At 39.8% G+C, this 115,343-nt stretch carries 88 protein-coding genes (1 of these 88 cut by a window edge); 35 read left to right on the top strand and 53 right to left on the bottom strand.

Going from position 1 to position 115,343, the window contains the following annotated elements; genetic code table 11:
• Together M23134_RS13485 and M23134_RS13480 are read left to right on the top strand one after the other, a co-directional pair.
• Positions 1–209: the end of a hypothetical protein gene (locus tag M23134_RS13485; RefSeq protein ID WP_002696934.1), read on the top strand. Its footprint begins 778 nt before the window's first position; only the last 209 of its 987 coding nucleotides appear in the window; its start codon lies beyond the left edge, outside the window; it ends in the stop codon at positions 207–209.
• 309 nt (positions 210–518) lie between these two features.
• Positions 519–2,036, top strand: coding sequence for an AMP-binding protein (locus M23134_RS13480; protein ID WP_002696932.1), 1,518 nt, complete (start codon positions 519–521; stop codon positions 2,034–2,036).
• 138 nt (positions 2,037–2,174) lie between these two features.
• Here M23134_RS13480 and M23134_RS13475 read toward each other — a convergent pair whose 3' ends face one another.
• The 4 genes from M23134_RS13475 to M23134_RS13460 all read right to left on the bottom strand — a co-directional run bounded on the left by M23134_RS13475 (position 2,175) and on the right by M23134_RS13460 (position 5,311).
• On the bottom strand, positions 2,175–2,762 hold the full coding sequence (locus M23134_RS13475; RefSeq protein ID WP_002696930.1) for a class I SAM-dependent methyltransferase: 588 nt from the start codon (positions 2,760–2,762) through the stop codon (positions 2,175–2,177).
• A 5-nt stretch (positions 2,763–2,767) separates the two neighbouring features.
• Positions 2,768–3,118, bottom strand: a complete 351-nt coding sequence (folB, locus tag M23134_RS13470) for a dihydroneopterin aldolase (RefSeq protein WP_002696928.1) — start codon at positions 3,116–3,118, stop codon at positions 2,768–2,770.
• 107 nt (positions 3,119–3,225) lie between these two features.
• Positions 3,226–3,945, bottom strand: a complete 720-nt coding sequence (locus tag M23134_RS13465) for a DivIVA domain-containing protein (RefSeq protein WP_002696927.1) — start codon at positions 3,943–3,945, stop codon at positions 3,226–3,228.
• Between the two features lie 451 nt (positions 3,946–4,396).
• A complete protein-coding gene (locus tag M23134_RS13460; protein ID WP_045113548.1) occupies positions 4,397–5,311 on the bottom strand; it encodes a WD40 repeat domain-containing protein in 915 nt (304 codons plus the stop codon).
• A gap of 159 nt (positions 5,312–5,470) precedes the next feature.
• Between M23134_RS13460 and M23134_RS38065 the strand changes: the two genes are divergently transcribed.
• The 7 genes from M23134_RS38065 to M23134_RS38060 all read left to right on the top strand — a co-directional run bounded on the left by M23134_RS38065 (position 5,471) and on the right by M23134_RS38060 (position 14,917).
• Positions 5,471–6,115, top strand: a complete 645-nt coding sequence (locus tag M23134_RS38065) for a 4'-phosphopantetheinyl transferase family protein (RefSeq protein WP_002696925.1) — start codon at positions 5,471–5,473, stop codon at positions 6,113–6,115.
• A gap of 455 nt (positions 6,116–6,570) precedes the next feature.
• The gene (locus tag M23134_RS13450) at positions 6,571–7,365 is read left to right on the top strand and encodes a GLPGLI family protein (RefSeq protein WP_002696924.1); all 795 of its coding nucleotides are present in this window, start codon (positions 6,571–6,573) and stop codon (positions 7,363–7,365) included.
• 95 nt (positions 7,366–7,460) lie between these two features.
• The gene (locus M23134_RS13445) at positions 7,461–10,199 is read left to right on the top strand and encodes a TonB-dependent receptor (RefSeq protein WP_002696923.1); all 2,739 of its coding nucleotides are present in this window, start codon (positions 7,461–7,463) and stop codon (positions 10,197–10,199) included.
• Between the two features lie 222 nt (positions 10,200–10,421).
• A complete protein-coding gene (locus M23134_RS13440; protein ID WP_002696922.1) occupies positions 10,422–11,918 on the top strand; it encodes an SLC13 family permease in 1,497 nt (498 codons plus the stop codon).
• A 346-nt stretch (positions 11,919–12,264) separates the two neighbouring features.
• Complete coding sequence (locus tag M23134_RS13435; RefSeq protein WP_002696920.1) at positions 12,265–12,963, top strand: hypothetical protein; 699 nt, start codon at positions 12,265–12,267, stop codon at positions 12,961–12,963.
• 407 nt (positions 12,964–13,370) lie between these two features.
• Positions 13,371–14,057: an energy transducer TonB gene (locus tag M23134_RS13430; RefSeq protein WP_002696919.1), complete on the top strand. Its 687-nt coding sequence runs from the start codon at positions 13,371–13,373 to the stop codon at positions 14,055–14,057.
• A gap of 65 nt (positions 14,058–14,122) precedes the next feature.
• Positions 14,123–14,917 carry an energy transducer TonB gene (locus M23134_RS38060; RefSeq protein ID WP_002696917.1) on the top strand — a complete coding sequence of 265 codons (795 nt, stop codon included), beginning with the start codon at positions 14,123–14,125 and terminating at the stop codon, positions 14,915–14,917.
• Here M23134_RS38060 and M23134_RS13420 read toward each other — a convergent pair.
• From M23134_RS13420 to M23134_RS13410, 3 genes are all read right to left on the bottom strand, one after another.
• A complete protein-coding gene (locus tag M23134_RS13420) occupies positions 14,914–16,788 on the bottom strand; it encodes a SpoIIE family protein phosphatase (protein WP_002696915.1) in 1,875 nt (624 codons plus the stop codon). The two genes, M23134_RS38060 and M23134_RS13420, sit on opposite strands and share 4 nt — an antisense overlap.
• Before the next feature lie 631 nt (positions 16,789–17,419).
• Positions 17,420–18,760 carry a sensor histidine kinase gene (locus M23134_RS13415; protein ID WP_002696913.1) on the bottom strand — a complete coding sequence of 447 codons (1,341 nt, stop codon included), beginning with the start codon at positions 18,758–18,760 and terminating at the stop codon, positions 17,420–17,422.
• Between the two features lie 36 nt (positions 18,761–18,796).
• Positions 18,797–19,474: a response regulator transcription factor gene (locus tag M23134_RS13410; RefSeq protein ID WP_002696911.1), complete on the bottom strand. Its 678-nt coding sequence runs from the start codon at positions 19,472–19,474 to the stop codon at positions 18,797–18,799.
• 582 nt (positions 19,475–20,056) lie between these two features.
• Between M23134_RS13410 and M23134_RS13405 the strand changes: the two genes are divergently transcribed.
• On the top strand, positions 20,057–22,675 hold the full coding sequence (locus tag M23134_RS13405) for a TonB-dependent receptor (protein ID WP_002696909.1): 2,619 nt from the start codon (positions 20,057–20,059) through the stop codon (positions 22,673–22,675).
• Between the two features lie 752 nt (positions 22,676–23,427).
• Positions 23,428–26,046, top strand: a complete 2,619-nt coding sequence (locus M23134_RS13400) for a TonB-dependent receptor (RefSeq protein ID WP_002696907.1) — start codon at positions 23,428–23,430, stop codon at positions 26,044–26,046.
• Between the two features lie 55 nt (positions 26,047–26,101).
• Here M23134_RS13400 and pgeF read toward each other — a convergent pair whose 3' ends face one another.
• Entirely contained in the window at positions 26,102–26,920 is an 819-nt protein-coding gene (pgeF, locus tag M23134_RS13395; protein ID WP_002696904.1) for a peptidoglycan editing factor PgeF, read from the bottom strand.
• A gap of 198 nt (positions 26,921–27,118) precedes the next feature.
• On the opposite strand from pgeF, the gene M23134_RS13390 reads away from it, so the two are divergent.
• Positions 27,119–27,679, top strand: a complete 561-nt coding sequence (locus M23134_RS13390; protein ID WP_045113521.1) for a SiaB family protein kinase — start codon at positions 27,119–27,121, stop codon at positions 27,677–27,679.
• Between the two features lie 73 nt (positions 27,680–27,752).
• Here M23134_RS13390 and M23134_RS13385 read toward each other — a convergent pair whose 3' ends face one another.
• Together M23134_RS13385 and M23134_RS13380 are read right to left on the bottom strand one after the other, a co-directional pair.
• Entirely contained in the window at positions 27,753–32,591 is a 4,839-nt protein-coding gene (locus tag M23134_RS13385) for a pre-peptidase C-terminal domain-containing protein (protein ID WP_002696901.1), read from the bottom strand.
• 253 nt (positions 32,592–32,844) lie between these two features.
• Positions 32,845–34,236, bottom strand: coding sequence for a DUF885 domain-containing protein (locus M23134_RS13380; protein ID WP_082226564.1), 1,392 nt, complete (start codon positions 34,234–34,236; stop codon positions 32,845–32,847).
• A 656-nt stretch (positions 34,237–34,892) separates the two neighbouring features.
• On the opposite strand from M23134_RS13380, the gene M23134_RS13375 reads away from it, so the two are divergent.
• A complete protein-coding gene (locus tag M23134_RS13375) occupies positions 34,893–35,510 on the top strand; it encodes a peroxiredoxin-like family protein (RefSeq protein WP_002696892.1) in 618 nt (205 codons plus the stop codon).
• A 44-nt stretch (positions 35,511–35,554) separates the two neighbouring features.
• Here the strand turns inward: M23134_RS13375 and M23134_RS13370 are convergent, their stop codons facing one another.
• Complete coding sequence (locus M23134_RS13370) at positions 35,555–36,124, bottom strand: ORF6N domain-containing protein (RefSeq protein WP_002696891.1); 570 nt, start codon at positions 36,122–36,124, stop codon at positions 35,555–35,557.
• Positions 36,124–36,303 carry a hypothetical protein gene (locus M23134_RS41130; protein ID WP_157558472.1) on the bottom strand — a complete coding sequence of 60 codons (180 nt, stop codon included), beginning with the start codon at positions 36,301–36,303 and terminating at the stop codon, positions 36,124–36,126. Before M23134_RS41130 ends, M23134_RS13370 begins: the two co-directional genes overlap by 1 nt.
• Positions 36,304–36,668: 365 nt before the next feature.
• Here M23134_RS41130 and M23134_RS13365 point away from each other — a divergent pair, with 365 nt between their 5' ends.
• Together M23134_RS13365 and M23134_RS13360 are read left to right on the top strand one after the other, a co-directional pair.
• Complete coding sequence (locus M23134_RS13365; RefSeq protein ID WP_002696888.1) at positions 36,669–38,072, top strand: DUF996 domain-containing protein; 1,404 nt, start codon at positions 36,669–36,671, stop codon at positions 38,070–38,072.
• Between the two features lie 404 nt (positions 38,073–38,476).
• Complete coding sequence (locus M23134_RS13360; protein ID WP_045113520.1) at positions 38,477–39,244, top strand: hypothetical protein; 768 nt, start codon at positions 38,477–38,479, stop codon at positions 39,242–39,244.
• 68 nt (positions 39,245–39,312) lie between these two features.
• Here the strand turns inward: M23134_RS13360 and M23134_RS13355 are convergent, their stop codons facing one another.
• The 5 genes from M23134_RS13355 to M23134_RS13335 form a co-directional block, all read right to left on the bottom strand.
• Entirely contained in the window at positions 39,313–40,419 is a 1,107-nt protein-coding gene (locus M23134_RS13355; RefSeq protein WP_002696882.1) for an outer membrane protein assembly factor BamB family protein, read from the bottom strand.
• Positions 40,420–40,430: 11 nt separating this feature from the next.
• Complete coding sequence (locus M23134_RS13350; RefSeq protein ID WP_002696880.1) at positions 40,431–42,050, bottom strand: mucoidy inhibitor MuiA family protein; 1,620 nt, start codon at positions 42,048–42,050, stop codon at positions 40,431–40,433.
• Positions 42,051–42,146: 96 nt separating this feature from the next.
• Positions 42,147–43,865 carry a mucoidy inhibitor MuiA family protein gene (locus M23134_RS13345; RefSeq protein ID WP_002696878.1) on the bottom strand — a complete coding sequence of 573 codons (1,719 nt, stop codon included), beginning with the start codon at positions 43,863–43,865 and terminating at the stop codon, positions 42,147–42,149.
• 52 nt (positions 43,866–43,917) lie between these two features.
• A complete protein-coding gene (locus tag M23134_RS13340; RefSeq protein WP_002696876.1) occupies positions 43,918–45,678 on the bottom strand; it encodes a mucoidy inhibitor MuiA family protein in 1,761 nt (586 codons plus the stop codon).
• 4 nt (positions 45,679–45,682) lie between these two features.
• A complete protein-coding gene (locus M23134_RS13335; RefSeq protein WP_002696874.1) occupies positions 45,683–47,299 on the bottom strand; it encodes a mucoidy inhibitor MuiA family protein in 1,617 nt (538 codons plus the stop codon).
• Between the two features lie 268 nt (positions 47,300–47,567).
• Between M23134_RS13335 and M23134_RS13330 the strand changes: the two genes are divergently transcribed.
• The 5 genes from M23134_RS13330 (at position 47,568) to M23134_RS13305 (ending at position 53,942) form a co-directional block, all read left to right on the top strand.
• Positions 47,568–48,458: a ChaN family lipoprotein gene (locus tag M23134_RS13330; protein WP_002696872.1), complete on the top strand. Its 891-nt coding sequence runs from the start codon at positions 47,568–47,570 to the stop codon at positions 48,456–48,458.
• Positions 48,459–49,502: 1,044 nt separating this feature from the next.
• Positions 49,503–50,417: a DUF4476 domain-containing protein gene (locus tag M23134_RS39820; protein ID WP_075164025.1), complete on the top strand. Its 915-nt coding sequence runs from the start codon at positions 49,503–49,505 to the stop codon at positions 50,415–50,417.
• A 214-nt stretch (positions 50,418–50,631) separates the two neighbouring features.
• Positions 50,632–51,708 carry a DUF4476 domain-containing protein gene (locus M23134_RS13315; protein WP_002696867.1) on the top strand — a complete coding sequence of 359 codons (1,077 nt, stop codon included), beginning with the start codon at positions 50,632–50,634 and terminating at the stop codon, positions 51,706–51,708.
• Between the two features lie 360 nt (positions 51,709–52,068).
• Positions 52,069–52,887 carry a DUF4476 domain-containing protein gene (locus tag M23134_RS13310; protein ID WP_002696866.1) on the top strand — a complete coding sequence of 273 codons (819 nt, stop codon included), beginning with the start codon at positions 52,069–52,071 and terminating at the stop codon, positions 52,885–52,887.
• Between the two features lie 95 nt (positions 52,888–52,982).
• Positions 52,983–53,942: a M20/M25/M40 family metallo-hydrolase gene (locus tag M23134_RS13305; RefSeq protein ID WP_002696864.1), complete on the top strand. Its 960-nt coding sequence runs from the start codon at positions 52,983–52,985 to the stop codon at positions 53,940–53,942.
• A 159-nt stretch (positions 53,943–54,101) separates the two neighbouring features.
• On the opposite strand, the gene M23134_RS13300 is transcribed toward M23134_RS13305, so the two are convergent.
• Positions 54,102–54,779 (bottom strand): Crp/Fnr family transcriptional regulator, encoded by a 678-nt coding sequence (locus M23134_RS13300; protein ID WP_045113516.1) that lies wholly within the window; start codon positions 54,777–54,779, stop codon positions 54,102–54,104.
• A gap of 82 nt (positions 54,780–54,861) precedes the next feature.
• Positions 54,862–55,098: a hypothetical protein gene (locus tag M23134_RS13295; RefSeq protein ID WP_002696860.1), complete on the bottom strand. Its 237-nt coding sequence runs from the start codon at positions 55,096–55,098 to the stop codon at positions 54,862–54,864.
• 356 nt (positions 55,099–55,454) lie between these two features.
• Between M23134_RS13295 and M23134_RS13290 the strand changes: the two genes are divergently transcribed.
• Positions 55,455–56,285 carry a class I SAM-dependent methyltransferase gene (locus M23134_RS13290; RefSeq protein ID WP_002696859.1) on the top strand — a complete coding sequence of 277 codons (831 nt, stop codon included), beginning with the start codon at positions 55,455–55,457 and terminating at the stop codon, positions 56,283–56,285.
• 195 nt (positions 56,286–56,480) lie between these two features.
• On the opposite strand, the gene M23134_RS13285 is transcribed toward M23134_RS13290, so the two are convergent.
• Together M23134_RS13285 and M23134_RS13280 are read right to left on the bottom strand one after the other, a co-directional pair.
• Positions 56,481–57,242 carry a glucose 1-dehydrogenase gene (locus tag M23134_RS13285; RefSeq protein WP_002696858.1) on the bottom strand — a complete coding sequence of 254 codons (762 nt, stop codon included), beginning with the start codon at positions 57,240–57,242 and terminating at the stop codon, positions 56,481–56,483.
• Positions 57,243–57,369: 127 nt separating this feature from the next.
• The gene (locus tag M23134_RS13280; RefSeq protein ID WP_002696857.1) at positions 57,370–57,957 is read right to left on the bottom strand and encodes a TetR/AcrR family transcriptional regulator; all 588 of its coding nucleotides are present in this window, start codon (positions 57,955–57,957) and stop codon (positions 57,370–57,372) included.
• A 392-nt stretch (positions 57,958–58,349) separates the two neighbouring features.
• Between M23134_RS13280 and M23134_RS13275 the strand changes: the two genes are divergently transcribed.
• Together M23134_RS13275 and M23134_RS13270 are read left to right on the top strand one after the other, a co-directional pair.
• Entirely contained in the window at positions 58,350–58,832 is a 483-nt protein-coding gene (locus M23134_RS13275; RefSeq protein ID WP_002696856.1) for a GAF domain-containing protein, read from the top strand.
• 353 nt (positions 58,833–59,185) lie between these two features.
• Positions 59,186–59,560, top strand: a complete 375-nt coding sequence (locus M23134_RS13270; RefSeq protein ID WP_002696855.1) for a DUF1987 domain-containing protein — start codon at positions 59,186–59,188, stop codon at positions 59,558–59,560.
• A 332-nt stretch (positions 59,561–59,892) separates the two neighbouring features.
• On the opposite strand, the gene trmD is transcribed toward M23134_RS13270, so the two are convergent.
• On the bottom strand, positions 59,893–60,615 hold the full coding sequence (trmD, locus tag M23134_RS13265; protein ID WP_002696854.1) for a tRNA (guanosine(37)-N1)-methyltransferase TrmD: 723 nt from the start codon (positions 60,613–60,615) through the stop codon (positions 59,893–59,895).
• 82 nt (positions 60,616–60,697) lie between these two features.
• On the bottom strand, positions 60,698–61,189 hold the full coding sequence (locus M23134_RS13260; RefSeq protein ID WP_045113543.1) for a DUF427 domain-containing protein: 492 nt from the start codon (positions 61,187–61,189) through the stop codon (positions 60,698–60,700).
• Positions 61,190–61,351: 162 nt separating this feature from the next.
• Here M23134_RS13260 and M23134_RS13255 point away from each other — a divergent pair, with 162 nt between their 5' ends.
• Positions 61,352–63,619 carry an ATP-binding protein gene (locus tag M23134_RS13255; RefSeq protein WP_002696852.1) on the top strand — a complete coding sequence of 756 codons (2,268 nt, stop codon included), beginning with the start codon at positions 61,352–61,354 and terminating at the stop codon, positions 63,617–63,619.
• Between the two features lie 152 nt (positions 63,620–63,771).
• On the opposite strand, the gene hutF is transcribed toward M23134_RS13255, so the two are convergent.
• From hutF to M23134_RS13205, 10 genes are all read right to left on the bottom strand, one after another.
• A complete protein-coding gene (gene hutF / locus M23134_RS13250) occupies positions 63,772–65,172 on the bottom strand; it encodes a formimidoylglutamate deiminase (RefSeq protein WP_002696851.1) in 1,401 nt (466 codons plus the stop codon).
• 148 nt (positions 65,173–65,320) lie between these two features.
• Complete coding sequence (gene nqrF / locus M23134_RS13245; RefSeq protein WP_002696849.1) at positions 65,321–66,592, bottom strand: NADH:ubiquinone reductase (Na(+)-transporting) subunit F; 1,272 nt, start codon at positions 66,590–66,592, stop codon at positions 65,321–65,323.
• A gap of 364 nt (positions 66,593–66,956) precedes the next feature.
• Positions 66,957–68,468 (bottom strand): HsdM family class I SAM-dependent methyltransferase, encoded by a 1,512-nt coding sequence (locus M23134_RS13240; RefSeq protein ID WP_002696847.1) that lies wholly within the window; start codon positions 68,466–68,468, stop codon positions 66,957–66,959.
• Between the two features lie 20 nt (positions 68,469–68,488).
• Positions 68,489–70,003 carry an HsdM family class I SAM-dependent methyltransferase gene (locus M23134_RS13235; RefSeq protein ID WP_002696845.1) on the bottom strand — a complete coding sequence of 505 codons (1,515 nt, stop codon included), beginning with the start codon at positions 70,001–70,003 and terminating at the stop codon, positions 68,489–68,491.
• Between the two features lie 6 nt (positions 70,004–70,009).
• The gene (locus M23134_RS13230; RefSeq protein WP_002696843.1) at positions 70,010–70,618 is read right to left on the bottom strand and encodes an HNH endonuclease; all 609 of its coding nucleotides are present in this window, start codon (positions 70,616–70,618) and stop codon (positions 70,010–70,012) included.
• 1 nt (position 70,619) lies between these two features.
• Positions 70,620–71,255 carry a hypothetical protein gene (locus tag M23134_RS13225; RefSeq protein ID WP_002696841.1) on the bottom strand — a complete coding sequence of 212 codons (636 nt, stop codon included), beginning with the start codon at positions 71,253–71,255 and terminating at the stop codon, positions 70,620–70,622.
• Positions 71,256–71,261: 6 nt separating this feature from the next.
• Positions 71,262–73,568, bottom strand: coding sequence for a sensor histidine kinase (locus M23134_RS13220; protein WP_002696840.1), 2,307 nt, complete (start codon positions 73,566–73,568; stop codon positions 71,262–71,264).
• 64 nt (positions 73,569–73,632) lie between these two features.
• Entirely contained in the window at positions 73,633–75,870 is a 2,238-nt protein-coding gene (locus M23134_RS13215) for a SpoIIE family protein phosphatase (RefSeq protein ID WP_002696839.1), read from the bottom strand.
• A 47-nt stretch (positions 75,871–75,917) separates the two neighbouring features.
• On the bottom strand, positions 75,918–78,071 hold the full coding sequence (locus M23134_RS13210) for a 7TM diverse intracellular signaling domain-containing protein (protein ID WP_002696838.1): 2,154 nt from the start codon (positions 78,069–78,071) through the stop codon (positions 75,918–75,920).
• 90 nt (positions 78,072–78,161) lie between these two features.
• A complete protein-coding gene (locus M23134_RS13205) occupies positions 78,162–78,881 on the bottom strand; it encodes a hypothetical protein (RefSeq protein ID WP_002696837.1) in 720 nt (239 codons plus the stop codon).
• Between the two features lie 314 nt (positions 78,882–79,195).
• On the opposite strand from M23134_RS13205, the gene M23134_RS13200 reads away from it, so the two are divergent.
• Positions 79,196–80,632, top strand: a complete 1,437-nt coding sequence (locus M23134_RS13200) for an aldehyde dehydrogenase family protein (protein WP_002696835.1) — start codon at positions 79,196–79,198, stop codon at positions 80,630–80,632.
• Between the two features lie 52 nt (positions 80,633–80,684).
• Here the strand turns inward: M23134_RS13200 and M23134_RS13195 are convergent, their stop codons facing one another.
• Positions 80,685–81,866, bottom strand: a complete 1,182-nt coding sequence (locus M23134_RS13195; protein ID WP_262492906.1) for a cystathionine gamma-synthase — start codon at positions 81,864–81,866, stop codon at positions 80,685–80,687.
• 329 nt (positions 81,867–82,195) lie between these two features.
• On the opposite strand from M23134_RS13195, the gene M23134_RS13190 reads away from it, so the two are divergent.
• Positions 82,196–82,963: a nucleotidyltransferase domain-containing protein gene (locus M23134_RS13190; RefSeq protein ID WP_002696826.1), complete on the top strand. Its 768-nt coding sequence runs from the start codon at positions 82,196–82,198 to the stop codon at positions 82,961–82,963.
• A 49-nt stretch (positions 82,964–83,012) separates the two neighbouring features.
• Here the strand turns inward: M23134_RS13190 and M23134_RS13185 are convergent, their stop codons facing one another.
• The 3 genes from M23134_RS13185 to M23134_RS13175 all read right to left on the bottom strand — a co-directional run bounded on the left by M23134_RS13185 (position 83,013) and on the right by M23134_RS13175 (position 85,412).
• On the bottom strand, positions 83,013–83,969 hold the full coding sequence (locus M23134_RS13185) for a succinylglutamate desuccinylase/aspartoacylase family protein (protein WP_002696825.1): 957 nt from the start codon (positions 83,967–83,969) through the stop codon (positions 83,013–83,015).
• On the bottom strand, positions 83,962–84,834 hold the full coding sequence (rimK, locus tag M23134_RS13180; RefSeq protein WP_002696824.1) for a 30S ribosomal protein S6--L-glutamate ligase: 873 nt from the start codon (positions 84,832–84,834) through the stop codon (positions 83,962–83,964). Before rimK ends, M23134_RS13185 begins: the two co-directional genes overlap by 8 nt.
• Positions 84,835–84,959: 125 nt before the next feature.
• Positions 84,960–85,412, bottom strand: a complete 453-nt coding sequence (locus M23134_RS13175; protein ID WP_002696823.1) for an ATP-dependent zinc protease family protein — start codon at positions 85,410–85,412, stop codon at positions 84,960–84,962.
• A gap of 410 nt (positions 85,413–85,822) precedes the next feature.
• Between M23134_RS13175 and porV the strand changes: the two genes are divergently transcribed.
• Entirely contained in the window at positions 85,823–86,992 is a 1,170-nt protein-coding gene (porV, locus tag M23134_RS13170) for a type IX secretion system outer membrane channel protein PorV (RefSeq protein ID WP_002696822.1), read from the top strand.
• Between the two features lie 294 nt (positions 86,993–87,286).
• On the opposite strand, the gene M23134_RS13165 is transcribed toward porV, so the two are convergent.
• The 3 genes from M23134_RS13165 to M23134_RS13155 form a co-directional block, all read right to left on the bottom strand.
• A complete protein-coding gene (locus M23134_RS13165) occupies positions 87,287–87,775 on the bottom strand; it encodes a hypothetical protein (protein WP_157558471.1) in 489 nt (162 codons plus the stop codon).
• 109 nt (positions 87,776–87,884) lie between these two features.
• Positions 87,885–88,925: a WD40 repeat domain-containing protein gene (locus tag M23134_RS13160; RefSeq protein WP_045113514.1), complete on the bottom strand. Its 1,041-nt coding sequence runs from the start codon at positions 88,923–88,925 to the stop codon at positions 87,885–87,887.
• A gap of 121 nt (positions 88,926–89,046) precedes the next feature.
• Complete coding sequence (locus tag M23134_RS13155; RefSeq protein ID WP_002696819.1) at positions 89,047–90,984, bottom strand: OmpA family protein; 1,938 nt, start codon at positions 90,982–90,984, stop codon at positions 89,047–89,049.
• A 468-nt stretch (positions 90,985–91,452) separates the two neighbouring features.
• Here M23134_RS13155 and lon point away from each other — a divergent pair, with 468 nt between their 5' ends.
• Together lon and porQ are read left to right on the top strand one after the other, a co-directional pair.
• A complete protein-coding gene (gene lon, locus M23134_RS13150; protein ID WP_002696818.1) occupies positions 91,453–93,852 on the top strand; it encodes an endopeptidase La in 2,400 nt (799 codons plus the stop codon).
• A 55-nt stretch (positions 93,853–93,907) separates the two neighbouring features.
• A complete protein-coding gene (porQ, locus tag M23134_RS13145) occupies positions 93,908–94,966 on the top strand; it encodes a type IX secretion system protein PorQ (protein WP_002696817.1) in 1,059 nt (352 codons plus the stop codon).
• Here the strand turns inward: porQ and dgcA are convergent.
• Both dgcA and M23134_RS13135 read right to left on the bottom strand, forming a co-directional pair.
• Positions 94,955–95,929, bottom strand: a complete 975-nt coding sequence (gene dgcA / locus M23134_RS13140; RefSeq protein WP_002696816.1) for an N-acetyl-D-Glu racemase DgcA — start codon at positions 95,927–95,929, stop codon at positions 94,955–94,957. The two genes, porQ and dgcA, sit on opposite strands and share 12 nt — an antisense overlap.
• Before the next feature lie 81 nt (positions 95,930–96,010).
• Positions 96,011–97,036, bottom strand: coding sequence for a DUF1611 domain-containing protein (locus M23134_RS13135; protein WP_002696814.1), 1,026 nt, complete (start codon positions 97,034–97,036; stop codon positions 96,011–96,013).
• 128 nt (positions 97,037–97,164) lie between these two features.
• On the opposite strand from M23134_RS13135, the gene M23134_RS13130 reads away from it, so the two are divergent.
• From M23134_RS13130 to M23134_RS13120, 3 genes are all read left to right on the top strand, one after another.
• On the top strand, positions 97,165–97,800 hold the full coding sequence (locus M23134_RS13130) for an NUDIX hydrolase (protein ID WP_002696812.1): 636 nt from the start codon (positions 97,165–97,167) through the stop codon (positions 97,798–97,800).
• Positions 97,801–98,095: 295 nt separating this feature from the next.
• Complete coding sequence (locus tag M23134_RS13125; protein ID WP_002696810.1) at positions 98,096–98,578, top strand: TlpA family protein disulfide reductase; 483 nt, start codon at positions 98,096–98,098, stop codon at positions 98,576–98,578.
• A 12-nt stretch (positions 98,579–98,590) separates the two neighbouring features.
• Entirely contained in the window at positions 98,591–99,211 is a 621-nt protein-coding gene (locus M23134_RS13120) for a thioredoxin family protein (RefSeq protein ID WP_002696808.1), read from the top strand.
• Positions 99,212–100,241: 1,030 nt separating this feature from the next.
• Here the strand turns inward: M23134_RS13120 and M23134_RS13115 are convergent.
• From M23134_RS13115 to M23134_RS13070, 10 genes are all read right to left on the bottom strand, one after another.
• Positions 100,242–101,477 (bottom strand): S8 family peptidase, encoded by a 1,236-nt coding sequence (locus M23134_RS13115; RefSeq protein WP_045113512.1) that lies wholly within the window; start codon positions 101,475–101,477, stop codon positions 100,242–100,244.
• A 542-nt stretch (positions 101,478–102,019) separates the two neighbouring features.
• Positions 102,020–103,153, bottom strand: coding sequence for a DegT/DnrJ/EryC1/StrS family aminotransferase (locus M23134_RS13110; protein ID WP_045113541.1), 1,134 nt, complete (start codon positions 103,151–103,153; stop codon positions 102,020–102,022).
• A gap of 34 nt (positions 103,154–103,187) precedes the next feature.
• Entirely contained in the window at positions 103,188–103,673 is a 486-nt protein-coding gene (locus tag M23134_RS13105; protein ID WP_002696804.1) for a sugar transferase, read from the bottom strand.
• Positions 103,674–103,726: 53 nt separating this feature from the next.
• Positions 103,727–104,452 carry a hypothetical protein gene (locus tag M23134_RS13100; RefSeq protein WP_002696802.1) on the bottom strand — a complete coding sequence of 242 codons (726 nt, stop codon included), beginning with the start codon at positions 104,450–104,452 and terminating at the stop codon, positions 103,727–103,729.
• 256 nt (positions 104,453–104,708) lie between these two features.
• Positions 104,709–105,392, bottom strand: a complete 684-nt coding sequence (locus M23134_RS13095) for an ABC transporter ATP-binding protein (RefSeq protein WP_002696798.1) — start codon at positions 105,390–105,392, stop codon at positions 104,709–104,711.
• Between the two features lie 100 nt (positions 105,393–105,492).
• Complete coding sequence (locus M23134_RS13090; RefSeq protein WP_002696796.1) at positions 105,493–106,260, bottom strand: cyclase family protein; 768 nt, start codon at positions 106,258–106,260, stop codon at positions 105,493–105,495.
• Between the two features lie 88 nt (positions 106,261–106,348).
• Positions 106,349–107,221 carry a UbiA family prenyltransferase gene (locus M23134_RS13085; protein WP_045113511.1) on the bottom strand — a complete coding sequence of 291 codons (873 nt, stop codon included), beginning with the start codon at positions 107,219–107,221 and terminating at the stop codon, positions 106,349–106,351.
• 21 nt (positions 107,222–107,242) lie between these two features.
• Positions 107,243–108,562, bottom strand: a complete 1,320-nt coding sequence (locus M23134_RS13080) for a hypothetical protein (RefSeq protein WP_002696790.1) — start codon at positions 108,560–108,562, stop codon at positions 107,243–107,245.
• Positions 108,563–108,605: 43 nt separating this feature from the next.
• Positions 108,606–109,760, bottom strand: coding sequence for a leucine-rich repeat domain-containing protein (locus M23134_RS38055; protein ID WP_002696789.1), 1,155 nt, complete (start codon positions 109,758–109,760; stop codon positions 108,606–108,608).
• A gap of 154 nt (positions 109,761–109,914) precedes the next feature.
• The gene (locus tag M23134_RS13070; protein WP_157558470.1) at positions 109,915–110,460 is read right to left on the bottom strand and encodes a hypothetical protein; all 546 of its coding nucleotides are present in this window, start codon (positions 110,458–110,460) and stop codon (positions 109,915–109,917) included.
• A 230-nt stretch (positions 110,461–110,690) separates the two neighbouring features.
• On the opposite strand from M23134_RS13070, the gene M23134_RS13065 reads away from it, so the two are divergent.
• Together M23134_RS13065 and M23134_RS13060 are read left to right on the top strand one after the other, a co-directional pair.
• The gene (locus tag M23134_RS13065; RefSeq protein WP_002696785.1) at positions 110,691–111,440 is read left to right on the top strand and encodes an L-type lectin-domain containing protein; all 750 of its coding nucleotides are present in this window, start codon (positions 110,691–110,693) and stop codon (positions 111,438–111,440) included.
• Positions 111,441–111,753: 313 nt separating this feature from the next.
• Entirely contained in the window at positions 111,754–112,212 is a 459-nt protein-coding gene (locus tag M23134_RS13060; RefSeq protein WP_002696779.1) for a hypothetical protein, read from the top strand.
• Positions 112,213–112,296: 84 nt separating this feature from the next.
• Here the strand turns inward: M23134_RS13060 and M23134_RS13055 are convergent, their stop codons facing one another.
• Positions 112,297–112,626, bottom strand: a complete 330-nt coding sequence (locus M23134_RS13055) for a hypothetical protein (RefSeq protein WP_002696776.1) — start codon at positions 112,624–112,626, stop codon at positions 112,297–112,299.
• Positions 112,627–113,036: 410 nt separating this feature from the next.
• Here M23134_RS13055 and M23134_RS13050 point away from each other — a divergent pair, with 410 nt between their 5' ends.
• Positions 113,037–115,106, top strand: a complete 2,070-nt coding sequence (locus tag M23134_RS13050) for an OmpA family protein (protein WP_198145015.1) — start codon at positions 113,037–113,039, stop codon at positions 115,104–115,106.
• Positions 115,107–115,343: the final 237 nt, after the last annotated feature.

Raw genomic sequence — 115,343 nt, 5'->3', positions numbered from 1 at the left:
TTGTAAAAAGCCTGATGCGAAGTAAGTCTTGTGTTTTTAAAGGAGTGGGCAGTTATTTGGTGGGAAAAACTACCCAAACTGCCAAAGAAATGGGGTTTGAACAGGTCATTCATGCATTTATTATCCGGGGCAATGCTTCACAAAATATCTCAGAAAAGTATTCGGCCAATGAATACAAATCTTACGCTTTGTACGGATTAAAGCTCTAATAGCTCCCAAGCAATGCAACTACTCAGAAAAAAAACAGTCATTTTTACTATTACCTTAACGCACTGTAAACTAAACTTCTCCTGCCCTTTCTTTGGGCTCAGTACAACAGTGCTGTACCCAAAGAAAGGGCAGGAACTCTTGTTTTTACTTTGTTTTTGGACAAAACTAAAAATAACTGGTAGAATGGGCTAAAGTTGCATTACTTTGCTTAGCAATATGTGCCTTGTCAAACTACATTTTATTTTTACCAACAACTTACTATACATCCTGTATCTTCTGGCGCAACCTAAACAACATAAAGAAATTCAATGAAAACTAAACTAACCAATATATCAGAGTTGTTTTTGAACGCTACTAAAAAGCACCCTAACAATGTGGCTATTATAGATAAAAATGATCAACCTATTACTTATGCACAACTTGCTGAAGATGTAAAAGCAACTGCAGCTTATTTTCAACGCAAAGGCATTGGCAAAGGCGACCGGGTGTTGGTGTTTGTACCTATGGGTATAGATTTGTACCGCATAGTACTTGCTTTGTTTTATATTGGAGCTACGGCGGTTTTTCTGGACGAATGGGTGAGTAAAAAACGCATGGAGCTATGTTGCCAGTTAGCTGACTGTAAAGGATTTATTGGTGTTTGGAAAGCCAGGGCATTTGCCTTATTCTCCAAAGAACTTAGGCGTATACCAATAAAGCTGAGCCTGAAGAAAAAACATAAAACAGGGGTACCTATTGCTCAAGTACCCCCAGATACGACTGCACTGATTACATTTACTACGGGTAGCACGGGAATTCCCAAGGCTGCCAATCGTACTCACGCATTTTTGCGCGAACAATTTGATGCTTTACTGGAAGAGATTCACCCCAAGGTACGTGACGTAGATATGCCTGTGTTGCCTATAGTATTGTTTGTAAACCTGGGGGTAGGTTGTACATCAGTTATTGCCGACTTTAAGATGACCAAGCCTGAAGCCATCGACGAAGCAGTAATTATAGAGCAAATCACTAAACATCAGGTAAACCGTATGATTGCTTCGCCATTTTTTATCAAGCGTTTGGCGCAATATACTATAGAGCAAAAAGTAGAACTTCCCCAAATAAATAAAGTTGTGACAGGTGGGGCTCCAGTGTTTCCTCAAGAAGCTACCTTGTATGTAAAAGCTTTCCCTCAAGCAACCTCTATGGTAGTATATGGCTCTACCGAGGTAGAACCGATTAGCTCTATTGATGCCCAGACCTTGAGCCAAGCTCCTGAAACATTGCCTGAAGGTTTGCCAGTAGGCGAGATTTTTCATAAAACCGAGGTACGTATTATCCGGGTAAGCGATGGAAATATTCCTGCATGTAGTGCACTGGCACTAGACGAAATGACGCTGGAAGATGATGTTATAGGCGAAATTATAGTAGCAGGAGCACATGTGCTTAAACAGTACTTTAAAAATGATGCTGCTTTTCGCCAAAACAAGATTATAGTAGGCAATAAAATATGGCACCGTACCGGAGACAGTGGACTCAAAAAAGGGAATCAATTACTACTTACAGGTCGTTGTGCTCAATTAATTGAGTTTGAAGGAGGGTATTTATCGCCTTTTATTATCGAAAACCAGTTGGTTAATATAGCTGGTGTAACTATGGGTACCTTGCTAGAAATGAATCAACAGCGTATACTGGTACTAGAGTCAGTCTTAAACAAAGAGGTATTAGCGCCTAAAATGGGCAACATTCCCTATGACAAACTACAAGTAGTCGCACAAATTCCTCGTGATGCCCGGCACCATTCCAAGATAGATTATGGGGCACTGAAGCTGCAACTTGGAGCATAGTTTTGTTGGTAACATTCACAGGCTTTTCCTCTACAAACAAGATAAGGAGTAGATGTGGGGGCAATAAGTGAGGTTAACAGGTGTTTTTTGTTCCAAAAGATTTTATCCCCATACAATACTTATTGCCAGTAGTTTACACTAATCACTCCAACTATAACTCTTAAGCTTTACCTTTTTGCCACGCTTGGTGAGGGTAAAGTCTTCAAAATCGAGCTGTACCTGCGCCAGGTCTTCCAGGGCAGGGCGTTTGTGTGGAGTAATAATAATCAATTGACGGGTAAGTTGAAACAGGTTGAAAACCAATGGATACAATTGTTTTTCGGGGCAAAGATGCATAGCAAAGCTACAAATAATACTGCTAAATCCTTGATTGGGTTGGTGCGCTGTTGCCCACTGATTGAGCCTACCCTGTATTACCTCCTGAAAATTGTAAGTAAGGCAGGTTTGTCCGGTTTGTTGGTGGTACAACTCATGGGTGTAGGGGTCGCAGCCTTGTACGTCAGTAAAGTCCATTGCTTGCAAAATACGGCTTACTTCTCCCCCACCGGCACAAAAATCCAGTATGTGGGCATAATCTATCTTTGACTGGTTTTGCTGCAACAGTTTTTCAATCTGTGTAAAGTGAGGATTTTCGTAGGCATCACCGTATTGTTGGTAGTAGGCATCTACGCCCTGTTCGGCGTATTGATTACGAATAGCATCTTCGTTTTTGGGCTTTTGTGGCATTTAGCTTAGCGTTTGTGCGTTACTTTTGCCCATTTACAAACACCCCCTACCGGAGGATTAAACTTTGCCACGCTTGCTTCTACTGATGTCAGGTTGGGATATTTTTCATGGGTGGCCTCTACTATTCGATAAGCCAGCGACTCCAGAAGCTTAGAGGGCTGTTTCATGATTGCTTTTACCAATTCGTACACTTCGCCATAATGCACTGTAGCCGTAATGGTGTCTTCTTTGGCTGCTTCCAAAAAATCAGTTTCTATGGTAATATCTACCCGGTATTTGTTACCTATTTTTTGTTCTTCCTGGTATACGCCATGGTAAGCAAAAAACTCTAAACCTTCTAATGCAATAAGACCCATAATTTATTAAAATAGTTACGTTAGTTGACCTGATTATCAGTCGTCAAAAACGCGAATAAAACTTTTAGATTTGTTTCCACCAAATAAAGTGGCTTTTATGACAACGCTTAGCCTATTTTATCAAAAAACGACTCACTTCCGGTGTTGTTTTCAGCTACATTGGCTTCAGTCACTTCTTCGTTTTTTTCGGGTTCTTCGTCTTCCTGATATATTTTAGCTTTTTGCAAGTCAAGCAACTCCTGTTTTTCTTCCAAAATTTGCTGAGCTTCTTCTATTTTTTTCTCAAAATACTCACTGGATGTTTTAGACTCCAGACGGTCAATTTTTTCGAGCGATTCTTTGATATAAGTTCTTACCTCAATCAGTAGATTGTCGCGGTGTGTTTCCAGCACTTTATAATCTCTTTCACGCTCACGCAATTCTTCTACCATTTCGTCTAAAATATTGCGGGCGCGGGCGTGGGCTTTTTGCACAATGGCGCGTGCCTGGCTTTGGGCTTCTTTGATGATTACATCTGATTTTAGCTGAGCTTCTTGTATTTTTATTTCTGACGAACGGCGTGCCTGATCTACCAAATTCGCTCCAGCATCTTCGGCGGTTTTGAGGGTTTTGAAAAGGGCATCTTCGTTTTCGCGTGATGTACTAATTTCTTTTTCAAGGTACTGAATGCGAATGCTTGACTCTTTGTTTTCATCCAGGATTTTTTCCCAGTGTTCGGCCAAAAACTCTAAAAACCGGCTTACCTCTTCAGTATCGAAGCCTTTCTTCATGAAGCCTTTCTGCTTGCCAAAGTCTTTCTTTTTTATTTCGATGGGCGTAATCTTCATAAGTTTCTGTTTTGATTGGTCTAAAAGTGATATTCTAATGCTATAAATGCTTTATATAATGGCTTTATTTCTATTGCTAAGGAACGTGATCGCCCCGTAAACGGGATTTCGGGCGTAGCCCTCAACAATAACTGTCCGGTTTAGAACACATATCCTCTTTACTGACTTTCGTTACTTTTAGCCTTTGGCAGAGCTCGGCGCAGCAGGGCTGCAGCCATCGGTTTTCGCCGTAGCTATGGCTACGACTGCAAAAAGTAACGAAAGTCAGCCTCGAGTATACACCCTCAATCTCGATACTTATTTTGAACATGTTCCTAAGTAATGGTACTTCCCTATTAGTTTTGTAATATGTTACAAAACTATATAGCCATTGAACAAATCAACAATCAAAATAAATATAATTAAATTACTGATAACATCATAATAGCGGTAATGAGCAAATTAACTCAATTTATGGAAATTTCAAACTCCATACAGATACAGTTCGGTCATCGCTTGCCGAAACTACAAAGTTTTGATAAGCCGACCACCACAGTTTATTAACAGAGGTAGCATGCCCGGCATGCCGCGATTTGTCAATGACTTTAAGTAGCTTGAACGTGTGGGCATCCCACACCTTGATCGATTTGTCCATACTGCCTGTAACAAAATACTGCCCGTCAGGGCTAAAATCCAATGAGTTGAGGGCATACATGTGCGCCACAATAGATTGGTGTAAAGTATAGTCTTGGCTTACGTTCCAAACCTTCAAATGTGCATCACGACCACCGCTTACCAAATGCTGTCCATCGGGCGAATAACGCAAGGCAAATACTGAGTTGCTATGGGCAGCAATGGTGTGTTGTAAATCAAGTGTTTCAGTATCGAACACCCTGATATGGTGGTCGCTGTAGCCAATCGCAAAGCTTTTTTGATTGGGATGCACCGCAATGACCCTTGCGTGCTTATCTGATGCTTTCAAATGTTTACGCACTGCCCAATTGTCAAAGTCAAGCGCCACTACCAACCCCTCTCCACAAGCCACCAAAACAAGGTTGCCAATGCTTTGAATATCAAATATCTGAGCAGAGGTGAGTTCTATAGACTTGAGCTCCTGTTTAGAGTCTAAATCTATGAGATGCAAACCAGAAAAATTGTGCCCTACCAACAACTGATTACCTGCTTCACGGTAATGTAAAGCATACACAGAGTTTTGTACTTTGGCTACCATATCGCCTATTTCGGGCTTCTCGAGGTTCCAACGTGCCACCATCCCGTTACCGTCTGCCGAAAAAAGTATGTTGGCTTCTTTGCTGGGGGCAAGCCCATAAACACAGTCGTTGTGCCCGGTAAGGGTAGCTATTTTTGTCACTTCTATTTTGCTCATCACCAAAAGTAATAATTTTTCTGTAAATTGCTCCAAACTTTAATTGCCTACAAGAGTATGTTTCAATTACACCTTTTTTGTTGTATGCCCAAACGTTAAAATGCTCTAACCTTTACCACAATAATTACCTTCAGGCACTGATTTTGAAAAACCCATACAATGCCACTTATACACGTAGAAAACAGTAATCCACAATGCAGCTGGGGCATTTGGGAGATCAAAGAGAGTTCACAAGAATTAATACAAGCACTTTCTCCCCGTTCTTCAGAAGCGTTTTATCTAAACGACATAGAGCACGAAGCCAAAAAGAGCGAATCAACCGCTGCCCGTCTGGTCATCAAAAAGCTCCTTGAGCTACAACACGAAGAGTATATGGGCATTCTGAAAGGTACCAACGGTAAACCTTACCTCGCAGATGGAGCTTACCGTATATCTTTATCGCACACCGAAAACTACGCTGTAGGCATTATACATACCTCCAAAGAAGTGGGCATAGACATAGAGCGGGTGCAAGGCAAATTGCTTAAAATTGCTAAAAGAATTTTATCTAAAGAAGAACAAAAAGAGGTCAATAACAACCTGGAAAAAATCACTGTTTACTGGAGCGCCAAAGAAACTTTGTATAAAATTCACTCCAAAGGACAGTTATTTTTTAATAGTGACTTACTTGTTAGTCCATTTCGGCTTGCCCAACGTGGAGAACTTCAGAGTTTTCTTAGGGTAAATGGCACACTAAACGAACATACTCTACATTATTACTGTTTTAATAAGGACTACTATATTTGCTTCGGGCAGGCTAATTAGTAGCCCCAACAGGGGGCAAGCTTTAAGCGACAAGTCGCGAGCTACCCCTTATAGGTAGCCAACAAATTCATAGCACACTCATTTTCAATGTATTATTTGTTAGTTAGAAGCAGAAGTTACTATAACTACAAGTTGAAGGCTGTTCTACAAGCTTCTACAGTTTTAGATTGCCTTGATTTTTTAGTGTTTTATAAAACCCTTGGATACCGATGCATATCACTGCTTAAAGCCTCAAGTAAAAGACCTCATTTCGTGCTCCTTCAAAAGGAAACCTACTCCAAATACAGGCTTGGAACAAGCGAGCTTGTACTCAGAGAGCTTTGGAATAGCTCAACCATAAAACCATTAAGCATTCAACTTGCTTAACATCTTTTAACACTCTTTAACTTTCCTTAAAAAAATGACTCTTCCTAAGGTTTTATCTTTGTGAGGTAACTTAAAACATATACCCTCTCATGAAAAAACTCTTAACGTTAGTACTCATTGCTTCACTCCCTTTATTGGCAAATGCCCAAAACAACGAAGGCAGCATTTTGTATACCACCAAAACCAAGGTAAAACTCACTGGCGATATTGTAAACATGTTGTCTAAAGAGCAATTGGCTAAAATTCAAAACCGCACTTCACAAAAACAGTTATTTTTCAATGACAAAGAATCGGTGTATCGCAAGCCAGCCAAACCTAGCAAAGAGGAGCAACCCACCGAACAGTCGTTTAGCGCAGGAGGGACTCAAATCAAAATTAAATTTGCCGGGGGCGAAAGTGATGACCAACTATACTACAATATTGCTAACCAACAGGTGGTAGACATGCGTACTTTTTTGGGCAAGCGTTTTTTAATCAAAGATGCCCCTCAAAAACTTCAGTGGAAACTCACCGCAGAAACTAAAAAGATTTTGGGCTATGAATGCCGCCGTGCTACGCTCAAAACTAATAAACAAGAGGCTGAGGCTTGGTTTACGATGCAAATTCCTGTGGCGTCGGGTCCTCGCGGATATGGTCAATTGCCAGGAATGGTTTTGGAACTGAGCAGCATTAAGATTAAAGACGATGGTGAAAAATCGGAGCCTACCACCACCACTGCCACCCAGATAAACCTCAAAAAACTAGACAAAGGCACTATTACTCCCCCTAAAAAAGGGAAAAAGGTAAGTCGCAAACAGTTTAAGAAAATCCAACAACGCAAGCAGAAAGAAATGAAAGAAAGATACAGAAATAAAGGAGGGACTATCAAGTTTCACAAAAATTAATTACCCTCTCTTCTACTCTACCCATTATACCATATCACCCTTGTAAGTGAGTACTTGATTGATACTCACTTCTTACTACACACTACCATATTCCCATGAAAAATCTATCAATATACCTGTGGCTATTGTTCACAGGCTGGGGGCTTTGTGCCCAGGCTCAAAATATTCAAGGTAAAATTAGCGATGCTCATGGCAAAGCGTTGCCAGGAGCCACTGTAGTATTGGTTACCTCGCCCGATTCGTTGCTTGCCAAGTTTGCTACTACTGATGCTCAGGGTGATTTTTTGCTAAAAAAGGTAAAGCAAGGTAAGTATATACTTCAAGTGTCTTTTACTGGTTTTAAGCCTTTTAAAAAAGCTTTGACTATTGCCCAAAGGCAAAACTATGAGGTAGGCAAAGTACAGCTTCAAGAAGATAAAGCTTTGTTGGATGAGGTAGTAGTCAAGGACGAACGTATACCTATTGTGATCAAAAAAGATACGATTGAATATAACGCTCAAGCTTTTAAAACAACCCCTCACTCAAATGTAGAAAAGTTACTCAAACAACTACCAGGCATAGAGGTAGACCGTAATGGAAAAATAAAAGCACAAGGCAAAGAGGTACAAAAGGTGTTGGTAGACGGCAAAGAGTTTTTTGGCAAAGACCCCAAGATTGCCACCAAAAACTTACCCGCAGATGCCATAGATAAAGTACAGGTGTTTGACGACCAGTCGGAGATGTCGAAGTTTACAGGAGTTGACGATGGCAACCGAGAAAAAACCATCAACCTTAAACTTAAAAAAAATCGCAAGCAAGGGTATTTTGGCAATGTAGCTGCAGGCTATGGCACCAATGATCACTATAAAGGCAAGTTTAACCTCCATCGTTTTAATGCTACCAGTCAACTTTCACTATTGGGTACTACCAACAATATCAACGAACGCCCTTTTTCTATCATGGATTACATCAATTTTATGGGAGGGCTAGAGAACTTAGGCAACGAAAATGGCAACCTCAGCCTTAACGGTAGTAGTGGTTTGGGGGCTATGCTACAACTCAACAATAACCAGGCTTTAGCCACTACCAGTGCCGCAGGCGCCAACCTGAATGTAGATTTGAACAAGCGTACCAGCCTACATGCTAATTACTTTTTCAATGCCATTCGTAGCGACATTAACCAACGCTCTTTTCGCGAAACTTTCTCAGACTCTAGCAGTTTTCTGACCAACGCGCAACAAGACCAAGTGCTCAAAAACTGGAATAACCGCCTAAACTTGCGGCTGGATCATAAACTTAGTAAAAGTCAACGTTTGCGGGTATCAACTGATATAATGTATAATCAGGGCAACAATACGAATGTTAGTTTAAGCGAAACTACTCAAGAAGGTGTTGCCCAAAACAACACCAGTAGCCAGACCCGGGGCAACAGCCAGGAAATTGGGGTGAAGGTACGGGCACTATACCGCAAAAGATTTAACTCTAGGGGGCGTTCGCTCACTTTGAGTGGGCAATTTGGCTTGCAAAACCTTGAGGGCAATGATCAACTCAATAATGTACAAACCTTGTTGGGCTTGCCTTCCTCTACCATTCGCCAACGGCAAGCTTTGCATAATGAACGCTATAACTATGACTTACAAGCTGCATTTATAGAACCACTGGGCAAGGGTAAATATTTAGAGCTAAAATATCAGCGTAACAATTATAACAATGCCTCAATCAAAGATTTTTATGATATAAGCCAACCCCCTCAATACATTGAATACTACCTCGATAGTTTAAGCAACCGCTACAACAACGACTATACCTACGACCAAGGTACACTACGCTGGATGTACAACCGCAAAAACTTTAACCTGACTGTAGGCGCCAGCACACAATATTCGTCGCTCAATGGGGTCATTACTACCTCCGAAACCCGCATCAACCGTCACTTTTTGAATGTATTACCTAGTTTGCGCTTTCGCTGGAATATTAATAATAACCGTGACCTGAACTTTAACTATCGCACTGTGGTACAAGCCCCAAGTATGCAACAACTGCAACCAGTAGTTGACAATAGTAACCCTGCCAATATTTATCAGGGAAACCCCAACCTAGCCGCAGAGTTTGTACACCGTTTAGGGCTGGCTTATTATTCGTTTGACATGTTTTCGGGCACCATGCTCCAGGCCAACTTAGCGGGGCGCTATACGCAAAACAAAATCACCAACAAGGTAAGTACCGACGCCAATCTGAATCAATTATCGACACCAGTAAATGTGGCTTATGATGCCAATACTAATGGCTACTTAGCTTTTAACACACCCTTGCGCTGGATGCACGCCAAAGTCAATCTTCAGGTTAATGGGATGTTTAACCAAGGGCTGGTGTTTATAAACGATGTTCAAAACACCATACAACGCCAGCGTCATTCGATAGATATACGCCTGGAAAATTTCAAAAAACGACGAATGGATATCAGAATCGGAGCCAAGTTTAGTCAAAATGTTACGACTTACTCAGAAACAGCAGAGTTTAACCGGTCTTTTATGCAGGAAGATTATTATGTGCAAGGAGATTTGGACATAGGCAAAACCTGGAACCTGGAAGTCTCTTTTACCCAATCGGTATATACAGACGAGGCATTTCAGCAAGGGGCTCAAACTGTCCCTGTATTGCGTGCCTCAATTGCCAAATCTATGCTTAAAAACCGCTTGCAAATGAAGTTTACTGCGTTTGACATTCTGAATCGCAACCAAGGCATTGACCGCACCAGCCACCTCAACTATGTAGAAGAAAGTCAAGTACAAACCATTGGTCGTTATTTTATGGTATCAGTGTCTTATGCAATCAACAAAATGGCAAAAAAGTAAAAGGTAGATAAAAAATACTAGGATTGTCTTCCCTTGGATAAAAGCAAATGACCTATAGTGCCTCAGATCCCAGATACCTAATACATACTTTTTTGCTTGCAAACATACAGGTTAAACCAACCTGAAGTAAACACTTATTTATGGGTATATACATAGCACTATGATAATTTGTATTTCACGGTTTTAAATATCAAATTGATCCTTCATTTAAAACCAACTGATTTGAATACTGCCATTCCCTTAAGCCGACAATTAGGACTCTTTGCTGGCCCTTTGCTTTTTTTGCTCATTATCTGGGTTACACCCGAAACCCCATTTCTGGGTGTACCTGCTTTTCATACCCTTGCTGTGGGTACCTGGATGATCGTTTGGTGGGTCACCGAAGCAGTTGCTTTGCCAGTAACCGCTCTTTTGCCCATCGTATTGTTTCCGCTGACAGGTGTATTACCCATCAAAGAAGCGGCTGCTTCTTATGCCAATCCTATTATATTCCTGTTCATGGGAGGTTTTATGCTGGCTCTTGCCCTCGAAAAATGGAAATTACACTTGCGTATTGCGCTTAATATTGTGCGCCTCACCGGAACCAACGCCAACGGCATCATTATGGGTTTTATGCTGGCCACTGCTGCCTTAAGCATGTGGATCAGCAACACCGCCACTACTGTTATGATGTTGCCCATTGGTGTATCAGTCATTGAAATTTTGCGCAGCAAAGAACCCAACCAACACCTGAGCAAAGGCACACGCTACTTTTCATTGTCTATGATGCTAGGCATTGCTTATGCAGCAAATATTGGCGGGATTGCCACCATTATAGGTACACCACCCAACACGGTACTGGCAGGCGTGCTCAACGAAAAATTTGGCTATACTATAGACTTTGCCCGTTGGCTTGCTTTTGGGTTTCCGTTGATGTTGGTTTTGTTAGGAATTGCTTATTTGTTTTTGGTAAAAATATTATACCCCAATCGTTTAGGAAATTTTGAAGGTGCCCAACAAGTGATTAAAGGTGAGCTTGCTAAATTAGGTAAAATAAGCAAAGCCGAGCGCATAGTATTGGCATTGTTTCTAACCACTGCGTTGGCTTGGATTTTCAAAAATGCCTTGAACAGTGCTTTTCCTGCCTGGAAACTCACCGATGCTACCATTGCTATGGTGGTTACTGTAGCGTTGTTTGTAATTCCGGTAGATTATAAAAAGGGGGTATTTGTGCTGGAATGGAAAGATACTGAGCGTTTACCCTGGGGGATTTTACTTCTTTTTGGTGGAGGCTTAAGCCTGGCTACGGCCTTGTCTAAAGTAGGGATTATTGGAGTAATAGGTGATGGAGTAGCCGTGGTAAGTGGTGCGTTGAGTATTCCTGTGATTTTTCTGATTCTTATTGCTTTGATGTTATTTATGACCGAGATTATGAGTAATGTAGCACTTACAGCAGTACTGGTGCCTGTGGTAGCGGGCATAGCGGTAGGGCTCAACGAAAACCCACTTTGGATGACCATTCCTGTAACTATTGCTTCAAGCTGTGCTTTTATGTTGCCTATGGCCACCCCACCCAATGCTATAGTGTTTGCCAGCGGGCATATCAAAGTATCGCAAATGATGAGAGTAGGCATTTGGCTCAACCTTATTGCAGTATTACTGTTGGCATTGCTTGCCAATACTGTATTGCCCTATGTCTTTGACATTCAGCGAGGAGTATTACCTGTTTGGGCAAAGTAGCTGATGGAATGGCTATATCTTTATCTGTAATATGGAGGTTATATAGAATAAGATTCTTAACTTACAATAGTCCATAGTATTTAGTCGGTAGTCCATAGCTGATTCGAGTAAATGTTTACCTTGTTAAATACTGTAAACCGAACTTGTGAGCTAAACGAAGTTAATCAGTATTTTATATTAAGATTGCTTACTCACTTTATTTTTAAAAGGGTTTCAGTTTTAGCCTACACCAACCAGTTAAATAGTTTTTAAATTCATAAATAACTGATTACCAGCAAACAACTTTCACCAAAAATACTGCGGAGTATTGTAACTTAAGCAAGTTATATAAATTCTAATACATACCATGAAAAAAACATTTCAACTCTTTTTATTTGCCTTGCTGTTTTTGGGAAGCAGCCAATTTGCTCAGGCACAAACTGCTGACGATATTCTGGAGGCACATTTTAAAGCTATCGGAGGCAAAGACCAGTGGCGACAGTTGCACACTATTACTTATAAAGCATACTTCACAAGGATTTATATGAGGAGTGAGTATGAAGTGACTCACCTGAGCTCAAATGCTTGGCAAATGGTAGACTTCTGTCGCACTACCACAAGCGACGGCAAACGCTCTTGGTGCAAAAGAGTTAATGGGAAAACTGTGTTGTTCAAAAACAATATTGTGCGACCACCTTTGCAGCCTTACTATCTTGACTACAAGAAGAAGGGGCACAAAATAAAGTATATAGGGGTTACTACGATAGAAGGCAAGGAGTATCATCAACTGGAGACTATTCAAAAGAATGGAACAGTAGAACACCTTTTTTTTGATACCCACCTATTTATGTTGAGGATAACCAAGACAAAACTTGGAATGAAGGAAGGTTCTAAAAATTTATGGCAGCACATCTATTATGATGACTATAAGCAGGTAGGCAATAGGTGGTTTTTTCACAAAAAACGCATACAACAACCAGGGACTACCACTCTTTATATTACTAAAAGCGATATTGTACCCAATGCAAAGGTAAACCCTCAATTGTTTAAATACCCTGGTAAGTAACTTTTGTATACTCACAAAATACTGGGCTAAGTGATCTGGAAAAAATAAGATGTGCCAATTCAAGAAAATATATTGTTCTCAGACGATTCAAAAAAAACGGTGCATAGCCAAAGCTATGAAGCTTTTTTTTTGAGAAGAATGAGGGCAATAGATACACTTTAATGGCTCAAATTATTTATGAAAGATCACTAAATGTTGGGAGAATAAACCTGTGCAGTTATTTATTTTAATATTATTAACTAAAAAATTAGTTTTTAAATTAAACTTTTAGTTAGTTTGTATTGTAAGCAAAACAAAAACCTTTCACTCTTTTATAGGGAAGGTTTTATTTTTTGACTTATAACAACTAAAAAAATAGTTATAAAACTATTAACTAAGTTATTATTTACATCTAAACACGGAACACTATGGAAACTAAAAAAAACCCGCAAGTAGACTTGACCCGAAAAAGAGGTTTATTTTTCACGATAGGACTAGTGATCACTTGCCTGTTTGTGATTTCAGCTTTTGAGTGGAAATCGTATGCAGAAATTACAAAAGTAAACTTTACGGAAGATGAGTCTTTTGAAGAATTAATAGAGATTCCTATTACTGATATAAAACAGCCACCACCCGTAATACAACAACCTGAGGTAGTAGAAGTACCTGATACAGAAGACTTGGAACAAGACATAGAAGTTAACCTGGATGTAGAATTTACTGAAGAGGCACCTCCCAAGGCAGTCATTATACCCAAGAACCAAGACCCTCCTGTGATCAAAGAAGAAAAGCCAGACGTAACAGTCTTTTTCACCTCAGAAGTGCAAGCTGCCCCTAAAGGAGGATATACCGCGTTCTATAAATATGTACAAAAAAACCTAAAATACCCTCCACAAGCACGCCGAATTGGAATAGAGGGTAAAGTAGTGGTTCAATTTATTATAGAAAAAGATGGTAGCCTTACCGACATTAAGGTATTGAAGGGAATAGGCTCAGGTTGCGACGAAGAGGCTGTACGGGTCTTGAAAGCAGCACCTCACTGGAACCCTGGTAAGCAAAGAGGCAATCCAGTACGAGTGCGTCGTGCATTGCCCATTAAATTTAGCTTGCGTTAAAACGAAAATCAGTAAAAGTGTCATACATAAAATAAGCGTTTGAACACTCAATATTATTTTGAACAATGGAAAATAAGTTGAACAAACCCAGTGATATAAATAAGCGATCGCATAGTATAAACAGCCTTACCGAAAACGGGGGGCTGTTTTTTGCCATAGGTTTTGCCTTGGCTTGTTTTGTAACTATAGTGGCGTTTGAATGGAAGGTACAAATAGCCCCACCTTCTATTGATATAACCAACCCTGATCAACATGAAGTAATTGCTCTAAAGCTCTTACCCGCACCTGCGGTGCCTTCTCCGGCAATTGTGCCCGTAAACCACCAGATAAAAAAGGCAAACAAGTATCAAAAGTTTGAGTCTGAAGAAGATTTTGGTCAAAAGCTTTTACCTACGCCTTTTGTACCCACACCAGCCAAGGAGTTGATAATAGAAGAAGTGAAAGATGTTGATCTTGCCGTCTTATCGTGTGACTTGCCTATACCTCCAGAGCCCATTGTTGGCTCGCCTGATCCTATGATAAGTTGTGGTGGCAATCAGGTCATTAAATGTATACTTTTTATCGAGCAACGCCCCCAGCCTGTTGGAGGGTATCCAGCATTTTACAAGTATGTGCGCAAAAACCTTGTGTACCCCAGTCAAGCACGCCGCCTAGGTATCGAGGGCAGTGTTTTCGTTAAGTTTATTGTTACAAAAGAAGGATACCTTACTCACTTCAAAGTATTGAAAGGCGTTGGGGCAGGATGTAACGAAGAAGCAATACGGGTATTAAAAACTGCACCTAAATGGATACCAGGCAAACAAAGAGGTGTAGCTGTAAATACCAAGTTTACTATACCTATAGAATTTACCTTGAACTAAAGCTGTACGCCCAACATCAAAATATCATCAGTTTGTTCATTTTGTCCTCGCCATTTTTCCAGTTCATTTTCGAGGCGTTGCTTTTGTTCCTCCAACGGCTGACTGTTAATTTCTACCAGTAAATCTTTGATTCTAAGAAGCATAAACTTTTTATTATGCCCATTATTTCCACCAAGTTGGTTCTGAAAACCATTGGTTAACAAATACAATACATCCCCTTTTTCAAACTCAATCAGGTTCATCGTCAATGGATTTTTAGCATTGTACAAACCTTTACCTACCGGATGTTTATCTCCTTGAATTTGTTTCAACCTCCCGTTATTTACTATAAAAAGTGAACTATGAGCACCAGTAAATTTGATTATTTTTTTGTGATAATCTATGCAGCATAGCGAAATATCAATGGCCAGGTTTGCCGCATCAGAAGTCAAGGTACGCTGCACTAGTTTATCCATCAACGTGAGTGCATCTTCTGGGGTGGTACGCTTACTCTCTCTTACCACATGATTAAGCATCAAAGTACCCATCATTGTAAGAAAAGCCCCTGGTACTCCACGTCCGGCACAGTCGGCTACAGCAAGTAGTTTTAAGTTTTGTCGGTCATTGAGCCAATAAAAATTACCACTGAGCATCTCCTTGGGGCGATAAATGACAAAATTTTCGGGAAATGCCTGAGTAAGCCGAGTTTGGTGAGGCATCATTGCCTGTTGAATTTGTTGTGCATACGAAATACTATCCTTGAGCTCGGTATGCATTAGCTCTATTTCATCCCGTTGTTTTTTTATTTCAGTATTTTTGTCCCGCAATGCTTGATTGCTCCTTTGCTTGATCTGATAACGACTATAAAGCACCACTCCCAGAATAAGTATAATCACCACCCCCACAATGAGCATTACCTGGTAAAAAGCCTGTCGTTCTAAGCGCAGTTTGCTTTGTTCTATCTCTAGCTGATTTTTCTTAAGGCGTAGGCTTTGCAGCTCATTTTCTTTAGTAAGTAAAGCAAGTTCTTTATTGTTTTTTGCCGATACATCCCATATCAGGTCTTTTACCTGCGTGCCCACGTGTTGCTTGGTAACCTTGTTAATCAAGGGTTTAAACTCAGTACTATTAAAAAATTCCTCTATCACCTTTCCCCAGTCACTTTTTAGCGGATACATCACTGCATACCCCTCCCGTTGAATCTGTAAAAGTTTTTGGCGTTTCAGGCGTAAGCCATTTTTTAGCGCCAAGGCATATATGGGCAAATGTATGTAGCCAAAGTGATAGGGGTTTTGGTTGATTGTTTGAACAATCTCGTGAGTATTGGTAACATACTTTACTGACAAGTTGGGGGCTAACTTGTTTTTGAGTGCTACAAGGCTTTTGTCAAAGGTGGTATTTTTAACCGAAACAGCAGTATATTTTGTAAAATCAGGAGAGTTGATCAACTCCCCAATGCTGTTAAAAGTGGGCAACTCAGGGTGTGACACAATAATTTCAATATCGGGCATATAAGTTGGCGAAAAGCGCATGACTTTTTTACGCTCAGGAGTAATTGAGAATGCCGCAGCTCCAAATATACCTCCAGTTCCATCCTTTATACTGTTATAAAATTCGGCATAAGTTTGGGCTTTGTGCCATTGTATGTCAAGTTTTACTTTGTATTTGGCTTCAACAAAACGTGTCATCGCTACCATCAGGTCATGATCGATGCCAGTATGCTTGCCTGCTTCATCATAATAATGAAAGGGTTTGGCGTCGTGCCACAGTACAGTGATTGTACCTTTGCCATTGGCTTGCGTTTTTTGCCAGGAATCGTTGGGCAGTGTTTGGGCAGTAACTGTACCCAAAAACCCAATAATGATACAAAAAATTGCTTTGGTTATCTTCACGGTAGACAGTATCTAAATGAATAGATGATCAAAATATTTTTAATATAACAAAAATGTAAAGATTTAGACTTTGAACTCGCGTTGACTTTTGGGATGTAAGCAAAAATGACCACTTTTACCTTGCTGGCTCACTTTTTTAATGCTTAAAATGCTTGCCTGTTTTTTATATTGGGGGCAGGGCTACACAAAAAAGAGTGTTACAAAGGGTCAAGTATATTGTTTGTAGAATCCCTGGGTAAAAGACGAGTTCTTTGGGTAACTGTAGAAGGTGCTTATAGTATAGATGTGGTTGCCCACTATTAAGTTGCACAACTCTTGAAGAAAATTGTGATATTGGGTTTGTTAAAAGCCCCGACAGGGGCAAGCTTCAAGCGACAAGTTGCAAGCTAGACCCTGTTTAACTCCGTTGAGCTCATCACAGCAAGCTGTAGATTCGGTTCACAAGTAACTACACTTTTGTATCACGTTGATTTTCAGTAACTTACAAAAAGCGTAGTTAGAAGCCCCGACAGGGGGCAAACTTTAAGCGACAAGTCGCAAGCTATTCCCTATTCCATAGGGAGCCATCAAGTTTGTAAAGTATTTATTTTCAGTTGTTTACAAATTTGATAGTTAGAAGCAAATTCAAGCGCTAAAACGTTATTTGGAACTCATGCACGCTCGTCCTGTACAAATGCACAATGTCTATTTGATTGGTATCACATATTTTTTTTACAATGGATAACCCCAAACCCACCGAGTTGTTGGCATTATTCCCTTTTTTAAAACGTTCAAACATTGCCTCACCCTTGATACCATCTGTTGTGCCAGTGTTATTTATCTTCAGTACATTGTGTGTCAAGCCTACTATAATTTCCCCTCCTTGATAGTTATGCCTAATGGCATTGCTCAACAAATTGGAAATGAGCACATCGGCCAATACTGGGTTAAAGCTAATTTGAGCACTTGTTTGCAGGTCGGTTTTCAAACAAATATTTTTCATTTCTATCAACTCCTGAAAGTTTTGCAGGTGCTTTGTTACCAATTCGCCCAAATCAATAGTATGGGTTTGCTGAAATTGCTGGTTTTCTATTTTAGCCAATAACAACAATGCTTTGTTTATTTTCGACAGTCGGTTAGACACCTCATAAATAGATTGCAGATGTTGCATTTGCTCATCATTCAGCGATGACTGGATCAAAAGTTCTATTTTGGATTTAATAATTGCCAAAGGGGTTTGTATCTCATGGGAAGCGTTTTCGGTAAACTCTTTCAAATTTCGGTAATCGTCCCTTATTTTATCTGTCATATCAAGTACTAAAGTGTTCAACTCCTCAAACTCGAGAATATTTGACTGTTGAAGCTCAAGAGGGGCAGTATTGGTTACCCTAAAACCCTTGATAGCACCAAGTGTTTGGTGAAAAGGCTGCAATAAACGACGTGATAAATAATAGTTTGCGACCAACATTACTATAAGCAACGATACAAACAAGTAAACTACAGTACCAATGACAGCTTCTATTTCATCGTCAGCTTCTTCTAAAGATTTATAGATACATATTTTATAGTAGGCATTTTTCACTTTTCGCACCACACATTTACGTCTAACACTGATCTGCCACTCCCCCATTGTCAAAGTTGTATCGTTTATTTCAGAAGTTATTTTGGCTGGTGGTGTAATAAATTGGTAAATGTTGTGGCTTTTGCCATAGTGAAATAACTTGAGGTTTTGGTCAGTTTCTTCGAAGTGATGATGAAAGTAGTCGTGTTTTACCCCCTTATGGTGGCTATGTCCGTGAGTTTTATGAGTACGAGGAGTAAACCTTCCTGAAGCTATTTTAGTCATATAGTTCAATTCTTTCCGATCAAAGTATTCGCTGATGTCTTCATTGATAAGCGATAACACTGTGTAATAGGTAACAGTGCCCCCCACGCCAAATACAAGCGTGGCAATCAGTACATAATAAATAGTAGTTTTAGTGAGTAATTTCATTGGTAAGTATATCTTGTGTATGGTCACTTGGGTTAATCAAATACTAGTAAACTTGTACCCAATGCCATACACTGTCTGTAAATAGTTTTTACCTCCTTTTTGAGCGATTTTACGGCGTAGATTCTTGATGTGTGTATAGATAAAGTCAAAAGAATCAGCCATGTCCATGTGGTCGCCCCATAAATGTTCTGCTATCGACTCTTTAGTAAGCACCCGGTTTTTATTGCTAATAAAATACAATAATAACTCTTGTTCTTTTTGAGTAAGCACCACCAACTGTCCATTTACCAGCGTTTCAAACTTGTCAGTATTTACCCTGATCTCTTGAAATATCACTTCATGGTTGCCTTCAAAGTTTCTACGACGTAATATAGATTTGATGCGGGCGTTGAGCTCAGCCAGGTGAAAAGGTTTGGTAATGTAATCGTCTGCCCCCAAATCTAATCCAGCCAGCTTATCATCCAACGAATTCTTAGCAGAAATAATGAGTACTCCCGCCTGAGAGCGTAACTTTTTCAAGAGTTTAAGCAGGTCTAAGCCGTTACCATCGGGCAAACCAATGTCCAGAATCACAATGTCATAATCATATAGGTGAACCTTCTCGGTTGCTTGCTCAAAGTTCAATACACTCTCGCATACATACCCTTCATTTTTGAGGTAACTCACCAAGGCTGCAGTAAGTTGTTGCTCATCTTCCACTATTAAAATTTTCATTTTTTCACGTCAGAAGTTAGAGAATAAATTTACAGAACAATTCTGAATAAAATCTGTAGTAATATGTAAGTTTATGCTTCAATGTATAAATTAAATATAAAAAAAGTACAATAATTCATATAAAGCACAAGTGTTATTCCCTGAATAAAAATCAAGTAATGTATTGCACTTTTGGGAGGTGTAAAAATGCTTGTTCAACCGTGCTTAACGAATAAGAAAGGGAAGTAAAAAGATGTAAGTTTTTATGAAAGAAAAGAATTAATGAGGATTAAATAATATTCTCTAAAATGTGAATTTAGAATAATAATTGTTTATTATTGACACCATAAGACTAGATATTGCGATTAAATACTCTAATATATGCGAAAAACGTATATTTAACGAGTGATCCTTCATAAATGTTTCATCTTTTTGAAAAAACAGCTTACCAGTACTATGCATGTGCCGAATTAGGGTTATTGAGACAAGGTCAGACTAGCAGTGTGAACAATCCGGCAACTTATACCTCTTTGCAAATTATCTCGAATACTAGATGTAATTAAAAATGGTTTTTTATTATATACTTGTTAAACTCAATATTTTATGAAGCACATATTCAATAAAATTACAGGTGTGCTATTTTTATCTTTCACACTTGTAAGTTTTGCCAGTTTTGCCCAGACCACTGTATCAGGTACAGTCAAAGATGAAAACGGTGAAGGACTCGTTGGTATCAATGTCATCGTAAAAGGTACTGTAACTGGTGCTGCTACCAACTTAGACGGAAAGTTTACCTTTACTACCAATACTGCTCCACCGTTCAAGGTTCAAGTTTCTGGGGTAGGCTACGAAACTCAGATAATAGACGTCTCTAACAGTAGCCAAAACCTAGATATAACCCTTAAAGAAGAAATATCTGTTACTATGCAGGTAGTGGTGACGGCCTCAAGGGTAGAAGAAAGCATTTTACAATCGCCAGTATCTATTGAAAAAATGGATATTCTGGATATAAAAAATACTCCCGCTGACAATTTCTATGATGGATTGGCAAATATGAAAGGGGTAGATTTGGTGCCTAGTGGAATGTTGATCAAAATGGTTAACGCCCGCGGTTTTGGTGGTCCTTACCAAACCCGTTTTGTACAGCGTTTTGATGGAATGGACATGCAAACACCTTCTTTGAGTATTCCTTTTGGAAACATCGCGGGCATTCACGACATAGACGTAGAGAGTGTTGAGATTCAGCCTGGAGCGGCATCTGCTCTGTATGGACCCAATGCTTTTAATGGAGTAATGAACATGACCAGTAAAAACCCTTTCTTTTACGAAGGGCTTACTGTACAGATGAAGCAAGGCTTTAATAATGTAAATACGACAACGGTAGACGAAGAAGCCACTCCTTATTCTGAAATTGCGTTGCGTTATGGCAAGAAACTATCAGATAAATTCGCGGTCAAGGTAAACTTTTCTTATCTAAGGGCTAGAGACTGGGCAGCCAACGACCAACGTTTACTATCACTAAACAATGACAGGTTGTTTGCGGTAAGCAGTAGTAACGAAACCCCTATCAATGGGAATGCTATCAACACCTATGGTGATGAAGCAGCGATTGGGCAAGTAGGTGGGGTGAACATTCACCGTACTGGCTACAAAGAATCTGAGCTTACTGACTATAATGTGCAAAATATCAGAGCAGATGCTACACTATACTACCGTATTACAGATAAGATTGAAGCATCTTATATGGTCAAGTATGCAGATGGTAATGGGGTATTGAGCGGAGGTAACCGTTATAGTTACCGTCCTCAGTTTGTGATTAACAAATTAGAATTAAAAGGAAGTAATTTTTTCTTGCGAGCTTACAATATGGACCAAAGAATGGGGTCTGGCTCTTATGATTTAAGTACGGCTGCCACCTCATTGCAAAACCAGAGTAAAGACAATACTACCTGGCTTACCGATTACACTACGGCTTACAACAGCAACGGTGGAAACCACGCCTTGGCGCGTGCAGCCGCAGATAAAGGACGTTTGACCATGAGTTCGCCTGAATTTGAAACCATCAGAAATAAAATACCTGCCGAAGGTGGAGGTGCTTTTATAGAAGAAGGACGCATTACTCACGTAGAAGGGCAATATGATTTTACCTCGTTGTTCAACGATGTGGTAGGGGTAACCGTAGGCGCCAGTTACCGTCGTTTTCAGGTAGAATCAAACGGAACTATCTTTGACGACAGAGGAGACAAAGGACCAGTAAGTTATTATGACATAGGTGGGTATATTCAAGTAACCAAATCATTTCTTGATGAGAAATTGAAGGTAGTAGCTTCTGGGCGTTATGACAAGAGCGAATTCTTTGATGGCCTGATTACTCCCAGAGCCTCTTTGGTGTTTAGCCCTACCAAACAGCATAACTTCCGTGCCTCTTACCAAACAGGCTTTAAAAATCCAATTTTTCAGGAACAATCCATCTTTTTCCCTATAGTACCTGGTGCATTGGTACTTGCCGGGGGTAGACAAGGTTTTCAGGATGCTGCTCATACTGGAACCAGGTTTGATATAAACACGTTTAGTGCCACAGGCGAACCGATTACTGTACCGTTTGTACAACCAGAAGAAGTTACCTCTATTGAATTTGGTTATAAAGGAATGCTCACTCCTGCCTTGTTTGTAGATGCAAGCTACAACCGAAATACTTATACCAACTTTATTGGCTTAGATTTGTCCAGAGGGGTATTGGCTTCTGACGGAGTGATTTATGCTTTTTATGAAAACCTGCCAGGAACATTTAGTACCCAAGGAGCTACTTTTGGTACAAACTATACCTTTGGCAAAGGTTTTACCGCAAGTGCTAATTATACATGGACTACGTTGGTTGATGAGCTACCAGTAGGTTTTGCCCCCAGTTTTAACACTCCTGAGCATAAAGTGAACCTTTCGTTTGGTAACCGCAAGTTAACTGACAAGTTAGGGTTTAACCTGGCATGGAGATGGCAAAGTGAGTTTGATTTCTTATTTAACCTAAGTGGACAAACAATTACGGGTAAAATAGGTACATTCAACACATTTGATGCCCAATTGACTTATAAGGTACGCCAGGGGTTTACGGCTAAAATTGGTGGTTCTAATATTTTCAACCAATACTATACCCAGGCATTGGGGGCCGCAGCTATTGGAGGAATGTATTACATTACTTTTACATTTGACCAGTTTGGGCGATAAGCATATTTACATTACAATTTTTGATAATAATGTAACGCTTTTCATTCAATTTGACAAAGCTTTCAAGCCGCTTTGAAAAATTTCAAATTAAGTAACCATTTTTTTGATTCTCTAAACAACAAGGGTTCTAAGTTCTACAAAGGCTTTTGAACCCTTGTTGTTTTAGACTTACCAAGTCTTTCCTTACCCCTGCCTGCTACATTACTTGTTTTGCTCACCAAATTAATGCACCAATAACACCTTTCCTTTTTTCAAACCTCATTTGAAAGTTTGTTTTATAAACTATCCAGCTTGCCTTTTTAACACCAATAGTAACAGCAATAACATTTGGCATTTTACCTAGGTGTTCTACGCTTACCTCTCAGAGCACACATTGACTGAATGACTATTGGTAAGGTAAACTTTATGTTTTTACTATCAAAAACCGTATTTTTATAAATAAATAAAATTCTCTAAAATGTGAATTTAGAACAATATTTGTGTATTATTGACACTATAAGACTAGATATTGCGATTAAATACTCTAAAATATGCGAAAAACGCATGTTTAACGAATGATTCCCCACAAGTGTTTCATATTTTTGAAAAAACAATTTGCCAGTACTATGCAGGTGCCGAATTAGGGTTATTGAGACAAGGTCAGACTAGCAGTGTGAACAATCCGGCAACTTATACCTCTTTGCAAATTATCTCGAACAATTGATGTAACTAAAAATGGTTTATTATTATATACTTGTTAAACTCAATATTTTATGAAGCGCATATTCAATAAAACTACAGCTGTACTACTTCTATTTTTTACACTTGTAAGTTTTGCCAGTTTTGCCCAGACCACTGTATCAGGTACAGTCAAAGATGCAAACGGTGAAGGGCTTGTTGGTATCAATGTCATCGTAAAAGGTACTGTAACTGGTGCTGCTACCAACTTAGACGGAAAATTTACCTTTACTACCAATACTGCTCCACCGTTCAAGGTTCAAGTATCCGGGGTAGGCTACGAGACCAAGATAATAGATGTCTCTAACAGTAGTCAAAACCTAGATATAACCCTTAAGGATCAAATATCTGTTACTATGCAGGTAGTAGTGACGGCCTCAAGGGTAGAAGAAAGCATTTTACAATCGCCAGTATCTATTGAAAAAATGGATATTCTGGATATACAAAACACCCCCGCTGACAACTTCTATGATGGATTGGCAAATATGAAAGGGATAGACTTGGTGCCTAGTGGAATGTTGATCAAAATGGTTAACGCCCGTGGTTTTGGTGGTCCCTACCAAACACGTTTTGTACAACGTTTTGATGGAATGGACATGCAAAGCCCTGCTTTGAGTATTCCTTTTGGAAACATGGCTGGTATCCACGACATAGACGTAGAGAGTGTTGAGATTCAGCCTGGGGCTGCTTCTGCTCTGTATGGGCCCAATGCCTTTAACGGAGTAATGAACATGACCAGTAAAAACCCTTTCTTTTACCAAGGGCTTACTGTGCAGATGAAGCAAGGCTTTAATAATGTAAATACGACAACGGTAGACGAAGAAGCCACTCCTTATTCTGAATTTGCATTGCGTTATGGCAAGAAGTTATCAAATAAATTCGCGGTCAAGGTAAATTTCTCTTACCTAAGGGCCAGAGACTGGGCAGCCAATGACCAACGTTTGCTTGCATTGAACAATGACGGATTGTTTGCAGTAAGCAGCAGTAACGAAACTCCCATCAATGGGAATGCTATCAACACCTATGGCGATGAAGCGGCGATTGGGCAAGTAGGTGGGGTAAACATTCACCGTACTGGCTACAAAGAATCAGAGCTTACTGAATATAATGTGCAAAACCTTAGGGCAGATGCTACGCTTTATTACCGTATTACAGATAAGATTGAAGCATCTTATATGGTCAAGTATGCCGAGGGTAACGGACTATTGAGTGGGGCTAACCGTTATAGTTACCGTCCTCAGTTTGTAATTAATAAGTTGGAATTAAAGGGAAGCAACTTTTTCTTGAGAGCTTATAACATGGATCAAAGAGCAGGTAATGGTTCTTATGATTTAAATACGGCTGCCAACCTATTACAAAACCAGAGTAAAGACAATGCTACCTGGCTTACCGATTACACTACGGCTTACAACAGCAACGGTGGAAACCACGCCTTGGCGCGTACAGCCGCAGATAAAGGACGTTTGACCTTGAATTCGCCCGAATTTGAAACCATTAAAAATAAAATACCCGCCGAAGGTGGAGGAGCTTTTATAGAAGAAGGACGCATTACTCACGTAGAAGGGCAATATGACTTTACCTCGTTATTCAACGATGTGGTAGGGGTAACCGTAGGCGCCAGTTATCGTCGTTTTCAAGTAGAATCTAATGGAACTATCTTTGACGACAGAGGAGACAAAGGACCAGTAAGTTATTATGACATAGGTGGGTATATTCAAGTAACCAAATCATTTCTTGATGAGAAATTGAAGGTAGTAGCTTCTGGGCGTTACGACAAGAGCGAATTCTTTGATGGGCTGATAACTCCCAGAGCCTCTTTGGTATTTAGTCCTACCAAACAGCATAACTTCCGCGCCTCTTACCAAACAGGTTTTAAAAACCCAGTTTTTCAGGAACAATCCATCTTTTTCCCTTTAGCACCTGGCGTATTGGTACTTGCCGGGGGTAGACAAGGTTTTCAGGATGCTGCTCATACCGGAACCAGGTTTGATGTGAACACGTTTAGTGCCACGGGCGAGCCCATTACCGTACCTTTTGTACAACCAGAACAAGTAACTTCTGTTGAGTTTGGCTATAAAGGAATGCTTACTCCTGCCTTGTTTGTAGATGCGAGTTACAACCGAAATACATATACCAACTTTATTGGCTTAGACTTGTCCAGAGGGGTGTTGGCTTCTGATGGAGTAGTTTACATTTTTTATGAAAACCTGCCAGGAACATTTAGTACCCAAGGAGCTACTTTTGGTACAAACTATACCTTTGGCAAAGGTTTTACCGCAAGTGCTAATTATACCTGGACTACGTTGGTTGATCAATTACCAGTGGGCTTTGTGCCAAATTTTAATACTCCTGAGCATAAAGTAAACCTTTCTTTTGGCAACCGTAAATTGACCGACAAGCTAGGATTTAACCTGACATGGAGATGGCAAAGCGAGTTTGACTTCCTGTTTGCCTTAAGTGGACAAAATATTACAGGTACAATAGGCACATTCAACACATTTGATGCCCAATTGACTTATAAGGTACGCCAGGGGTTTACGGCTAAAATTGGTGGTTCTAATATTTTCAACCAATACTATACCCAGGCATTGGGGGCCGCAGCTATTGGAGGAATGTATTACATTACTTTTACATTTGATCAATTTGGACGATAAATATATTTGATATTTAGATAAAGGTTGGGGTTTCATAAGAAGCTCCAACCTTTTTTTATTCTTCCTGCAGCATGATTCCCGAAACAAACCTACCCGTTTTACCCTGATCTCGACGGTAAGAAAAAAATAATTCCGGATGGCGGTAAGTACAAAGCTGATCACATTCTATATTATCAGCAGGTACTCCAGCTTCAGTTAAGGTACACTTTATCGCTGCCCAAAGGTCAAAATGTGCTTTTCCTGTCATAGTATGATGGCTGATCATTCCATCTGTAGTACCAAAAGCTGCTTGTACTGCTTCTACTACTACTTCGCCTACCTCATATACTTCAGGGCTGATGCCTGCACCCAAACCCACCAATATGTCTTTAGGCTCAGAGCCAAATTGTTCATGCATGCACTGAATAGTTTGGGCAGCAATCTTTTTTACTGTTCCTTTCCACCCAGAGTGTGCAGCTCCTATAGCTTTTTTTACAGGATCATAAAACAATATCCCCACACAATCAGCACTCAATACATTGAGGCATATACCCTGCATATTCGTCACCAATGCATCCGTATCAGCTATGCTATCCTCATAGGTGGTAGTGCCTCGCCCCCGGTCTTTTGTGCTTACCAGGGCTACTTTACTACTATGCACTTGGTGGAGAAAACAGAAGGATTGTGGAGATATGCCCAAGGCTGTAGCAAGAATTTCACGATTTTTAATTACATTTTCTGGTGCATCATGTATATGAAAACCCACATTCAAACCTTTGCCAGGATCATTGCTTACTCCCCCTTTACGGGTAGATACAAATTGGATAAGGTGCTTGTATTGAGATAAGTTGGTGTATTTTAAATACAACGTACTGTTTGCTTTTACTTCAATCATGTGATGATAACTTACTTTTACCCCTAAAGTCTAGCGCTTGTTTTTATGTCGTTTATGTTGACATACCTGTACCATAATTTGTTTTACCTAATAAAATTCAGCTTTTTTTATATTTAACAAAATAAAGTGTATCTTACTAAGACAACACTGGTTACCCATTTCAACAAGATAACAACTAAATTTGACGAAAACATGACAATGGCTGATACTTTAACCTCATCTAACCAAGAAAACTTTGATTTTTTTAATCATTACAGCCTTTTAAGTAAAGAAAGGGTTATTTTATCTTACAAAGGCCCTATTACCAATGTATTGTTGTCTGAGTTTGGAAAAGATGTAAGGCAAAAACTTCAGGGTAATAAGAAAGTGAGTAAGAAAGTATTTAGTATTTTTATGGAAGTGACTCAAAATATCCTGTTTTACTCTAAAGAAGTCAATCACTTTGGCAACAAAGATAAGGTGGGTACAATTGTAGTAGTAGAATTAAAAGACCACATTAAAATATTGTCTGGTAACCTTATTATACGAAAATCAATCAACTCTTTACTGAAAAAATTTGATGCTATTCAATCATTAGACCGGGAAGCATTGCGTGCATACAAACGTGAGTTACGCGATGCACCCTCAGAGGAAGAAAGCCGAGGGGCAGGCATTGGTTTGGTACAAATAGCATTGGTATCGGATGAAATAGAAGCTAGTATCCAAAACATGGGAGATGAATTTGCTTTTTTTGCCCTCTCTATCAAAGTAAAGTCATAACCAAAAGTATTTTACACAAAAAAAGCCGGAATTGAGTTAGTCAATTCCGGCTTTTCATTTGGCAGGTATAGGTTTAGTGCTGCACTATTAATTTTTTAGCTTCTCTTACTTCTCCCATGACCACTTGTACTATATATACTCCTGCTTTTAAAGCAGTGGTATCCAGCGTAAGTACATTTTTTCCTGCCCTGGCTTGTATACTTTGTGTGGTTAGTCGTACTCCCATCATATTGCTTATATTCAAGGTAGCAGTACCAGCCTTTGGTGCGTTAAATGTCAGCTGTATATCTTGTCCCGCCACAGTTGGATTAGGCGATAACTTCAGGTTCAGCTTGTTGATAGGCTGAATATTAATTTCTACCATTGGGCTGTACCCATGTGTATTGTCTTGGTTAATGGCGTTTAAACGATAATACACAAACTCTTCACCTATTGGCAAGTCGTTGTCTATAAAATCATACAAAGCAGGTGTGCCAGGGTTTCCTTTAGCTGTTACTTTAGCTATTGTGCTAAACTTACCACCTGATACAGCTCTTTGAACTTCATACTCTCTCAGGTTGGTTTCGCTGCTGGTGAGCCAGTTCAAAAACACTTTGTTTTTTCTCAGTCTACCATCAAAATGCAACATTTGTACAGTCAATGGAATCCCCAAGACTGTAGGATCGTTGCCTAGCTCGCAACTAATACGATTCAATGTATTGGCTATGGCAGCACCATTAAGGCATTGACGAAATGACAGCAAATCAATACCAAAGTCGTTACCGTTTTGTGTAGAAGAAATGTTTTCCAGACATAAATTGACATGAGTAACATCATCAGGTACTTGGTAAATACATTGCATGGCTACCCAATTGTCAGGAGATTCAGGTAAAAATACATCTGAGTTAATTACTCTTAAATTGGCAGGGTTACAAGCTCTGGCAGCTCCATAAGCTGAAATAGGATTACCTTTATCCCAAGTAACTCCAGGGTGAACAGGGCGGTGCATTACATCAGCGGTAGACTCAGTACCCGATAATGTATACATACCAGCACTAGTAGCTTGTGCACTGGTAAGGGTTACCCCAGACAAATTTCCGGCAGCTTCGTTGGCAGTGGCCGTAAGCGCTGGATTATACAATCCTTTACCTTCACATACTGTAATGCGTATTTGAGGGTCATCCAGATTACTACGGTTACTTGGAATCAAACTATTGAACCAACCCGAAAATACATAGTAGCGATTGGTTCCTGCGGCCATGGGTATTGTTTGACACCATATTTTTGCCCGATCGCTTAACCCATCTGTTACAAAAAAGTTAGCGTCGTTGTTACTTTCTGGAGGCGGAGTAGTTTTTGGACAAGCATCAGTACCGTGTCCAGGGCTTCCGTTGCTACAATATGCATCATAAGCTGCTCCCCACCCATTGTAACGGTAACCATAAGAGAAGAATGGCTCAAATAAACGTCGGGCACTACTTGCTACACCATAATGTGAGGGACCGCCCATTTCGCCACTATGACCTGTATGTTGACGATAGCCGTATTGGGTAGCAAATACATGTTTTTCCTGAACAGCCTTTAGGTTGGCAGCAGTATAAGTAAAGGTGGTTCCTAAATCTATCGAGTTTTTTGGAAAATTAGTGAAATCTCCATCTCTGACTTGCTCATCTCCCAGGTTACAACTACTATATACAAATATGCTCAGTTTGCCCTGCATAGTACTTGTAAAACGTGTACTAATGACCCGGACAAAATATCGGTGATTCGGTTTGGCTATAAAGGTAAGGGTTTCGCTTCCCTCACCTACTACATTGGCACACCCTACCCTTACCATATTGGTGCAAGGTGCCGGGTCGGTTTGAGGCACTTCATATACTACCAGGGCAGCATTGTTTACGTCAGGGTCAAGCTCTATTACCGAGTCACCATCGTCGTTGTTGTATACCACACTAATGGTGTCAGCCGTAGCACCAGAGTCAAACGATGCCCAACCATCTTTACGAGCGCGGTTGTTACCACTGGTAAACACACAGTTTGCTACTCCAGCCGAAGGAGTAGTTTGTAGGGTAAAATCATCTGAAATATTAAACGGTATGTCTACTTCACCTAATGTAAATGTAGGAGTTGTAGCCAGGTTACACACATCTACTGCCCTACTATCTCCACTAAACAAACACAACTTACCATAGGTAGTGGTGTTATTACCTGATACATTCATCACCCTTATATATACATCTCCAGTAGATGGTGCCGTAAATTTTAACTGCTCTAAACCTACTCCGTTGACATCATTGACGCAAGCTAGAAATTGGGTAGCCGTAAAGCTGCCACAGGCTACACCACTACCATCGTATACAGCCAATGCTATATCATTAGAGGGGGTCAGTAATTGATTGTTATTATCATAAGTTACGGTATAGCCTTGCCCGGCAGTAGCCGTAAATTTAACCCAACCATCGGCAGTGGGTGTACCTATAGGGTGGGCAGGAGCACAAGTTCCAAGCGATGTGCCTGAGTTATCGAAGTGTGATACTGAAGGGGTAGTACAAACAGTGCTTACAGGAATATTAAAACGCATCCCGCAATCACCCACTTGAATGGTATTGGCAGCTGTACAGGCATTAGAAGGGCTTCTGTCTACCGGAGTACCAGTTTGAGGTACATCACTGCTATTGAATATACAAGCCAAGCCAGTCATGGCAGTTTCGTCCAGGTTTACAATTCGCGCAAAATAAGTACGTCCATTTACGGTATTGGGTATGATTACAGTTTCGGTTTGTATAGCGCTGTTGTTACAATCATTGGCACAAAATGGGGTAAAAGACCCAATATTAGATGCTACCGGGCAATTAACTGATGAGACGTTATAGTATACCTCAATCAGGGGGTTACTGGTACTTTCTTGGTTTTCATACTGAACCGTAATATCGCCTCCGTTTCCAGTAAATTTAAACCATACATCTTTGGCAGCTGTAGGACTTCCACAACCCTGTATGCCCATACCAGACGCATCTCCTGCGCCCGCATCTGTTGTAGCAGCAATACTTACCTTTTGGTTACAAGACCCCACCAATATTTCTCTCACAGAAGAGCTATTACAGGCATCGTCTACCAATACATTGGTAATACAAAGTTCTCCGTTCATATCACCACTATTAGTAATGTTGACAACCCGAATAAAATATGCCTGGTTGGGGTTAGTATTGATTTCAATGGCTTCTATGCCATCAGTTACCGCGTTTACACAACTCACCAATGATAAAGCGTTACAGTCTCCAGTATAAATAGCCAATACTGCATCCTGGCTGCCAGTCTCGTTGTACTCTATACGAGTACGGTTGGTCAAAGCTACAAAATTCATCCAGCCATCACGGTAGCTTGAGGTAGACGCGCTTATGTTTGTACCACTACAGGCACTAGGGGCAGTACGCCCTTCGTTGTTGATGTATTTATCAGTAATATTGAAAGCAAGTCCACAAGTACCTACACCTACTGCAGATGACGAAGTACACAAATCATCACGTACTGTGGTTCCTTCATAAAAGCATAAACTACCAAAGACTGTACTACTGGTGGTGGGATCACTAATATTGACTACTCGAATATAGTAAGTATCAGTATTGGGAGCATTAAACTCTATTACTTCGGTACCTTCATTGATTTTGTTACGACAAACCACCTCAGTGAGCGACGCGGGAGCTCCACAAGCTGTTCCATTGGCTCTATAAACTACCAATGCCACATTAATGGCTTCACTTGCATCATTATTATCATTGTCATACAAAATAGTATAAGTATTACCCGCAGTACCATCAAATGAAGCCCAAGCTTCTGATGGTATGCCAGGAGGAGCTGCACAAGTGACTGTAGATGCCCCTAGGTTATTGCTAAAAGCTCCACCATAGACGTTAAATTGCACATTACAATCACCATTTACCAATTTGGTGGCTTCAGCACTACAAGCAGTTGCATGGGCTTTTACAGTATTTTCGTACACACATAATGAGCCTTCCATAATATTGGCATTTGCCATATTAAGTATGCGTATATAGTAGGTACCTGTTTGGGCAGCAGTAAAGTCTACCTTGGCAAATGAAGAGGTGGTGGGCAAACCATCATAACAAGCAGTTTGATCACCGGCTGTACCAGCATCTATGTCCAGTTGTAGCCCACTATTGTCATAGTATATCACAATTCCTGGATAATTAGACCCATTATCGCTTTGGTACTCTACTGCTATATTTTGTCCTGCTGTAGCATCAATTTTTACCCAACCATCACGATTATTGGTAACAGAGGGTTGGATACTGGTACAACCTATGCCCACATCACCAAAACCGCTGTTGTTACCATCAATATCAAATTGTACATTACAAGAACCTATAGGCAAAGAAGGGGCAGTCGATGCGGCAGCCTGAGTGTCACTGCGTTGTTGGCGAAATAAGCACAATTTCCCGTCCATTCCTTCAATGGTGCCTACATTCAGTATTCGAACCCAATAGGTAGTGCTGGCAGTCAGGCTGAGCTCCAGCGACTCAGTACCAGTGCCAGGAATGTTGTTTTGGCAACCCATAAGTGTGTTGGGCACCCCAGCATTGTCATCATATACCAATACTACAGCATCTTGAGCTGTATTGGTATACCTTATTACAAAGTTACCGCCAGTGGCGGGCGTAGTAAACTTAGCCCAGGCATCTTCCTGGATAGCTCCCATAGCAAAACCCGCACAAGGAGCTGTAGCACCCTGTGCCGAATTAGTAAAATCTGAGTTGATAGTAAAGTTGATGTCACAAGATCCTATGACGAACTCTTGAGCATCAGCAGGGATGTCTTTTGCAAGTTGTGGAGCAGGGATGAGTTGGGCTTGGGCTAAACTCATGGCGCATACCAGTACTATACTGATATACAGTAGGCGTTGGAAATAATGCATATAGCAGACGTTTTACCAGGTGATATTTAATAAGAACAAATTGTTGAACGTAAATATAAAGAACCTTGAAAAGGTAAATGGGTTGAGGTAATAAATCTTGGTGTTTTTTACTTTTTTCATAAAAATTAACCGAAAAATGCTACTTAAGAAGGAACTTTAGCTAAATAAAACGGTATATAAAGGATAAACACGAATAATCTTTTCAAGGGGCTTGAGGTGTGGTTAATCTTCCAAAAAAAATAAACAGAAAGCATTAATCTTTGTCAGGTGATTGACGGTAGGCTTGGTGTTTTTTGATAAAGTCATTTACCATTGTTTCCATTAACTGCAAAGGTATTTGCCCCTTGCTTAACACCAATGAATGAAACTTCTTGATGTCAAAGCTGGCTCCTAATGCTTTTTCACACTTACGTTTTAATTCCAAAAGTTTGGCTTCTCCCAATTTATAGCTCAGTACCTGGGCTGGCCAACGCATCACTCGATCTACTTCACGTTGGGCTATGTCCATTCTAAACGGTAAGTGTTTTTGCCAATATGCCAACGCTTGCTGTTTGCTCCATCCTTTGGCATGAATGCCTGCATCCAGCACCACTCTTACTGAGCGGACAAGGTCCCATGACCATTTACCAAACTCGGTATAAATGCTTTGGTACAAGCCCAGTTCTTTGCCAAAGTTTTCACAGTAGGCTGCCCAGCCTTCAAAATAACCAGGGTATGAAATAAGGCTATGAAAAGCAGGACGGTTTTTAAGGTGAAGATTTTCCCAGTCGAAATGGTAGCTATGCCCTGGTAAAGCTTCATGAATATACAAAAAATCCATTCCCCGCCAATTGTGTTTATTTTGGTAAAACTTGAAAAAGAAGGTATTGCCACTCACTTGATTCGGTTGCAAATATCCTGGGGGTGTATCATAATTTGCATTAGGTATAGGGCTTATTTTTACCTTGCGTGATGCAGTAAAGGCAAAAACCTTATGGAGGTTTTGTCGCACAGTACGGTCGATGTGGGCATACCTTGCCAAAATAGTGTCTAAGTTAGTCAACTGAAACCGTGGGTTTTGCAAGTATTGATAAAATGCTTGGTCTCTTCCCTTATACCCTGCTTTTGCCTGTATTCTTCTGATATTGCTTTTTACTCTTGCTACTTCTTTTTTGCCAAATTCCATGATTGCCTCAGGGCTTATTTCGGCTGTCGTCATACGTTTTACATACAACGAATACCAACCTTTAGGTAAAAAACTTAATCCTTGATCGGGTATTGGTTGGTTTTTATATTGCCTGATAAAGGCCAGTTGAAGCTTGAGTTCTTCACGATTTTTTTTAAGCTCATAGACAAAATGGTCATAGTCATATTGATCATTTTGAGCCAGTTTTGCCCGTTGAACCTGCGCAATTTTTGCTGCATATAGCTCAAAAAAAGCTTGTCGTTTCTTGAGCCGTGTCATTGTAGGTATATTGCGTAAGCTGACCTGATAGCTAAAGTTAAAACCTCGCCTAATGTCCAACTTTGCACATTGTTCAGTATAGGTTTGAAAGATTTTTTTGAGGGTAGTGGTCATGTTTTGCTTTTGGGAAAGCGTTTGGCAACTGACCGAAAACCAAGTACAGCAAAAACTAAAAATTAATGCAGGTAAGGGGTATTTCATGATAAATGTTTTTTTAACCTGATAGTGAACAAATTACCTTTGCTCAACCGCCAGAAGGGACTAAATTATCAATATCTATTTTTTATCGCTAACAACATTGTCAAAACCTGCTATTTGCGGCTGAGGGCTGGTGTATAACCTTTGGTTTGCAACTGATCGTCATCCACCCTACTTTGAGAAACAAGGTATCTAATCTTTTTATTTAACTACAGTTTAACAAAAGGCGTGGAAGGAATGTCGGCTGGCTGACAAAAAACAGTAATTCAGAAAATTACATTTGTAAATACAATAGTCCATAGTATTTAGTCGATAGTCCATAGCTGATTTGAGTAAATATTCACCTTGTTAAATACTGTAAACCAGTATTTTATATTAAGATTGTGTACTCACTTTATTTTTAAAAGTGTTTCGGTTTTACGCCTAAACACCCAATTAAATAGTTTTTAAATTCATAAACAACTGACAACCAGCAAACAACTTTGACTAAAATCACTGCGGAGTATTGAAATAACAAGTATACACAAAAACATAGTAGAGAAATTGCCTTGTTTATTCACACGCTTGATAAAGCATCAAAACAGTTTTTTTTCTAAACTTATTATTGTACACCTTGTAGCCAATAGTTTGAATTTGCTACGCTCTAACACCGATTAGATATGACTACAAAATTGACCAAAACACTTTTTGCTTTGACCATCATTGCCTTGTTAAGTACTGCTTTTCGTGTGGGTGACCCTTTGCCCGAAAAAGCCGAAGATGTAAGTCCTTTGCTGGTAGGCGAAAAAATACCTAAAGTAACACTTAACAACACCAAAGGGGAGGCAATAAACCTTCAAAAAATGGTGTCTAACAAACCTACAGTACTCATTTTTTATAGAGGAGGGTGGTGTCCTTATTGCAATCGCCAACTTGCTGGGTTACAAAAAATAGAAAAACAAGTGTTGGCCCTAGGCTATCAGATTGTAGCAATAAGCCCTGACAGCCCTCAGAACTTAAAAAAGACGATGGATAAAAATACCTTGTCTTATACTTTAGTATCCGATGCCAGCGCTGATGCAGCCAAAGCTTTTGGGATTGCATTTAGAGCGCCTAAAAAATATGGTCGTTGGTTGAGTAAAAGCTCTGGTGGGAAAAACACTGAAAACATATTGCCTGTACCTTCAGTATTTGTGCTAAACAAAAAAGGAACGATCAAGTTTGAATATATCAATCCCAATTATAAAGAACGTTTGAGCCCTGAATTGCTGTTGGCTGCCGCCAAATTGAGTAAGTAAAGACATTAAAAAAGCTCCTAAATATATATTTAGGAGCTCTTGCCTCAAAACCCAATGGGGTTGCGCGGTGGAGGCTTGGTATTATCGTCTAACACTTGAGCCAGTTCCTGTAGCATGTTTACAACTATGTCGAACTGACGGTTTTGACTACTAATTTTTCCTTGATTTCCCTCAATCCGTTTTTCTATCTCATCCAAACGACTCTCAAGCTGAGGAGGCAACGCCAACAAAAACTGTCGGTTTACCTTTTGTGCTTCCAGTTCTTTCATCATTGCCACAAAAGTACGGGCAATAAAAATACTCATTCTTACTGCCACACTCGACTTCAGAATACCAGCTGCTTGTATTACTCCCAGCTCAGTAAAAGCAGTAGGTACACTGCTCGAATGTTTGAGATTAGCCAACCGGTCACAGTTTGTGACCAGTTCGTCTTTTTCTTCTTGAGTAAGTTTAAACATAAAGTCCTCAGGAAATTTTTCGATGTTTCTTTTGACTGCCTGATTAAAGTGTTTGGTTTCTACGTCGTATAATTTGGCAAGATCAACATCTAAAATCACATGCTGATTTCTTAATGAAATAATGGCATCTCTTACTGGGTTGATTTTTTCGAGCATTAGGCCTCTCCGTTTTCTTGTGCTTTTTCTTTTTTGATGGCTTCCAACCCCTTTTTTATTAACTCGGCAGCTACTTTGGCTTTGTTGAGTTTTACATCTTCGTTCATTCTTTTGTCGTGTTGGTACTGTAGTATCTCTTTGTCAGTATCGTCATCTACTTCAATGTTCATCCGTGGCATAATACGATCTCTTTTAGTGAAAAAATATAACCATCAAATAGGGTTTGACGGCTAATTAAGTTGTAAATATTTTTAATAACAACTTGTTATAACTTATACAAAGTTACACAAAAAGTGTAAATTATTTGAATTATAACAAACAGTTCACTAGATTTGTAACAAGTTGTAACAAAAAATACTAAAAACACTCTTTAAACTAACAAATAATAAACCACACTTCATGTCACCGCATTTTTGCTAAAAATTCATTGTCAAAACTTGATTTTGCTAAAATTATTAGCCAGATTTACAGTGTAATGTTCATAAAATTAGCAAATGATCAATAAAAACTTGAAAGAGAATCAATTATAAAATTCAGATGGGTCATGAAAAATCTTGCTCAAAAACTTAAAAAAATCAAAAAACCTTCTGAAGTACATCAAAATGATGTGTATTCAGAGACGCATCGTTTGTCAAAAATGAGGGCAAATTATGAAAAGGCACGCGAGGAACTGACCGTTCAACCTTATTCTCAACGCATGAGACCATTAGATAATTTTTTGTATGGGTTTCGATCGGTGTATCATTTTATATCTGTTATTCTGGGGTTGGCAACCTGTGCACTGGTGAGTTTGGTATTTGTAGGAATAGACACCCAAGGCAACGAACAATTTCCTCCCTGGCTGCTCATTCTCATGGCGCTGTTGATTGGTGGTTTGTTGGTGGGCGTATTGGTGGCAGTAGAAATGGCGAAGGTTACTTTTGCAAAAAATATTTTTAAGGCTAAAGCCAAACGAGCCAATATTAATACCTTTTCTATAGTCGCACTGGCTTTTTTGGTATTTGTGTCTATAGCTTTAAGTGGAGTGGGTGGTGCTTTGCTTTCTTATAAAATGGGCGATAAAACCCAACAATTGGGTCAAACACTCAAAACCGGGGAAAATAAAGTGGCCAAACAATACGATCAGCGCCTGGTCCAATTGAACGAAGTAATCGCGGCGCTGGAAAAGCTCTCAGTAGATAAAAAAGCCCGCAAATGGGGGCTCACCAAAGAGGAACAAGCTAACTTACAAACAAGCAAAGCAGAAAAAATACAATTACTGGCGGCTAAAGAAAAAGCACTCAGTAAGTTGAGTACTCAACATGACCATAAGCTTAAGGCAAATCAAGCATATACTTCTACTACAATGTATGTGGCACTTGCGCTCATCACCTTTTTAGAACTTATCACTATTTACGCCTACTCTTTTCATTATCAATATTTGGCACGTACCGAAAACGAAGGGGTACAATTCAATATCTTACCACATAGCGAAGCCTTGGCAGAGACACCTAAAGAAGAATCACAAGACACTATGGTCGAGCGATTGGTAGATAAGCTGAGTGAGGCTTTGCTTGCCAGCAAAGAAAGTGCTCCTGCACCTAAACTAGAAGCAGAAAAACCAGCAGAAAAAACCAAGGAAATAAGCCCCGAGGAAACAACTCTGGCACCCAATACTCCCCCACTGGAGGTTTGGATGCAAGCATTGGAAGAAAAAGTAGCTCAAATTACCCAACAGTTTCAGTCTGCCCCGGCGGCACCTGAAACTGTAGTAGCACAAGCTCCCAACGAAATAAGCTTGCGCCCCAGCAGTACCCGTACTAACTTGCAGGCAATCAACGACAATGCGCCATTGGGCACTCATGTAGAATGTAAAAACCCGGCTTGTAGCAAGCAGTTTCAGAAGCGCAGCCACAACCATAAATACTGTACGCCTAATTGCCGCACCAGTAAATCTTTTAATATTTGAGCTTTGGGCAACAAGTCTGACAAGTAGTGCCTTTTACCAATAGTTTAACACGATGAACCTGAACACTTCAACAGCAAAGTAAGCTTGTCGCTTGTTGCCCAAAGTTCGATACCTGAAGCAAGAATACCAATTATAAATGGATAGATCAACAAACACCCTTTGGCTTGTAGCTGATCGGTGTTTTTTTATTTTCTTGACCTCATACATTCCATTCATAAACTCAAACTCCACTTTCATAAACTACGGCTTGCCCCTTTCGATATAAATTTGCATTTTGAGGAATGTTCAATTCGTCAATAAATCGCCGCTTTTTTCACCTTCCTCAGCCAAAAAAATAAAGTCTAGTGCCTGTGGACAGTGGATGGATTGCTGTCGACTATTGATTCATCTAACTAAAAAAAACAATGAAATATCTATTCAACACTCGTGCCCTTGGTTTGGCATTTATTGCTTGTTTGCTTGCTTGTCTTACGGCTTGTGGTGGAGGTGCCAAAGACAACAACACCGACTCGGCAGACAATACCGATACAACCAGCAAAACGACCACTACTACCAATGAAAGTAGTAACAACAATGCTGGCGATGGTAAGGAATCGGAAGGGGAGCAAAAACCGGTAGCCAAATTGAGCACCAATATAGAGGATTATTACAAAATATGGGTCAAATCTTTTAAAGCCGACCTGGAAAAACAATCGGGGCAAAAGGCGCAAGAACCTGAGGTTTCGGTCAAGGATATTGCCAATGGATTTTTAAAAATAGACTTGATGAGAAGCGGCATTACAGGTTATAATACAATGACACTATGGGCAGCTAAAAATGGTAAAACTACTTTGGGAGTATTGAACCACGGCTGTGGACCTATTTGTTTTTCAGGCACCATTACTTTTTATGAACTAGAGGGCGAAACTTTGAAAAACGTGACTGAAAAGGTGTTTCCAGTAAAAGAACAAGAAAGGCTGCAAAAGCTGGGCTACGAAAAAAGCAAAAGCGACAAAGAATACAGCTACCCTGGCAATGGCTACTGGACTATATTGCCCCTAAACGGCACTACCATAAAAATGGGGCTTGCCAAGGAAAATACTCAAAACAACAACAAGAAAGAGTTTAAAATATTGATGGCCGAACTACAATACAATGTAGCAGATAATACATTTAAATTGGTGGAGAAGTAGGTTGAGTGATTAGAAACAAGCAGTGCCCACATTCCTCAAGCCAAGCAAATTGCTTGACTTGAGGTTTATTACAAACGGGTTTTCCAAATTACCTTCCCTGTGTTGGTTTGCAACCTTAGCAAGTATTCACCTACCAACACAACACTTTCGTTACCCTCTACTGGGATAAAATAATATACCTTTGCCTTGTTTTTGGCTCCTGCCAACTGAGCGGGGGTTTGTTCCCACAAGGTTTCGCCAGTATTTGTGTTGATTGCCGTTAACACGGTTTTCTTTTTATCGGTGGTTTGATAACTACTAATGAGGGCAAAGTTTTGAGCAGGCAAACAATACCGCAAACGCCCATACACAAAATACTTATTTATGGGTTGGCGGGCAATGTACAAGCGCTTTCTGATGTTTGAACGACGGTTACCAAAAAAACTTACCGGACAATACGCTCGACGATCATAGTATTTTTTATTTTTGACTGCCCCATACTTCGTTTTGAACAAGTTTTTGATTGGCTGAAAAGCCTTCAAAGTCTGGGTTGTTTTCTTGACCTTGAGCGTATTTTTAGGTTCTCTTTGCAGGGTTTGAGCATTATAAAAAAACTTTTCACCTTTTTTGTTAATCACCCACACTTGGTCAGTACTGGCATTATAACCTTGTTTATAGATGCCACTTTTTAGTTCAGGCAAATTTTTGAGGTTGGGCTTTTTAAATGCTTTTTTAGAGGTACCTTTGAGTGAAAAAAAACGGCTATTGGTTCCTGCTTGCATCAGCAGTTTATCATCTTCCCAAGTGAGATTGGTTACCTTGCCCTTGATAGACGATCTGAACAACACCTCTCCTGTTTGAGTGTTCACCAGATACAAACGACGGTGGTCAGCCCGTTTACCTCCTTTGCTGTAGGTAGCATAATGGTCGCTCAAAGCCAGGTATTTGCCCGACACCCCTACATACGTGACGCCTTGCTCATGCAAGTAGCCCAAGCCCCACCAAGATTTAATTAAAATAAGAAAAAGGGGTACGGCTACCCCTAACAATACCACCAATACACCTATCCAATTTTGTTTGATAAAACGCACCAGGTATTGCAGAAAAAATACCCAACCCACCAATAAGGCGATGTATACAATGATGGGGAGGTCATAAAAAAAATCAAACCAATGCAATAAGATTTGTCCAAGCATGTTTCTTTTGTTTACACCAAACCATCTACTTGTTTATCGCGTGGGTATTCTACCGCAAACTTAAAGGGAATGCTCAACGCTTCGCCAGGACCAGGTTTAAAAAACCACTCAATGTATTCATACTCGTTTTTCTTTACCTTGTCGCTGTCTTCTTTGTAGGTAGGCTCTAGCAAGTGTACTTTTATTTCATCATTGCCCGATATAGGCAACTGATCCCACACTACGATTTCCTCCTGAGTGGTTTTGTTGTTTTTTATTTCTATCAAATACTCATACACAATGTTTTGAGTTTTTTTGCTAAAAATACCTCCCTCCTGCTTTTCATATTTTTTCAAAAACTTGTGTTCAATCTTAAAACCTTGATCTATGCCCAAAAACGTCCAAAACTCCTCGGTAGGTGCTACTGCCTCCATATTAGTGGTAGACACAAAGTTGTTGTCTAAAAACACGTTGGCACTGCCTGCCAGAAAAGGGTAAGCTGTTTCGTTGCGCACTTTGGCTTTGAGGTAAGCATAAGGAGAAAGCTTGGGCACAGTAGAATAGCGAAAATGTGCCGAAAAATCTTCGATCATAATGGTTACCCGATGTTCGGTACCGTCGCTCTTGACAGTATGCTTGCCCGACACGCTAAAAAACACTGAAGTTGCCCCGGTTTCTACGGCGGAAGTAGGTTTTGCCATCACCATTTCTTCTTCCAGCTCATCCATCAATGCCCCTGTATCAAGCTCTGATGTGTACATTTGTGCCATGGGGGCTTCTATCATATTTGACATGCCCCTTGCTGCGCCAGGAGCTGGTGCCGGGGGTGGCTTGGGCACAAACAAGTTGATGCGCCAGGGCGACAAGCTGGGTTGTTGCCCGCTTATCTGGGGTTGGGCGGTAGAAAGTTTAAGTAGAGTATCGTTCCAGTTTTCACCCGTGTTTTGTTCTACTATAGCATTGTAGGTAATGTGCATACGTTTGTCTTGAGTAGATACACGCAAGTCGTACACCGGACGCCAACTGGCATTGTATACTACATAAGACAGCTCAAGCGCAAGGCTGGTTTCTTGAGTAGCTTCTACCCATACAGTGACCTGGTTTTTACTTAGGCGCTTGCCTTGCCCCATCTGCTGAAGCTGGTGATTGATCCGATTGAGTTTATTTTCCCAACTTCTTTTATTTTTTTCTACCCCAAAGATCGCCTTGTCTACGGTGGCTAACTCTGTTTTGAAATAGGCCAGCATATTTGCCCATTTTTGCGGATCAAGCTCTAGAGTAGTTTCGGTAGTAGCCGGGGTGATGAGTTTCTTGCCTACCCCGTCTACAAATTCCTTTTCTTTACGCAAACGGTTCAGTTCATCATCCAACAAACGTAATTCATCCTGAATGTTTTGCTGCTCTTCATACAAGGTTTTTCTGTCCAGGTCGGGGGTTTCTTCATAGTGCACCGTTTCAAACTTTACGTTTGTCAGGGTAGCATTGCCTTTGCCATTGACTTGTATGCTATTTTGATCTATATTTTTGGGCAATTTGTCAAACACCATTTGGTATTCGCCAGCCGCCAGCCCTTCTACACTGGCTTGTCTGGTTACCTCAGCCCGATCTTTAAATACAGTAACATTGGTAATTTTTGATGTTAAGGTTTTCATTTTTAGTTAGTTGTCAGTGATTAGTTATTACAAAAGGTAGCTATAGCAGTAGCAGCAGCAGCAGCAACGCTTTATGAACCATTTAACCATAAAAATTTAAAGCCCTTCTACCTCTACTCCTTCGGGGTATTCTATCGCAAAGCTAAAAGGAATAGTGACTGTAGCCCCTGGCTTAAGGCTGGTATGCCATTGAATGTAATGGTAGTCGGTTTGGTGAAACTTAATGGCAACCTCCTTGTCTTTGGGGTTGGGCTGCAATAAATGTACTTTGACCGCCTCATCGCCCGAAATGGGCAATTGATCCCATACAATGATTTCTTCGGCAGTGTGTTTATGATTTTTCACCTCTATTTCATACTCATAGGTCAAGGTATGCATTTTTTTGCCAAAAACATTGCCTGTCTTTTTTTCATACTTACGCAAAAACTTGTGAAAGATTTTCAGGCTTTGGTCTACCCCAAAAAACGTCCAAAAATCTTCTTTGGGCGCCACCCCCAACATTTTTATATTTGCCACAAAATTGTTGTCTAAGAAAATGTGCGCCCTGCCCCGCAAAAACGGAAAAGCAGTGGTGTTTTTGGTTTTTACTTTCAAGTAAGCATAGGGCGAAAGCTTGGGCACAGTAGAGTAGCGAAACCCCACAGGAAAATCGGCAGTGGTAATGGTCACTTTATGGGCTTCGTTGTTGTTGGCAATGGTGTGGCGGGCTTTAATGTCAAATACTGCCGAGGTAGCTTCTGCTTTTACTTCTGCTTCCGACAGTTTCTCTTCTTCTTGCCAGGTATCATTTTGTAGACCCTTCAGTTTCTGTTGTTGCCGTTCCATTTCTTGTTGAGTAGTCATGAGTTCTTCTAGGTTTTGCCTCATTGCCTCTTCTTGTGCCCGCAGTTGCTCCGACATGTTCTGCGCCTCAAGAATCAACTTATCCTTTTCGCTCATACTCAGCTCATCCAAACTACGGTATACAATGCGTTCTCCTCCCGTGCTTTGCCCAAAAGAAGCTCCCCCCTCCTTACCTATCCTCCAAGGTTTTAGGTCGGGGTGTTTGCCCTTAAGCCCCGGAATGGCGGTCGATATTCTCAGGTTTACATCGTTCCACACCTCACTCGTGTCTTGCTTGATCACTGCCCTGTATACTATGTGCATTATACGCTCTTTGGTGTCGAGCCTTATCTCATAGTTGGGCGTCCAGTTTACATTGAGTACTACATACGACAACCAAAGTTTTACGCCCCCCTCTTGCAAGGTCTGGATACTAAGCTCTACTTGCTGGGTTGTTTTATAACGTTCATCATTACAGTTATTATAGACTCTATACAAACCACCAAGCGCGTCATCTTCTGCCGTTAACGTTTTGTTGGCGCTACGCAACAAACCATCTAGTTTTTTACTTCTTTGCTGATAAAACTCCAACATTTCTGTCCATTTTTCGGGAGCTATCTCAGCACTAGAATGTTTACTCTCTCTATGGGTAAATTTGTCTAATAGGCTGTTCAATAAATTTTTGTCCTCCTCTAGCCTGTTTACTTCTTCTTGGGCAATTGCGACCTTTTGCTTTGCCTCTGCCATAAGCCCATTCAAACGTTGAATTTCTACCTCATCTACCTTACCCTTTATATGCTTCAAACTAATATTGCTGAGTTTGACCCCATTTTCGCCTTTTACCTGTATGCTGTCTTCGTCTATTTCGTTGGGCAAATCAACAAACACCAAGTCATGCGCTCCCGCCTCTAGCTTTATGGTGGTTTCACGGGTCACTTCTGCCCTGCCTTTAAACACGGTTACATCGGTAATTTTTGATTCTAAGGTTTTCATTTTCTTTTAAGTTATGAGGGTTTAGTTATTGGAGTTTGGACAGGCATAACTTCTACATTCCCGTTAACCACACATTAGCGGGGTAAGTAATGGCAAACTCAAAAGGAATTTGCAGGCTTTTGCCTGATTCAAGCGTATATGCCCACTCTATTGCCTTGAGCTTATCTACCTTTAGCTCATCAGTATCTTCAGTATACATTGGTTTTAAGAGTTCTACTTTTACCTCCTCGTTTTGCGACGCGGGCAACTGATCTTTGATGATGAGTTCTATTGCCCTTGGTTTAAAGTTTTTTACCTCCATGACATACTCATACACCAGGTTTCTATGCTTTTTACTAAAAAGGCTTCCTGCTTGTTTTTCATATTTTTTCAAAAACTTGCGGGCTACCTTCACTCCTTCATCGGTGCCTAAGAAAGTCCAAAACTCCTCTGAGGGAGCTATAGTATCAATAGAAGCATTCGCGACAAAATTGTTGTCCAAAAAAACATTGGTACTCCCCGCCAACAAAGGGTATTCGGTATGGTTGGTGGTGCGTGCCCGCAAATAGGTATGCGCCGATAACTTGGGCACAGCCGAATATTGCAAGTGAGCCGAGAAGGTGTCTTGCAAAATGGTGACTTGATGCTCTGTATCATCATTTTTGACCGTATGGGTGCCCTCTATTTCAAAAAATACTGCTGTCCCCCCTGTCTCTACTTTTGCCCCTCCTCTATCTATATTTGGAGGGGGAGTCGGTTTATTGTCTACTATTTTCTGCGCTTCTTCCATCTTGCGTTTTTCGTCTCGTTCCAAAAATTGGTCAATGTTCGACTCATCATACACTGCCCCAGCTATCATTATTCCCCGCTCTTTTTCGTCTACATCTTTTGCTGGCTTGGGCATACTCGTCACTGCTGGTCTTTTTGCCTTTTTCATTGCCTTCACTGCGCCGCCCGATACGCCCTTTATAGTTGCCTTCAAACGATCACGCACTTGTTGTGCAGTTACCGGGTTGTGTTGTTGAATTCGCCACGCTTTGAGCTCAGGTTGGCGTCCGCCTATGTGGGGGCGTGCCGTAGACAAACGCAAGGCAGCATCGTACCAAGGTTCTGCAGTGTTTTGCCTAATCACCGCCTTGTACATGAGCTCTAAGGTTTCAGCTTTGGTAGACACCCTTAAGTCATAGTAGGGCTCCCAACTTGCCCCTTGCACCACATAGCTTAATAACAGCTGTAAGGTACCTTCTTCGGCGACACTTACTTGCACCTCTACTTTTTTGCGGGCTTTTTGTGGTTGAGTAAAAAAATGTATGGTTTCTTTTTCGAGCTTGTCCAATGCTTGGGTATTTTGACGCACTTGCTGTTTTACCTTCAGCAAAGCCTCGTCTACATTGGCTTGTTTTTGCCCATAATACTCCAGCATTTTCAACCAGTCTTGCGGGGTGCTTTTGCGTTGTCCTTTGGTGGGCTTGGTCACGCGGTCTACCATTCCTTGCAAAAACCGCTGTTGCCCTTGCAAACGTTGTTGCTCATTTTGTAGCCTTCTGCCCTGCGCTATCAATCCTTGTTTTTTATCCTCCAATGCCTGTACATCTTCATCGAGAGAGTGCTCATAATATTCGGTCAAAAACTTCACCTGAGTAAGCATGGCTTGGGTACCCTTACCGCTTACCTGCACACTCTTTTCTTCTATGCTATCGGGCAATTGGTCAAACACCAAAATATGCTCACCTTGTTTCAGGGTTACATTTGCTTCGCGGGTCACTTCAGCGCGGTCTTGAAACACCGTGACTGTTACCACCTTTGAGTCAATGACTTGAGTTGTATCTTTCATGCGCTTACATATCTTCTATACCAGTGAGGCTAAAATCGTGGGGGTACTCCAAGGCAAAGTGAAAAGGAATTTTTTCTTCTTTGCCGGGCGGCAGTTCATACATCCATTGCAAACGGTTGAGCTTGTCTTTTTTTAGTTGGTCGGTGTCTTCTTTATACGCTGGCAGTAGCAAATGTACTTTTATCTCGTCGTGGTGCGAAATAGGAATCTGGTCTCGGAGGGTGATCTTTTCGGTAGTTTTCTTATAATTCTGTACCAACAACTCATATTCATATACCACATTTTTGGTTTTCTTACCAAAGAGTTTGCCTTCTTTTTTCTCGTATTTTTTCAAAAACTTACGCTCTACCTTAATGCCCTCGTCTATGCCCAAAAAGGTCCAAAAACTTTCGGTAGCCGCCACCGTGTCCATCGAGGCATTTGCCACAAAGTTGTTGTTCAAAAAAACATTGGTTGTGCCCGCCAAAAAAGGATAGTCGGTGTTGTTGGTCACTTTTGCCCGCAAGTAGGCATACGACGACAGCTTGGGTACTGCCGAATATTCAAACTTTGTCCCAAAGTCTTCCATCATTACTGTTACTTGCTGTTCGGTATTGTCGCTCTTCACGGTGTGCCTTCCGGCAATACTAAAAAACACCGAAGTAGCCCCAGTCTCTACCCCTGAGGTGGCTTTAGTCATTTGCTCATTGCCCCCTCCACCAAAGCCATCCATGGCGTCTTCTGCCTCTTCCATACTTGCCACCTCAGACTTTACCCCCAGGTCTGCCACTGCCTCAAACCTGGTATTGCGTAAATCTTCTTTGGCAATGCGTCCCCCCACGTCTACCCGCCAAGGCTCTAGCTGGGGTTGACGCCCGCTTACCTGCGGCTGGGCTGTAGAGAGCTTCAGCGCCACATCTTGCCACTCTTCACCCGTGGTTTGGGTGACCAAGGCATTGTAGGTCAGGTTCATTTTTTTGGCTTCGGTCGACACCCTCAAGTCATAAAACGGGCTCCATTGCGCCCCGTATACAATGTACGACAGGTTGAGCTGTAGATTTCCCTCGGCCTTCATCTGTACAATTACTTCTACTTGGTTTTTGGTGCGGGTGTCGTCATAGCGCAAGTCCTGCAGCTGTTGTGCTATCTTTTTTATCTTGTTTTTCCAAACACGCTGCTCTTTTTCGTTGGCAAGCACTGCTTCATCCAACGCCTCAGATTTTTGCTGATAAAACGCAAACATTTTGTCCCATTCGGCAGGATCAAGCGTGGGCACATCATCTTCTATGGGGGTGGTCAGTTTTACCGTAATGTTCTCTATAAACTTTTTTTCGTTGCTCAGGCGGGTGCTCTTATTTTGCAAATGGGCAAGTTCGTCTTCCAGTACTTGTTGCTCATCCATGAGTGCTTTTTTGTCTTCGTCGGGCACTTCTTCATAATGGGCTACTTTAAACTTGACACTTGCCAGCACCGCATTGCCTATGCCGTTTACTTGCACACTTTTTTGCTCTATTTTTTCGGGCAGTCGGTCAAACAAAAGCAGGTGTTCGCCCGCAGCAAGGCTCAAATCGGCAGTGCGGGTTACTTCGGCACGGTCGCCAAACACAGTGACCGATGAAATGGCAGAATCGATTATTTGCATGATTGTATTTTGAAAAATCAGGTAGCTTCCAAAGTACAAAAGCTTGTGATTATTTGCTAGTGGTGGGGAGTTTATTTGCGTAGTAAAATGGGGCTAAGCTCAGTTCAAAAAATTTAAATTGCCCCCTTCCCCAATTCTTAGTAGCTTCGCAATAGTTGTTAAGACACTTTTATGATACATTACACCTGAAGACCAGGTGCTTGCTTGCGACTTGTCGCTTGAAACTTGCACCTGTTGACACTGTAGACTATTAAAAACACTTTAAAATATGCAAAACACAATACTATCTTGGGGGGCACTGCTTGCTTTGGTGGCAGTGTTGGGGTTTGCCCCTGCCAAAAAAGCCTACCAATTGTTTGACAAAACCGGCAAAAAAACGACTTATGCCCAAATGCTCGCCGAGCTAAAAGATGCCGATGTGGTGCTCTTTGGCGAGATTCACAACAACCCAATCAGCCACTGGCTACAGCTTGAGGTAACTCAAGATTTGTATGCCGCCGAAAAAGAAAAATTGGTACTGGGTGCCGAAATGTTTGAGGCAGATAACCAGGAGCTCATGAATGAATACCTGCAAGGCATTATTTCGCGCAAACACTTCGAGAAGGAAGCGAAGGTATGGAACAACCACGCAACTGACTATCGCCCATTGGTGAGCTTCGCCCAAAAAAACAAATTACACTTTGTGGCTACCAATATTCCAAGGCGTTATGCCAGCGTAGTGTCTAAAAAGGGATTCGAAGGGTTGGATAAACTTTCTAAAACCGCCAAAAAATGGGTAGCTCCATTGCCTATCAAAGTAGACCTGAGCTTGCCGGGCTATGCCAATATGGTAAAAATGATGGGAGGTGCTCATGGCAGGAGTATGGGTGGCATGAGCCCACAAAACTTTGCCCGGGCACAGGCAATCAAAGATGCTACAATGGCGCACTTTATCTTAAAAAACCGCAAAAAAAAGCAAACCTTTTTGCATTTTCATGGTACTTACCACTCCAACAATTTTGAAGGGATTGGTTGGTATTTGAAACAAAAACAAAAGAAACTAAAGGTAGTCACCATTGCCACAGTAAGCCAAGCAGAGGTGGGCAGCCTTTCGGCTAAAAACAAAAATCTCGCAGATTATATCATTGCGGTACCCAGTAGTATGACCAAGACGTATTAAATGTAAATGGTTTGATTGCTTTATTGTGAGATGGTTTGCGAAGCGAGTTTTTTAAATTGCTAATTTTCATTTTGCAATAATGCAAAAGCCTTTATTTAGTACCGTATTATGGTTAGCTGTAGAACAAGCAAAACCAACAGATTCTAAAAACTAACAGTGCAAGTATAGTTAAGATATTAACAATCAATATCTTAACTATACTTATCATTTCAAAACAAGGTGGTTTTAGTAACTATCTAAATTATCGGATAGCGTTACTTTTGCACTAAATAATTTACTTTGAACATCATAAGGCTGAGTAGGGCTTTCTTATAAAAATGAGAGTAAAGAAAAAAGTTGTAAAATTGGAGTTACGACATAACCTCAATTTAGGGCTTTCTTATGAAAAATGAGCAACCTCTCTGAAACTTGCAAAGCACGAGGTTTCGATCGGGCGTGGAGACACCACCCGAGGCGGAAATATGGTTTTTCGGGGGTATATTCTCCTAAAGATCCTTTTATAAGAAAACCCTGTAAGGCTGAGTACAGCTTTCTAAAAAATGAGAAATCTCTCTGAAGCAAAATTCGAGGTTTCAATCGGGTGTGAAGACACTGCCCAAGGCAGGAGCATATCATCATGCTTCACCAGACCTTGATGTGCAAACAAGTTAATTTCCTCTATTATTTACGACTTTACCAATTGCATTGCCAATGCGTGGTTTGCTTTGTTGCTGCTTACCAACCACTGGAATATTTTCTCAATATTGGTTTTCATACATTCGCTTGAGCATTTTTTAAAGACTTAAAAACTATTCAAAAAGAGGCAAGCTCACTGGATAAAACCGAGCAAAGCGATCCTTTTTTATAGCAAAGTAAATTTAGTACATTTTAACGACAAAATTGCGCTTTTCACATAGTTGTACCACACAAATAATACCTTGTATAAGGGTAAGCGATCATAGTATAAAAACCAGGACGCGAGAGATTTTTACCTGCGTAAGGGTGACAAAATCATTCATTAAACCTTCTCTGCTAATACCAGAGAAACAAAAACCGTTTACTACTATGATAACAAGGTGTACTACCATCATTTGCTCACTTTTGCTGCTTTGCTTCAGTACTGTTTTTTTGTCTTCGGCACAGGCACAACGCCGTTGCCGACAAGCGATTCCACACCATTTGTTTAAACAAAAAAAATGTAGAATTCAACAAAAACGTGGGCACCAAAAACTCCAGACAGCCCAACGGGTAGCCCGTAACCACTGCCTTAATAGCCGCCAGGTGAGAACTATAGCTCAGGTTTTTCGCAAAGATCAAAACCGACTGGCATTTGCCAAAGTGGCTTTTCATAATACGATAGACCGTCGCAACTTTAGTTGTGTATACAGCACATTTTACCAGGCTCACTTTCGGCAAAAACTCAAACGATATGTGCGCAAACACGGACACTACAGCGGTGGAAAAAAATGGTGTAAGTGCGGCAAAAGGTCTGGACACTATGGGGGTTGTGGAAATGGTGGAGGAAAAAAATGGTGCAAGTGCGGCAAAAAGTCTGGACACTATGGGGGCTGTGGAAACAATGGAGGAAAAAAATGGTGCAAATGCGGCAAAAAGTCTGGACACTATGGGGGGTGTGGAAACGGTGGTGGAGGCTGTGGTTCGGGAGGGCACAGTGCTGGGTTAATCGGGCAACGTGGTTATATGGAAGTATTGCATAGTGTTCAACGCGAACGCTTTAACTCAAGCAAAATGAGTACTGCCAAGAATATGTTCCAGATTAAACGAAAAATGTTTGTGGTTACTCAAATTCGTAGCATTGCCCAAGAGTTCCGTTTTAGTTGCGATAAAATGACTTTCCTTAAATTTGCCTATAATTATACTTGTGATAAGAGAAAATACCATCAATTATCTAATATGTTTAGGTTTTCTTCAGACCGTGAGGCTTTTTTACGTTATGTCAACAGTCAACAAAGAAGGTAATACGCTGATAAATAAGAACAAATCATTTATTTTTAAATCGGCTAAAGTAACGCTTGACCTAAAAGTGACGAATGGGTATCATATTTTGTAATTCAAAGTCACTTTGCCTGAGTCAGGCACTTACTTAAGCCAATTTTGCAATACTTATCACACGCTTTTATACCTGACAATAAGAGAGTGTGATACCATTTATACAACCTTAATTTATTAATCAATGAAAAAATTTTACTACCTGACCCTTATTGGGCTTATTTTCTCTTCCTCGCTTTTTGCTCAAAACCGTCGCCAAGGTTGTACCAATCCATTGTCTAACTATGCTTTTCAGCAAAAGTATAAAAGCCTGGATCGCCAACCCAATGAAAGCTACAAACTAAAAGCCGCTATTAACCTGATACGCCTCAACTGTATGACCAGTAGCCAGGTCAAACAAATTGCTGCATCGTTTCAAACCGACCAATCACGGGTGGCTTTTGTCAAGGAGGCTTACCTCAAAACCTACGACCGTCGCCAGTTTCATCACGTATACGATGCTTTCAAAAGTTTTCGAAATGTAGCCAGGGCACATCAATATATTATGGCTTTACGCAAAGGTGGGTCGGGAGGCACAGGCAATACAGGACAGGTTACTTTTCCTCATTGGAACTACCCCACCCTTGCCGGATACCAGGGTACTAATAACTGTAACAGCTTTATCAGTCAGCCCATATTTATGAACTATGCCCATCAAGTACACCGCCAAAGCGATGAAACCAGCCGTTACACCCAAGCCTGGCAAGCACTTACGAGTAATTGTATGACTACCGCCCAAGTAATGAAAATGGTGTCGTTGGTAAAACAAGACAACCACCGACTGGCTTTGCTCAAAGGTGCTTTTGACCGAGTATATGATGTAGGAAATTACGCTTCGGCACGGGTGGCGCTTAACTCGCTCACTACCCAACAAGATTTTGATCTTTTTTTGAATAGCAAAGCGGGTACAAGAAAGGAGGAATCTTGCCTGATTGACGATAATGACTTTAAGGGGGTAAACAGTCAAGTAAAAAAAGAATGGGTTGACCGAAAAAAGTTGAATTTGTTACAAAGCATTTTTAAAACTAAAAACAAATGTTATTCTATTGCCCAGCTCAAAACTATAGGAGTTCAGTTCACTTTTTCGGGCGACAAGCTCAAATACGCGAAATGGGCTTATACTTACGCGCACAAAAAAGAGGACTATCACCAAATGGCAGCCATATTCAGGTCTACTTTTACCAAAAGGGATTTTATGAACTGGCTGAAAACGCAAAAATAACTGTTTAAGGAACTTGATCGCCCCGTAAACGGGATTTCGGGCATAGCCCTCAACAATAACCCCGATAAGAAATCGGGACTTTGAAGCTGTCCGATTTAGAACAAATTAGCTTCGCAGAGCTTGAACTTCGTTCTGCGGTTCCCTTTACTGACTTTCGTTACCCCGGCAGTTCCGCCGGGACTATGAGCTTTTATTGTCCGTAGCACCGTCACACGGTCTGGCTCAGTCAGTCTTGAATATATGCCCTCAATCTCGACACTTATTTTGAACATGTTCCTAAACAAACAACACTTATTGTATATTTATCGAACCATAGTTATAGCCCAACTATGGTTTGCTTATTTATTATACCGAAATATTATGAACCTAAAACTATTGATTGTATGCTTGATTTGCCTGGTTTGGCAACAAGCGAGCTTTGCTCAAACCGATTCATTGAAGTTTCCTGACTTAAACTACCCTGATTATAACGGATACAAAGGCAAACGCAACTGTGACTTACCTATGTCAGAAGCGATATTTATTCCGCTTGCCCGGCAGGTGTTCAATACGCCCGATGAGGCACAAAAAATGCTGATAGCTCAAGAGGTACTCAAAGATAATTGCTTGGCAGTGGCGCAAATAATGAAGTTGGGGAGTTTGCTAAAAGATGAAAATAACCGATTGAATTTTCTAAAACAAGCAGCACCTCATGTATACGATTTGTTACACTATGGGCAAGCCACCCAAATACTCCAAACCAACGAAGCCACCAATGCATTTTTGCAATTTGCCCGCAAACAACGACAAAGCGGAGGCAACAACAACCACTCAAACAATAACAACTCTACCAACAATAATAACAACAACACTAACCCCACCAATATTACCCATACTCCTTGTTTGTCCGCCATTAGCGAGGCAGAATACAAGGCTATGCGTAGAAAAGTCAGGCGAATATACACCAACGACATGAAGGAGGCTACCGCCAAAAGAGTGATTCAACAATACCGCTGTCTCAGTGTAAAACAAATACGGGGTGTTTTGCGGTTATTTCACTATGAAAATGCTTCGCTAAGAATTGCTAAGTTTGCTTATGACTATGCGGTAGACAAAAAGAACTACATGAGCCTTAAACGCTTTTTTAAATTCCCTAGCAACCGAGACAGTTTTGCCTATTTTGTAAATAGCCGGAAGTAAGAATTGTTCCTAGTAACAGGTATTTTTTGATTTGCACATTCGATCAAAAACCGGGAACTTGTCATTTGAAACCTTGTACATATAATTGATATACAATGAAAAATTTACTACAATCTAAAATAGCCTACCTGCTGGTTTTTTGTGGGTTATGTTCTTGTGCACAAGCGCAAAAAATTAAGCAAAAACAAGTCAAAATCATCATCTCAAACTTGGCTGCTGACGATATGATGGGCAGAAAGGCAGGCACCAAAGGAGAAAAAAAAGCCGCAGCTTTTATTGCCCAGGAATTTACCAAGGCTGGGGTAAAGCCACTACCAGGGTTCAAAAACTATTACCAAAAGTTTACCCACCAAGGATTAAACATGCTCAATGTGTTGGGAGTGATACCAGGTAAAAGTAAAAACAAAAAAACCAGGGAAGAAATCGTGGTATTTTCGGCGCATTATGATCACTTGGGAGTTCGTAAAGGAGCCAAAGAGGATTCTATTTATAATGGGGCTGACGATGATGCGTCGGGGGTTACCGCAGTGATTTCACTGGCACACTACTTCAATAAACAAGGTAATAACCAACGTACTTTGATGTTTGTGGCTTTTACTGCCGAAGAAATAGGTTTGGTGGGTTCTACTTATTTTGGCAAACAACTCAAAAAATCGCAATTGGCTAAAATTGTAGCAGGGATTAATATAGAAATGGTGGGCAAAGCCTCTAAGTTTGGACGCAAAGGTGCTTTTATTACTGGTTATAGCTACTCGAACCTGGGCAAAATTTTACAAGAAAATGCTCAGGGCACTGGTTTTACCTTTCACCCCGACCCGTACAAAAAGTATAATTTATTTCAACGCTCAGACAATTATGCCTTGGCACGCCACGGTATTCCGGCACACACCATTTCATCAGTGGATATTGCCAATGATAAGCACTACCATCAGGTAAGCGATGAAGTAGACACACTTGATATTGAAAACCTAACCGATATGATAAAAGCTGTAGCACTGGGTGTACGTAGTATTGTAGCAGGTAAAGATACCCCTACAAGACTGAAAATGAAGTAGCATAAATGGTAAAAAAATCAATGGAAGCACACCATGCTTCCATTGATGACAACTTGAAAATTTACCCGATCACCAATCGGAGTATTCACTTGCAATCAGCGATACACAGAGCCTTAGACTCTGGTATTGCAAAACAAGCATTATTAAACACACCAACTGTTAGCTGGCTAACAGTTCCAGTTTATTTTTGTATAACCTGATGACTTTTCGCTGAAAATCTACCATTCCTTCACTTTTCAACTCATTGAGTAGTGAATTAAGCGTAGGGCGTGATACGCCAATCAAGTCGGCAATGTCTTTTTGGGTAAGCAAATGATTAATCTCGATCGTATTGCCTTTGGCTTCGCCTTGTTCGCTACCCAGGTTTTTCAAAAACTCGATCAAACGGGTGCGAGCATCTTTAAACATGAGCAACGACAAACGGTGCTCTAGTTTTTTTATGCGCCAGCCCACCAGTTTATAAATGTTAAGGCTAAACTCTTGTTGATTTTTGAGAAGGGTTTGCAAGGTTTGCGTATCTACAGCACAGATAGTGGTAGCAGCTACCGCCTGAGCGTAATCATTTCGGTGGCTTTCACCCAAAGCTGCCAACTCGCCAAAAACTTCTCCTTTTGTTAAAATAGCTTTTACTATCTCTTCACCATCTTCGGTATAAGAAGAAATCTTAACTTTTCCTTTGATAATCAGGTATACCTTGTCTGCCTGGTCTTGATCAAGGTACACAAAATCATTTTTGTTGTACTGCTCAAAACTATGCTCTTTTTTATAAGCTTTTATCCTATGAGGGCATAACAAGTTAAATAAGTTAACGTTTTCTAAAAACCATACATTTTTCATATACATTTGTAGTTATAGATTGTCAATCGGGTACAAGCTATACAAGCAGACAAGTACAAATGGTTGCTTTCCATAAAAAAAATCAGGCATCTCGCGAATAAACTTTGTTTACATCTTCATACCAATGCCCATCAGAGAACTTTTTTTTGCTGGGTTCTCCTTTGATAAGTATGCTCAATATCATCCAAATTATCAGAAAAGGAGAAAATACAAATAAGGCAATGATGATTTTAGCCGAAATAGGTAAATGAGGGGTAAGCGTATATATCAATAAATATACTGTAGTAATAATAATGGGAATAAGCACTCCTTTTTTCATAATGGCGAGATTTCAGAGTTAATATACGCCTTTTAAAACCAATGATTCAAATAAAATGTTTTCAATATAAAATGATATTTATCATAGCTTTTTTATAATATATTTACAAGATTTCCAACTTTTCCAAAACTTTTGTTATGAAGAGAAATTTATCGAGCCTGGAAATATTGCTCATAGGCACTATTTTACTGTCAGGTGTGTTACTCAGTTTAATTTTCTGACTTACTCCCAAGTAAGTTTAGTCAAGCTTGATGATGGAGCATTTGCCCAATCCAAACGAGGCACTTGCCCCAAAAATTACTCAAAGAGGTAAAATCTGATTTTGTCTTCGGCTTATTTAATAGTATTTTTGGCAAATGGACAAGCAATCAGATTACCTTGAGGCCAACCGACAAATGTGGGATGACAAAACGCCTTTTCATGTCAAGTCAAACTTTTATGATGTAGACACATTCAAGCAAACCAAAAACAGCTTGAATGCTATAGAACTAGTTGAAGTAGGCAATGTACAAGGCAAATCACTTTTGCATTTGCAATGCCATTTTGGGCTTGACACCCTGTCATGGGCACACTTGGGAGCCACCGTTACTGGGGTAGACTTTGCTCCGGAAGCGATACGTACTGCCCAACAGTTGAGTGAAGAACTTGAGCTTCCGGCACAATTTGTTTGTGGCAATGTACTAGAGCTGGAAGGCAAAGTAGACCAGAAGTTTGACATTGTGTATACCTCGTATGGGGTAATATGCTGGCTGCCCGACTTGCAACTGTGGGCACGCACCATTGCCGAAAGGCTCAAGCCCGGAGGCTTTTTTTATATCGCAGAAACCCACCCTTTATTAATGACCCTTGACCCTGAAACTACTCAGGTACAATATAGCTACTTTAACACCCAACAACCCGATCACGAAGCTATCACGGGTACTTATGCCGACGAAACTGCTCCACTCAAACACACGGAGTACACCTGGGGACATAGTATTAGCGAGGTGGTCAATGCACTGATTGACAATGGATTAAAAATTGATTTTTTGAATGAACGGGCTTATTACCCTTATAATTGCTTTGCCAATATGCAGGAAACTACCCCTGGCAGTGGATGGTGGCAGGTAAAAGGCTGGGGAGATAAAGTACCCCACTTGTTCTCAATCAAGGCTACGCGTACCTCAGCCCCTGACTCAAAAAAGTAACAATACACCCCCTTTGTTTTTTGAAAAAACAAGAGGGTTTTAAGAGCTTATTTAAAATTAGCCGAAAAGACTGAACCCCAAAGACAAGTTCGGTTTACAACTCCAAACTTATCTTCAGGGCTCAGCGAGCTAATGTATAAGTAATTTAGTCTCCAGTATACTTACTAAGAATGCCCTGACGCTCGTTCAACGACCCTATACCTGGCTCATTCCGCCATCTACCTCTAGCTCAATGCCAGTTACAAACGAAGCATCTTGTGAGGCAAGGAACAAGACCGATTTTGCGATTTCTTCGGAGGTGCCAAAACGCCCCAATGCTACCTGGCTGGCAATGCCTGCTCCCATTTCCTGGACTGCCTCTTCAGGCAAACCAGTTTTTCCCCAAATAGGTGTGTCAATGGGTCCAGGGCTAATGGCATTTACCCTGATCTTGTGTGCCGAAAGTTCTGCCGCAAATACCCTGGCCAACAAACGCAAACCAGCCTTACTCGCCGCATAAGCACTGGCTCCGGGCATCCCCATTTGGTTAGACACCGACGTATTCAAAATAATACTTGCCCCTTCGTTGAAATAAGGCAAACCTGCTTGTACCAAAAAGAAAGGCCCTTTGAGGTTGGTGTTCATTACCTCATCGTACATTGCTTCGGTCACGTCGCTTAAAGGCATAAAACGCCCTACTCCAGCATTGGCAAACAAAATATCTACTTTGCCAAATTTGTCTTGAGCAGCTTCGAATACTTTTTTGTTGGATGTTACATCAGCGGCATCTGCTTTGATGGTTAAAAAATGATTTGCGTGTATTTTTGCCAACTCCTCATTCGTAGCTTTTAATTTTTCGTCACTGCGTCCAGTCACTACTACCTTGGCTCCTTCTGCCAAAAATAGTTTTGCTGTGGCTAAACCCATTCCACTGGTTGCTCCAGTAATGATGGCTACTTTTCCTTCTAATTTACTCATTGTTTTGTTTGTTATTGGTGTAACGAACTCAAGTGGTGAGTTCTAAATATTTAACATTTTAAATAGACCAGTCTGTCTATTTAAATTCAAAAAAACAACTCCCTGATTAACAGAAAGTTAGTACTCATTATTTGTTTTGAGTCAAATACTCAAAAGTCATTTTATAAAACAACTCAAAAGGTTGGTCGGTTTGGGTGGCCTTGAGCCTCGACAAGACACCCACAAAATGACTGTGAATATATTCAGCCAATGCTTCGGCTGGGTAGTCGTTTCTTACCTGTTGTTGTTGCTGCGCTTCGCTTATACAGCCAGCAATCAGTGCCAATACCTTGGCATATTCGGCATTGAGCAATTTTCTAAAACGCTCATTCAATCCTGCCATTTCCAGTACCAGGTTATTGGCAAGGCAACCACATTTATATGCTTCGTTTTTGTTAAATTCGGTCAACCCGGTATATAGGTTTTTCAGCCTTTGCAAGGGCGATTTATCAGCACCCTGCAAAAAACCTTTGACCAACTCATAATTGTTATTACTATAGTATTGTAAAACCTCCTGGCCAAAAGCTTCTTTGCTGGTAAAAAAATTATAAAACGAGCCTTTGGGTATATTACACTCTTTGAGTATTTGGTTAATGCCTGTATTGTGGTACCCTTGTCGTCTTAAAATATTTTCACCTTTTTTCAGTATTGCCTGTTTATCGTGCTTTATATTCATTGTTTTTTTCTTTTACTGTGCTACTCAACTCACGTCAATTAGACCAGTCATTCTAGTTAACTTAAAAACTGAATAAAAGTTTCAATTGAACCGCAAAAATAACAAAAGATTGTTTGAACTTGTTTGTCTGTCGATGCCTATTGTAATATATTGGTCAAAATTGAGGCTTCCGGCGTGGAAGAAATTCAACAAATGGAGGTTTACATAAAAAACACTACAATCATTATTTTTTATTGCTGTTGTAAGTGTTTGGTTCTTAGTAGTATTATTGCTTTGAAAGCTGTTTTAACGAATATTATTTCAAATATAGAAACAAAATATTTACAAAAGGCCACTACTTTCTTAATTATTTTATTCTTAATTTTGTACAATTACACCTCACCATACAAATTATGGCAGAAACACTCATTATTCCTACTACCCAAGACAGGGCTGAACTTTACAAAAGCCTGATTCCTCAGGTAAAAGCTTTGACCTCAGGAGAATCAGATTTGATTGCCAATTTATCGAATACAGTGGCGGCTCTAAAGCAAACTTTTGGTTTTTTTTGGGTAGGATTTTACTTCGTCAAAGAAAACCAACTGGTTTTGGGTCCCTTTCAAGGTCCTATAGCGTGTACACGTATTCACTTTGATAAAGGAGTTTGTGGCGCAAGTTATACCCGTAAACAAACGGTCATTGTAGAAGATGTCGAAAAGTTTCCTGGCCACATTGCCTGCAGTTCAAATTCAAGATCAGAAATTGTAGTACCAGTCATGCAAAATGGTGAAGTTAAAATGGTCTTGGATGTAGACAGCGACCAGGTCAATGACTTTAGTGAGGTAGACCAACAAGGGCTTGAAAAACTCATGGAAGTGGTAGCAACATTTATATAGCATTACTTCGCGCCTCCTGAGTTACTATTTCTTTTAGGAACGTGATCGCCCCGTAAACGGGATTTCGGGCATAGCCCTCAACAATAACTGTCTGGTTTAGAACATATCCTCTTTACTGACTTTCGTTACTTTTAGCCTTTGGCAGAGCTCGGCGCAGCAGGGCTGCAGCCATCGGTTTTCGCCGTAGCTATGGCTACGACTGCAAAAAGTGCCTCAGCCAGCCTCGAGTATACGCCCTCAATCTCGACACTTATTTTGAACATGTTCCTTAGACAAGTATCAATTACTAAGAAACATAATATTGAGTAAACCCAGGGGCAACGCCAGCCCTATTGCAACCTAATAAAACCAACATGAATGATTTATCAATCAAAGGATATGCCTGCTCGCCTACGGTGTATTTCAACGACCAAACCGGAGAGTTGACGCTCGACGGGGAGTATTATCAAGAGTATGATGTTGCCTTTTTTAAACCAGTATACGACTGGTTAGATGGCTACCTGAGAAAAAAAGGACGCAAAATAACTGTAAATCTCAAGCTTAGTCACTTAAATTCAAGTGCTCGTCGCAGAATAGACCAAATCCTTGAATGCCTTCAAGACTACCACACTAGTCATAAAGGCAAGGTAATGGTAAAGTGGTTTTATTTTGACACTGATACCAAAGAAGAAGGCATAGAGCTTGCCGAAACTTTCAACAATTTACCTATTCACGTTTTACCTGTATAACAAAAGTTTATTTTTAAGTGATTTGGAAAAAATAAGCTGTGCCAATTCAAGAAAATATATTGTTCTCAGACGATTCAAAAAAAACGGTGCATAGCCAAAGCTATGAAACTTTTTTTTTGAGAAGAATGAGGGCAATAGATACACTTTAATGGCTCAAATTATTTATGAAAGATCACTAAATGCAAATATACTATGCTATAATTGATTAGATTAAATGACTACTAAACCCTGCCACAAAGTTTATGAATATCAATTGACAAAAACACTGACCAGTTTATAAATTCACAAGGAGCGTTTATGCCAATAAACCTCCCCTCTCCTCTTTTGCCTGTTTATTGGCGCTTGTTGCTTCTATCTGATTGTTTTTTAAGCCAACCACTGTCCTTGAGTATATCAGGGCGACGTTGTTGGGTGCGTTCTATGGCTTTTTGCAAACGCCACTCTTCAATATTGGCATGGTGTCCGGTCATCAATATCTCTGGCACTTTCATTCCTTTGTACTCTTCGGGACGGGTATATACAGGGGGGGCAAGTAAATTGTCTTGAAAAGAATCAGTCAATGCAGAAGTTTCATCGTTGAGTACCCCTGGTACCAGCCGCACCAAGGCGTCAGTCACCACTGCTGCGGCAAGTTCTCCTCCTGAGATTACATAGTCACCTAAACTTATTTCTTTAGTAATGAAATATTCCCTGACCCGTTCGTCGATTCCTTTATAATGCCCGCATAATATGATAAAGTTTTGGCTCAAAGAAAGTTGGTTGGCCATTTTTTGATTGAAAGGCTCACCATCAGGCGTCATATAGATAATTTCGTCGTAAGTACGTTTGCTTTGCAAATGGCTGATGCACTGGTCAATGGGTTCTATCATCATTACCATTCCAGCACCCCCGCCAAAAGCATAGTCATCGGTTTGGCGCTGGTTAAGTGTACTGTAGTCACGCAGGTCGTGTACTTCTATAGTGGCAAGTCCTTTTTCTTGTGCTCTTTTCATAATAGAGTGACTAAAGGGGCTGTCTAACAAGCGGGGCAAACAAGTAATTATATCTATATGCATGGGAATGAGTTGTATTTAAAACAAGTCACAAATATAACAAATGCTTTGGTGTTTTGATGACTCAGTGAATATGCTTGTTCTGTTACCACCCCCAGGTATTGGCACCCCCTTTGAAAGGCCCTACAATTTGAGAGGTGATCCATCCCCCATAAAAATCGCCTTCCTGGGCTTGTACCAACTCATCGTTTACATAGCAGGCGTCTACCTTGGAGGCATAAAAACAAAGGTGGTTTTGCAAAGCCTGATACTTAGGCGATGGATTGGCATAAAACCAGGCAACATTTTGCACTACGCGATCTTCTACCCGAAGATTATAATAACTGGCTGCTCCTTTATATTCACAAAAAGAAGTTTTGTTCTCTACCAGTTCCAAGTATTCAAGATTTACGTCTTCGGGTGGGAAATAATACGTAGGCGGATGACTGGTTTCTAAAATACGCATTCCCCGGTTGGTTTGCGCAATGATTATATCATCACAAATTACCCGCAGGGTTTTGTTGGTACTTTCCAGTTTTGGAGGACGTGGGTAGTCCCATACAGATTCTTGTCCAGGTTTGGGGATTATTTTTTTCATAAATTTATAAGTCATATTTTGCCAAAAATGTTTAAAATTGGTATATACAACCTGATATTTAATGTTTGAAGTCCTCTCAACTTTTTTTATGAGTTGCAAAATCGCCGTTTGGCTCCCTGAGTTGGACACTTTTGTTCGCTATAGCTCCTAGCCACCACATCTATGAAAAGATTGTTGTCAGCCATATTGTTTATTACACCTTTGCTGTTGTTGGCACAAACCAACCACAGGCAAACAACGCATTGGGAACAACAACTTGCACAAACCCCACAAGACACGCAACGTGTACACCTGCTATTAAAAATCACGCGCTCGCTTACTGTGAACAACCCCAACAAGGCATTGCAACTTGCTCAAGAGGGCTATAGGCTCGCCCGCAGGCTCAAATATACTCAAGGGCAAAGCAAACTAGCCAATCAGTTAGGTACTATTTATTACTACAAAGGGGTGTACGACGAGGCACTCTTGCATTATTTTACTGCATTAGAGATCAACGAAAAGGCTCAAAACACCCTTGAACAAGGTAAAAACCTCAATAACATTGCACTCACTTATCAACATTTGAAACAATACCAACAAGCGTTGCACTACTACATGCAAGCATTGCCTAAAGTCAAACAAAAGGGGAGTCAGGCACAGTTGGCAAGGGTATACAACAACATTGGCATTGTGTATCGTCACTTAGACCAGAAATCAAAGGCACTGGATTATTATACTCAATCGCTTGAACTCAACCAACAAATCAATGATTTGAAAAATCAGGCGTTGAACCTAAACAATATTGGGCAAATTTATTTTGACCTGGGGGCTTACGCCAAAAGCATCAGTTATACTTTGCAAGCGCTCAAGCTGAATCGACAGTTAGACAACAAATACGAGGTAATCAATGTGTTGAACAACCTGGGTAGGGCTTATACTGAGCTTTATCAACTTGAGCAAGCCCAAACCTACTTAGATGAGGTGATGACGCTTTTGCCACAAATCAACTCTCATACACTACAAGCCAATTATTATGACAATCAAGGGCAACTACTGGAAAAACAAGGGAAGTACAAAGAAGCTATCAAAGTGTACCACAAGCTTACTCAACTCAAAGACTCTGTGTTTAGTACCGAGAACAGTAAACGACTGGCAGAACTACAAACCAGGTATAATTTTGAAAAAAGAGAACGGGAAAACAGGGTATTGAAACAACAACAAAACCAACAGCAAAAAACAATCACTCATCAGCGTAAGCGCAACAACACTTTACTTTTTACTACCATTTTTGGGGTATCTATGGGGCTTGTTACTCTATTGGTAGCGCTTAAGTTGTTTAAGGCCAAAGAACAACAAAGGCGGGTAAATGAGGCGTTGGCAGATAAAAACGAAGAAATCAAAAGCCAGACAGATGCCTTGCAAGAGCAAAAAGAAGCCATAGGGCAACAAAAAGAAGAACTGCAATCGCAAACTGAAATACTGAAAATGGTGAACCAACGCCTCAAAGATTTAGATAACTTTAAGCAAGAAGCCACCCACATGATTGTGCATGACCTCAAAACACCTCTCAACTATGTAATTGCCATCACAGATCAGGAAGATGTAAGACAGACTGGGCAGCAAATGCTAAATATGGTATTGAATATTTTGGATGTGCACAAGTTTGATGAGGCAAAAATGAAGTTACAAAAGGCAAATTGGGCACTGAATAACATTATAGAAGCGGCCATCAAACAAGTGTCATTTTTGGCCAATCAAAAGTCGATCAGAATCAGCAGTAGCTTACAACAAAACGTGCAAGTAAAAGTAGACCAACACCTGATGGTCAGGGTTTTTGCCAACCTACTCACTAACGCCATTAAATACTCGCCCAACAGTGGCACCATTAGCATTGTGCAAGACCATTTGCCAGAAAATGGAGCAACCAAACATATCAAAATAAAAGTCATTGACCAGGGAGAAGGGATTCCTAAAAACCAACTAGATCGTATTTTCGATAAGTTTGCCCAGGCAAATGCCCGTGATTTGAACAATTTTCGGTCGTCAGGGCTGGGGCTTACCTTTTGCAAAATGGCAGTAGAAGCACACAAAGGGTTTATATCAGCCAACTCACGCCCCAAGAAAGGAACCACTATTACGCTTACTTTGCCTGTAATACAAGTTTCTGAAAGGCTTGTGACCAATGTGGCCAACTGGACTCAAACCCTGGAGCAAAAAACCAGTGACTTAAAAAAGTGGATCACTAAAACTGATCAAGAGTTACTGCTTCCTATGGTAGAGGTTTTACAAACCCTAGATGTATATGACTACAGCGAAATCAAAAAGGTATTGCAAGGTTTAGAGGGGGTGAACAGCCGTGCCCTCAATGTATGGAAAAATGCCATGCACCAAACTTTGCTTCAGTGCGACGAAGAGGGGTATAAACGTTTGCTGGAAGTCATTGCGGTTTAAAGCCCTACATCAGATTGGTTTATTGACATCTCTTTTAGGCGACGACTTACAGTACAATAAAACCCATTTTAATGGCTACAGTTGCCTTTGTAGGTATAACAAAACTCCCCTTTTCCATAAGTTTTTGTAACGAAAATGAGGAGTTCGTTCCGTTAACGGTATTCAAGCGATGCTATTACTTGCTTAAAATCTGCTACAATGTCTTGGTAGGCATGGTGACGTTGTTGCTGCACCACCCACTGACCATTGACAATGGTACCCAAGGTAGCAGTACAGTCGCCGGCATATACTATAGTAGAAAGTAGGTTGTCTAAAGAGGTAATGGCAAACAAGGGAAAGTTGGCATCCATCACTACTGCATCAAAATGATCGCCTATCTGAAAAAACTCATTGGTATGATGCCCCATTGCTCGCCGCCCGGCAAAGGTAGCCATAGCCAAAGCATAACGCCCGCTATCGGTTTGCTGAGGCGAATAAAACGAGTTGCGTTTGTGGGTAGTGACACGTTGCCCATAATCTAGCCAACGAAGCTCCTCCAAGGGGTTGAGCCCAATGTGACTGTCAGTACCTATGCTCCATTGCCCATCTTGTGCCTGGAACGATGCCAGTGGAAATAAACCATCCCCCAGGTTTCCTTCGGTAGAAGGGCAAATCACAACATTTGCACGTTTTTTTGCCAAACCACTTACTTCTGCCTCTGTAAGGTGAGTCGCATGCACCAAGTGATAGTTTTCATTCAATGTAAGGTTGTTCAACAACCACTCTACCGGACGTGCTCCCAAATACACCTTGGCATCTTCTATTTCTTTGAGCTGCTCGGCTACATGAATATGAATGGGTATATCGGTGGGCAGGTTTTCACAAGTAGCCTTGATTACTTCGGGGGCTACTGCCCTCAAAGAATGGATACCCGCCCCTACTGACGCATGGGCATAAGGTCTGGCTGCTTTCTGTGACTGTTCCAGCAAATCCAGGTAACTGTCCATATCAGGTGATATAAAACGCTGTTGACCTTTGGTAGGGGCTTGTCCAAACCCACCTTTTTGGTAAAAAATAGGCACTAGTGTAATGCGAATGCCCGCTTTTTGAGCTGCCGCTATCAATCTTTCGCCCAATGCGGCTTTGTTGCTATAAGGTTTTCCGGTGAGGTCGTGATGTACGTAATGAAACTCGGCTACTGAGGTGTACCCATGGCGCACCATTTCGGCATACAACATCGCAGCAATGGCTTCCATTTGTTCGGGTTGTACATTTAAGGCCAACTGATACATGGCATTGCGCCACGACCAAAAGTCATCAGGATTGGCAGTACCACTATGCCGCTCAGCAATGCCCGCCATGGCATATTGAAACGCATGAGAGTGTGCATTCTGAAAACCAGGTAAGGCATATCCATCTACTTTTTCTATGTTAGTAATCGAGTCAGGTGGGGTAGCCGATAGGTAAGCAATTTTCCCTTCCTGATCTACCGACACATAAGCCGGGGCAACCCACTCATTGTCTTGATATAATGCTTTGAACTGAAAGTGTTTCATATTTACTTGCCCAATCATGGGCTAAATTCTTAGTTTTTGTTGCTAATTTTTAAGCTAGAGTACTAGTACTGGAAAGATAGCAAATTAAGGCAACAGGCAAAAAAAACAGGGACATCTTTGGTATAAGATGTCCCCGTAAAAAAATGTATAGAGTTGTATTTTTGTATCAACCAAAGTCGTCAAAACGAATATTCTCATCAGGAATACCCATATCGTCTAACATCTTGATTACTGCGGCATTCATCATAGGAGGACCACAGAAGTAGAATTCGATTTCATCTGGTTCCGGGTGATCTTGCAAATAGTTATCGTACAGTACCTGGTGGATAAACCCTTGGTAACCATCCCAGTTATCTTCTTCCATTGGCTCAGAAAGCGCAATGTTGTATTTAAAGTTGGGGTATTCTTCTTCAATTTTACGGAAGTGATCAGTATAGAACAATTCACGCTTAGAACGTCCTCCATACCAGTAAGAAACCTTGCGGTGTTTGGTTTTTTCGGTGTGGAATAAGTGGAACAAATGTGAACGCAAAGGAGCCATTCCGGCACCACCACCTATATAAATCATTTCGCGGTCGGTAGGATTGATGTGGAACTCTCCATAAGGACCCGAAATAGTTACTTTGTCACCTGGCTTGCACGAGAACACATAAGAAGAACAAATACCAGGGTTCACTGCCATCCAATCGTTTTTGGCACGATCCCAGGGAGGTGTGGCAATACGAATGTTCAACATGATGATGTTTCCTTCGGCAGGGTGGTTTGCCATAGAGTAGGCACGAAAGATAGGCTCGTCATTGACCATTTTGAGTGGCCACAGGTTAAACTTATCCCAGTCAGGCTTAAATTTGTCTGGTCCGGCAGGATCATCAGGATGAGGTTTGATGTCCATTGTTTTAAAATCGACTGTAATCTCAGGAACATCAATCTGAATATATCCTCCTGGATCAAAGTCCAGCGTTTCGCCATCGGGTAGTTTTACAACAAACTCCTTGATAAAGGTGGCCACATTATAGTTCGACACCACTTCACAATCCCATTTTTTGATACCAAAGATTTCCTCTGGGATACCAACGCGCATGTCTTGTTTTACTTTTACCTGACAAGCCAAGCGAACGTTCTCTTTTTGTTCCTGACGGCTGAGGTGGGGCACCTCAGTAGGCAATACATCTCCGCCACCATCAAGTACCTGACACTTACACATGGCACACGTACCACCTCCACCACAAGCAGAGGGCAAGAACATACTTTGATTTGACAAGGTAGTAAGGAGCGTAGAACCTGCGGATACTTCTACCGGGTTTTCTTCGTCTCCGTTGATAATAATTTTTACCGGACCGCTTTGTACCAAATATGATTGAGCAAATAAAAGCAGAAATACCAGCAACAAAATTACAAGTGAAAAGGCTGCTATCGCAGCCACAATCGTAATTGTCATAGTAGTGTTTTATTGTAGAATTAAAAATAACTTCTTTTTGTGCTTTTGAGAAACTGTTTGAATTCAATTTACTCAAAAATTCAATGGTTTCTTATTTCAGACGCGCAAATTTATTGAGGATTCATTTAAAAACCCAACAAATATAATATGATTCAAATAAATTCAGCAATTAAAACAAAAATAGTCTTTAGCAGGCAGCTTTCAGCAGTTGTCTTTTGATGCTCCCCTCTCTATTTTGTCTGATGGTGAAAGACCCAACAGGCTAGTTATAACCTGCTTAGCTATCCCTGACTCACTCAAGCACAAGAGCGAGTTTATCTTTCAACCAATTGTATCTAAAAATGTTTGGTAAAAAACAGACCTTTTACAGTCCTTGCGCATTTATGATAAATTGTTGTAGTATTTTTTTGCTGTAGGCTTTCCACCCTCCCCTAAAATCGCGCGCTGATACTTCTATAAAGTCTTCCATTGCCTGAGAGTTAAGCTGGGGCAATAGTCTTTGGTAATCGCCCTGGTATTTGATACAATATCCTGAGTAATAAGTAGTGTGGGGGTTGGTGATGTGGATAAAATTGGGCTTTTTGTTCATGGGCGAAAAGATGATTTTTTCACCAAAGCTGTTGTCCAACCCCTGACTACGCCCAAAAGCATACCAGGCAACCGAATTGGGTTTGCCATTGTCACGTTTGTCGAGTTCGTTTTTGATAGTAAGCAAATAAGCAAAAGCTTCAGGGTAGTTGCCCGCCAACTCTTTTTCGGGCATAATCACGTGCTTGTTTACTGGTTGCCCGTTTTCCTCGGTGGTTTCCAATTTATAAGGAAACAAAATATAGTCGGTAATGGCGTCTCCTTTTTTAAAGGTGGAAGCCTTGATAATGGGCTTAAGTACAGCCTTTTCTATTTTTACCCGCCCTTTGAGTTTGGTGTCTGCCCAGACAAAAGTATCGTCCAGTGGCTCTATCGGAAACACATACGCCTTGTCCATCAACGTAGCCAGCCCAGTATGTATTTGGCAAATATCGCCTAGTTTTACCCCTTCAGAGTTCATTTTTCGGGTAGCAGAGAGTTGCCAAATGGCTTTGTCGGTAATTTCTTCTATAGCTACTTCCCTTTCCTGAAAAGCATCTTTATCAATGGCTTGTTGGTACAAAAAAAACTGGTGTTGAGGAGAGTATATTTTCTTGGTAAAAATAGTAATGGCGCTGTAGGTGGTGGCGTTTTGAAAAACCTGAATTTTACCATAGTTGGTAATCTGCCGAATGTTTTTGAGGTGGGCAAATGCATCACGCATTGCCTGGGCAGTTTGGGTATAAAAATAGGTATTAGGGGTGATCAGACCACATACTCCAGTAGGAGTCAATAACTTATGGCATAGCTCAAAAAATGCCATATAAATATCGGTAGACCCATTTTTGCAAAAAGAGTAATGGGTTTGAATGTATTTTCGTTGGGTTTCGTCCAGGTGCTGTATTCGAATATAAGGTGGGTTGCCCACAATAAAATCAAAACGTACTTCTTCGGGATGCTCTATATAATGCAATGAATCGAGCTCATAAATTTTCCAGTTTACCTGAATATTCAATGGCTTGATTAAGTGGTTCATATTCTCTATGCACTCTTCTATGGCAGCACCATCTATGTCCCAACCATAAAGTTGCTCCAGGTTATTTACTATATCTTCCTTCGGCGAAATAGCAATGACCCGTTTGGCGGCTTCTATCAAAAACCGACCAGCTCCACAAGCAGGGTCTAAAATCTTTTTCCCTAAAATCACTTTTTGCTGTCCAAAATCAATGTCATCTAGTATCTTCTCAATAATGAAACTTGGTGTAGAGTAATCAATATACCCCTGTATATCAGCAGATTTTTTTAACATCAGCACAATGTTCTATATCCTTAAAGTAAACTATCATCTACAATAAAATCTTCTAAAATTTTCTTAGTATACGATTTCCACCCGCTCCTAAAATTTCTCCCAGAAACACCCACATAATCCGCCATTCTTTGTGAATTCAACTGTTTAAGTAACTTTTTATAATCGCCATTATACTTAATACAGTAACCAGAATAAATAGTAGACTCTTCCTCATTAATCAACACAAAATTAGGTCTCACACCCATATAAGAAAAAATAATTTTCTTGCCAAAAGTATTATTTAATCCTTGGCTTCTACCAAACGCGTACCAAGCCACTGTATTTGGTTTACCATTATCTCGCTTATCTAATTCCTCCCTTAATGACTTCAGGTAAAAGTATGCTAACGGATACTGGTCTTCTAATTCCTTCTCAGGAATAATTACATTTTTACCATTTTGCAGTTTATATGGAAAAAGTACATATTCAGTAATTTTATCACCTTTTTTAAAAGTGGAGGCTTTAATAATAGGTTTGAGTATACCTTTCTCAATTTTCACATCACCCTTAAGGCGTGTCTTGGCTATTACATATTTTCCACGACCTCTTACGTATTGTACAGGAAAAATAAATGCTTTATCAAGCAATGTAGCTATACCAACGTGCATTTTGCAGACTTCTTTCAGTTTTTTACCTGAGACTGATGGTAAATCATCAATTGAAAGCCGCCAAATTTTTTGTTTTAGAAGAGACTCTGCTAAAATTTCACGTTCATTGAAGTTATTTTTATCTAGAGCTTCTTGATAACAAAAACTATCATTTTGCTTTCTATCAAATATAGTTATAGCACTATATGTTGTAGCATCATCAAACAACTGAATATCTTTGTAATTAGTTATTTGCTTAATCTTTCTCTCATTTATAAAATAACTTCTCAGTATTCGTCCTGTTTCTGTATAAAAAAATGTATTTGGTGTAATTAGTCCACAAATACCATTCTTTGATAATTTTTTTTGACAATACTCAAAAAAGGCTATATAGGTATCGGTAGAACCACTTTTACAAAACTCATACCTAGTTTGAATCAAGTAACGATCTTCTTCACTGAGGTGTTGGATTCTAATATATGGAGGGTTTCCAACAATAAACTCAAACCTTTCTCTCCCTTTATCAATTTGACTTAGTGTATTTTCTGATTGAATATTCCAATCAAATTTACTGACATTTTTAGAAGGAAAGTTGATTCCATAAGGTTCCACTAACTTATTTAAATCAGAAATACAAATTTTTATTGCCTCCTCATCAATATCCATACCTCTTACTTTTGAAAGGTTTTCAAGAATTGCTTCTTTATCAGAAGGTGACTCCTTAAGAATTCTCTTAACAATTTCTTTTAAAAACTGCCCATCTCCACAAGAAGGATCTAAAATCTTTTTCCCAAGAATTCGCTTTCCTATATACCCAACATCATCAAGGATTTTTTCAACTATAAAAGCAGGTGTGTAAACTTTTCCTAATAATTTTTCTTCAGTATACGTCTTACTTAATGATCCCAATATTTTTCAATTTAATTGAATCTCCAAATAATTTAAATAACGAAAAAATTCAGTTGATAATTCGTTAAAAATATTTGTCAACTCTTGTTTTAGAACTTCATTTGTTTGGTTTTTCAATGCATCTTTAATTAGATTTATTTTTTCATATATTTTATGTAACATCCACATTACTCTATTCTTTTCTAAATATAACTTAAGCTTAATATACATATATCTCCCTATACTAGACTTAGGTATTATAGCACCACTTTCTATTCTAGAAAAATGCTGAACAAATGAAGGGTTACAGGGGTCAACATATCCCTTTCCATTTATATTAGGTATTGTTGAGTCATTAGAAACCCAATCATTTCCTTTTGCAACGTTGCAAGTTGCACATGAATAAATTAAATTACTATATTTTGTTTGTAAAGTTGGAAATAGTGACTTTGGAGCAAAGTGTTCAACATGAAAGTTATTTTCACCACCATGCCAAAAGTCTACACAGTCACAGTATCCACAACGTTTATTAAAATCGGACCTTAATGCTGATTTATAAGCTCTATAATTTTTGTACTCTCGCCCGCTATATGTCCTGGAGGGATTTACCTGTCTGAAGAGAATTTCTTTTGACATACTACTTAATTTTATTTAAAATTTCATCTGTTTTTTTCAATAAAGAAGTTAGCTTTTCATCACTGGTACTAGTCTTAATTCCTCTTGGCATCAAGAGAGATTTATCTAAAGCTTTTTGTATTGTATCATCCAAATCGATCAGTTCATCTTCTTCTACCCCTGTTAATCCTTCACTATCACGCTTATTAATTAACTCTAATAACCTTTGCTCCTTGACGTTTAACTTATGCCTGTAGTGCTTTACTTGTTTTTTCAACCTTTCTTTAAACTTAATTTGATCTGCAAAAGCCTCATCACTCATTAATTTTTTATCATACACAATATTCACATCATAGCTTTCATCCATTGCATCTTCGTCAAAATTTGTGAAAATAAACACAGGAAAGCCTTCTCTTTTTTTTAATAGTTTGTCTACAACTTCATCTCCCTTATAATCTATTACAGGATTTTGATCAGTCAAATCAAAATCTACAACCAATGCATCAACTTTTGCTTCAATAATTTTTAAAATCAAGTTATCTATATGTTCTACAGGTTCTATAGGTATCACGTTAATATCTGATTCATTATGCATGTAAAACTGAAACTGCCTTCTTTCTGCTGGAGCTTCATCTACATAGGCTATTTTATACATCATCTCTTCTTAATGTTTTTGATATGGTAAAATTATTTTGATTTTAAAACAGGTCTTAACATCCAAGAATACAATTTTCCCATCATATTCATCTAAAATATTTTTTACTATCCACATTCCTAAACCAGTCCCCACTTGCTCCCCTTTTTTATTCCGCTTAGTGGTAAAGAAAGGTTCAAAAATTTGTTTAGGGTTCTCAATATCATTAGACAAACCAGGACCAGAATCTTCATAGATAACAGAGTCATTCAATAAGTCAAACTGAATATTAATTTTCCGTTCTTTTGCTCCTCCTTTTCTTTTAAGAGCTTCTATTGAATTAGCAATCAAGTTGTTAAATATACCATCTAAATCAATCTCATGCCCACGAAAGCTTACATCTACAACATCAAACCCTGACTTAACAACCTTAAACTTAATCTGCCTTACATCAAGAAAGGTTTGCCACATTTTCTCAAACCGTTTAATGTAATCTACCAAGTTAATTTTTTTTCGGTTCCTTTTATTCTTCTGAATCGAAGCCAAAGAAAAATCTAACCATTGCTTTAACTTTTCATCTTCAGCTCCCATATCAGACAACATCACTAATGGATTAGTATAATCTGGCAATAAATTAAGCTGCTCACTATCAAGCAATTCATCTAATACTTTTTGCAAATTTTTTGTGCGAGAACCAATCCTTCTACTCAATGATTTCAACTCATGAGTAAATGAAGTAATAATTAAACCCGTAGTTGCTAATACCCTTAAAAGCTTTTGTTCCTCTTTGAAATCTTCACCTTCTGCTATTTGAATTTTATATGCAGAAACTAACGTTTTCTGTTCTTCATCCGACATATCACGAATGTCTCCACGCTCTATGCTCTCGATAATTTTATTTGCTTCACTCTTCGTACTTTCAGTCTTTTTTCGCTGATCATTGATTTTTTTCAAAGTTGTCATTACTTTATTCCGATCCTTCTCAAAAACATCAATAATCCCTAGAACTAACTGTTTAAAAACACTAAATATATCATTTTCTTGTAAACCTTCACGGCTTGACTTATCCTGAAAGTTAATATTACCTATCCTTGAAATATTTAACACACCATAAACTTGATTAGGTCTAACTTTATATCCTGGACGGGTAACTGTCGGACTACTCGAAGCTCTACTACCTAACCCCAACCAATCAAAAGCATTACTGCCTACTTCACCATAAGGTCTCACCCTAAAATTATCTCTATATAATTTAATTCCTCCAAACTTCTCTAACCAAATTTTCCTATCACGTAAATTGAATGGTTTATAAGGATAAGGTGAATTAATCCTTTCATCACTCCCTCCCCCACGTTTCATAAAATAAAAAGAAAAATCAAACGCACCTATTTGATTAATCAAATCATCATCATCTACTTCTTTAAAACCTGGTAATAACTTTTCTACACTAGTATTTATGGTAACTTTCCCTTGTTCAAATCCTTCAAGTCTAAATTGAGGTACTGTTGTCAATTCAGAATCAAAAAAATTCCATTCAAATAACTCTGAGAACTTTAATTCGTTGCGATAAATATTAACTTCCACAGACTTATCTTCATTTACTGCTGCATACAACTTGTAATCATAGTCATCACATATTGTTGCTTTTACCTCCCCAAACTTATCAATTTCTTCATTGTAAAGCAGGTGTACTTTGAATGGGCTCTGTTCCTTTGGGGGAATTAAAAGTTCTAAACTAGTAAATAGGTTTTCCATAACATCATCACCCCAAACATCTCTTAAGCCTTTAATTTCAATGATAGTTCCATGATTACCTCCCCACTCATCCCATAAATGTTTAAGATCAAACAACTCTAAACGTTTCTTCACTTCACTTTTTAAACACATTTGTTTATCACTATCCAGCGTAGCTTTAACATCACCTATAGTAATACCTTTAACTTCAAAATTACTCCAATCTACTGTCCAAATAAATCCTACATCTTTTTGAATTTTTGTCAACATTTCACAAGTTGCACCTAAGCGATCCAAGGCAAACCTGCCTATGCCTTTTGCCCCGGTTCTAACTCTTCCTTCTTTTGATTTAAAATCATACTGCTTGTGATCGGTTCCTATGGTCATCCATTTGCTTTTAATAACATCATCAGTCATTCCTTCACCGTTATCTATAATGGTGATTTTATCACTATTTGTATTGATATATACAACACAAATAGTGGCATCTGCGTCATAAGTATTTTTAATTAATTCAATTAGTGCTCCCTCTGCTTTTGCAACATTTTCCCTCCCTATCAAGCGAGCAGCTCTAGCTGAAACATTGAATGGTATTTTTTCCATCTACATTTTTTTTATGGTTATAATATAACACTTATTCATTATACAAAAAACTTAGATAACAAGTTTACACCACCCTAATCCCCATGACCAGCATATCGTCCAGTTGATCGTGTCCACCCATCCATTGCTGGATCGTGTCTTTTAAAATGGCTTCCTGACGAGGCATAGGCTCGGTATGTATGCTATGAAGTAGCTTATAAAAACGTTTGGTGCTAAACTTTTTGCCAGCCTCTCCTCCAAACTGATCTCTAAAACCATCAGAAAACAGGTAAAGCGTAGTGGGTACCGAAACATCTACCACATGTTTTGAAAAACGCCTTGCTACTCCACCTATCCCACCCACCGGAAAAATATCCCCTTTGATGCTCCTTAGCTCACCGTTTTGTATCACCACTAAAGAGCTAAGCGCCCCAGCAAACTCTATAGTTTTGGCGGTTTGGTCTATCACAGCCAGCGAAACATCCATGCCTACACCACTTCTGGCTTCTTGATTATAGATTAACTGTAAAATATTAAAGTTGAGTAGATTCAAAATTTTATCGGCCTCTACAATTCCCCGGTCAAGGACAATTTTATTCAGCGCATCATTGCCTACCATACTCATCAAGGCTCCCGCTACTCCGTGCCCGGTACAATCGGCGGCAACAATTACAACTTTTGAGTTATCATACTGTATTTTACTACGCTGGTAGTCAGCACCTTGGTACATTTTATTTCTCACCAACTGTGCTCTGCGGTTAATTTTGGCAAACCAGTAAAAATCGCCTGAAACCACCTCTTTGGGTTTAAAAAATATAAAGCTCTCTGGGAGCAATGCCTGAATGGCAGTTTTTTGGGGCAAAAAGGCTTGCTGGATATAACGGGCATAGTTGATACTATCCATGATGTCCTTATTTTTCTGCTTAAGGTGATCACGCTGTCGGGTAATTTCATAGTTGGCTTTAGTCAGTTGTTGAGTATGCAGGCTCACTTGCTCTTCCAACAGTTGGTTTTGGTTTTGCAACAACTCTTGCTTTGCTTTCTGGGTGCTGTTATAGCGATACCCAATGCCTATCGAAAAAATCATCATTTCAAGGGTAAACCCTATTTGTTGCCCTACTCGAAACACATTATTTACAAATAATTCATTGTTGTTGAACTTAAAAATATAGTTGATGATATAGTACCCTGACACACTGAATAAGAGTATAAAACTCCCTGCTATATACCAGCTGGCAGGTTTGTATCCTTTGCGGTAAATGATCACTGCCTGCAAAAAAAACAACAAAGGAATGAGGGTAGAGATAAGTATAAAAACGAAGCAAATATCAATTACATAGGTGTACAAGGTTTTGGTAAATGCAGACACAGGCACCCACTGATAAGTAAGCAGAAAGTCAATTAGCCCATAAAATAAAACCCAGCAAAAAAACACCAACAATAAACGGTTGATGCGGGCAAAGCGGGGCAAATGTTCTTTTACCTTAAGGTAATGCTGTAAAAACACCACAAAGCTGGAACAGTATAAAAACACAAATATGATCCAGACAGGCACCAGGTATGCCTTGGTAAAATAAAGAGATAATACATGAAACGAGGTATCACTAAAGCCAAGCCAGGTAAATATATAAAAGGTATAGATGAGGTATAAACGTTCTTTGATTATCAGAAAAAGTAATCCATTGTATACCATCAAAACTACCCAGATGTAAATAAATACTTCGTGTAATTTTACTATGTTTAACACGTAGCCCGAAGTTTCGTACACTTTTGCCGGGTGTAGGGAAAGCAACACCTCGGCATTAAAAAATGAACGATAGCCCATTTTATAGTGAATGTATAAGGTAGTTGCTCGCTGGGCATTAAGTTGTACTCTTACAAAATGTTTTCGGTAGTTTTTTACATCTTTTTGTGAAGGGTGCAAATGATAACCGGTCTTTTTGAATACAACTTTGCCTTTTGGGTACTCGACATACACATCTATGTCAAATGAAGAGGGAAAATACAAAAAGTAGTCTTGAGTAATGGGAGATTGTAAGGTGATTTTTGCCCAGCAACTCTCAAAGTGTTCAAGTGGCTGTTGGTGGGTATTGTTGGCAATAAACTTAGAAGAAAACTGCTTTATCTGCGGGTAAGTTAGCTGTTGAGATTTGTCGCGTAAGATATGAAGTTGCCTGGCTACGTCATGAAAGCGACCTCCATTGTACACGGGCAACTTTGCCAAACTATCTGGTATAACCACTGTTTCCTGAGCCAGCACCAAGCTTGGTATTCCTAAAAATAACCAATAAAACAAGCAGTATTTCAGATAGTGCACAGGCATAATTTATGGTTTAGCAAAACCTAAATTATACATTTTAAGGCAATTTATCAACTCAGTTTTACTCCTATCACCAATATATCATCTATCTGTTCGTACTCGCCCTGCATCCATTCGCTCAACGTTTGTTCCAGGATTTCTTTCTGCTCAGGCATAGGCTTTCGGTGTATTTCATACAATAATTTTCGGAAACGACGTACCATAAACTTCTTATTGTCTTTGCCCCCAAACTGGTCTTGAAAGCCATCTGAAGCCATATAAAAAGTAGTGGGATGATCAATGCTTATGCGACAACTGTCATACAATACGTCACTGTTATGATGCCTACCTCCAATAGATGATTTTGTACCCTTGATTACCTTTAGTTCTTCATTTTGGATACAATAAAGTGGGTTTTGGGCTCCGGCAAAGTCCATGGTTTTCTGTTGTTGGTCAATCACCACCAGTGTTATGTCCATTCCATCCCTGTTATGGGTCTCATTCTGTTTCAACGATTGTTTTACGTGCACATTCAATTCATGCAAAACAACATCCGCAGCCACTATTTTTTGCTCAAGAATAATCTGGTTAAGCAGATTGTTTCCAATCAAGCTCATAAAAGCCCCAGGCACCCCATGTCCGGTACAGTCCACCGCAGCTAAAATGAGCTTTTCGTTGGTAAGTCCTTTAAAAACCCGGTGTACTCCATCAAAGGTCATGGTCTCTTTATAGAGAGGTTCGGGAGGTGTTTTGGCAAACCAGTAAAAATCACCTGATACAAGGTCTTTGGGATGAAACATTAAAAAACTCTCTGGAAGATCTTCCTGCACCTTTGCCCAACGAGGCAGCATGGCGTTCTGAATTCTTTGTGCATAGTTAATGCTTGCGGTAATGTTATCGTTTTTGCGCTGAAGTTCTCCTCTGGTGTTATCAAGTGATTGTGTCCTATCTTTCACTTTCTGTTCCAGGCTTTGGTTCAAGTCATTGAGTTCAAAGGTGAGGTCTTCTGCCCTGATAAAAGCCTTGGAAAAACGCCCAGACAATACTACGGCTTGTGCCAATACAAATATAAATAATCCCCAAGGGGCATAGTGTGCTGTGTCAATGGTGTGGTTGGCATGTAAAATATCATTTACAATCGTCACCGCAATGGCAACAAACCCTAGTAGAAAAGTACGAGCACCACTTTTTTTGCGAATAGCCGCCAATGTTAACACATAAAAAACATAGAGAATGACTAGCAGAGAAAAAAGCTGATAATAAGGTAAAGTTTTATTATAAATGTAATTATGGCTCAACACTACCAAGGCAGTAAGTGGTACTACTACCACTGTCGCTATTTTTATGACCACACGCTTAAACTCCTCAGTAAAGAGACTTCGGATAAACAATAAAAATGTGAAAGTGCCTACATAATAAGTCAAATAAGAGGCTTTTTGGATGTATTCGTATGTAACCCAGCTCAAATGAGCTGACACATTAAAAGCGCTCAAGGCAAGTAAGCGTAAGGCTACAATTAAACAGAAGAGACCAAAATAAATGGGAGCAAGATTTTGACGACGAAAGTAATACAGACTAAAGTGATACAAAGCAATAATGAACAAGCTTCCCATCAGCAAAAAATCTACGTATATGCTGTACTGAAAGTTTTGCGTGAGGTAATCGGTTCTGCCTAACTCAATAGCACGCGACAATCCACCTGAGTTGTTATGAAAACATGCGACATGTAAGAGCACTTCTACCGTATCAGACCGAGGCTCGAAGGTATATACCCGGGCGTGAAGTTCAGGGTGAGTAGCTTGGGCAGAAGTGGCAGGGATACCACTTCCACCCAAATACTTGCCTTGTACATATAAATGGTAAGCAGTCTGAATTATTCTGACGTTGATTGCCAATGGTTGATTTACTTGAGAAGTATCAAGGATAACCCTCAGGCGATAAGTAGCAAAACCTTTGTCAGGAAGTGGGTGTTGGTCAATCGTATACTTAGTCCAGGCTGAGGGTACTTTTACATAGGCAGGCGTTACAGAGGGATTCTGGTCAGGAAGGTAATACTTTTGCCAAAAAAACTCCCATTGTCCATTGAGAGAAATTTCAGGTTGCTGGTCAAACGACCATTGACGCAAGTCTAAGTAACCTTTGACTGCCTTTGGGCGCTTTTCTGCCTTTTGACACCCCATCACAAACAACAATAAAAATATACAATATACCCAAACCTTATTCATTCATTACAATGGTTTTTATGCCTTTTACCATATTAGCAAAAACTCATCCTAATTGCAACACATGGGCATATTATAACCTGTAACTATTGATTAGCGTTCGGCCAATGTCGATTTGTAAAAGCTTTGGGCAAGTTCCTGCAATGCCTTTATACGGCTAGAGGGGTAATGTTGGTATGCTTTAGATAGTTTGACCAGCGCTTTACCAAATATTTTTTTATTAAAATGATGTACTCCCTGGTTATAGTACTGTAAGCCAATCAATTGAGACAAGGTGATTTCCTGATTAAACTTATGTTGATTATTTTTAGTGTAATGACGTTCTCTTTTACGAACTACGTATGGATTGTACAAAAAACCGTGGTGTGGGTCGGTAGAATCAAACAAAATTTTGGGGTAATTTGGGGTATGTACTATCAGGTATACATGAAAAGCCGTTTCTCTGATAGAATACTGATAACCTAACTCTTGTAAGATAAGGGCGTATAAAGTAGTACCTGATACACAGTTGTATTTTTGCTCTTCGCTAAAAATTTCTGAAAAATTTTGATACATTTCATATTTTTTTAGAAACTTTTTGTGCGTACTAAAAAACAAATACTTTAAAAATTTACGCTCATTTTTATAACGTGTACGCTTGGTTGCCAGGTATTTTATGTAACCCTCCAGCTGTTGATGTATGTGATGGGTTGATACAACAGGGTTTTGAATAAGTTGAGTAATCCGACGCTTGAGGTATTGTTTGCTTTGAGTAAATCCGGTCATTCCTCCCAACAATCCCCAGGTAACAATAGTAATTATTATCTTTTTCATAGTTCCGGGTATTTAATTAAGCACATTAATCTATATTAACATAAATTTAATAATAAATTAATACTAATACTAAATTATCATACGGAAGTCCCTCTAATGAAGTTTAACGCACTCTAATATTATGTAATTGTTAAGCAAACAAATTACTCTTTCAGTTTGTTATTTATGGCAAGCACCCGAAACTTACGTATGGCTTCGGACTCACAAAAACAGCCCTATTATTTCCAATAACGGGAATCACAAAAAATTATCTGCTATATTTACTATATTTGTAAAATACAACTTTCTACTTAAAGCTCAAAAATCAAAATAAAATGAATACAACTATTGATACTCTTCAAGCTCCTTCCACATTTGAGCACATCGACCAGGTTTTTGAAGCACAGCAAAGAAACGCTCAAGCATTAAAAGCCACCACTGTCAGTCAACGTATTACTAAACTTAAAGCGTTGAAAAAAGCCATTCAAGACAACGCCACTGAACTACGACAAGCCATTTACAACGACTTTCGTAAGTCGGCCGAAGAAGTAGATGTTACCGAAATATTTGTGGTATATAAAGCTATAGATCACGTTTGTGGTAAGCTCAAAAGATGGATGCGCCCCAAAAAAGTAGCTACCCCAAAAGCACTCCTAGGCACCAGTTCACGCATTATCAAAGAACCCAAAGGTGTTGCGTTGATCATTGCCCCCTGGAACTACCCTTTTCAGTTAACCATTGATCCATTGGTGTATGCTATAGCAGCAGGTAATGCCGCCATACTTAAGCCCTCAGAGATGACACCACACACATCGGCTTTTATGAAAAAGCTGATAAGGCAGGTCTTCAATGAAAATGAGGTCGCTGTTTTTGAGGGAGACGCAAATGTAGCCCAACACCTGCTCAAGAAAAGGTTCGATCATATATTTTTTACGGGAAGCCCAGCCTTGGGCAAAATCATTATGAAAGCAGCGTCGGAACACCTGACTCCAGTAACGCTCGAATTGGGGGGAAAATCACCTACCATTGTAGATGACACTACCAATGTAGACGATGCCGCAGAAAAAATTGTATATGGAAAGTTTATGAACTGTGGGCAAACCTGTATTGCTCCTGACTATGTATTGGTGCACGAGTCGGTAAAAGAGGCACTGATAAGTAGAATGAAAGACAAGATACACCAGTTTTATGGCGAAAACGTGAAAGAAAGTCCTGACCTCACCCGCATTGTCAACGAACGACACTTTACCCGAGTAAAACAGTTGATAGACGATGCTGTAGACAAAGGAGCACAAATAAGCGAAGGGGGTGATATGGACGCCAGCCAACACTATATAGCTCCTACCCTGCTCGAAAACGTTGCCCCTGAAATGGAGGTAATGCAAGAAGAGATTTTTGGGCCAGTGCTGCCAATTGTACCTTTTAAAAATCTACAAGAAGCCACTGACCTGATCAATAGCAAAGCAAAACCGCTTGCTTTATATATTTTTAGCAAAAATAAGCGCAACCAACAGTTTATCATAAATAATACTACTGCCGGAGGAACTACCATCAACGATACAATGCTACATATTGTCAACCCTCACCTGCCTTTTGGTGGAGTAAATAATAGTGGCATTGGCAAAACACATGGCTACTATGGCTTTGAAGCTTTCTCGAACGAAAGAGCACTACTCAAACAAAGGGTGGGGTTTACTGGCATCAAGCTAATTTACCCTCCTTATACCGACCGGGTACGCAAATTTATCAAGATGTTTATTAAGTGGGCTTAAAACTATAAATCCCCTGACGATTGACTTGTCAGGGGATTTATAGTTAGTTTTTTTAAGCTGTTACACGAGTGATGGTCTCGATAGCCTGACGCAAATCTTCTACCAAGTCATCGGCATCTTCTATACCTACACTTAAGCGAATCAGGGTTTGTTTCAAACCGCGGGCTTCACGCTCTTCTTCTGGAATACTGGCGTGGGTCATAGTAGCAGGGTGTGTACAAAGCGATTCTACTCCTCCCAAAGACTCGCCCAAAGCAAATACCTTGAGACTTTCCATCAACTGCTTAGCTTCGTCCATGCTATTGCCTTTCAGGGTAAACGATACCATTCCACCAAAACCACGCATTTGTTTCTTTACTATGTCGTGTCCTTTATGGCTAGGCAAGCCAATCCAGTATACTTTATCTACTTTATCATGATTGTTTAAAAACTCTGCTACAGCTTTGCCATTCAGTTCATGGCGATCCATACGAATATGCAAGGTTTTGATACCACGCAACATTAAAAAACAATCGTTAGGACTGGGTACGGCACCACAAGAGTTTTGGATAAACGCCAGCTGTTCATGCAACTCGTCTGAACTGGTCACTAATGCTCCCATCACTACATCAGAGTGTCCCCCTAAATATTTAGTAGCCGAGTGCATCACCAGGTCAGCACCCAGGTCGAGCGGGTTTTGTAAGTAAGGGGTAGCAAAAGTATTGTCTACACAAAGTAATACATTGTGTTTTTTAGCAACTTTAGCCAGCTCCGCAATATCTATAATGCTCAATAGAGGGTTTGTAGGCGTTTCTGCCCAAATAAGCTTGGTGTTGCTGGTAATAGCCGCTTCTACATTGGCAAGGTCACCCATGGCTACAAACTTAGGCTTGAGACCTAAAGGCTCATACACTTTGGTTATCAAACGGTAAGTACCTCCATATATATCGTTGCAAGCAATAATCTCATCACCAGGCTTTAAAGTCTTCATAACAGCATCAGTAGCCGACATACCTGAAGCAAAGCAAAGCCCATGTTTACCGTTTTCGAGGGCTGCAAGGTTGGATTCCAAAGGAGTGCGGGTAGGATTCTTAGTACGCGAATATTCATAACCCTGGCGGGGTTTGCCCAAACCTTCCTGTACATAAGTAGAAGTTTGAAAAATAGGGGTCATAATAGCACCAGTGGTTGGTTCTGGCTCAACTCCCGCGTGTATGGCTTTAGTCCCAAATTTCATAAATGTGTATTTAGTTATGTGTGTTCTTGTGAATAGCTCCAAGTATTTAAGGGTAAAACTTAAACTAACTTGTGGCTTCTTGCCTAAAACCTGTCAGCTAACTAAAGGCAAGTTAAAAGTAAAAACCGAAAAGCTAAAAGATTCGTTTCAGATTGATTATATTAGTTATGTTAAACATTCCCTTACTTACTCCTTGATTTGTGTCCCCACAAAAAAATGGGTAGAGTAATTAAACAGGTATTGTAGTACAAAGCCTTACACTATACCAAGGGAGCTTAGTCTGTCTGCTAATGTAAACCAAGGCAATAGACATCACAATTTAATTATCGACTATAAATAACAAGGAAATGCACACGACTATTCAAAATGAACTCGCCAAATTGGAAGAGTCACAAAATATAGAAATTCTCTATGCTTGTGAGTCAGGCAGCCGTGCCTGGGGTTTTCCATCTCCTGACAGTGATTATGATGTCCGTTTTTTTTATCGCCATTCACGAGATAAGTACTTGTCTATTCACCCCCCTGACGATAATATTAACCTGTTTGTTACCAAAGATCTTGACTTCAATGGGTGGGAAATACGCAAAGCTTTGCACTTGTTTGGTAAATCAAATGTATCTCCTTATGAGTGGATGCAATCGGACACTTTGTACCTACAAAAAACCGATTTTGTTGAGCGTTTGAGAGCCATTGCCCCTCAGTACTTTTCACCCAGAGCAGCCATCCATCATTATCTGGGCATTGCCCGCAACACTTTTGAAAGTGCTTTACAAGAACCTGAAGTAAAACTTAAAAAGTATTTTTATGCTTTACGCACTGTATTATCAGCTTGCTGGATTGCTCAATACCAAAGTATTCCTCCACTACAGTTTTACAAACTGTTGCCACTCATAGAAGACGAACAACTGATCAGTATTATTCAGGATTTACTAGAGCAAAAAGCCAAGGCCAAAGAAGGGGAAACTATAGCTCCGGAACTTTATGTACACGAGTTTATCAAAGGGGGGCTTAAAAAGTGTGAAATTGCGGCTCAGAAGTTCGAGAAACTCACCCCCGATTGGGAACCCTTGAATGCACTATTTAGAGAAAGCATTGGTGACGGAATGCAGGTGTAAAAAATAAAAACCCCATAGTTTTGAGCTATGGGGTTCAATGCTTTGTTGTTTATTCAAAAATCTCGACACTTATGTGAAACAGGGCATCTCCCTTATTGACAATTGCAGCCATATTTACATTAAAAATATGGCCATCAAGTGGAGCAAACACCTTCTTTTCAAACTCACCATAAGGATCTGTAATTCTACCCAAAAGCGTTTTTTTGGCCACTTTACTTCCGTTAGCAACCAAAGGTTGAAACATTCCAGAAAAGGGGGCACGTATCCATTTAGACTTTTTGATAATCACGGGATGTACACTACTTGTGGGGGCATCGTCTCGCATCCCCAGATAAGTCATAATATTCAAAGCACCATTTACTCCGTGACTAATGATAAATTGATCGAGGTGTTTTGATTTACCTCCCTCATACAATATCACCGTTTTGCCCATTTTGGTCAAAGTTTCCCGCAACGACTTGGCAATACATCTGGAATGCAAAATAAAAGGAGCACCAAACACTTTGGCAAGTTCAAACATTTTTTCGTTTCCTAAGTCTCCTCTTACATTAGGGAAATTTTCCCGTGCTGATCCTCCTGCGTGAAAGTCTATCACATAGTCGACCAATGGGGCGATGTCTTTGGTAAAACGATGGGCAAACTGGCTGGCAAGCGATCCACTAGACGACCCAGGAAAAACTCTATTTAAATCACGACCATCGGGAAACTCTCTGGTTTGGTTCAAATAACCAAAAACATTGAGTACAGGAATACATATCACAGTGCCTTTAGTAGGCTTGTTATACTTTTTCCGAATAATATCGCGCACGATTGCTACGCCATTTACTTCGTCGCCATGCACGCCTCCCATCAATAACAACGTGGGGCCATCTTGCTTGGCTCGTTCTACAATGATAGAAATTTTAAGACTACTTCGGGTATGTAACTTAGCTACATCCAGCTCTAAAAAAGCGCGTTCACCTTTTTTTACTTCTTTCCCCAGAATAACAAATGGTTTGTCAGACATTTCTTTCGATATACCTTATGATTTCTTTCGCAACATCTTTGCCTGTGGCTTCCTCTATGCCCTCTAACCCTGGCGAAGAGTTAACCTCCAGCACCAATGGACCACTGCTTGCTTGTAACATATCTACTCCGGCCACCCCCAAGCCCATTGCTTTGGCGGCTTTTAGCGCTGTGTTTTCTTCTTCGTCCGACAATTGAATCAAAGTTGCCGATCCACCCCGATGCAGATTTGAACGGAACTCGCCTTCTTTACCTTGTCGTCGCATGGCGCCTACCACCACACCGTCTACCACAAAAGCGCGAATATCGGCACCTCCGGCTTCTTTGATAAACTCCTGAGCTATCACTCTTGCTTTCAAACCATTGAAAGCTTCTATTACCGAGGTTGCTGCATTCTTGGTTTCGGCAAGTACTACTCCCAAGCCTTGAGTACCTTCCAAGAGTTTCAATACCAAAGGTGCTCCCCCTACCGACTCTATCACGTGGTGTACATCTTTGGTGTAGTTTGTAAATACTGTTCTGGGTAGCCCTACGCCTGCTCTTGCGAGCACCTGTAGGCTGCGCAGTTTATCTCTTGAGCGCACCAACGCCTGCGATTCTACTGCAGTAAACACTTTCATCATTTCAAACTGGCGTACCACTGAGGTGCCATAAAAAGTAACAGAAGCTCCTATCCGTGGAATAACTGCGTCTATATCATCCAGATAAGCCCCTTTGTAAAATATTTTAGGGTTCTTTTTTTCTATCTCGATAATGCATTTCAAATGATCTACCACCAGTACTTCATGCCCCCGTTTTTCGCCAGCCTCTACCAGTCTTTGGGTAGAATACAACTTTGGGTTTCGTGATAATATTACTAATTTCATAGGTCTCTTTTGCTTGCTGTCTTATATAAAAGGCTTAATATCCTTTAGGATATGTTTAAAACCATAATTTAGAGGCTAATCTCACTATTTTTACTCCCAAAGACAAACTTTAAACATACGTTTACTCATTCCTTTTTCTTGGCGGTTTGTTGCTTTTGTCGAAAGGATACGTTTTTCACCGAGGTATCTACCACAAATTTTTTATTAAGGAATTTTCTCCCTAACAAAACCGGATACTTCATATTACTACGCTCGCTCAGTGAAAGCTCTACAGGATGCTCTTGCCCAAACATGATGATGATTGTAGAAATAATATAACGCTCCTCTGATTCTCCAAAAGAGCTCTTAATTACCTTTCTCTCATACTGTTTGGTCTTAAACTTTTTATGTACATACTTAGGATGAGATGGGTCTAATAAGTAGAATTCAATATAAGCCTCCCCTTCTGCTTCTATTTCCTGAATGTCATGACAGTGAATGCTGGAAGTATAAGCTCCTGTATCTGTTTTTACACTCAAGTTCTCAAGCATTAACTCCGGAAAGTCAGCTTTATCGTATCGCCCTATAACTGTTTTCATGTATTAGTGTATATATTAAAACATTGCTTACTTCTACCCCAGGTAGGTATCTTATCCAATCTATTACTATTCACCACCAAATCAAAACATTGATAATGTTTGTTTGTTGCCAAAGGCAAAGTTATGCAAGCAAGCTTGTACTCGCTCTCTCTTCTGAGGTTTAAGATTACTCGATGTTTTTTCAAAAAACACTATAATTAAAAATAAATTTATAAACCACTGATAATAAGATTATTACACATAAAAACAAGTAATTTACCACAAGCATTATGACTTTATGAGCTTGGGTTTCTCCATTTTTTTCTCACATTTCCAGTATTACCCAATCAGAAACCAGCCACTTATACGCTGCCTGCTTTCATAAAGTTATAAGCAGTTACACTTATTATTATTTTACAAACACTAGAGCAATGAAAAAAATAACCGTTTTTATCTTCACCATTTTACTCACCGCGTTTACCCAACTGGGATTCACACAAAGTTTGCAGGGACAATCGTCTAACAGTCGCCCAGTATCTACTACATTATCGTTTTTAAGCATTACCCCTGATGCCCGTGCAGCTGGCCTGGGAGATGTAGGGGTAGCTACTTCGCCTACGTCTAACGATATATATTGGAACCCAGCCAAATTAGCTTTTAATGATTCAAAAATTGGCGCCTCCCTTTCATTCACTCCGTGGCTTAGTAAGTTGGTAAATGATATGTCTATATCTTATTTGGCAGGGCACTACAAGCTCGACGATAAACAAGCCGTTGGTTTAGGTGTCCGTTATTTTAACCTGGGTGATATTACTTTTACCAATACCGAAGGAAATATTACGGGTAACTTTGTACCACGCGAGTTTGCTGCTACTTTGACCTATTCACGTAAGTTGTCAGAAAATTTAGGCGTAGCAGTTTCAGGGCGTTATATCCACTCTAATGTCACAGGGGGCATCACTCTAAGCAACCAAGAAGTAAGTAAACCGGTAAATACTGTAGCTGCCGACATTGCAGTGTTTTACACCAAGCCCATCTACATTGCAGGCAAAGAAGTTAAATGGAATTTAGGGGCAAACATCTCTAACATAGGTCCTAAGGTAAGTTATACCGATCAAAACAACCGCGACTTTATTCCTACCAATTTACGTTTTGGAACAGCCTTCACAGTAGACATTGACGAACACCAAAAAATTACCTGGGCTGTCGATTTCAACAAACTAATGGTGCCTACCCCTCCTCAAACTGATGCTCAAGGCAATATTATCAAAGGTACCAGCCCTCGCGACAAGACTTTATTAAATGGAATGTTTGGCTCATTTGGCGATGCGCCTGACGGATTTTCAGAAGAGTTAAAAGAAGTGATTTGGTCTACTGGAGTAGAATACTGGTACCGCAATGCTTTTGCCGCTCGTGCTGGCTATTTTAGCGAAAGTGCAGATAAAGGAAATCGTAAGTATTTTTCGGTAGGAGCTGGGGTAAAGTATACTCAATTTGGTTTAGATGTGGCTTATTTGCTTGCCACCGACCAAGCCAACCCCTTGGCTGAAACTTTACGTTTTTCGCTTACATTTGATTTGAGCGGAAAAAAGAAGAAATAAAAGATTTTAAGTAGCAGCAAGGATGCTAATGCATATTGGTGTAATTGGCTATAAGTCCTTAGATACCGATGTATATCGGTGCTACAAGTAAGGATAACTCATTTATAATATAGTAGTTACGCGCCTACTTAGAAGCTAGAGCACTAGTGCTGTATTGATACTTAATAATTTAATAAACAGGTGTAAAAATTTTGTAATGTAAAATGTGTGATAAATTTTAAGGTTAAGCATTTGTGAAATAATACGCTGACTAAACTCCTGAGGCTATGCTTCAGGAGTTTTTTTACTTGAGTATTAGCAATCGCCCCCGCAAATTCCGGCACATACAATACGAATAATTTTGAAGGTGCCACCTATCTTACTAAAAACCAACGTAACGGTTCCCTCTCCTTGTCGCTTACCATATACACGGTATTTCATGTAAACCTTGAACCTATAGTACCCTTTTTTGTCTTGGGTTACCTTGGTAGGAAATCGGTTTTTGATAAACTGCTTACGCAAACAGCGTGAAAAAATTTTGTAATAACAACTTTTAAACTTCTCTTTTGAGCACTTAGGCAACTCCTCGTCAGTTTTGGCTTCTATGTCATGGCATATCAGGTTTTCTACTGGAAAATGAGTCATTTTCATTACTTCATGCCTGTTTTTCCCAACCACTGCTGTACGCAAGGTCTTCCAAAACTTACCAAAATCTTTATCTACTACGGGGGCTTGTTGAGCAGAAGTTTTTGCCACTCCCGCCAACATGGCCATACAAACTAATAGTATCCATTTTCTCATCATAAATAATTTTGTTTCAGAAACTCAAAAATATGTTTTCCTGGTATCAATATCAAAAAGCCCCTTAACATTGGCTATGTTAAGGGGCTTTTATGCAGTCTAAAGCTGATACTTAGTATACAGGAGCTGCCCTTACCTTCCCACTTTTGTCTATTTCTATCACCCGAAAAGCATCAGTTACAGCATAAGCTTTTCCATTCTTGGCCACTGTTAGTTCAGAGAAGTATTCTGGAAAACCAGGCAAGTTATCAAGTTCAAAAAACACGCTTTTCATTGAACTTAGCTGAATCACTGTCCCTTTTCTTAGTCCTCCCACTGCCAACATTTTTCCATCATCACTAAAACCTTTACCATAACAATAGCTATTAGGCAACATAAAAAACTCTGCCGAACCATCTTTGCTCACTTTCAAGTGTCCATTGGCATAACTCGTAATATATACTTCGTCTTTATCGCCTATGAATAACTCGCCTGACGAACCAAAGGGTCTGTACCACAATGTATGGCTTCTCTCCTGTTGACCACTCTTTATATTGTATACTATCAATTGGGTTTTACGCCCATCATGTTTTTGAGTAAACAAATAACGCTCTTTGCCTTTGAGGTCTCTTGGAGTACGTTCTTTTGGTTCAGATTCATCCTTGCTTGAGGCAGTCAATAACGCCAGTTTAGAACCCTCCGCATTTAAACCCAAGCTTGAAATTCGTATTTTTTCTTTGAGCTCTATAGTTTTCAATACCTTACCATCGTCCAACGATACCAGATTAAATGACGGCAAACTAAAGTTTCGCACCTGATATACTGCTACATTGGCAAGGGGAGCTGCTACTGTCAATCGGTACACGTTTTTCTCTATTTTATGTACAGGCTGCCAGGTTTTGGTGTCATACCACACCAATGCTCTTTCGTCGGTCACCACCATCAGCCGATTGCCTTTTGTGTTAAACACAAGGCGCTTGATTCTGGCGTGTGTCCATACGCGTTTAGTCACCTTTAAGCTACTTGTATTTATTATATACAAGGTTCGGTTTTCACCTCCGGTCACCAAATATTGTCCTTTGGGGTGTACCGCTATTGCTTCCAGGTTTTTGGCAAACAAAGACGATTGGAATAATAACGCGACAAGAAAAGTAAGAAATAAATGTTGTTTCATAATCAATTCAACTTAGGTTCAATATACATCTGGTTCATGCATAAAATGCACAAAAAGTTAACCTAATCTTAGGTAAATCCCAAATATTAAGAGTTGAACTAATTATTAAAAAATGTGGGGGTTACTCTATAGTAATAATTTCAAATTCTACCCTGCGGTTTATCTTTTTATCTTCGTCGGTTTTTTCACTTTTGATAATAGGTACCGTGTCACCATAGCCAATGGCAGTGACTCGTTTGGGGTCAAACTTACCTTTATCCACTATGTACTTTTTTATCGCATCTGCCCGGTTTTGCGATAGTTTCAGGTTAGCATCAGAGTCTCCGGACGAATCGGTGTGCCCCGATATCTTAAGACCTAACTTGGGGTGATCGGCAAGTAATATAACTAATTTGTCCAGGTCTGCCTCCATATCAGGAATTACATCTGCTTTTCCTTCTTTAAACTCAATAGAGGTAAACTTCCACTTTCGGAACTTAATAGATGGCGTAGATATTTTGATGGCAGTATCACCACGGAGCAAAAACTCTTTTTCTATTCGATAAAAATCTTCTCCAGTAATCACTACCAGGTAATTGTTATTTTTAATCAATTCAAAATCATAAGAACCATCAGGACGTAAGCGTTTGGGCGCAATTTCTATCCCATTGTCCAGATCAATGATAGATACAATCCCTGAAAAAGCCTTGCCCGAAATAGAGTCTTTTACACTGCCCGAAAGCCTAATAGTAGCGTTGGGATGTGCCTCCATAGGCAATGGGTAAGAGTGTATATTGAGATCTTCTACCTTGACCGAATCCCGTTTAAGGTGGTCCCAGCGTAAAATAGTATCAGCTTTGGCAAAAAACATAAAGGCAGACTTAGGGTCAATCGCAAAGTAATATTCATTTTGGTCATGATTGACCAATGGTCCTACATTGCGTGGTTCTGTCCATCGCCCATACATTTTGTAAGTTTTATATATATCAAAGTTACCAAAGTTCACCATTTGCCCATTAGAACTAAAATAGAGTATATCGAAACTAGGGTGAAAAAATGGACTTACTTCACTTTGGCGAGTGTTAATATTAGGTCCCATATTTTGGGCAGGTGCCCAGGTACCATCGCCCCGTTTACAGGTAAAGTACAGGTCAGACATGCCAAAGCCCCCTATACGATCAGAAGCAAAAAACAAGGTATCGCCAGAGTGTGACAATGCCGGGTGAGAGTCCCAGCTAATACTGTTAATCTGAGGGCCTAGGTTTTGAATATTGCCATAGGAACCATCTTCCAGTTTTTCTGCCATAAAAATATCGCAATTGCCATAGCCATCCGGACTTTCACAACGTACAAAAAACACCGTTTTTCCATCTGGGCTCATCACTGCTGACCCTTCGTTAAACTCATCTGTATTGATGCCTTTTAGGGGCTTTGCCAACGTCCAGGGAATGGTATCAATTCCCCCACTCTCTTTGTCGATATAAAAGGAGTCAGCCCTCACCGAAAAGTATAAATCTTCGTCAAAGGTGACCTTCCCTGAAGAAAATTCCTTACGTTTACGTTTAGAAGTAAAAACCATCATCGATTTTTTACCCTTTTTGGTAATGCTTGGTCCGTAGTCGCTGTAAGGCGAGTTAATACTATCATTCATTTTGGTAGTATTCGCGTTTGCCACGTCCATAGTATCCACAAATTTATTAGGAACTCCTACAAGGTTTTTATAATACTCTATAGGTAAGTAATAGTCTTTGTCAAGAGTATTTAAAGAATCGTAATACAGTCGTATTTCTTTTTTTCGGGCACTGTGGTGATGCTTTAACACCAAACGATATAAACTTTTGGCTTCTTCTATATGTCCCAGTTGCTCTGACAACTTGCCCAAACGCCAAAGTAAGTAGGTATCTTTATAAAAGTTTTTGACCCCAAACTGCAACACATAGGCTTTTAGGGCAGTATACATTTTGCGCCAGTTTTTCCGCTTGTATAGCTTTTTGATTTTTAGAAGTTTGTCTTTGTCATAATAATAAGGAACTCGGTTGACATTTTTAAACTTGAAGTGATTGATACTAAAATATGACAATGTGTCCTTATTTCCGACTTTTACTAAACGTTGTCCGGGGGGTTGAGCTAGTATTTTGGGTGGGAAAATAAAAAGAAAAGCCAGAAGGCAAAATATATAAGAATAAGCTTTCATCAAACAAATAAGTCCTGTTAACTTTGTAATTATAACGATTACACCTGATTAAATGTGAACGTTAATGTATAATGTTATGGTATATTAATCAAAAATAAGTTTCTATACGAAAGTATATGCTTATCTGTCAAATGGTCGTAAATCAATAACTTGGTATAAGGCTTGTGTATGATGCAAGTATACATATAAAGAGACCACGCTATATGCTAGTAAATATTACTAAATTTGTGCCAACTTCATTAAACCTTTGATCAAAATTACTCTATGAGTCATAATAATGATTATTCATATATAGACATGATTCTTTCAGAATCTTCAGAAGAAAATGGTGTGGAAATGATCCCTTTACTTTCAATGGAGGAAGAAGCGGAAGATTTAAATAGTGAAGATATAATCATCGACGATCTCCCTATTTTGCCAGTAAAAAACACCGTTTTGTTTCCAGGTGTAGTTATTCCGGTAACTGTAGGTAGACAAAAGTCTATTAAACTAGTAAAAAAAGCTTACAATAGTGATAAAACTATTGGGGTGATTGCACAGGATAACCCAGACATAGAAGACCCTACCACTGATGACTTATACCAAGTAGGTACAATAGCACACATTCTTAAAATGTTGGTGCTGCCCGACGGCAATACTACTATTATTTTACAAGGGAAGAAACGTTTTAATGTTCTGAACTTTACCGAGGATGAACCTTTTATCAAAGCCCGTATAGAGACGATTAGTGAGAGCTTTCCAACAAAGGATGACCGCGAAACTACTGCTTTGATTTCATCTTTGAAAGAGGCTGCCTCCAAAATACTCAAGCTCAACCCTGAAATACCTCAAGAAGCCCAAATCGCATTAGATAATATAGAAAGTGCCAGTTTTTTGACTCACTTCTTGTCATCTAATATCAATGCTGACACTTTAGAAAAGCAACGTTTGCTTGAAACCAACGATGGTTTGAAAAGGGCAACAATGCTACTAGAGTTCATGCATAAAGATATTCAACTGCTTGAACTTAAACGAGAGATTCAAAGCAAAGTACACTCTGACATTGACCAACAGCAACGAGACTACTTTTTGCGCCAGCAAATGAAGGTTTTGCAAGATGAATTGGGCAGCGAGACTGGTGACCAGGAACTGGATGGGCTAAAAATGCGTGCCAAGAAGAAAAAATGGCCTGCGGAGGTTGCCAAACAGTTTGAAAAAGAAATTGTAAAAATATCACGAATGAATCCGGCTTCTGCTGAATACCCCATTGCAGTAAATTATGCTGAATTATTGGTTGATTTGCCCTGGAATGATATTACCCGCGATTCGCTGGACTTAAGCAAAGCCCAAAAAATACTGGATAGCGATCACCACGGACTTGAAAAAGTAAAGGAGCGTATCATAGAATACCTTGCTGTGTTAAAGCTCAAAAACAACATGCGAGGACCTATTTTATGTTTTTATGGTCCTCCGGGAGTTGGTAAAACCTCTTTGGGTAAATCTATTGCCAAGTCACTTAACCGTAAGTATATTCGCATGGCGTTGGGTGGTTTGCATGATGAGGCTGAAATAAGGGGTCATCGTAAAACTTATATTGGGGCAATGCCTGGTAAAATTATCCAAAATATAAAAAAAGCGGGGTCGTCTAACCCTGTCATTATTTTGGATGAAATAGATAAAGTTTCTTCTGATTTCAGGGGTGACCCAGCGTCGGCTTTGTTGGAAGTGCTTGACCCAGAACAAAATAACACTTTTTCTGACAACTACCTGGAGTTGGCTTACGACTTGTCTAAAGTGTTGTTTATAGCAACCGCCAACTCACTGGATACTATCCACCCTGCTTTGCGTGATAGAATGGAGATTATTGAAATTACTGGTTATACCGAAGAAGAAAAGGTACAAATAGCCAAAAAACATTTGATCCCTAAACAACGGAAAGAACATGGCTTGTCTGCCAAAGAGGTGAAGTTTCAGCCACTTGCCATCAATAAAATAATAGAAAACTATACCCGTGAGTCAGGGGTAAGAAACCTGGAACGTCAAATAGGGAAAGTAATACGTAAAGTTGCCAAATCGGTGGCAATGGAAGAAAAATATAGCAAAACTATCCAACCTAAAGACATTACTCGTTTACTGGGCATTGAGTTGTTTGACAAAGAAGAGTATCAAACTGAGGATGTGTCAGGGGTAGTTACTGGACTTGCCTGGACTCAGGTAGGTGGAGAAATTTTATATATAGAGTCGATATTAAGCCGAGGCAAGGGAAAACTCACCCTTTCGGGACAATTGGGTGATGTAATGAAAGAATCGGCTTCGGCAGCATTGTCTTATTTAAAAGCCACGGCGAGCCACTTAGACATAGATCACCGGGTTTTTGAACACTTTGACTTGCATGTGCACATTCCGGCTGGAGCCGTGCCTAAAGATGGCCCTTCGGCGGGTATAGCTATGTTTACCTCGCTTGCGTCGGTATATACACAACGTAAAGTAAAAGAAAAACTGGCAATGACTGGTGAAATTACACTTCGTGGACGTGTATTGCCAGTGGGTGGCATCAAGGAAAAAATCTTAGCTGCTAAACGTGCTGGTATCAAAGAAGTGATTTTGTGCGAGAAGAACCGAAAAGATATAGATGAGATTCAAAGCAATTATATAGAAGATTTAACTTTTCACTTTGTAAATCATGTAGACCAGGTGCTGGACATAGCCCTATTGCCCGAAAAGGTAAAGCGTCAGTTTGATTTATCTATCAAAGAAGAAAACGAATCTAAATAATCATATTGGTCTTTGAACTTGTGAAGTTCAAAGACTTTTTTTATGCAATAACCTTATGCAACGAATCATTGCTGTTGTTTTGCTTAGCTTAGTTTTTTTGAGCGCTCAAGCACAAATTGGCGGACGAAGAAATTTTGAGTTTCTTCAGGTGCCAGGCAATGCCCGCCTGGCTGGTGTGGGCAGAGTCAATGTATCACTGCACCAAGCAGACCCCAATGTACTCTGGCAAAACCCGGCTTTGATTGACTCATCTAGTTCGCGTAAACTAGGTTTTAATTACACTCCGTATTTTGCCGACATAAAAAACACTCATTTATCTTATGTACACCATGTGCCCAAAGTAGGTACGTTTGGGGCAGGGCTACAGTACATGGCATACGGTAGTTTTGAACAAACCAGCCCTAATGGACAAGTAGTAGGTACTTTTGTTGCCAATGATTTTGCGTTTAATGTTGGGTACGCCCACCAGGTAAAGTATTTCAGGATGGGTGCCAGTCTCAAATTTATCGGATCAAGTATAGAAACTTATAACTCTACTGCAATTGCGGCTGATATTGGTGGCGCTTTTATTCACCCCAAATATGACTGGACAATTGGATTGGTATTTAAAAATATAGGAGTAGTACTTAGTAATTACAATGAGTTTACCCAAAGCCGTTTGCCGTTTGAGGTACAATTAGGCACATCGTTTAAACCTACACACATGCCCTTTAGGTTTTCGCTTACGTTACAGCACATGCAACAATTTGATATTACCTACCTTGACCCACTGCAAGATGTTACTTTTGACGCTAGTGGTAATACTGTACCTAAAGAAAAAAGCTTTGGAGACAACCTGTTGCGACACTTTGTAATAGGTGGAGAATTTTTACCTGAAAAAGTTTTCAGTGTAAGGTTGGGGTATAATCATTTGATTAACCGTGAGCTACGCGAAACTGGTGCCTCACGATTTAGTGGTTTTTCGTACGGGTTTCGTGTCAAAATAAAAGCCCTGGAACTTGCTTTTTCGCGGGCAAGCTACCACGCTGCGGGCGGGCGCAACTTTTTGTCTTTGTATTTAGACTTTAACAAGGTATTGAAAAGACGTACTGTACAATCAAATTTAGCCCCATAACTCAGGCTTTAAACTAGAAACCATCCCATTGGCATAACTCATGGGGTATTGTCGGTCTTTGGTTAAAAACAACGCCCCATCTAAGTCTACAAAATCACAGAATTGTGCCACTACAAAGCCAGGCGCCATTGCCAGTGAAGTACCCACCATATTACCTACCATCAATTGTAGCCCTCTGACTTTGGCTGCTTTTACTAGCTTTAATGCCTCAGTCAGTCCACCTGCCTTGTCTAATTTTACATTGATCATTTGGTAATGTTTGGCTGCTTGCTCCAGTTCGCTGGTATCTAAACAAGACTCATCGCCACAGAGCACAATGGGTGAATCATAATTGGCAAGCACTTCGTCTTTTCCCCTGGGCAAAGGTTGTTCTATCATTTTTACCCCCAGAGTCTTAAATTTAGGCGCTAAATCTTGCAATTGGTCAAAGGTCCATCCTTGATTTGCATCTACCACTATAGTAGCATCAGGGCGCGCTTCACATACTGCAGTAATGCGCTCAAGCGGCATTTCATCATTGAGTTTTACCTTTATATGGGCAGTATCTGCCAGTTTGGCTTTAGCCGCCATATAGTCTGGCGTGTTGATGCTAATCGTGTTAACAGTATGTACTGGTTTGGGTGTAATGTTTAGCAGTTGCCATATTGTTTTACCCGCCTGTTTTGCTTCCAAATCCCATAAAGCACAATCAATGGCATTGCGTGCCCCACCCGAAGGCAGTAAGTCTTGCAGTTCCTGACGAGTAGCGCCTTGTTCCAGGGCTGCTTTTACCGACATTGCCCGCTCTAGTATGATGCCTCCCCGATCGTTGGTATAAAATACGCCTACACTCTCGCCTCTACCTGTTATCCCATTTTCAGTAATAGTTACATACAACAACTCGCTTTGGGTCATTGTGCGCCCTGTAATCACAAAAGGCTCTTTGTATATCCAGGGGGTTAAGGTGATTTGTACTTGTCTCATAAACTTTAATAACTACAAGCTCAAGATACAAGTGACAAGGAACAAATCCTAATGGTGAATGAACAACTCTACACTTGTAGTCTACTTGCTTCCTTGCATTAATTGCGTTACCAAATCATCGCACCCAGTAAGTATAGGATCAACACAAGGTAGGTTGAACTCTTGTGATAATCTACTCAAATAGGGCAACTGTTCGACTTCGGGCAAACGAGCAGTATTTACACTAATGCCTATACACCGAATGTTTGGATTAGTTACCTGCCCATTCAATAAAGTATATTCTATGCATTGTGCTATGTTGGGTTTGGCAGTGTCAGGAAATCCCTCCATAGTAAGGCGAGTAGGTTCGTGGCATACCACGAAGGCATCGGGCTGAGAGCCATGCAACAAACCCAAACTTACTGCTGCATAGCCTGGGTGTAAAATAGAACCTTGTCCTTCTATTACATCCCAATGAATGGGGTCATTGTCAGGCGATAAAGCTTCTGCTGCTCCTGAAACAAAGTCAGTAATGACAGCATCAATGGGTACTCCACTGCCTGCAATCATAATTCCGGTTTGTCCGGTAGCCCTAAAAGTAGCGTTTATTCCTTGTTCTTTTAATGCTTGAGTCATGGCCAATGCTGTATACTTTTTGCCCACAGCACAATCTGTACCCACCATGAGCAAGCGCTTACCTGGACGTTTTTTGCCTGTACCTACCGGAAAACTTGAAGCAGGTGTACGCACATTGATTAATTGGGCTCCTGATGTTTTGGCTGCTGCCACCAAAGAAGGGAAACGCTCTAAACGATAATGCAAACCGCTCACTAAGTCCATTCCTAATGCCAACGCCTCTTCAAATACACGCAACCAATGATCTTTGATTTGTCCTCCAATGGGGGCTACTCCCAATACCAGGCTTTTTGCCCCTGCTTTGGCGGCTTCCTGTACAGTCATATCTGGAACATTCAAGCTTAAATTGTTTCCGGAAAAACGCAATTGCCCTTTTACCAGTTCAGGACGCCATTGAACAATCCCTGCACCAGTTTTGGCAAACACAAAGTTGTCTACATCTCCTAAAAAAATAAGGTAAGGAGTTTTCAGTTGAATGGTTGTGAGTGACATTGTCTTTTTTTTGAAAACAATGTAAACTACTCAAGATACAAAAAGCAAGTAACAGGCTAATTTATCATAGTTTAACCGCAGGATAATTGACTATATTGCTGGCTCATTGAAATAAGCAATCACAATTGATGGAAAACTTAGATTATTTTGACGATAACCTCAATTATTTGGGTACTGCCTCAAGAAAAGAAATACATGAGAAAGGGCTGTGGCACAAAACTATTCACTGTTGGATATTGCGTACAGACCCTACCGATCAACAACCTTATGTAGTGTTTCAACAACGAAGCGCCCAAAAAGAATATAACCCGTTGACCTTAGATATTTCGGCAGCCGGGCACTATGGAGCTGGTGAAACCGACCAGGAAGCAACCCGCGAAATAGAGGAAGAGCTAGGCATACAGGTACAATGGGAGAAGTTGCGATTTTTAGGTATATTACAAGAAGCCAATATTATTAAGGGGCAATATGGGGCAACTGCTATCAACCGGGAGTTTTGCTATACTTATTTTTTGGTTGACAATCGTCCTTTGAGTAGCTATAGAGTTCAAGAATCGGAGCTTGCCACTGTTGTACAAATTCCGGTAGATGAAGGACTCAAGTTGTTTTCAGGTGAGACAAACAGCGTTCAAGGACGAAATATACACGATGAACTTACGACCTATTCTATAGCCGATTTTTTACCTAGAGACAAGACCTATTATCTCAAAATTTTTGTGATGGCAGAACGTTATTTTGAGGGTAAAAAATACTTGGTGATTTAAAGCAGCAATATTTGCTTTAACACTCATTTAACAACCCAGAGGGATTTTAAGGGTTATATTTGAGAAGATTGCTATACATTGACTACTCTACCCTACTATTTTTTCGCCTCGGTTTGTGTCTTCACAAATCGCCTCGTCGTAGCGCCTGTAAATAGTGTTTTTCAGAGTTCCGGTCAGCTCGTGGAGACACGAGCTGAGGCGATGACGGTACTTTTGAAAAACCGAAGCTACAGTTTTACTGTGCTGAGCTCAACGAAGTTAAAAGCTGGGTAGAGTATACATTGACTAAACATTTATGAAAAAAATAATATTTACTTTATTACTTATTGCTGCTACTACTATAGTACAGGCACAAGAGATAAAAAAAATAAAACTGGTCACACTTGAAAAGCTAGTAAACCCTCAAGATGATATTACTTATGTAGTCAACTTTTGGGCTACCTGGTGTCGCCCTTGTGTCAAAGAGTTGCCGTATTTTGAACGGCTCCAGGCAAAGTATAGCCACCAAAAAGTAAAAGTAATATTGGTAGCAGTAGAGGACTCGGAACAAAAGGTGAAACTTTTTGTTCAAAAGAAAAAAATCAAGGCTCAAGTACTATTGCTTGATGAAACCAAAAGCGATGTATGGATTCCTAAGGTGAATAAAAGTTGGGATGGAGCCATTCCAGTTACGTTGTTTATCAATGGTAAAGCTGGCAAACGTGAGTTTCATAAAGGAGACCTGACCGAGGCTGAACTAAACAAGAAAGTTGAATCAATTTTAAAACAAATCAAATAACATATATTATCTATGAAAAAGATAACCACTCTATTTTCCCTTGCTCTAGTGGCACTTTTGGCATTGAATGCTCAAGCTCAGGAAAGCATGCTAGGTAAAGAAATGAAAGACTTGCCTAAAATGAAGGATGCCAATAACAAGGGCAAAAAGGCCTCTTTTGCTGATTTTAAAGATGCTAAAGGCTTTGTTTTAGTTTTTACTTGCAATCACTGCCCTTTTTCGGTGGCTTATGAAGATCGCCTCATTGCTTTAGACAAAAAATTTAAAAGCAAAGGGTACCCAGTAATTGCTGTAAACCCTAACGACCCTGCCCAATACCCAAGTGATGGCTATAAGGCTATGGTTAGCCGTGCTAAAAACAAGGGCTTCACCTTTCCTTATTTGCTTGACCCTACCTCTAATGTAGCTCGGGCATACAAGGCAAGCCGTACTCCGCATGTATATATTTTACAAAAACAGGGGCAAAAATATAAAATAGTGTATGTAGGGGCCATTGACGACAGTGCTCGTGATGAAAGCAAAATCAGTGAAAAATATGTAGAAACAGCCATTGCTAACTTACTCAAAGGTAAAAAGCCTTCTAAAAACTATACACGCGCTATAGGTTGCTCTATCAAAATGAGAAATCAATAAGCAAAAAAGTTTAATAAACTGCATCAAAAACGAGGTCTTTCAAAAGGTCTCGTTTTTTTATTTATACAATATCATACTATGTAATACTTTTAGCATAATACGCGAAACTTTTTCAAATTGTCTTAAAAAAATCAAGATCAAACTAAGTAAATTTCTACCCATAATAAAATGCTTTGTGTAAATAAAGTAGCAAAAAAGATCAAAACTTACTCCTTAAAAAAGTAAGCTATTCCATTAACAATCTCATTCTTTCATTTCACCAAGCAAAAAACCTACACATAAGACACTTAAAATCAAACATTTACACCATACGCATAGGTAAAACACCTATATGACTGAAAAAAAATCTTAGTACGTTGTACAAACTTCCCCTTTACGCATGTATTTCAAGCATCAGACTAAAATGCTATTTTCAAACTTTTTGTAAGATTTACGCACGTAAATATACCTTTGTAATATTTACAATCTCTCAATAAAAATTATCAGATAAATTATTATTAAAAGGTAAAATTTCTCAAGCTATTTAGTTAATCTTATTAACTAAATTAGGAATAATACCTATATTACCTTTACTTTGTAACCATAGAAAGTAAGATATGGCATTAAGCATTAGCATTAATAACATACTTACAAACACCGTTTACTTTTAGATTTACTACAAAGCTTCATAACGTATATTCGTATTCCCGATGTAGTTCACCTGCTTATTCTTTTTTAAAAAAAGAAGCTCCTAGTAAATTGTCAAACAAAGTAATAACTAATAAGAGGTGTACTGCTATTTAGTATAGAAATAGTTTGTGAGTTTATAAATATTAGTTTAACTGGAATGCCTGCTAAAGTCATTCAAAAAAATGACTGTAACAGTTAAACTTTCAGTTACATCATAGTTCGTAATCCAAAGTGTGCTGGACGCATTGCTCCAGCTCACTTTTTTTTGCCCTTTTCTGAAAAATAACTTTCCCTTTTGTACATAAAAAAAGCGCGTCCTAAATAAGAACACGCTTTTAACATACAAGTATTATTCAACTATTTATTTTACTGCTATTGGATCAGCATTTCCATCTGGGTCACCATTTACGGTGCCATCAGTGCTTAGGTTAGTATTACCTTTTAATAGTAACAAACCAGCTACATGAGGACTAGCCATAGAGGTACCACTGATTGATCTATATCCTCCGTTGTTCCAGGTAGAGTTTACGCTTACACCTGGGGCGCAATAATCTACCGCATTGCCATAATTAGAAAATGAAGCAAAATTATCATTGCTATCCATTGCTGATACCGTTACTACGTTGGGGTGGTTGGTACGAGCAGGAGATACATTGTTAGCATTTTGGTTTTCGTTACCAGCCGCCAAAGCAACCAATACACCAGTGTTACCTAAGTTTATTACAGCATTGTCAAGTGCAGTAGAAACACCTCCACCTAAGCTCAGGTTAGCCACATCGCCTGGAGAAGCATTGGCTGCTACATAATCAATACCATCTACGATATCAGAGGTAGAACCACTTCCACCAGAACCTAGCACTTTTACGCCTACTACTGTAGCACCATACGCTACACCTACTACTCCATTGCCATCATTTTTAGCTGCAATTGTTCCAGCTACGTGAGTACCATGACCATTGCCATCGTTCGGGTCAGTATCATCACCAATTCTCCATATCCAGAAGTAGAGTCCAGCAAACGATACACTTCGGTTTACATCTACGTTCAAGTCAGGATGGTCTAAATCTACCCCAGTATCTATTACCCAAGCAGTTTTGCCTGCTCCACTGGCACTACCTACACGATTGATACCCCAAGGAGTACTTTGAGCAAAGGCTTTGAAATACTTCTTCTCTTTTTTGTAGTTAATAGACAAAATACGATCTGGCTCTATTGCAGCAATACGTGGGTCTTTTTTCAAAGCAGCTACTTGCTTCTCAGTAAGTTTTGCCGAAAATCCCTGAATAGCCGTACCGTACGCTTTGTATATGTTTTTGGTAGGTACTTTAAAATCTTCCTTCAAGAGTCTACTGGTATAGTTTCTTACCGTAGATTTTCTTGCCCTGAAATTCTTGCCTGCCAAGTTCAAGCGGGCATTTTGGCTGTTGTAGGTTACTACATACATTCCAGGTATTATATCTCCTGCTTTGAGCTTTGATATGTCAGTTTGCTCTACAGTTGTTTCATTGTTTGGTTTTACTTCTTCTTGATTGTTATTACAAGCAGTAAAAAGAGTAAAAATGATTAGTGTAACGAACAGATGTTTTAGCTTTAGCATAAATTTAAAATGATTAGTAATAATATAATTTGGGTTGATTGTTTGAATAATAGAAATAGCTATTTTCTGATGTAACATTATCATTAAAAATTAACCAAAACAAATATTCGTAGTATACAAAAAGTAAACACAAGTCTACCTTATTGCACAACACAAGTAAACTTCAGACATTTTTTTACTAACTAATAGTCACAAAAAAACTTTAGTATAAAAACTTAACAGTCAGTATATTATATCAAAAAAAAGAGGAGATTAATAAAGGAAAATATTAAAAAATAAAAGTATACAAAGACTTATAAATCAAAAAACTGCCTTATAAAAGATGCAAAAAAACTTTTCAAACAAAATTTAATATCACATCAAATACTTACCACCATACAAACATCTTTACTTGACATTTTTAGCCTATAAAATATGATTTTAAGCATTATTTTTTTTAATAATGCCAATACACTCAAAAAAATCACGTGACCTTTAATGATGTAATATAATTAATATAAATTTCATATTTTTATAATCAATGCACACAAGGGTATTGTTATTTAAACTGAGAGCACTCTTTTTATTACCTGTACAATTCTGTCCAAATCTGCCACCTGAAGACTAGCACCTGATGGCAAGCATAACCCTTGCTGGAATAAACCCTCAGCAACAGTATGACCATAATAGGGGCACTGTCGGAGCAGAGGTTGCAAATGCATAGGTTTCCAAAGTGGGCGGGACTCTATGTTTTCAACCTCTAAAGCTTTTTGCAACTGCAGTGGGGTTACAGAAGTTTTTTGCTGATTTAATACAATGCAAGTGAGCCAACGATTTGAGAAAGTACCAGAAAGCTCAGGTTGAAAACTCAATACATCGGCAGGTAAATTTTGTTGATAATAATCAAATACGCGTCGTCGGTGGGCTACTTTTTCTTCTAGTTGTTGCATTTGTCCTACCCCTATAGCTGCCAGTAGGTTGCTTAAACGATAATTATAACCCACTTCGGAATGTTGGTAATAAGGCGCTTTGTCTTTTGACTGGGTAGCCCAAAACAGTGCTTTTTTAGCTTCAGATACATGCCTGGTAACCAATGCTCCGCCTGCCGAAGTGGTCACAATTTTGTTTCCATTAAAAGAAATGACCCCAAGATGACCCCAAGTACCCGCCTTTTGCCCATTGTAACAACTCCCCAATGCTTCAGCGGCATCTTCTATTACTGGTATTTCATACTTTTGTGCTATAGCCAACAATTGGGTAAGTTGGGCGGGTTGCCCATAAAGGTGCACAATAATAATGGCCTTGGGTTTTGGCTTGCCTTGTTTGAGCCTATCTTCAATGGCTCTCTCCAGCTGTACTGGGCACATATTCCAGGTATCAAGCTCGCTATCAATCAATACCGGGGTCGCTTTTTGATACATTACCGGATTGGTAGTAGCCACAAAAGTAAAAGTAGGGCATATCACCTCATCTTTTTCGGTTACTCCTAATAATCGCAGCGCCAAATGAATAGCTGCTGTACCTGAGTTAAGGGCAACTACGGGCAAATCATCAAGGTATCGGCTTAACAGTTCCTCAAATTTATCGAGATGAGGTCCAATAGGGGCAATCCAGTTGCTCTGCAATGCGGCTTGTAGATGCTCCAATTCTTGCCCTTTGAGATCGGGGGGGGATAAATATATACGTTTTGATTTCATAATTTTGCCCAAAATAGACAAAACTTATGACAGGTTAATTTTTGCCATTAAACTTTTCGGCAAGTTCATCGCCATCCCTTTTTCTGAATATATTCAAAAAGGTCAGCCAAAGTATTTTTAAGTCTAACCTAAAAGAGCGATTCTCTACATACCACAAATCAAGCTCAAATTTTTGCTGCCAGGTAAGCGAGTTTCTCCCGTTTACTTGTGCCCATCCGGTAATACCAGGTTTTACACTATGACGCTTGAGTTGTTGGGGAGTATATAAGGGTAAGTATTCGGGCAATAACGGACGCGGTCCTACCAAACGCATATCGCCTTTTAGTATATTAATCAATTGAGGGAGCTCATCCAGGGATGTTTTTCTCAAAAATTTGCCAATGGTGGTGACTCTTTGTTTGTCGGGTAATAAGTTGCCTTGTTCATCCCGCAAATCGCGCATTGTTTTGAGCTTGATAATATAAAAGGGTTGGTTTTGATACCCTATTCGTTCTTGTAAAAAAATTATTCTGGATAACATGCTTTACAAAGAAGCAAAATGTTTGTTTAGTATAATAAGTTATGACAAAGCTTTTATTTATTAGCTACCTGTGCATTATAAGTACGCGCCAATAATTGGAACGTCTGCTCTTTTTGCTTTCTAAACTTTATTTTATGCTGTTTCATCACCGTCTTTGCGTTAAAATTACGCTTTGAAAAAAAACGATACAAGTCTTTCTTGCTTTTTACTTGATACAAAACACCTTTATGGGCATAAAAATACGTTGTTTTTCGGATAAATTTATCAAAGTTATTCCCAACATTGAGTGCTACATTGTAGTTTGATTTTAGAATGTCTATTTTCACCCTTTTTACCAATTGTACTCCTCCATCTTCTATCAATTGAACAAAGCCCTGCAACTTGGTATTTTTAAAAGAATAATGATTTGCATTGATAAATAAAAGCCTTTTTCCTTCATGATAAAGGGCAAACCCGTTTAGGTCTGTCCCCCGGATATAACGCTTTTTATTTTCAAGTACCACTTCTATCTCATGGTTAAATGCATCATAGCGCATGTTGGCAAATGCATATTCTTTGTTGTAATGGTGCTTTATTTTAACTATTCCTTTTTTGCTTTCTTGAAACAAAAAAGGGTTTCCTTTGAGCGCTTCTTTTTGCTTGGTACGGGTACGCACCAAACTGGAAGGAGTCATTCTGGAATTGAGTATGACTGCGTTTTTTTGCATTTCAGGGTCGTGTGCCTGCCCTTTAGCACCAAACAACGTATGCGCCAGTAGTATGGTAAAAAAATATTTCATTATTGATTTTTTATCATGAAAACCATTTATTGACTTTACTCATCATGACGGTTGTGCCCTACTACACCCCCTATTGTTAAACGATGATCCTGTACCATAATTGTTGGCTAAAAACCAGTGCTCTGTTAACGTTTGAATTGGGGGTAGAATGTGGAAAAATGGTGCAGTCAGGCAAGGCATAAAAAATGAACATAGCCATAACCCCATTACAGACGCTTATTTTGAACAGGGTACTAATTTTAAGTTTTGCCAATGTTTAAACAACTGACTGATCACTGATGACTTCACCTCCTTTAAGCTGAATAATGCGTTGAGTTTTTTGAGCAAGCTCCAGATCATGGGTAACCAATACAAGGGTTGTTCCTGTTTCTTTGTTGAGGTCAAATAAGAGTTTTTCTACTTTCTGACTGGTTTCTTCGTCCAGATTTCCGGTGGGCTCATCAGCAAACAAAATTTTCGGGTGATTAGAAAATGCCCTTGCCAGTGACACACGCTGTTGTTCTCCGCCTGACAACTGGGAAGCATAGTGGTGGTGTCGACTTGCCAGCCCTACTTTTTCTAAAAGCTGCAACGCTTTTTTTCTTGCATTCTTCTCTTTTCTTAGTTCTAAAGGCACCATTACATTTTCGAGGGCAGTAAGGGTAGGTATCAATTGAAAGTTTTGAAAGATAAAACCTACATTTTGGTTACGTACTGCAGCTCTTTCATCTTCGCTTAACTTATCTAGTATTATGCCATTGAGAGCAATACTACCAGTACTGGCACGGTCTAACCCAGCGCACAAACCCAACAAGGTGGTTTTGCCGCTCCCCGAAGCACCTACAATGGAGACAGTACTGCCTGCGCTTAAACTAAAACTAACATTTTTTAGTACTGTCAAGTCTTTTGCTCCACTCACATAAGATTTAGACAGATTTTCTACTTGTAATATGGTAGACATCATGTTATATAATAATATTTTGACTTAGACATTCAGGCAACTTATCATAGTGGTTTGCCAACAACCAAGCTACTGCTGCCTCTTTGGTATGCCTTTGAAGTTATTCATCAAAAATGGCTACTACCCTGGCGGGTGACGCTGAAGCGCCTTTTATTTTAAGGGGAAACACGGCCACTTTAAAACCTTTGGCAGGCAATGCCGACAAGTTGGTAAGTTGCTCCATGTGACAATACTCTTTGTCTTTGCCTACCAGGTGTGCCTGCCAAAACAAGTCTGGATTATTGGTTCGTTTGGCTTCGCGTACCAAATACCGCAAAGGTAAGTCCCAACCCCACTGGTCTATTCCCATTACTTTAATGCCTTGATCAATAAGCCACTCGGTGGCTTCTTTGCTCATTCCGGTGCCTTTGTCTACAAAGTCAGCTCCCTTGAGTTTATCTCGGTCGGTACGAATCAACACTATATTTCCAGAAGTAAGTGTCACACTATTTTTTTGTAAATCGGCTTTCAGGTCATCTACTGTAATCTCTTCAAAATCAGGCTTATGACTCATGTCAATGACCACTCCATCGCCATAACACCAGTCTAGCGGTACTTGATCTATAGTTTTGGCGGGTTGCCCCGCTACTGTAGGACTATAGTGCCAGGGGGCATCGATATGAGTAGAGGAGTGAACTCCCATTTTTTTGATGGCATCGTCTGCCCAGCCCACAAAATCTTTTGGGAATAGTTTTGTCGGTAATTTTAGAAAATACCGAATCAGCATAAATGCTTTATGGTGGGGTTTGTGCTTAACTTTGATGCGCATAAACCAAGGATCTTCTTTTTTATATTCTATTGTTTTAGACAGGTCTACTATTCTAGCCATATTCTTACAGTTTTTGAGTTTACAAGCAAGGCAAGGTACCTCGTTTTGAGAGATTAAGCAATCAAACCAGTAGAGTTAATACACTTGACTACCGTTGCAACCATATACCTAAACCAATAAAAAACACATTCATACAAATGGCTGAATACAGGTTTAGACGCATGGTATTTTTAAAGTTAGCTTGTCTGGGATTTTGGAGTGTTTGCCAAAACCACCAACCAAAAAACAATACCACAGGCGAAAGAGTTGCAACAAAAGCAAATGCTACATGTATAGAAAAATATTGGCTAAAATACCATACATACCCCATAGTAGCCAAGGCAAATGCCCCACCTGTAAACAAAAATGTACCTCTAATGCCAAGCATACGGCTAATAGTCAAATCGCCTCGCCGGGCATCTTCACTATGTTGGTATACTTGAGTCATAGGGTAAGACCCCAACAACAATACAGTACTTAACAAAGCTGCAAACAATATTTTGCCTTCCATCAACTGAGTCATACTTGCCAGGGCAACCCCTTGGTATACTATCAGAAAAGTAAAACCTCCTTGAAAAACGCCCACCGTTAACCAACCTAATACAGGCATTTTTTTTAAGCGAATGGTGTCATTGCTATATGCTTTAGATACCAAGCCGTATAGTAAAATGCCTAGAGTAAACCACAGGCTCACGAGGAGGCTTAACAAAAGGGCGATGCCATCTATCAAAAGTGACACATATAGTAATTGTTTGCTTACGGGTGGAGGTTGTTCCAAGCCTCCTATACTTTCTTCGTCTTTGTCGTAATAAGAGTTATAACCATTGCTTGCGGGGTATACCATCAAGTGTAAAATGCCAAAAGTAAGCAACAGCCTGAACCAATCGCCTGAAAAAGCAATGCCTGCGGCAAAACAAAAAACAGGCATTAAGAAAAATGAAAATGGTAAACGGAGGTGTAACAGGGTAGATTTAGACAACATGAAATAAGGCTCAATTACGTTTTACTTAGACTCTTTCCAGAAAGGAATATAGGCATATATATCATCTTTCATCCCAAATCTCTTCAGTTCTTCTAATTCTTTTTTGGTACTTACATTCAGTTTTACTTCTACAGTATGCTCACTGGAGGCTAAATAATCGATAGGAACCAAACTGATAATGCCTCTTTCGTTGGTATGTGGGTGTTGATAATAACGCCATTTTAAGTGAGGTACACGTTTGTTGTCTATATAAATTCTATAAAAATTCTGATAACAATGGAGCATCTTTCGTTGCCGGATTGCTTGAGCCTTGTGATGTTTTTTTTGCTGACAGTCAACATCCATTAATCTTTCAATGGCTTTTTGATGTACAATAAACAGTTTGAGGTATTTGCTGCCAATAATATCGGACTGGATAGATACATGCTGAACCATGTCGTTTTTTTTGCGCATGTTTTCGTATTGCCGTGTATGAAATTGATAACGGTTTGACTGAATACCCAAGTAACTTTTTAGGTTGAGCTTACCAAAGCTCAGAGCAGGCATTGGGCTTGACCCAGCAAAAGAAAACTGAGTAATGGCAAAGGCTACTGCCATATACACTACCACACCTACAACAAACCACCACTTACGCCTGATATTGGTTACCAAAGCATAGTAAGCACTGCGGTACAAAAAAGAAAGGGAAAGTATAGAAAATACCCAATATATGGGATAGTATATTTTGGCGATTTTTTGTTGCTTTTTGATCAACCCCAGGGTTAAGAAGTCGATCAGGTATACTCCACCTAGCAACAACATGATTCCTGAGCCTATTTTTAAGAGTAGAAACCCTGTTTCGCCCCAGGTTTCGCGCAGGCTACTATGTGGAATAATGATGAGAAGAGCAAGCAAAACACCCATAATAAGCGAAAACAAAAAAAATGAGAGAAAAAATATCGTGCTACTTGCCGACTCCATCCACACTACCAAATCTACAGAAGTGTCTGTTACTTTTCTCACCTTTTGTTTAAATGGTGGCGCATAATGGTCTACCTTATCGGCTTGGATGCCTTTAGGAAAAACGTAGCTCAAACACACGGCGGCTACCCAAAATCCCCTGAAAACCAAATGCAACCCAAAGCCAAATATAAGGGCATTGAGTGCTGCTATTAAAAAATTGGCAATGACAACAGTTTCGTAATAACCATTGGCTTGCAGCAACAAAAAACTTTGATGTTGGATAAAGGTGGTGGTTTGGAGTAGCGTAAAGATGATACCACCAGAAATGAAGAGTTCAGGCTCCCAGCTATTATTTTGGATATGCTCAAGCCATTTTGGTTTAGCGTTTTTGTTGCTCATGGTATTTGCAAAACAAGTGATTGTACAATGAACACAAATATTGCTAAAAATAAATTTCGGTGCTGGGTAATAGTTCTCTTATTTTTTCTTTTTCGCCCGATGAAAACATATTATTTTGAGCATATAAATATTTGAGTTGGCTTAGCTGTGCTATTTCTTCGGGTAAGTGGGTGATCCGATTATTTTCTATGTACAATTCTTCTAAATTTTGCAGCAACCCTATTTCTTCAGGCAATCTTTTAAGTTGGTTGTTTTGCAAGTATAGCACTTCTAACTGAGCAAGTTCTCCTATGCGTATAGGTAAAGTAATAAGACGATTATAAGAAAGCACCAATTCTCGGAGATTGGTCAGATTGCCTATTTCAGCTGGCAAAGTAAGTAATTCATTATTGTCTAAATACAGGTTACGTAAACTCACCAATTGTCCTACCTCCAGAGGCAAGTTCTCAAGTTGATTATCGTACAAATAAAGGTTTTGTAAAGAGAACAGTTGTCCTATTTCGGGCGGAAGCCCTACCAACTGATTGGTACCTAACCAAAGTTCACGCAGGTTGGTAAGCTCTATGACTTTGTCAGGCAATTCGGTCAACTGATTGTTGCGAAGGTTGAGTTCTTCGAGGTCACGCAATTCGGTAATTTCTGCCGGAAGATTAGTCAATTGATTATCGCTCAAGTTAAGCACTTTTAAGCCTTTTAGAAGACAAATCTCTTTGGGCAGTCGGGTAAGGTTAAAATGTTTGAGGAATAGTTGGTTGCCACGGTAATAGGGCTCTAAAATCACTTCTGGAGGCGCCGTTTTATTTTCAAGGCAAAAACGAATGCCACGCCCCAAGAGCTCAAGCACTGTATTACCCATTTCTACTTTATCGATGGGGGTATTTTCGCTGATCACGTCCAAAAATCCTGAAATTTCTTCTTCGTCTACATGGCTGTACAAATAGCGCCACTCGGGTTCGGTAGCCTGGTAAAACTCAGCAGGCGCCAAGTGTTTGTACATTTTCTTAGACTTTTCGCGAATGGTACGATCACTATGGAACAGAGAGAGCGCAAAAATATGGGTCAATAATTTATTAGAAATATCTTGCCCTTGTAATAACTGAAAAGCCAACTCAAGGTTTACTTCATTGTTGCTTTCCAGCAACTTTTTTATTTTAGGTAATGCCTGAAAATAGTCCCTAAAATTTGCCTGCTCATCCATAGTACTAAAACTTAATGTGATTATGGTTAGAATCTAGGCAATAGATGTTCCAATTAGGGTGAGCAAAAGGATTTTTTTTATGCATTTTAAACGTAAAAGGCACGTAGTAGGATATGGGTCAAACTTAAGCAGTAAAGGCTAGTCAAGGAGATCATTACCAGTTGTCTGAAATGAACAATTCCTGCTCCATACCATCAGCAGCAGCCCCCACAATATCAATAATAGACTTGATGTTTTGAGGTGACTCATTGGCTGTTACCTTGGCATTAAACAATATATGATATTGAGCATCTTCGTAGATCAATTCCCAGGCTCCTAGTTTTTTACGGCTATTGTCAAACAGTACTTTTGCCAACATGTATTCAGGGGGGCGTTTGTCTGACTTATAGATGACAGAGTATATTTCACGTATTTCGAGTTGATCATACCAATCGGTTACTGACCTGATGTACAGGGTTTGAGATCGCTTACTTTTGCTGATGGGTAAAATAAACTTAATAGTACCGTCGGGTTCTACTTCGTATTGATACTTTAATACAGTAAGGCGGTCTATCACTCGTTTGTCTATTTTAGCTGACGACTTGTAAATATCTTGCGCCCTTCCAGGTATAGTAAAAAAACCAAGTAAGATACTTACGCAAAGGATTTGAATAAGTGAAATGCGTTGATACGCTAATATTTTGACTATAAATGTTCTCAATTTCAATGCAGTTTAGTATTGCTAAATTAACGCTATTTTTCCTTAAATCGTAAGCTTTTGGAAAGGGAAAGCAAACAACTCTCTTTTTTTGACCAAAACACATGGCTTGTATACTTTGTTAATCGGGTGTTAAGGCGGTTTTTATGTTTGAAATGCCTTTGGATTTAGGTATATTGAACAAGAGGTACAATCTGCCCTGACTTACTTTTTCACTCCCTAATTTTACTGCCATGTATCCATTTTTTTCTAGCCTGATAGGGTTACTCCTTTTCACTCATCAGGTGTTTGCCCAAGAGTTTCATACGATTGAAGATGCCGTGAAAATGGAGAACGGATGTATTATGCTCACCGCCGATAAACCTTACCAAAGAGGCATTGCTTATTGTAAAACCAAACTTGATTTGTCAAAGTATTTTGAGATTGAGTTTGATATATACCTGGGCAAGAAAAATGACAACGGAGCTGATGGGATCACTTTTGTGATTCATAATGATACACGGGGTTTCAGGGCTATAGGCACTTGGGGCGAATGTATGGGTTATGGGCGTTGGAACCGTGGTTATTACGGAGGAAACTATATTGCTCCTTCGGTAGCGGTAGAGTTTGACACTTACCAAAACTACCGCCAAAACGACCCTACTTGCGACCATGTAGCTTATCTTGAAAATGGTACCAATTACCACACCAAATACTGGAATAATAAAGATACCCGCTTTAACCTCGAAGATGGTGTATTGCATAACTTCCGGTTTCGTTGGGAGCCAACCATCCAACAGGTAACGGTATACTTAGACAATGTGGTGGTGCATAGAGGCAAACGAGATTTGGTCAAGGATATTTTTAAAGGTAATACCAAAGCGATTTGGGGATTTACTGCTTCTACTGGCAACAAACACAATCTACAGTTTTTTTGCTTGCGCAGATGGGCACAGGCACCCTCTAATAAAAACATAAAAACTTCTCCTACCCGACGCCGTTAAACTGTTACTCAAATAAACTGCGGCTGTAGTCTTGGGTAGCTAAGAATAATACTTACATTTATGTAAACAATGCTGCACCACTTTTTTCGGTTGGAGGATTGCTTGTCTATATAGTACTTCACTACAATTAAAATGTTTGTTTGAAGGCTTTTGGTACACGAAGCAAAAAACACCGCCCTTAAAAATACGTTGGTAAACCATTGCTTAACGACATTAAGCTCAGTTTTCAATATATATAACAAGTACTGGGTTGGCTAAAGCGGCTATGAACTGAGCAATGTGGACGATTGTGTAAACATATCTCTATAATTTTATGAAAAAAACATACTTGCTTATAATGTTAGGGTTGGTATTTTTGATGAATGCCTGTGGTTCTAAAAACCCTATCCAACAAAAATGGAAGGTAAATGACGTAAAAGTACCCAATGTGAAGGCGTTGATGAAACTGGCACCTATGCTCTCTCAATCAGATAAGTTGTCACACCTGATTCCCAAAAGTATGCTTAACAGAGGAAGTAAGGCACTCATCATAGAAATGCTCAAACAAACCACTTTTGAGTTTAAAGCAGACAACAAATGTATCGTCAATATCTTTGGCAAAAACGCCACTGGAACTTATCGTTTGAGCAAGGATAAAAAAACGCTTACCATCAATTCTGACGATATAAAAATGGGCAACAAAATGGATGTCAAGGCATTAAGTGCTCACCAGTTAACTTTTGACATGCACCTCGAAGGGCAGGCAATTACTTTTATGCTGGCTCCAGCATAAGTACTTAAACTTTTGCAAAATCAATTCATCTGGAGTCAGTTTTCTGGCTATCAATCGCACTCTGCTCCAGATGAATTGCATCACTTATTTTTTGATATACCCCAAAAAAGCCCAAAATTTCCGAGTTTTTAGGTAATTCATATCTTTTTCGTTGGCGTACGCCTCTCGCTCATAATACATTTGGCGATAAGCCTCATAGCGTATTCCGTACTTTATGTAATTAACAGTATAGTTGATAATGTAGAGTAAGTAAAAAGGGATAATGAGCATTTCGATTTGTTGCCTAAAGTGAATACGCTCATGGTTGAGCAATACAGGGTCAAACTCAAAGCGACGTTCGCGCACCAAAATAAAGGGAAACAAAGCCATTCCTGCGGGTTTCATCCAGGGAACGTGTATAATCCATCCTTTCATAACAAAAAATTATTTAAACAAAACTAAATTTCTCCGCACACCACCACCATGCTACAGGTTTACTTGCCCAATACCTGACACTTGTTCTAACACCTCCTATTGCTGGTATAAGTAACGCAACAAGGGTTGATTCGTTATTAAGCAACCACTTATGCAAGGGGTAAAACGTCTCCTTGATTGTTTGTTTTAAAATGTTTACATTTACTATGTATGCCAATCTGTACCTTCTTAATTTGAACCAGCCAGTTACTCTTGATAAAAACTGGCAAGTATTTAGCTTTAAGTGACCACGTAAGTAAAACAAACGCTTATATCATAAGGTCTAAAGCCTTGTTTTGCTGTGTTTATACATTGAACTGAAGTTAACAATCATACAAAAGACACTGTTTAAATTGTTTATGTCAAAAACTTTGATACACATATTAGGGTGTATTTTACTGGTAAGTTTTTCACTTACTGCGCTTTGGGCACAACCGTCTAACCCGCGTAGGTTTGATAAACTTATTCGAAAAGCTGATGCCTGGCTTCAAGCACACTATTACGACCAGGCACTATTGCTATACAAAGAAATTCTGAAGAAAGACGCAAACAATCAAGAAGTGATCTTTAAGGCTGGTATAGCCCACCTCGAAAAGCAACAAGAAATACAAGCGCTTACTTACTTTAGGAAACTCTATAGATTGAACAAAAAATACCATCCTCTGCTCGACTTTTTTATGGCAGAGGCCTACCATTATACAGGGTCGGTAGAGCGTGCATTGATGCATTATCAATTTACCAAGCAAAACCTGGCACAAAAGAAACAAGACCACATTGTACACATGGTGCATGACGAACTAAAGTTGCCTGATTTTATGGCATTGCTCAACAAAAGGGTAACAGAATGCAATTTTGCCGGGGAGTATATCAGAGACTCGCTTGCCATTCCTGTAAAAAACCTAGGCATTGCCGTAAACTCTGACGAAGCAGACTATGCCCCTATTGTTTCGGTAAACGACACTACTTTATTATTTACCTCACGCCGGGCGGGTAATACAGGAGGCAAAAACGACCCTTACGATCATCACCCTTACGAAGATATTTATATTACCTATAGAAGTAATGGCAAATGGAGTGCTCCCAAACAACTGAGCCAATCGATCAATACTAAAACCCATGACGCAAGTCTGGGGTTTTCACCTGATGGCAAAATGCTGTTTTTGTACCGCAAGGGCAACATTTATGTATCAAGTTTAGCAAATGATGGAAACTGGAGTTCGCCCAAGCCACTAAAAGGTAAAATAAACAGCAAATACCAGGAAACCTCTTTTTCAATTGCTCACGATGCCCAAACAATTTATTTTTCAAGCAATCGCCCTGGTGGGTATGGAGGCTTTGATATTTACCGTTCGCAGTTACAGGCAGATAGCACTTGGGGCAGTCCTGTAAACTTAGGCAGTACCATCAACACCCGATACAACGAAGAGTCTCCTTTTATAAGTTTAGATGGTAAAACACTGTATTTTAGCTCTACCGGACACTCTACTATGGGGAAACACGATGTTTTTGAGAGTACTTGGGTAGACGCTTCCTGGACTCCTGCCCGCAACCTGGGGTACCCTATTAATTCTACTGGCGATGATATTTGCTTTATTTTGTCGGCTGACGGACAAACTGCTTATTACGCTTCTGATCGTAAAGGAGGATTGGGCAAACTTGACTTGTATTCTGCTACTAAACCTTTGCCTTATATGTTCAATGGTATTCCGCTTACCTTGGTGGGTATAGCCAAAGAAAATTATATGGCGGTAACCAAAGATACAGTAGAAGTGAAACTATACCAACGCCCAGTGCTTACTCTTAGGGGTATGATTCGTGACAAGGACAGTAAAAAACCACTGGATGGGGCAAAGATAGTACTGGTAGACGTAGAAACTAATCAGGAGTTGTCGCTTTTTGAAAATATGTCGAATACGACCAACAGCAACTATATAGGCACCATAGACTCTACAGGAAGGTATATTTTGCATATTACCCGCAAGGGGTATATGTACCATAATGAATATTTGCAGGTACCTAACTTGATACGCGCCAAAGAGGAGGTACTGAATATGACATTGAAAAAGCTGGAGCAAAGTCAACGCGTATATGTGGTGGTGTTTTTTGACTATAAGTCTGACAACATAAAAAAAGAACACGAAAAAGACTTGGAAAAGCTGGTAAGCTACCTTATTTCTAACCCAGACGCTAACCTGGTGCTGAACGGACATGCTGACCAAACGGGTACCGAAACCCGCAACAAACAGTTGTCGTCTGACAGGGCACGTAAAGTGATGGAGTATTTGATTGGCAGAGATATTAATCCCAATCGGGTAACCCTGAAGGCTTGGGGTGAGCAAAAACTGATTGATAAACGTGACAATGAAAAGGGCAGGGCAAGAAACCGCAGGGTTGAATGTGAAATCATTAGTAGTGAGGCATCTACTGCTCGTTCAAACTAAGGGAGCAATCATTAAATAAAGTACTTATTTTTGGGTAGAGGCTTTACCCTGATGCTTTGTTGGTTGCTCCCTAAAACCTTTACTGCTTGCATTCGCTATCTCCAAGAATGTTTTTAGTCTTCTACTACAATCATCATTATTTATTTTACCTTTGAAACAAAAAATGTCAAGTAAGGCATTTTTAAATCAAATTAAAACCCCGCAGACTCTTGCGAATTTTGGCAAGGATTTAGTAAC

It is taken from the genome of Microscilla marina ATCC 23134 (genome assembly GCF_000169175.1).
Taxonomy (GTDB): Bacteria; Bacteroidota; Bacteroidia; order Cytophagales; family Microscillaceae; genus Microscilla; species Microscilla marina.
This window is presented reverse-complemented; position numbering and strand designations above follow the sequence as displayed.

Coding starts and splice junctions, on each gene's coding strand:
- M23134_RS13210 (WP_002696838.1), bottom strand. CDS start 78,071: ATGAATAAGGTTTGGGTATATTGTATATTTTTATTGTTGTTTGTGATG.
- rimK (WP_002696824.1), bottom strand. CDS start 84,834: ATGAAATTAGTAATATTATCACGAAACCCAAAGTTGTATTCTACCCAA.
- nqrF (WP_002696849.1), bottom strand. CDS start 66,592: ATGACAATTACGATTGTGGCTGCGATAGCAGCCTTTTCACTTGTAATT.
- M23134_RS13315 (WP_002696867.1), top strand. CDS start 50,632: ATGAAAAAATTTTACTACCTGACCCTTATTGGGCTTATTTTCTCTTCC.
- M23134_RS13360 (WP_045113520.1), top strand. CDS start 38,477: ATGAAATATCTATTCAACACTCGTGCCCTTGGTTTGGCATTTATTGCT.
- M23134_RS13475 (WP_002696930.1), bottom strand. CDS start 2,762: ATGCCACAAAAGCCCAAAAACGAAGATGCTATTCGTAATCAATACGCC.
- M23134_RS13390 (WP_045113521.1), top strand. CDS start 27,119: ATGGCTGATACTTTAACCTCATCTAACCAAGAAAACTTTGATTTTTTT.
- M23134_RS13445 (WP_002696923.1), top strand. CDS start 7,461: ATGAAAAATCTATCAATATACCTGTGGCTATTGTTCACAGGCTGGGGG.
- porQ (WP_002696817.1), top strand. CDS start 93,908: ATGCAACGAATCATTGCTGTTGTTTTGCTTAGCTTAGTTTTTTTGAGC.
- M23134_RS13400 (WP_002696907.1), top strand. CDS start 23,428: ATGAAGCGCATATTCAATAAAACTACAGCTGTACTACTTCTATTTTTT.
- M23134_RS13080 (WP_002696790.1), bottom strand. CDS start 108,562: ATGAGCAACAAAAACGCTAAACCAAAATGGCTTGAGCATATCCAAAAT.
- M23134_RS13095 (WP_002696798.1), bottom strand. CDS start 105,392: ATGTCTACCATATTACAAGTAGAAAATCTGTCTAAATCTTATGTGAGT.
- M23134_RS13370 (WP_002696891.1), bottom strand. CDS start 36,124: ATGCTCGAAAAAATCAACCCAGTAAGAGATGCCATTATTTCATTAAGA.
- M23134_RS13295 (WP_002696860.1), bottom strand. CDS start 55,098: ATGAAAAAAGGAGTGCTTATTCCCATTATTATTACTACAGTATATTTA.
- M23134_RS13100 (WP_002696802.1), bottom strand. CDS start 104,452: ATGAAATATTTTTTTACCATACTACTGGCGCATACGTTGTTTGGTGCT.
- M23134_RS13215 (WP_002696839.1), bottom strand. CDS start 75,870: ATGCCTGTGCACTATCTGAAATACTGCTTGTTTTATTGGTTATTTTTA.
- M23134_RS13200 (WP_002696835.1), top strand. CDS start 79,196: ATGAATACAACTATTGATACTCTTCAAGCTCCTTCCACATTTGAGCAC.
- M23134_RS13085 (WP_045113511.1), bottom strand. CDS start 107,221: ATGTTGTCTAAATCTACCCTGTTACACCTCCGTTTACCATTTTCATTT.
- M23134_RS13290 (WP_002696859.1), top strand. CDS start 55,455: ATGGACAAGCAATCAGATTACCTTGAGGCCAACCGACAAATGTGGGAT.
- M23134_RS13190 (WP_002696826.1), top strand. CDS start 82,196: ATGCACACGACTATTCAAAATGAACTCGCCAAATTGGAAGAGTCACAA.
- M23134_RS13115 (WP_045113512.1), bottom strand. CDS start 101,477: ATGCTAAAGCTAAAACATCTGTTCGTTACACTAATCATTTTTACTCTT.
- M23134_RS13465 (WP_002696927.1), bottom strand. CDS start 3,945: ATGAAGATTACGCCCATCGAAATAAAAAAGAAAGACTTTGGCAAGCAG.
- M23134_RS13280 (WP_002696857.1), bottom strand. CDS start 57,957: ATGAATATAAAGCACGATAAACAGGCAATACTGAAAAAAGGTGAAAAT.
- M23134_RS13410 (WP_002696911.1), bottom strand. CDS start 19,474: ATGAAAATTTTAATAGTGGAAGATGAGCAACAACTTACTGCAGCCTTG.
- M23134_RS13110 (WP_045113541.1), bottom strand. CDS start 103,153: ATGAAATCAAAACGTATATATTTATCCCCCCCCGATCTCAAAGGGCAA.
- M23134_RS38065 (WP_002696925.1), top strand. CDS start 5,471: ATGCCACTTATACACGTAGAAAACAGTAATCCACAATGCAGCTGGGGC.
- dgcA (WP_002696816.1), bottom strand. CDS start 95,929: ATGAGACAAGTACAAATCACCTTAACCCCCTGGATATACAAAGAGCCT.
- hutF (WP_002696851.1), bottom strand. CDS start 65,172: ATGATTGGGCAAGTAAATATGAAACACTTTCAGTTCAAAGCATTATAT.
- M23134_RS13435 (WP_002696920.1), top strand. CDS start 12,265: ATGAAAAAAACATTTCAACTCTTTTTATTTGCCTTGCTGTTTTTGGGA.
- M23134_RS13300 (WP_045113516.1), bottom strand. CDS start 54,779: ATGAAAAATGTATGGTTTTTAGAAAACGTTAACTTATTTAACTTGTTA.
- M23134_RS13125 (WP_002696810.1), top strand. CDS start 98,096: ATGAAAAAAATAATATTTACTTTATTACTTATTGCTGCTACTACTATA.
- M23134_RS13460 (WP_045113548.1), bottom strand. CDS start 5,311: ATGAGCAAAATAGAAGTGACAAAAATAGCTACCCTTACCGGGCACAAC.
- M23134_RS13305 (WP_002696864.1), top strand. CDS start 52,983: ATGAAAAATTTACTACAATCTAAAATAGCCTACCTGCTGGTTTTTTGT.
- M23134_RS13135 (WP_002696814.1), bottom strand. CDS start 97,036: ATGTCACTCACAACCATTCAACTGAAAACTCCTTACCTTATTTTTTTA.
- M23134_RS13285 (WP_002696858.1), bottom strand. CDS start 57,242: ATGAGTAAATTAGAAGGAAAAGTAGCCATCATTACTGGAGCAACCAGT.
- M23134_RS13275 (WP_002696856.1), top strand. CDS start 58,350: ATGGCAGAAACACTCATTATTCCTACTACCCAAGACAGGGCTGAACTT.
- M23134_RS13355 (WP_002696882.1), bottom strand. CDS start 40,419: ATGCTTGGACAAATCTTATTGCATTGGTTTGATTTTTTTTATGACCTC.
- M23134_RS13055 (WP_002696776.1), bottom strand. CDS start 112,626: ATGAAAGGATGGATTATACACGTTCCCTGGATGAAACCCGCAGGAATG.
- M23134_RS13225 (WP_002696841.1), bottom strand. CDS start 71,255: ATGATGTATAAAATAGCCTATGTAGATGAAGCTCCAGCAGAAAGAAGG.
- M23134_RS38060 (WP_002696917.1), top strand. CDS start 14,123: ATGGAAAATAAGTTGAACAAACCCAGTGATATAAATAAGCGATCGCAT.
- M23134_RS13345 (WP_002696878.1), bottom strand. CDS start 43,865: ATGAAAACCTTAGAATCAAAAATTACCGATGTAACCGTGTTTAAAGGC.
- M23134_RS13330 (WP_002696872.1), top strand. CDS start 47,568: ATGCAAAACACAATACTATCTTGGGGGGCACTGCTTGCTTTGGTGGCA.
- M23134_RS13430 (WP_002696919.1), top strand. CDS start 13,371: ATGGAAACTAAAAAAAACCCGCAAGTAGACTTGACCCGAAAAAGAGGT.
- M23134_RS13120 (WP_002696808.1), top strand. CDS start 98,591: ATGAAAAAGATAACCACTCTATTTTCCCTTGCTCTAGTGGCACTTTTG.
- M23134_RS13090 (WP_002696796.1), bottom strand. CDS start 106,260: ATGGCTAGAATAGTAGACCTGTCTAAAACAATAGAATATAAAAAAGAA.
- porV (WP_002696822.1), top strand. CDS start 85,823: ATGAAAAAAATAACCGTTTTTATCTTCACCATTTTACTCACCGCGTTT.
- M23134_RS13205 (WP_002696837.1), bottom strand. CDS start 78,881: ATGAAAAAGATAATAATTACTATTGTTACCTGGGGATTGTTGGGAGGA.
- M23134_RS13230 (WP_002696843.1), bottom strand. CDS start 70,618: ATGTCAAAAGAAATTCTCTTCAGACAGGTAAATCCCTCCAGGACATAT.
- M23134_RS13255 (WP_002696852.1), top strand. CDS start 61,352: ATGAAAAGATTGTTGTCAGCCATATTGTTTATTACACCTTTGCTGTTG.
- pgeF (WP_002696904.1), bottom strand. CDS start 26,920: ATGATTGAAGTAAAAGCAAACAGTACGTTGTATTTAAAATACACCAAC.
- M23134_RS13240 (WP_002696847.1), bottom strand. CDS start 68,468: ATGTTAAAAAAATCTGCTGATATACAGGGGTATATTGATTACTCTACA.
- M23134_RS13310 (WP_002696866.1), top strand. CDS start 52,069: ATGAACCTAAAACTATTGATTGTATGCTTGATTTGCCTGGTTTGGCAA.
- M23134_RS13415 (WP_002696913.1), bottom strand. CDS start 18,760: ATGAAATTACTCACTAAAACTACTATTTATTATGTACTGATTGCCACG.
- M23134_RS13220 (WP_002696840.1), bottom strand. CDS start 73,568: ATGGAAAAAATACCATTCAATGTTTCAGCTAGAGCTGCTCGCTTGATA.
- M23134_RS13270 (WP_002696855.1), top strand. CDS start 59,186: ATGAATGATTTATCAATCAAAGGATATGCCTGCTCGCCTACGGTGTAT.
- M23134_RS13385 (WP_002696901.1), bottom strand. CDS start 32,591: ATGCATTATTTCCAACGCCTACTGTATATCAGTATAGTACTGGTATGC.
- M23134_RS13165 (WP_157558471.1), bottom strand. CDS start 87,775: ATGATGAGAAAATGGATACTATTAGTTTGTATGGCCATGTTGGCGGGA.
- M23134_RS13340 (WP_002696876.1), bottom strand. CDS start 45,678: ATGAAAGATACAACTCAAGTCATTGACTCAAAGGTGGTAACAGTCACG.
- M23134_RS13350 (WP_002696880.1), bottom strand. CDS start 42,050: ATGAAAACCTTAACATCAAAAATTACCAATGTTACTGTATTTAAAGAT.
- M23134_RS13175 (WP_002696823.1), bottom strand. CDS start 85,412: ATGAAAACAGTTATAGGGCGATACGATAAAGCTGACTTTCCGGAGTTA.
- M23134_RS13065 (WP_002696785.1), top strand. CDS start 110,691: ATGTATCCATTTTTTTCTAGCCTGATAGGGTTACTCCTTTTCACTCAT.
- M23134_RS13375 (WP_002696892.1), top strand. CDS start 34,893: ATGACTACAAAATTGACCAAAACACTTTTTGCTTTGACCATCATTGCC.
- M23134_RS13380 (WP_082226564.1), bottom strand. CDS start 34,236: ATGAAATACCCCTTACCTGCATTAATTTTTAGTTTTTGCTGTACTTGG.
- M23134_RS38055 (WP_002696789.1), bottom strand. CDS start 109,760: ATGGATGAGCAGGCAAATTTTAGGGACTATTTTCAGGCATTACCTAAA.
- trmD (WP_002696854.1), bottom strand. CDS start 60,615: ATGCATATAGATATAATTACTTGTTTGCCCCGCTTGTTAGACAGCCCC.
- M23134_RS13130 (WP_002696812.1), top strand. CDS start 97,165: ATGGAAAACTTAGATTATTTTGACGATAACCTCAATTATTTGGGTACT.
- M23134_RS13480 (WP_002696932.1), top strand. CDS start 519: ATGAAAACTAAACTAACCAATATATCAGAGTTGTTTTTGAACGCTACT.
- M23134_RS13365 (WP_002696888.1), top strand. CDS start 36,669: ATGAAAAATCTTGCTCAAAAACTTAAAAAAATCAAAAAACCTTCTGAA.
- M23134_RS13185 (WP_002696825.1), bottom strand. CDS start 83,969: ATGTCTGACAAACCATTTGTTATTCTGGGGAAAGAAGTAAAAAAAGGT.
- M23134_RS13260 (WP_045113543.1), bottom strand. CDS start 61,189: ATGAAAAAAATAATCCCCAAACCTGGACAAGAATCTGTATGGGACTAC.
- M23134_RS13450 (WP_002696924.1), top strand. CDS start 6,571: ATGAAAAAACTCTTAACGTTAGTACTCATTGCTTCACTCCCTTTATTG.
- M23134_RS13060 (WP_002696779.1), top strand. CDS start 111,754: ATGAAAAAAACATACTTGCTTATAATGTTAGGGTTGGTATTTTTGATG.
- M23134_RS13160 (WP_045113514.1), bottom strand. CDS start 88,925: ATGAAACAACATTTATTTCTTACTTTTCTTGTCGCGTTATTATTCCAA.
- M23134_RS39820 (WP_075164025.1), top strand. CDS start 49,503: ATGATAACAAGGTGTACTACCATCATTTGCTCACTTTTGCTGCTTTGC.
- M23134_RS13405 (WP_002696909.1), top strand. CDS start 20,057: ATGAAGCACATATTCAATAAAATTACAGGTGTGCTATTTTTATCTTTC.
- M23134_RS41130 (WP_157558472.1), bottom strand. CDS start 36,303: ATGCCACGGATGAACATTGAAGTAGATGACGATACTGACAAAGAGATA.
- lon (WP_002696818.1), top strand. CDS start 91,453: ATGGAGGAAGAAGCGGAAGATTTAAATAGTGAAGATATAATCATCGAC.
- folB (WP_002696928.1), bottom strand. CDS start 3,118: ATGGGTCTTATTGCATTAGAAGGTTTAGAGTTTTTTGCTTACCATGGC.
- M23134_RS13105 (WP_002696804.1), bottom strand. CDS start 103,673: ATGTTATCCAGAATAATTTTTTTACAAGAACGAATAGGGTATCAAAAC.
- M23134_RS13335 (WP_002696874.1), bottom strand. CDS start 47,299: ATGCAAATAATCGATTCTGCCATTTCATCGGTCACTGTGTTTGGCGAC.